Genomic DNA, 112247 nt, shown 5'->3' with positions numbered 1-112247 from the left:
GAAGAACGCCATCATCCGGCCCTGGCGGGCGAAGTCCACGGTGAACTCGGGCACCAGCCGTGCGGGCAGGTAGGCGGTCTGCGGCACCTGTGGCGGCCGGCCGGCGGCAGGGCCCGATCCGGTGAGCGGCACTGCGGTGTACCTGCCGAGGGAGACGGTCACCAGGTAGGTCGAGGTGGGAGCCAGCTGCTCGTACACCCAGGTGGTGCTGCTCGACTTGGTGGTGCGGCTGATCAACCGGCCGGTAGCGATGGCGGTGTACGGGGTCGGGGCGGTGATCGACAGCCGGTACGAGGCCTTGTCGGCCGGCCGGTCGTTGCAGGGGTACCAGGACGGTGCGCCGACCGGCTGGCTGGCCACCAGTGCGCCGTCGGTCAGCTCCTCCCAGCCCAGGCCGCCCCACGGACTGGGCGTCGGCTGGGGGTTGCCGGTGTAGCGGACCTCGACGGTGAAGGCCGTGCCCGGGGCGAGCGTTCCCGTCGGGCGGATGCGCAGCTTGCCCGCCCGGTGGGTGTAGCGCACAGTGCGGCCGTCCACCAGCACCCGCTGGATCCGGAACGCGGCCAGGTCGAGTGCAATCTCCTGCAACGGCCCGGTGCCGGCCAGGGCGCCGAGCCGGGCCCGGCCGCTGAGGCGGTTGGACACCGGCCGGTACTCCAGGTCGAGGTCGTAGTGGTGGACGTGGTAGCGGGCGTCTCCGTGGCCGGGGAAGTACGGGTCCGTACCGGGGGCGGGGACCTGCTCGGGATTCAACGGTCGCACTCTCCCCTGGTCTCGGCGGGCTGACGGTCCATGGTCGCGCGGTGGCTCATTCCCGGGGGTGCCAGGCCTCGATCGGGTTGCCCAGCCACCGGGTTTCGGCGGGGACGGTCTCCGCGCCCATCGCCAACGACGCCGGACCGAGCGTGCTGCGCGCCCCGAGGGTGCTGCCGGGCAGCACGATGCCGACGGGGCCGAGCGTGGCCCCTTCGCGGAGCACGACGGTGTCCGTCCGGATGATGCGGTCGTGGAAGAGGTGGGTCTGCAGCACACAGCCCCGGTTGACGCACGCCCCGTCCTCCAGCGTGACCAGATCGGACTCCGGTAGCCAGTAGCTTTCGCACCACACTCCCCTGCCGATGGCGGCTCCCAGGCCGCGCAGCCAGAGGTTCAGCAGCGGGGTGCCCAGTACCGCTCCGATCAGCCACGGCACGGCGAGCACCTCCACGAAGGTGTCGGCGAGCTCCGTACGCCAGACGAATCCGCTCCAGAGCGGGCGGGTGACCGGCCGGAACCGCCCCACCAACAGCCACTTGGCGGCGAGGGACACACCGCAGGCGACGGCGCCCGCGGCCAGCAGCACCGGGCCGGACAGCAACGCCGCCACCACCGGTGAACCGCGCACGGCCAGGTGGGCCAGCGCGGCCAGGACGAGCAGGCCGAGGGCGGCGGAGAGCAGCACGGGCAGCAGCCGGCAGACCTCGACCATGCCCCGGGCCCAGAGGAGTCGGGCCGGCGGATCGTAGGTCAGGTGAGGGTCCCCGGCGCCGGCTGCGCGCGGCAGCCGCATGGGCGGCATGCCCAGGTACGAACTGCCCTTCTTCGCCTTCTCGGGTGCGGCGGACAGCACTCCCACCAGCCCTCGGTCGGGGACGGAGCGCCCCGGTGCGGTCATGCCGGAGTTGCCGAGGAAGGCCCGCTCACCGATCGCGGCCTCGCCGATCCGCAGCCATCCGCCGCCCAGTTCGTACGGGGCGACCAGCGTGTCATCGGCCAGGAAGGCACCGTCGCGGACCGTGGTGAGGCTGGGCAGCGCCAGGACCGTGGACACCTCGGCCCGCCGGCCGACCGTCATCCCCAGCGCCCGTAGCCAGAGCGGGGTGATCAGACCGGCGTAGAGCGGGAAGAGCGTCTCCCGGGCCAGGTCCATGAGCTGGCTGACGGTCCAGGCCTGCCAGCCGGCCCGGCTGTGCACCGGATACCAGCCGGGCCGCAGATCACGGCTCAACAGCCGCACCGCGGCGGTCACCAGGGCGGCGTAGGTCAGCCCGAAGGCCAAGGTGGCGGGCACGAGCGCGATGAGGGCTCCGCGGACGGCGTCGTCCAGCGGGTCTTGGGGGTGGACGAAGCAGCCGATGACCGCCAGGGCCGCGATGCCCGCCACCAGGTGCAGCAGCCCCAGTGCCGGGCGGCTCAGCCCGTAGAGGGCCGCCCATCGGGCCGGGCGCGGGGGACGCGCCTTGGGCCACCGCCGTTCGGCCTTGCCCAGCTTGACGGCCGGCGCACCGCCCCAGCACTGGCCGGTCGGTACCCGGCCGGTGACGGCGGAACCGGGGGCGACCTGTGCCCGCTTCCCGACCCGTGCGCCGGGGTAGAGCGTGCTGCGGGTGCCGACCACCGCCCCGGAGCCGACCTTCACCGGACCGATCTCCAGCCGGTCCCCGTCCAGCCAGTGGCCGGACAGATCCACCTCCGCCTCGACGGCGCAGCCCCGGCCCAGCTTGAGCAGGCCGGTGACCGGTGGCAGCGCGTGCAGATCGACCTCCGGCCCGATGCGCGCGCCCAGCGCGCGTCCGTAGCGCACCAGCCAGGCCCCGGACAGGTGGACGGCCCCGCTCAGCTCCGCGAGCCGCTCCGCGGTCCACAGCCGCAGGTGCACGCTGCCCCCACGGGGGTAGCTCCCCGGACCCAGCCCCCGCAGCAGCAGCCGGGCGCCACCGGCCGCTATGGCCAGTCTCCCCGGCGGTGTGAAGAACAGCAGGCCACCGGCCGCCACCCACCACCAGGAGGCCCTCGGCGCCCATGGCGGGGCGCCGCACCACGCCAGGACGTTGCCCAGAGTCAGCAGTGCGGTCGTCCAGCGCAGCCCGACCAGGGTGAAGAGCGGCCAGAGCAGCAGCAGTTGGACGGTCTTCGCCCGGTTCGGCACCGGCCGCACACGGCGCGGGGCGCTCTCCTGCGGCGCGGCACGGTCCAGCAGCCGGGCCAGTTTGCGCAGGGTGGGCTGCCGGTAGATGTCGCGGACGGCGGTGGCCGGGTAGCGGTCGCGGAGCAGGGTGGTGAGCTGGGCGGCGGCGAGGCTGCCGCCGCCGGTCGCGAAGAAGTCGTCCCGGGTGCCGGTGACCGGGACACCGAGGATCTCGTGCCACTGCGCGGCCAGCCATGCCTCGGTGTCGCTGAAGTCCTCGCCCGGCCCCGGGGCACCGTGCTCGGGGCCGGGCGTACGGGGCAGGGGCCAGGGCAGGGCGGCCCGGTCCACCTTGCCGGAGGTGCGGGTGGGCAGCGCGTCGACGGGGGCGAGCAGCGGCACCAGGGGGGCGGGCAGTTGGGCCCGCAGCCGCTCGACGGCCTGCGCCCGGTCCCAACCGTCCTGGGTCACCACATAGCCGACCAGCAGCTGGTTGCCGCCCCTCGTGGTCCGGACGGCAGCGGCGGCGCCGGAGACACCGGGCAGGGCCTGCAGCGCCGCGTCCACCTCCCCCAGCTCGATCCGCCGGCCGCCGATCTTGACCTGCTCGTCGTCCCGCCCCAGGAAGACCAGCCCGTCGGGCTCGGCCCGTACGAGGTCGCCGCTGCGGTAGGCCCGGTGCCAGTCGAGCGACTCCAGCGGGGCGTACTTCTCGGCGTCCTGCTCGCGGTCCAGGTAGCGCGCCAGTCCGGCTCCGCCGATCACCAGTTGGCCGCTGCCGCCCATGGCCACCGGGGCACCTGCGTCGTCCACCACGGCCAGGTCCCAGCCGTCCAGCGGAAGACCGATCCGGACGGGTCCCCGGCCGGTCAGCAGGGCGGCGCAGGTGACCACGGTCGCCTCGGTCGGGCCGTAGGTGTTCCAGACCTCCCGTCCCTCGGTGACCAGCCGCTCCACCAGCTCGGGCGGACAGGGCTCGCCCCCGAAGACCAGCAGCCGTACGTCGTTGAGCGCCTCGGCCGGCCAGAGCGCGGCGAGCGTGGGCACCGTGGACACGACGGTGATCTCCTGCCCGGCGAGCCAGGAGCCGAGGCCCGCTCCGTCACGTACCCGGGAACGCGGCACGGGCATCAGACAGGCGCCGTGCCGCCAGGCGAGCCACATCTCTTCGCAGGAGGCGTCGAAGGCAACGGAGAGCCCCGCCATCACCCGGTCCCCCGGGCCGATCGGCTCCTCCCGGAGGAAGAGCGCCGCTTCGGCGTCGACGAAGGCCGCCGCGCTGCGGTGGGTGACCGCGACGCCCTTGGGTCTGCCGGTCGAACCGGAAGTGAAGATGATCCAGGCATCGGCCTCGGGGTCCGGACGGCGCCGACGGCCGGCGGGTGCACGGCGGCCCGTCAAGGTGAGGCTGCGCCCGGCACCCAGGACCGCGCACACCCCCGCCTCGCCGAACACCAGCTCCGCGCGCTCCTCCGGGTCGTCGGCGTCCACCGGCACGTACGCCGCGCCCGCGGCGAGCACGGCCAGGATGCAGAGGTAGAGATCGTTGGTGCCGGAGGGCACCCGCACCCCGACGCGGTCCCCGACCCCGACACCGGCCGACGCCAACCGGCTTCGTAGTTCCTCGACTTCACCGCTGAGCTCCTGGTAGCTGAGCGCATGCCGGCCGTCGTCCAGGGCCGGCTCGTGCGGGTGGATCAGGACGGTGGCGTCCAGTACGTCCACCAGCGTGCGGGCGGCGGGAGCCGTGCGTCCGCCGAACACCGCCGGCAGCCCCTCGGCCGTTACGGCGACGGGGTCCGGCTCCCGCAGCATGTGCCCCGACGCCAGCTCAACCATGCGTTCCTCGTCCCTGGTTCCCCCTTCCACTGCCGCGGGCGGGGCCGGTGGCGGGGCGGTGCACCGCGCGCCGACGCGCCTGCGCTCCGGTACGCACGGGTCGTGCACCGGCCCCGCCGGGGCCCGCTCGCCCGTCCCTGTGAATATCCGGCACCCCGCCGCACTCGGCGAGCATTGAGGGCAAAAGGGTGGTTCGCCGTCCGCGGCCGCCACGTCCGCGTTCGACGGACCGCAGCCGGTCACCCGACTGGCGTCCGCCACGGTGCGCAGCGTGAGCCGTCCGGCCCACGCTGCTCTCACCCCTCTCTGGAAGGAGCAGTACGGTGACGCCGTTGGCCGACGACTGGCTGGTTCCGTGGGTGGCGAGCGCCCATTCGGCTCTCCACGGGGGGCCGCTGGCCGCCTTCCTCGCCGACCTCGCCACGGTCGCCCCGGCGTTGGGACGCGCCACGGCGCACGTCATCAGCCTTCCCCTGCACCCCGCCGCACGCGCCTTGCGCACCTCCCCCGAGGCGCTCGCCTCAGCCTTGGCGCAGCTCGGTGCGGCCGGCCTGCTGACCTGCAGCTACGACGGCGACGCCGAGGACGCACACGCCACCATCACCCTGCTGCCCAGCAGCACGGCGCCGTGACCGGTCCGCACGACGACGGCGCGCCCGACGGCACCGCGGTCCGTACGGGCCGCGGTGCCGTGGCTGGTGGTCCGGTCAGGCGCTGGTCACCACGCACTGGCCGCGGTCGGCCTTCATGGGGCCGGCGGCGGTGGGCCGGACGTCGAAGTCGAACATGGCGGTGGGTACGTACAGCGAGCAGCAGGCGTTGGGGATGTCGACGATGCCGCTGATGCGTCCCTCTATGGGTGCGGAGCCGAGCAGCAGGTAGGCCTGCTCGCCGCTGTAGCCGAACTTCTTGAAGTACTCGACGGCGTTGAGGCAGGCGCGGCGGTACGCCAGGGTCGCGTCCAGGTAGAAGTTCGTGTCCGTGTCGTGGTCGACGGAGACCCCGATGAAGGTGAGGAACTCCGTGTACCTGGGCTCGACATTGCCCGGAATGAAGACGGGGTTGGTGGTGATGCCGTAGGTCTCCATACCGCCCTTGATCAGGTCGACGTGGAAGTCGATGTAGCCGCCCATCTCGATGGCGCCGCAGAAGGTGATCTCCCCGTCGCCCTGGCTGAAGTGCAGGTCGCCGCCGGAGAGCTTGGCGTCCTTCACATGCACGGGGTAGAAGACCCGCGAACCCCGGGTGAAGTTCTTGATGTCCTGGTTGCCTCCGTTCTCACGCGCCGGAACGGTGCGGGCGCCTTCGGCCGCGATGCGCCGTGCGAGGTCCCCGGTGGCCGTGCCCGCGAGTGCGTTGGTGCTGTCCGGCGGAACGGCGAGCGGCGGGACCCGGTTCGGGTCGGTGTCGATCAACGCCTGCTCACGGGTGTTCCAGCGGGCGAGCATCTCGGCGGACGGCGCGGTTCCGAACAGCCCAGGGTGGGTGATTCCGGTGAAGCGGATTCCGGGGAGGTGGCGGGAGACCGCCTGCTGCCCGTGGAAGTCCCATATCGCCTTGTAGGCGTCCGGGAAGTAGTCGGTCAGGAATCCGCCGCCGTTCGCCTTGGCGAAGACGCCGGTGTAGCCCCAGCCCTGGCCCGCCGCATCTCCGGTCTGCTGCGGTACGGGGCCGAGATCGAGGAGGTCCACGACGAGCAGGTCGCCCGGTTCGGCGCCTTCCACGCCTATCGGGCCGCTGAGCATATGAGGAATGGTCAGGTCGATGTCGCGTACGTCGTTGGCGGATTCATTGTTGCCGACCTGGCAGTCGGTCCAGTCGCGGCACTCCAGACGGAATTCCGCGCCCGGCTTCACCATGGCGACGGTAGGGACGTCCGGGTGCCACCTGTTGTGTCCGGGAACGTCCTGGTCACGCATCGACTTGGTCTGGTCCACGTTGAAGAGAATTTCGGGCATGACAGCTCCTCATTTCTGATCCGGTCACGTTGCGGTGCCCACGCTTCCGGCCTCCGGGGTCGCTGGGGTCGACTGCCGCGACTTCCGGGTGAGCGGCCACAGCGCCCCGAACACCACCACTGCGAAGACCGCGAGTGCGATGGCGGTCTCGGTGGGGTGCTTCCAGTAACCGGAGAGCAGCAGCCCCGCGGGAATCACACCGGTGACCCAGCCCTCGATCGCCGTGACATAGCCCGTATAGGTGGTGAGGGCGTCCATCTTGAGGCCGAGCAGCAGGAAGAACAGGAACCACAGGAATGCCCAGTACAGCCAGATGACCCCGAAGGGCGGGTCCTTCAAGAGGTGGAAACTGGCAAACGAGTATCCCAGGGCCGCGATCGATACGAACAACGAGTAATAGCCGACGCCGGTGCTATCGAGACCGGCGAGCAGTCCGATGCCTACGTAGAGGTAGGTGAAACCGAACAGATAAATGCCAGATGCCGCCAGGATCCTGGTGGGGTCACCGGCGGCAGCGAAGATGAGGTAAGTCGGCGTCAGCACCTGCAGTGCACCGATGAAGAGGTTGAACACCGCTCCCGCCCGGGCGTCGACCTTCCCGAGCAACAGCATTCCGTTGATGAAGAGCACAGCACCGACAAAGAGCAGTCCCACGTTGCCCACGGGGACGCACCTCCTCAGTCCGCGTGGGGGACGGAATCGTCGAAACCCGCCTGTACCGTTCCGACTTGTCGACCACTGCCCTCAGGTACGCGGCAACCGCGAGAGCGCGGGGTGCGGGCGCCGTGGCGGCCTGTTGCCCGGCGGCACGTCGGAGACCACCGCCGGGGCGTCCCGCGACTGTTCCTCGCGTTCATGGAGAGCGGCGACCGAGTGCGAGGGCAGCGAAAGGTTCGGTGAGGAATACACACGCTTCGCAGCACCTGCGCAGACCGGGCAGCCATAGAGCCTGGGCGCCGTTCCGATCGCCAACTTCACATCGAAAGGCCCACAACAGCTGCATACATATTCATAGGTTGCCATCAGCAGCCTCCGGTAACCGGTGGACGCTGGCCAACCCGAGCGTGTAAGGCGCACCCCGATCAGCGCACGCCACAACGCATTGCCTCCCTTCAAGGAGACGTCTCGCCCTGGCAGGTGTCAAGCGCAGCCCCATCGGGTCCACCCACCGCCCGAACAATGCGACGGCGTCCGTGCGATGCAGCTGGTACGGCGCGGTGTGCGCACATTTCCGGCCTCCTCCAGAGCGGGCCACCCCGCCCAAAAATCCGCCGCCTGCGATCGCCATCGAAGTCACCGGAACCGCCAAAACTCCCTTCCGTGGACGCGAACGGCGCCACGGAACACGAGGGGCCGCACGGAACTGATGGAACCGGCCGCATTCTTATCCACCGGCCGCACTCTGCCCCGTATGCCGGGGATTGCCGCGTCGACTCCCGCTCGACTAAAATTCAAGATCATCGGCGTCCGACCGGTTCACCGGTGCCCTGCCGGTCTTCCGGTGCGGTGGCCCCACCGATGGAGGACAGCCATGGCAAAGATCCTTGCGGTGCTCTATCCGGATCCCGTGGGCGGATATCCACCCGATTACGCCCGCGACGAGATTCCCACCATCACCGGCTATCCGGGCGGTCAGACCGCGCCGACCCCGCAAGCCATCGATTTCACCCCGGGACAGCTGCTCGGCTGCGTCTCGGGAGAACTGGGACTGCGCCGCTTCCTGACGGAGCGGGGCCACACCTTCGTCGTCACCTCCGACAAGGAAGGGGCGGACTCCAGGCTCGACCGCGAGCTGCCCGACTCCGACGTGGTGATCTCACAGCCCTTCTGGCCCGCCTATCTGACCCCCGAGCGGATCGCCGCGGCGCCCCGGCTCCGGCTCGCGATCACCGCCGGGATCGGGTCCGACCACGTCGACCTGCCGAGCGCCATCTCGCACGGCATGACGGTGGCGGAGGTGACCTACAGCAACAGCATCAGCGTGTCCGAGCACGCCGTGATGCAGATCCTGACCCTGGTGCGCAACTACCTGCCCTCCCATGAGTGGGTGACCACCAAGAAGGGCTGGAACATCGCGGACAGCGCGTCCCGCGCCTACGACCTCGAAGGCATGGACGTCGGCGTGCTCGGCTCCGGCCGGATCGGCCAGGCGGTGCTGCGCCGCCTCAAGCCGTTCGACGTCACCCTGCACTACTGCGACGTGCACCGGCTGCCCGAGGAGGTCGAGCGGGAGCTGGGGCTGACCTACCACCCCGACGCCCGCTCGCTGGCCTCCTCGATCGACGTGCTGTCGATCCACACTCCGCTGCATCCGCAGACCCAGAACCTCTTCGACGACGAGCTGATCGGGGCCATGAAGCGCGGGTCGTACATCGTCAACACCGCACGCGCGCTCATCGTCAACCGGGACGCCGTGGCGAGGGCGCTGCGCAGTGGCCAACTGGCCGGTTACGCCGGTGACGTCTGGTATCCGCAGCCGCCACCGCCCGACCACCCCTGGCGCACCATGCCGTACGAGGCGATGACACCCCATGTGTCCGGTACGACGCTCGCGGCGCAGACCCGCTACGCCGCCGGCACCCGGGAGATCCTGGAGTCCTGGCTCGACGGGCGCCCCATCCGCCCGGAGTACCTCATCGTCGACGGTGGCGGGCTCGCCGGAACGGGAGCGCGCTCGTACACGGTCGCCGGATGACCTACGCGTCCGGCGGACCGGAAACGGCCGGGAGGATTTCCATAGCTCTTGAAATTCTTGAAATGTCCAGCATCCCTTGAAGGATTCCTCGAAGGATTTCGGAAGAAGATCTCTTTCTGATCCATCGCCCCGCTGTGAGCGGACTCACGCCAAAAGCCCTGGACGGGCACAAGGCGAGACCCTTAGCGTCCGTAAATAGTTTCTTTTTCCCTATATGCGAAGGCACCGGCGCCGCGCATACTGTTTCGCAAGAAAACCAAGGTGAACGCCGGGAAGGTGGATCAGTGAGCAGCATGGACGCCGTGTGGGTGCGGGGCGTGAACGGCATTCAAATGCATCATGTAACCGACCTGCAGGATGCCACCAGATTTCTGGGCAACGCGGCCATGGCGCTGCGGGCCGCGCACGTGAGGACCGGCGCCGACCAGTACTCCAGCATCGCCGCCGAGCTCAAGAGCCTGGTGGAGCGGGTGCGGGAGCTGGAGGACGAGGCCCGGTCGAACATGCACGACCTGCACTCCACCGACCCCGAGCGGTTCGTGCGCTGCCGGGACGGCCACGAGCCGTGGCCCGGTGAGATCCCGGCCGGGTTCATCCCGCGCCACACCTGCAAGGACGAGTGCCTCTACCACGACCGCGAGGTGCTCGACGCGATCATGCAGTGCACCTGCGGCCGGCCGCCGTGCCAGGCCTGCGAGATCGGCGGCAAGCTCTGACGAGCGGGGCCTTGATCACGCCATGAGGGAGTCCCCGGTTCTCGGGGGCTCCCTCGGTGTTTGCGGTGTGCCTCGGAGTTTGCGGTGCGCGGTGTGGATGCGGTGCGCACCCGTGGCGTACGTCGGGGTACGGGCGCCGGTGCAGGGGAGACGGGCCCAGGTGTCGCCAGCAGGCCCGGATGTCGCCGTGCGGCCGTGGCCAGGGAGCTACCCGGCCACGGTGTCGTCCTCGGCGAAGGCGAGCCGGTCCACCACCTCGACCACGCCGTCGACGCTCTCGCACAGCCGCAGGGCGATGGTGACCAGGCTCCTGCGCCCCAGGGTGCCGCTGAGCGTCACCGTGCCCTCGGCGACCTCGACCGTGACGGCGGACGGTGCTACGCCCAGCGTGCGCGTCAGCACGTCCTCCAGGATCTCCTCCTGGATCGCCCGGTCACGCCGCAGGAAGAGCTGGACGAGGTCGCTGCGGCTGATCACGCCGATGAGCCGACCGGCGTCGTCGACCACCGGCAGCCGCTTGATCTTCTTCTCCTCCATGGTCCGGGCGGCGCGGATCGCGCTCCACTCGGGTCGGGCCACCACGGCGGGGCTGGTCATGATCGCCTCGGCGGTGCTGGGCCCGGCCTTCTCGATCTGCCGGCGGAGCAGATCGGCCTCGGAGACGACGCCCACCGGCCGCTCGTCCGGATCGATGACCGGGACGGCGGTGATGTCGTACTCGTCGAGCAGGCGCGCGATCTCCCTGAACGGGGTGCCCGGCTGGACGACGACGGCGTGCGGGGTCATCAGATCGGCAACGCTGCGATGCCTCATCTCGGGCCAGTACCTCCGGGATGCTTCAATTCTGTGCTTCTTGGGCTCACTCGTCAGCAATCCTACGATTAGGGGGTTTTGGCGGCGTCGACGGGGCTCCGGTTGGCAGCGTCGACGCGTTTCCCGTTAGCGGCGCCGCCGGGGCTCCCGCTCGCCCGGTTCCGCCGGCTCAGTCGTGCGGGACCACGGCAACCGGGCAGGTCGCGTGGTGGATCACGGCGTGCGCGACCGGGCCGACGTGCGGCGCCAGGCGCCGGCGGTGCCGCCGGCGGCCGACCGCCACCAGCTCGGCCCCGGGGGCGGCCCGGATCATGGCCCTGGCCGGGCTCTCCAGCAGCACGGTCAACTGCACCGGCACGTCGGGGAAGCGCTCCCGCCAGGGGCGCACCGCCTCCCGCAGCTCGTCCGCCGCCTCCCGGGTGACCTCCTCCGCGACATCCGGCTCGATACCCCACGGCACGAAGGCGGGCACCGGCAGTGCCCGGCCGTGTACGGCCTGGATGGGCAGTCCCCGGCTCAGCGCGGCGTCGAAGGCGAAGGCCAGCAGGGGGTCGCAGGGCCCGTGCAGGCTCATGCCCAGCACGATCCGCGGCTCGGACACCGGTGGCGGCTCGGTACGACCCGGCCGGGGCGGCTCGGCGTGCACGGCCCCCCGGACCAGCACGACGGGGCCGTCCGCCCGACCCACGACGTCCAGGCTGACGTCGCCCAGCGCAAAGCTCTCCCACGGTGCGAGGGCCCGGGAGCCGAGCACCACCATCCGCGACTCCTGCGCCGCGCGCAGCAGCGCCGGCTCGGCCTCGTCGCCCACCAGGTCCTCCATGATCTGGAGGTGCGGACGGCGCTCCCGTACGGCCTCCGCGGCCCGGTCGACGATCCGGCGGGCGGCGGCGTTCTGGTCGCGGTCGGGGGGTGTGCCGGGCGCCTCGGCGGCCAGCAGGATCCAGGCGTGCAGGAGGCGCAGCACGGCGTTCCGCCGGTCCGCCTCGTCGGCGCCCCACTGCGCGGCCGCCAGGCTCTCCGGCGAGCCGTCGAGGCCCACAGTGATCACTTCCGGATCCATGGCTGGAATTCTCCTTGCTTTCCGTACGCTCTGCACGCCCGGCGGGCCGCACGAGGGCGCCGGCCGCGACATCGGCCGTACGGTCACCGGCCCGCCCCGAGGTGCTCGTCCCTGCACGGTCATTACCGTGGAAGGTGTGGCCGCGCCCCCCGGGCGGCCATCGCGGAGGGTGTCGTGGCTGTGGAGAGACCTGACGGGGCCGCCGGCGGACGCCGGCGGCTGAGCGCGCTGCCGGACGATCTGCAGGAGCGCCTGCAGGCGGTGGAACGGTGCGCCGGTGGCCCGCCGCAGCTGCTGCTCGAAGCGGTGATGTCCGTGGGCAGGGGGCTGGAGCTGTCGCAGGTGTTGCGGCGCATCGTCGAGGCCGCCGTGGTGCTCGTGGACGCCGAGTACGGGGCGCTCGGGGTGATCGGGGACGACTCCCAGCTCTCGCAGTTCCTGACGGTCGGGATCTCCGAGGAGAAGGCCAAGGCCATCGGCCACCTACCGGCCGGGCACGGAATTCTGGGGGAACTGATCCGCCGTCCCGCGCCGCTGCGCCTGACCGAACTGGGCGAGCACCCGTCGTCCCACGGATTTCCGGCGAACCACCCGACGATGCACTCGTTCCTCGGGGTACCGATCCGCGTCCGCGACGAGGTCTTCGGGAATCTCTACCTCACCGAGAAGCGCGGGGGCGGCGACTTCGACGCCGAGGACGAGACCGTGCTGTCGACGCTGGCGGTGGCTGCGGGGGTGGCCATCGAGAATGCGCGCCTGTACGAGGAGGCCCGTTACCGGCAGCGGTGGCTGAAGGCCAACGGTGAGATCGTCGCCGGTCTGCTGCCCGGCGCGGGCGAGACCGACGTCCTGGAGATGATCGTCGACCACGCGGTGCGGATCCTCTCCGCCGATCTCGGCGCGCTGGCGCTGCCGGTCGACGCCGACACCATGAGCGTGGCCCTGGCGATCGGGGTGGACGCCGAGGCCCATCGCGGTCTGGTCCTGCCCCGGCACGGCTCGTTCGTCGGCACGGCGCTGACCACCCGCGACCTCATGATCAGCGTGGACATCGAGCACGATCCGAGGATCACCGCCGGCCCGCCGCGCTGGTGGGGGCTGGGGCCCGCGGTCGCGGTGCCGCTGATCACCGGTGAACGGGTGCGCGGGGTGCTGTTGTTGGCCCGGCTGCGCGGGCGCGAACCGTTCACCGAGCAGGAGACCGCACCGCTGCTGACCTTCGCCGGGCAGGGCGCACTGGCCATGGAGATGGCCGACCAGCGCAGGGACGCCGAGCAGTTGGCGCTGCTGAAGGACCACGAGCGGATCGCGCGTGACCTGCACGACCTGGCGATCCAACGCCTCTTCGCGACCGGGATGACGCTGCAGAGCGCGCTGCGCTTCGTCGATCATCCGGAGGCCAGTGAGCGGCTGTTCCGGGCGGTGGACGACCTCGACGAGACCATCAAGATCATCAGGTCCGCCATCTTCGGTCTCCGGGCGCCCGCCACCGGCCGGGCCGCCCAGCGCCTGCGGTCCCGTACCGTCGCGGCGGTGGACCGGGCGACCCGCACGCTGGGGTTCACCCCGTCGCTGCGCATGGAGGGGCTGATCGACACCGATGTGCCGGCGGACACCGCCGATCAGGTGCTGGCCGTACTGGGCGAGGCGCTGTGCAATACGGCGCGGCACGCCCACGCCGGTGCGGCCGAGGTGTCGTTGGTCGTCCGTGACCGGGAGCTGACGCTGACCGTCAGGGACGACGGCGTGGGCATCCCGGAGGAGGGCCGGCGCAGTGGTCTGCGCAACCTGGCCAAGCGGGCGGAGGCCATGGGCGGTGAGATGACCGTCGAGTCGCCGGCGGAGGGCGGAACCCGCCTGGTGTGGCACGTACCGCTGCCCACTTGACGCGCACCGGCCCCGCACCTACGGAGGGCCCGGGCCCCGCACGTGGTGCAGGGGCCCCATGGCTTCCTGGGAGGACGGCCGGCGCCAACCTCCCGTCGGGGGCAGGGCATCGGCCGGCGATACGGGGCAGGGTGGGGAGGACGCTGCGTGACGCCGTGCTGTGCCATCCGGTCGGGAGGCTTGCGAACATGCGGATATGGCAGGACACCACGGAGGCGGGCCGCTGGCCCGGAAGGGCGGCTCCGCTGGGGCCACCTACGACGGCAGCGGAACGAACTTCGCGGTGTTCTCCGAGGTGGCCGAGCAGGTCGAGTTGTGCCTGTTCGACGAGGCGGGCCAGGAGGACCGCATCGAGCTCGAAGAGGTCGACGCCTTCGTCCACCACCTCTACCTGCCGGAGGTCGGCCCCGGTCAGCGGTACGGTTTCCGGGTCCACGGCCCGTTCCCGCCGTCCCGCGGGCAGCGCTGCAACTCCCGCAAGCTGCTGCTCGATCTGTACGCCAAAGCGATCGAGGGGCGGACCGAGTGGAACGAGGCGCTGTACTCCTACCGTTTCGGCGCTCCGCGCCGCCGGAACGACGCGGACTCCGTCGCCTACACCATGAAGTCGGTGGTGGCCAACCCCTACTTCGACTGGGGAAACGACCACCGCCGGCAGATCCCGTACCACGAGACGGTGATCTACGAGGCGCAGGTCAAGGGCCTGACCCGGACCCCTCCGGCGATCCCCGAGGACATCCGCGGGAGCTACGCGGCACTGGCGCACCCCGTGCTGCTGGACTACTTCACCTCCTTGGGCATCACCGCCCTGGAGCTGATGCCGGTGCACCAGTTCGTGCACGATCACGCCCTGGAACAGCGGGGGCTCGCCAACTACTGGGGCTACAACACCATCAGGTGCTCTCCGAGCCGGACCCACGCGGCCGGCGCATTGTGGACGACTCGTTCCTGCTGCTGTTCAACGCCCACCACGAACCGCTCGCCTGCACCGTCCCGGGCGGTCTCGGTCCGTGGTGGAGCGTGGTCGTGGACACCGCCATTCCCTATGTGGAGTACCGCTCGCTGATCAAGGCCGGTGCCCCGGTGGAGGTGGAGGCCAGGGCCCTGCTGGTGCTGCGGCAGTCCGGCCAGGACTGACCCGCGCGACCGCCTCCCCGCCGTCCGTCCGCCCGCCGCCGCGGTGGGCGGACGGCCGTGCGAGGATCCTGGGATCGTGCACGGCACTGTGGAGGACGAGGATGTTCGCGATTTCGCTGGGTGACGGGGCGCAGCTGCGTCCGCTGGAGCCCTGGCAGGCCGAGGAGTTCCTCGCCCATATGGACCGCGGCCGGGCCTTTATCGGCCGGCACGTGGGGCTGCCCGACGTCACGACCGACCTCGCCTCCGCCCGTGGCTGGCTCCAGTCGTACGCCGACAAGGCCGCCGCCGACACCGGCCGGCTGCTCGGCATCTGGCAGGACGATCTGCTGGTCGGTGGCGTCCTCTTCCGGACCTTCGACGCGGAGGCCGGCACCTGCGAGGCCGGCTGCTGGCTGGAACCGGCCGCCGCCGGCCGGGGGCTGGTCACCCGGGCCACCCGGGTCCTGATCGACTGGGCGTTCCGCACCCGCGGTCTGCACCGCGTGGAGTGGCAGGTGTCCTCCGAGAACACCCCCAGCATCAAGGTGGCCAAGCGGCTCGGCATGCGCCGCGACGGAGTGCTGCGCGCGAACCACCCCCACCGGGGCGTCCGGCAGGACACCGAGATCTGGTCGGTGCTCGCACCCGAGTGGCGCTCCGGGGCGTCGGAAGCCTCCGGGTCCCCGGCGACGGACACGGGCGTATCCGCGCGGGAGGGCAGCCGTTAGCCGGGTGTGAACGAGACGGATCACCGCCTGCTGGCACTGGTCGACGGCGTCGTCGACATCGACGAAGAGCGGCTGCCGCTGCTGACCCTGCGCGAGGCGCAGGCCGCCGTGGCGCTGCTGCAGCTCCTGGCCGGCATCGGCGGTGAGGGCTGCTACGCGGCGCGCCACCTGGCGGCGAACCTCGCGCGGCGGCTGCCGGCCGAGGCCCCCCGGTCATGAGGCGGCCGGCCGGCTCGCCCGGGGCGGCCCGGCGGGCGCCCACCGCCCGGACGGCACCCGCCCCGCCCTTCACCCGCCGTGATGACGGCCACCTGAGTGGAGCCCGCCGCGGCGGCACCGTCCGCAGGGGCCCCTCCCCCCACCTGGCCGTAGGCAACTGAGCACCGGGGGTGTTGCACCGTCCCCCGGTAGGGCATTCGGAACAGTGCCTCGCGGGCACGGATCCCGATGCGCGGTGCCGGTTCCCGGTTCCGCCGTTGCGGTTCCCGGTCCACGCACCACGTTCGACCAGATCAGGAGCGCTATGTCCCCCCACTCCTCCCCCCGCCCCGTACGCCAGGCCGCTGCCGTGCTGCTCGCCGCCGCTGCCGCCGTCGGGCTCACCGCCTGCCAGCACGGCACGACCCGTGGCTCGGGGAGCTCGTCGGCCAGCGCCTCCCACGGCACGGGTGTCGATACGGCGTCCGGCGGGGGCGACACGGCGGGCAGCTCACAGCAGACCGGCCGGCCGACGAGCAGCGGCAGGCCGCCCCGTGCGGCGGGGAGCACCCGCTGTGCGGCGACGTCGATGCGGATGCGGCTGGGGGGCGTCGACGCGGGAGCGGGCAATCTGCGCTATGCGCTGGTGTTCACCAACAGCGGCAGACAGCCCTGCATCCTGCGCGGCTACCCCGGCGTCTCCCTCATGGCGCGGGACGCCCAGTCGATCGGCAAGCCGGCCACCCGTGAGGGTGTGGCGGGCGGGCCGGTGACGCTGGCTCCCGGCGCCAGCGCGCACGCGGAGCTGCACACCCTCAACGAGGGGCTGGGGGGTGCGGGCTGCTGGAAGAGCGCCGACCTGGTGCTGGCGTACCCGCCGGGCTCCAAGGAGTCGATGACCACGCGCACTTCGGGGCTGCGGATCTGCGGCGAGGAGTTCAGCGTCAGCGCCGTCACACCCGGCATCGCGGGGTAACGGGCGCCTCCGCCGTCAGTCCTCGTCGTCCTCCGCCCGACGCTCCCCCTCCGCCTGGGACGGCTGGGTGCGGGTCGCCTCGGGGTGCCGCGGCTCGGCCGGGTCCAGGTCTTCCTCCAGCCGCTCGCCCTCGGCCTGCGACGGAGTCGGGTACTCGTCGTACTGGCCCATGGCTGCCTCCGTACGATCGGTACGAGTGCCTACCTCCCGAGCGTAACGCCCGGGCCGGCCTGCGGCCCGGGCAGCGGCTGCCGCTCCGGTGACCCGCCGGAGGGGCGGAGCGGCGGGCCGGAGCCGGGAGGGCGGGAGCGGTGGCGGCCGGGCCGGAGACCGGAGGTCCGGTTCCGGCGGCCGCCACCGCTCCGCCCGTCTGCGGCCGGGGTACCCACCGCGCCTCGGCGACGACGGCCGGCGGCGGTGTCACGACCGGACGCGGGGCACGGGTCAGGAGTGGGTGGCGAAGTCCTGGGTCCACCACGGCCCGTTGGCGCTCATGTTGACGCCCACTCCGGTGGACTTGTAGGAGCAGTTGAGGATGTTGTCGCGGTGGCCGGGGCTCTTCATCCAGCCGTCCATCGCGGTGGCCGGGTCCTTGGGGCTCTTGAAGATGTTCTCCGCCCAGCTCTGCCAGGCGAATCCCGCGTTGGTCATCCGGGTGCCGGGGTCGACGCCCTCCGGAGTGTTGTGCTCGTAGTAGTTCCGGGCGGCCATGTCGTCGGAGTGCGCCTGTGCCGCCTTCTGCAGCCGGGCATCGACGGTGAGCGGGCCGCAACCGTGCTGGGCCCGCTGGGCGTTGACCAACTCCACGATCTTCTGGGCGAACTGCGCGGCGGTGCCGGTCGCGGCCCGAGCTCCGGCCGGGGCGCCGGCGCCCGTTCCGGACTCGACGCGGGGGGTGCGGGGCGCCGGCCTGGCCGCCGGGGGCGTGCTCTTGTCGGGGTGGGTCTTACGGGGGGAGGGCGCGGTGTGCGGCCGCTTGCCGTGCCGTTCGGAGCGGGACGGGGAGGCCGACGAGGTGGGGCGGCGGGGGGTGTGCGGGGCGCTGTTCGTCTCCGGCGCAACGGAGGTCGCGGCGGCCCGGGACGGCAGCGAGGAGTCCGCGGCGAGCACGGGGTCGGGCCCGGAGGCCCCGCGTATCAGCGCCAGGCAGGCCCCGCTGGCGGCGAGGACGGCTGCCACCGCCAGCAGCACCGTCTTCCCCTGGGGCCGGGGGACGCCGCCGCGGCGGGACGCGCTGTGCCGTCCGTACCGGCGCGCGGGGCGGGGCGCCACGGCACGGCGGCGTCCGGTGGGCGCGCCGGCCCGGCGGCCGGCGCCCCGAGGCACCCGTCCGTGCCGTGCGGTGGTCGGCGACTCCTCGCCCGATGCGGACTGAATGCTGTTGTCGTGGTTCATGATTCCGTTTCCTGTGTGCCCGTGGTGCCGGTCCGGCCCACGGCCGGTGGCGTGTGACCACCCGCCCCAGGGGGCGGTGGGTCCGTACGGTCCGCCGGGTGGGCGGTCCGTACCTGGGAGACCTCGGGTGCGGACGCGGATAACGAAAAGTTCCGCGGATTTTTTTCGCGGCCCGTTCGCGCCCCGTTCTCGGGCCGTTCCACGGGGCACTGCCAGGGGCTGGGCCCCGGCCGTCTTCCGGATCCACGTAGGTTTTTGTGTTGTCGCGGTGCGCCCGACGGGTCACCTGACTGCGGGGCGAGGACAGTGCACACGGATGAACAGGACCGAATAGGCGTGAAGTGGGACAGCGGTACGGCAACCGTCGAGGCGGCCAAGGCAGGGGACGAGCGGGCCAGGGAGGAACTCGTCTCCGCGTACCTGCCCCTGATCTACAACGTCGTGGGCCGGGCGCTGGACGGCCATGCGGACGTGGACGACGTGGTGCAGGAGACCATGGTGCGCGTCCTGGAGTCGCTGACGGACCTGCGGGAGCCGGCGTCCTTCCGGTCCTGGCTGGTGGCCATCGCCATGAACCAGGTGCGGCGGCGCTGGACCTTCCACCAGAAGACCCCCGTCGTCGCCCTGGAGCAGGCGCCCGAACGGCCCGACCGCTCGGCCGACTTCGTGGAGCTGACCATCCTGCAACTGGGGCTGTCCGGCCAGCGCCGTGAGGTGGCGGCGGCCACCCGCTGGCTGGACGAGGGCGACCGCGCGCTGCTGTCGCTGTGGTGGCTGGAGGCCGCCGGGGAGATCACCAGGTCCGAACTCGCCACGGCCCTCGGCAGCGGGACCCGGCACACCGCGGTCCGGGTGCAGCGGATGAAGAAGCAGCTGGAGGCCGGGCGGGTGGTCGTCCGGGCGCTCGCGGGCAACCCGCCGTGTGCCGCCCTCACCGAGCTGACCGCCACCTGGGACGCGCAGCCCTCGGGCCTGTGGCGCAAGCGCATAGCCCGGCATGCGCGCCGGTGCAGGACGTGCTCGGGGCACTGGACGGACCTGCTGCCCGCCGAGGGACTGCTGGCCGGCCTCGCCCTGCTGCCGCTGCCCGCGCACCTCACCCCGCCCACCGTCCTGTCCACCCCCACCGCGGCGACCGTCGGCACCGCCTCGGCCACCAGCGGATCGACAGCCGGGGCACCGGCGGACACCGGGGCGAACGGCCACGGCGCACATCACGGGCCGACGGTGCGGCCCCGCCCGCGCCGGGTCGGCAAGGGCACGGCCGTCACCGGGAGCCTGACGCTCGCGGCGGCCGTCCTCGCCGCCCTGTGGTGGTTTCCCGGTACGCCCCGGGAGGAGCCGAAGGCCGGACCCCGGGTGGTCCCGCCGCTAACTGCCACCCCTCCCGTGCACCGCCCCACCCCGACCCCGTCGCACACCCCCCGGCCCACCGCCACCCGTACGCCCAGCACGGCGCCGCCCACCCGGCCCTCCCCCACGGCCACCCCGCCCGACCTGGAGGAACAGGCCGTCGCGCTGATCAACCGCCACCGCGCCACGGCCGGCTGCGGTCCGCTCCGGGTGGACCGGCGACTGCACTCGGCGGCCCGGCAGCACTCCGCCGACATGGCGGCACGCGGCTACTACGAGCACACCACGCCGGAGGGCACCGGGCCCGATGCGCGGATCACTGCCGCCGGCTACCCGTGGAGCAGCTGGGGCGAGAACCTCGACCGCGGCCCGCGCACCGCCGACGCGGCGGTGCGCGACTGGATGGGCGATGCCATGCACCGCGACAACATGCTCAACTGCAGGTTCACCGCGGTCGGGATCGGTGTCGTACCGGGCGCGAGCGGCCCCTGGTGGACCCAGGACCTGGCCGCACCGCGCTGACGCCGCACCTGCCGGGCATCCGGCGCGCAACGTGCACGCCGCCGCGGCCCCTCGGGGGTACGGGCGTCCGCCGCCCACCGGCGCGGGTGCGGGCGGCACGCGGGTGCGGGCGGCACGCGGGTGCGGGCGGCACGCAGTACGGGCGGCGCGTAGTACGGGCGGCGCGTAGTACGGGCGTCCCTGCGGATACGCCCGTCAGCCGTCGCCGCCCCGCCAGACGTTGTCGAAGGCCGCCTCGTCGATGGCCCGGCGCTGCCGCTCGAACTCCAGGCTCCGCACCGCGTCGTCGACGGCGGCGAGCACCGTCGCCACCGCGCCGTCCGCGACGCCCGGGGAGTCCTCGGCGGCCGGCTCCTCCAGGACCTCGACGGAGGCCACCAGCGCCGTGAGCACGGGCTCGTCGGAGGTCCAGCGGTAGGCCGCACGCCGGCGGTCCGGCGAGTCGGTCAGCACCAGCCGGCCGACCCGTAGGGGCATCCAGCCGCGCGGCCGCTCCCAGCTGACCTGGCCTTCCGCCTCCAGGGCGGCCAGGTAGGCGGTGAACAGACCGCGCCCCCTGCGCCACAGCCAGTCATCGACCGACTCGAACGGCGCCTGCCGGTCCAGTGCGGACGCGGCCTCTTCCAGCAGGCGGTCGTCGAGGGTGGGCCGGTAGCCCGGCACGATCCGGTCCCCGGCCAGCGAGAAGGCCTGCGCGCCCAGGAGGTCGATCAGTTCGGCGCCGGCGAGTGCGAGCGAGAGGTTGCCGCGCTGCACGGGGCGACCGGGCTCCCTGTCCAGGGCCGGATTGCCGGACTCCCGGTCCATGGCGACCATCAGCAGGTCCCGCGGTGTGGTCACGAGCGGCTCCACGTCAGGGGCATCGACGTCAGGGGCATCGACGGCGATGCGGGTGAGCGTCGTGGTGTGCCGGGCGGCCCCGGCCACCGCCGGGACTCCCTCGGCCGCACCACACTCCGCCTACGAGTCTACGGAGCACGGACGCCCCTGGCATCCCACACCGGCCCCGGCCCGGCTCCGCCCCCTGACCGGTCTCCGCCGCCGCCCGGCCACGCGGAGCGTTCTCCGCCCCTCCCCGGGGTGTGCCCCTCCTGCCCCGTTCCCCTCCCGGCGGGTGCGCTACAGCCGTTCGCCGCGCTGGGCGAGGAAGGACTCGCCCAGCGCGGCGAGTACCGGGTGCTCGGTGGCCAGGCGCAGGCCGTCGACGGCCGCGATCGCCCGTACCCCGATGGCGGTGTTGGTCGCGAATGCCGCCTGGAAGGTGGGGAGTTGACCGACCGGTACGGGCGCGACGCGGTGCGGATGGAGCTCCCTGAGCAGCGCCATGGTGACCCCGGGCAGTACGTCCGCCTCGGGCCACACCACGCGGCCGTCGGCGTCGATGAAGCCCGCGTTCCAGGTCCCGCCTTCGGAGACCAGCGGCGCCGGGGCCGGCTCCGGGCTGACGAACAGGGCGTCGTCGAAGCCGGCCAGCTGGGCGGCCCTCCGGTGGTGCAGGGCGCCGAACAGCCCGGTGTGCTTCACCCGGGCCACATCCCGCTGGTAGCGGACGGTCTTGACGCGCAGCGGCGGGAGCGGAAGGGCGCCCGCCGGACGGAGCGTCACCAGGATGTGGGGGTCGTGCGCGGCAGCGGGGCGCCCGATGTCCAGGCCGGGGTCGAGGACGGTGACCCGTACGACGAGGGCGCCGGGCCTGTCCCCCACCGCGTCGCGGACGTACTGGCGCACGGCGCCGGGATCCAGCTCCGCCCCGAAGACCGTACGGCAGTCGCGCACCAGCCGTTCCAGGTGCCGGGTCAGGCCACGGACGTGCTGGTCGTCCACGCGCAGGGTGGTGAAGTGGCCGTAGTTGGTGAGCGCGAGCGCGCACAGTGCGTCGGGGTCCGCCGGGTGTCCGTTCAAGAGCGCCATGCGGAGCAGTCTGGCAGCCGATGAGGCGGGCGCCCCGCTGCGGCGGGCACCGCTCAGTGCCCGCCGTCGGAGAACGGGCCACCGGCGCCGAAGGCACGGGCAGTAAAGCGTTTCGCCGTTCCGGCGGTGTGCCGCGGTGTCCGGGTGGACCCGGTCCGGCGGCGGATGCTCGGCGAAGTCCGGTGCGAGCGGTCCGGGGGTGTCCTCCTGGAGGGGGCACAGGAGGGGGAGACGACCAGCAGGGGGTGGTGGGGTGGCCCTCGCGGATCGTGTCGAGGATGGTCATGGTGCGGCTCCCTCGGGTGGCGGTCCGGACGGCGGACGAGCAGCCGGAGCGCTCGTCCGGCGCCGGCCGCCACCCCGCCCACCTCGGGTGCGGGGCCCCGCTCAACCGGGCAACCGCCGGTGGTACCGGCCACCGGAGCGGCCCTCAGGCATCGAGGCCGCCCCGCCCGATGAGCTGACGGGTAATCACATTCCGTTGGATCTCGTTGGTGCCCTCTCCGACGATCATCAACGGTGCGTCGCGGAAGTACCGTTCCACGTCGAATTCGGTGGAGTAGCCGTAACCCCCGTGGATCCGGACGGCGTTGAGGGCGATCTGCAGGGCGGCCTCGGACGCGAAGAGCTTGGCCATCCCCGCCTCCATGTCCACCCGGCGCCCCGCGTCGGCCTCCCGGGCGGCGTACAGGGTGAGCTGGCGGGCGGCGGTCAGCGAGGTGGCCATATCGGCGAGGTAGTTGCCGATCGACTGGTGCTGCCAGATGGGCTTGCCGAACGTCTCGCGGCGTTGCGCGTACGCCAGCGCGTCCTCCAGCGCCGCCCGTCCGACGCCCAGCGCACGGGCGGCGACCTGGAGCCGGCCGGTCTCCAGGCCCCGCATCATCTGCGCGAAGCCCTTGCCCTCGACTCCGCCGAGGACGGCGTCGGCCGGTGCCCGGTGGTCGTCGAAGGCGAGTTCGCAGCTCTCCACGCCCTTGTAGCCGAGCTTGGGCAGGTCGCGTGAGACCGTCAGGCCGGGCCCGTGCCCGACGAGGAGCAGGGAGATGCCCCGGTGCGCGGGGCGGGCGTCCGGGTCGGTCTTGCACAGCAGGGCGATCAGCTGGGAGCGGCGGGAGTTGGTGATCCAGGTCTTCGCCCCGTTGATCAGATAGCCGTCCTCGTCCTTGCGCGCCACGGTGCGCAGGGCCTGGAGGTCGGAGCCGCCGTCGGGTTCGGTGAGGGCCGTGGTCGCCCGGATCTCGCCGGTGGCCATACGGGGCAGATGGCGGCGCCGCTGCTCCTCGGTACCGAAGCGCCGCAGCAGTGTGGCGACGACGGTGTGGCCGCCCATCGCGCCGGCCAGGCTCATCCACCCGCGGGCGAGTTCCTCGGTCACCAGGACGTAGCAGGGCAGCGAGACCGGTGTGCCGCCGTACTCCTCCGGGACGGCCAGCCCGAAGACGCCGAGCTGTTTCATCCGGTCGATGAGGGCCTCGGGGTAGGTGTCGGTGCGTTCGAGTTCCCGGACGACCGGTTTGACGTCCCGGTCGACGAACTCGCGGACGGTGCGCACGATGGAGCGCTCGTCGTCGGACAGGATGTCGAGAGTGCTCATGCCGGGTGACGCTCCTTGCTGACGGGCGTGGACGAGACAACCAAGGTGTCCGTCCCCGGACGGAAGTCTCATACGACCTGGTCGGCCCGCAGGGCGTCGATCTCGGTCGCGTCGTACCCCAGCTCGGCCAGGATCCGCCCGGTGTGCTCGCCGACCGCCGGGACGGGGTCCATACGGGGGACGGTGCCGGCCAGATCCACCGGCGGCAGCAGCGCCGGCACCGCCGCTCCGCCGGGGATCCGCACGTCCCGCCAGCGGTCGCGGGCGCTGAGCACGGGGTGGGCCAGGAACTCCGGGACGTCGTTGACCCCGGCGTTGGCGATGCCCGCCTCGTCCAGCAACTGCATCACCTCCTGGCTGCCGGACTCGGCGCACCGCGCGGCCACGAGGGCGTCCAGCTCCTCGCGGTGGGCCACCCGGGCGGCGCCGGTGGCGAAGCGCGGGTCGTCGATGAGCTCGGGGCGCTTGAGGAACCGCTCGCACAGGGCGGCCCATTCGCGCTCGTTCTGGATGGAGAACAGCACGTCCTTGCCGTCGGCCGTGGTGAAGGCGCCGTACGGGGCGATGGTGGCGTGCCGGGTGCCGACGCGCGGCGGCTGGGTGCCGCCGTACCGGGTGTAGTAGGCCGGCTGCCCCATCCACTCGGCCAGCGCCTCGAACAGCGAGACCTCCACGGGCCGGGCGACACCGGTGGTCGCGCGGGTGAACAGGGCGGTGAGCACGCCCGAGTAGGCGTACATCCCGGCGGCGATGTCGGCGACCGAGACCCCCGCCCGGGCGGGTTCGGAGGCGCTCCCGGTCAGCGAGACCAGGCCCGTCTGGCACTGCACCAGAAGGTCGTACGCCTTGCGGTCGGCCCACGGGCCGCTGGATCCGTAGCCGGTGACGGCGCACGGGATGAGGGACGGGAAGCGCTCGGTGAGCGCCTGGGCACCCAGACCCAGCCGGTCCGCCGCTCCCGGGGCGAGGTTCTGGACGAACACATCGGCCCCGGCGAGCAGTTGCTCCAGGACCTGCCGTCCCCGCGCCGACTTCAGGTCGAGCGTCAGGGACTCCTTCGAGCGGTTGAGCCACACGAAGTAGCTGGACTCGCCGTGCACCGTGGTGTCGTACCTGCGGGCGAAGTCGCCCCCGCCGGGCCGCTCCACCTTGATGACGCGCGCCCCGAGGTCGGCGAGCTGGCGGGGGGCGAACGGGGCCGCCACCGCCTGTTCCACGCTGACCACGGTGATGCCGGACAGTGGACGTGCCGCGGGGTGCTCGGTCATGCAGGGACCTCCAGGAGAGTGCTCGTCCGGTGCCGGGTGCCATCATGAACAGTCGGGACGGCCGAGGGAAGCAGCACCGTGTACCGGTGCTCTGCGGGGTGCGGAGCGGGGCCCGGTCCGGTAGTTCTGCGCGCGGCCGAAGTCCTCCGCAAAAGCGGGATTATCGGAGCATCGGAGTTTTCGGGCGACCCTTTCCGGGTGTTGTGGGGGGCGATAGTCTCCCTTCGCTGAATTCCTTCAGCCGGTCGGTCCCCGGCCGGTCGCCTGCTCGCTGTCAGCCCATACGGCGGAGCAGACATTTCCGTGTGCGGGACGGCAACGCCCCGCTGTGTGCAGGGAGTGTCATGTTCGCCCTTGTCTCGTGGTGGCCGCTGTCTTCCAGGCGGGCGACATCGCTTTCGGTTCCGCCTTCCCGGCAGGAACCGCCTCTTCCGTAGGCGTTCCGCTCCAAGAATTCCCGCTCACCGGCAGGGCCGCAGGTATGCGGCCGGCCGGATTCCGAACGCCTCACCGCTCCTCGGCAAAGGGCCGAGAAGCTCTCCTCCTAGTCCCACAGGAGTCCCCTCATGCGTCTCTTCCAGCACGTCGTTCCGAGCGCGGCCACCGGATTGGTGGCCCTGCTCCTCTGTGCACAGCCGGCCTCGGCGGCCACCGCGGCCGGTCCGGGGCACACCCCGCCGAGAGATGAGGTCTTCCAACTCGTCGCACGGCAGACCCAGGGCAACTTCATCGATGTGGACGACTCGTCCGGCCCCAGCCAGGGCGACGAATTCGTCGCCACCGGGAACCTGGACCGGGGCAGCATCACGGTCGGCACCTACAGCGAGATCTGTACGATCACCCGCACCGCGCCGCTCGATGAGTTCGACCTCCAGTGCGCGGCCGACATGACCCTGCCCAACGGGCAGATCACCCTGCAGGGCCGCTTCACCGTGACCGCGAGCGGCCCCGGCGAGATTGACCTGGCGATCACCGGGGGAACGGGTCGCTACAGCACCGCCCAGGGCTTTGTGCACGGCGTCAACGTCAGCGACACGGAGACCCGACTCACCGTCCACCTGGAGCACTGACCGCAGGTCAGCGAGCCCTTCCGCCCGGAGGCCGGGGCGCGGCAGCGTGCCCCGGCCCTTCGCCCGCCCGACGCCGCGCGGGCCGCCGCCGCGGACCGTGACCGCCGTGGTGACGCTGTGTGTCCGGTGTACGGGGAGAGCCGGGGCACCGCTTCGGGTCCACGGGCCACCAAGCTCCGGAAGAGGCGCCCTGAGGGCGGGACGGCCCTTAGGAGCCAGGGACGTCGAGGGGCCGCTCCAAGGCCTCCGCGGCGGCCAGCTGCTCCAGCGCGGACCGGTACTCCCGGTGCTCGATCAGGCCGTTCAGCAGTGCAGCGGCGTAGATGCGCTCGACCTCGTCGGGGGGAGTGTCGGGGGTCTCCGGTGCACCGCCGGAGGAGCGGCGCAGCAGGCGAAGCAGCCTCGAGATCACCTCTGTCACCCCCTGTGCTGTGGGATCGTCCAGTCTTCCAGCACGGCGTTCGCCTGTCCCATGTGCCGGCCGCCCGTATGACGGGGCCCAACGGCCCTTGTGCCCGGCGGCCCGGCCGCACTCCCGGTGGTCAGGCCGCCGCGGTGGCGGCGGGAGGCCCGTCGGCAGGGCGTGCGTCGGGGACCGTGCCAAGATGGAAGGGAGGTCGCTGATCCTGGCGCGGGGCGCCCAGGGGAGGGGAGACCGGCTCGTGGAGTCGCCGGAGCCTGCATACCCGGAGCCTGAGTACACCACGGTGTTCAAGGCCACGCCGAGCCCCTACCTGCTGCTGAACCGCAATCTGGTCGTCGTGGACGTCAACGACGCCTACGTGGAGACGACCGGGCGCCGCCGGGAGGACCTGACCGGCCGGTCGATCGTCGAGGCGCTGCCGGACAACCCGACGGACCCTCAGGCGGACGGGGTGCGCAACCTCAGCGCCTCACTGCGGCGGGTGCTGCTCTCCGGCGCGCGCGACATCATGGCGGTGCAGCGGTACGACACCCCGTCGACCTCGGAGCACGGACAGTTCGAAGAGCGCTGGTGGAGCATGATCAATACGCCGGTGCGCGCTCCGGACGGCAGCATCGGGTGGATCATTCACCGCGCCGAGGACCTCACGGCGTTCATCGCCGCACACCGCGCCAGCGGCGGTGCCGGGTGGTCCGAGTGGGCCCCGCGCGAGCACACGATGGAGGCGGAGCTGTACAGCCGTGCCCGGGAACTCCAGCGGCTCAACGAGCAGTTGCGGCAGGCGCATGCGCGGGAGCGCGAAGTCGCCCTGGTCCTGCAGAACTCCATGTTGCAGACGCCCGACCTGGAGCGGCACCAGGACGTCGCGGTGCGCTACCTGCCCGCCGCCGGATCGCTCAATGTCTGTGGCGACTGGTACGACCTGGCCGACCTGCCCGGCGACCGCATCGCCCTGGCGGTCGGCGATGTGGTCGGGCACGGCCTGGAGGCGGCCAGCGTGATGGGCATGCTCCGCAGCGCGCTCAGCGCCGCGATCCGTGCGGTGGCCGGCCCGGGCCAGGCGCTGGAAATCCTGGGCCTGTATGCCCGTTCGGTGGAGGGAGCGCTGGCGACGACCGCCGTCCAGGCCGTCGTCGACAAGAAGACCCACATCATCATCTACAGCAATGCGGGCCACCCGCCGCCGATCCTGCTGCACGACGACGGCAGCTGCGAAGTGCTGGACGTGGCCACCGATCCCCCGCTGGGCGCCCGCTCCGAACACGTCCCCCGGCCCCAGGCCAGTCAGCCCTACCGGCGCGGCGACACCCTCGTGCTCTACACCGACGGCCTCATCGAGCGCCGCGGTGAGGACATCGATGAGGGTCTGAACCGCCTGATCAACACCCTGGCCGAGCTCGCCCGCTTCGACGCCCAGCGGCTGGCAGACGTCCTGCTGGCCCGCCTCGGCGTGGTCGGTGGCGCCCCCGACGACATCGCCTTGGTCACCATCCGGCTGTGAGGCGCCGGGGCCGCCGTGGCGCGGCTTCCCCCGGGCCGCTCCGGACGCCCCACCACCCCGCGGCGCCGCCCGGCACCGTGGGGCCGGTGCCCGGTGGAGATGCGCCAGGGCGACACCCCTGCAACCGTGGAGGCAGGTATGGCACTCTCTGCGGCGAGGCGAGCATGAGCAGAAGCAAGAGCAAGAGCCGAAGCGGACGCAAGGCCGTCACCGGGTGGACCACCTTCGCCGCGGTGCTCCTGGTGTTCGCGGGGGCCATGACGATCCTCGCGGGAATTTCGGCCATCGCCCACGACGACATCTTCCTCGCGACCCGGAACTCCCTCTTCTCGTACAGCGAGACGGGCTGGGGCTGGATCCATCTGATCCTGGGGATCGTGATCTTCCTGGCCGGCTGTGCCCTCTTCAACGGAGCGGTATGGGCACGGATCATCGGTGTGATCCTGGCGGGGCTCAATGCGGTGGCCAACTTCCTGTGGATTCCGCACTACCCGCTCTGGGCCCTGACGCTCCTGGCCATGAACATCGCCATCATCTGGGCGCTGTGCGCCGGTGACCGGCGCTCGGTGGCCTGAACCCGGCACCGGACCGCGCGCCCCGACCCTGCCTGACGGCCCGCCCCGGCACCGGAGTTGGTAGGGCCGCCCCTCTCCCCGGACGCTGACGGTCGGGCTACGCCGGCTCGGGCGCCGGGCTGCCGTCGTGCCCGGCCCCGCGGCGTACCCGGTCGAGCAGACCGGCGGGGTCCGGCTCGGCCTGCAGGCCACGGAGCAGCAGCAGCCACAGGTCCTGGAGGTGCTCCTCGATGTGCCGGCGCCCTTCCAGGGCCTCGGAGACGGTGTGCAGCCCGAAGAAGGCGCAGACCACGCTGTGGGCACCGGCGGAGGGCGACACCTCGGGGGCGAGTTCGCCGTTGTGGGCGGCCGCTTCGAGCAGGTGGGTGACCGCTTCGATCCAGCCGAGGAACGGGGTGGGCAGCTGGGCGTCGATCGCCTTGCGTTCGGCCCACAGACGGGCACCGGCGCGGACCACGATGTCGTCCCGGAACGCCCGGGCCACCCCGAAGCTGAGGCCGACGAGGTTCTCCAGTGCGGGCCGGTCCGGGTCCCGGTAACGGGAGATCAATTGCGGCCAGGTGGCGAAGTGCTCCTCGACAATGGCGAGGGCGAGCTTCTCCTTGCTGGCGTAATGGAAGTAGATCGCACCGCTGGTACGTCCGGAGTGCGCGCTGATATCGCTGATGCTGGTACCGGCGTACCCCCTCTCGTCGAACAAGCGCGCCGCCGCCTCCAGCAGGTCCCTGCGCGTCGCCTTGGCCCGGATCTGCACACACACCTCAGAATTCGTTCCTGTGCCGGCTGCCGGAAATCTACCGCGCTACGCCACCCGACATTCACGGGTGCACATGTTCGAATTTCGATATTCCCTGGTCATATGAGTACCGCGACTGCCGGCACCGCCGGAAAGAGTGAGCCGCTCGACCGGTCCCGCACCGTCGAGCGGGAGCTGGTGCACCGGACCTCGGTGGCAGAGGTCCTCCTGACGGATGCCCGCCCCACGGGCACGCCGCATGTCTTCGCGGCGGCGGCGTCCTGGCCACGGGCCCATCCGACGTTCCCCCGTGACGGCTCGCAGCGGCACAGCCCCCTGGTCCTGGTGGAAACGCTGCGTCAGCTCGGCCTCTACCTTCCGCTGCGGTTCTACGCCGTCCCGGAGACATTCCACGCGGTCATCACCGACCTGCACTTCGGCATCGCACCGGACGCCGAACCGCCGGCCGGCTCCGGCGCCACCGAGATCACCTGCGAAGCACGGGTCGGCGGGGTGTGGCGGGAACCGGACGCGTCCGCCGTCGGGCTGCGGCTGGACGTCGAGTTTTCCGCCTCGGGGGTGGCCTTCGGGCGGGGCGGCGGGGGCGTGCGATTCCTGGCCGACGCGCCGTACGAGGCGCTGCGCGCCCGGGCCGCGGGCCGTGCGGCGCCGGCCCACCACCCGGCAGGGGCGCACCGTCCGCCGCCGGCGGAGCTGGCGGTGAACCATCCGCAGGACGTGGTACTCGCCGTGGACCGGGACGGGCCGTTCGTCTCCCCGGCCGATCCGCTGCACCCGTTCCTCTTCGACCACCCCAGCGACCACGTGCCGGGAATGGTGCTGCTGGAGGCGGCGCGGCAGGCGGCGGCCCACCGCAGCCGGGGCGCGCTGGCCCGGCCGCGCGCCGGCCGGCTCCGGGCGACCCGGTTCACCGAACCCGACCCGCCCGCGCGGGTGTGGTGCATCCCGCACCACACCACCTGTGTGTTCCGCATCGTCCAGGGAGGCACACGGACGGCGTACGGCACCCTCAGCTATCAATAAAGCCTAAAATATGGACATTCGGGAACCTGTTGACCCCGTCAGGTGGCCGTCCGTAACGTAACGATCGTTATTTTCCGCAGAGCGCGCCAAGCCTCCCCTGTGTGAGAGCCGCCCTCTGCCGGAGACCCCCAGCCCGGTGCCCGACGCCTGTGAACCGACGCTGCCACGCCGTGCATGCGACCGGACCCGTCGCCGCCCACCGGGCCCATCGGAACGGAACTTCGGATGACCGCACATCGCATCCTCTCCTGGACCCCCGCCGCCGTGGTGTTCGACTGCGACGGCACGTTGATGGACACCGAACGGCACTGGCAGGACGCCCGCGACCTGGTGCTGCACAGCTTCGGCTGCACACCCACGGCGGAGTTCTCCGAACAGAGCCGGGGACTCCACTACACCGAATGCGGGCGCATGATGGCCGAGATGGCCGGGCGCCCGGAGCTGACCGCCGCGATGACGGAGACGCTGCTGGAGAACTTCCGGGACCTGGTCGCGGCGAACCCCACGACCATGCCCGGCGCGCCCGAACTCGTGCACTCGACGGTGCAGTTCGCCCCGCTGGCGGTGGCCAGCAACTGCCCGCGGGAGGTCGTCGAGTCCTGCCTGACCGTGGCCGGCCTCCGGGACTGCTTCCAGCACATCGTGGTGCCCGACGCCGACACCAAGCCGAAGCCGCACCCGGACGTCTACCTCACCGCCGCCCGGCTCTGCGGCGTGGATCCCGGGGAGGCACTGGCCGTCGAGGACTCCACCTGCGGCGTCCAGGCCGCCACCGCCGCGGGCCTGCGGGTGCTCGGTGTCGGCCCGCAGCCCAGCGAGGACGACACGGCGGCGGCCGACTGGTGGGTCGGCTCGCTGGAGGAGCCCGCCGTACAGGGGTGGGCGGGGGCCCGGATCCCCGCCCAGAGCGCCGGCCGCGCCGGGCCCGGGGTCCCCGTCATCTGACGCGGAGGGCCGCCGGCTGAGGGACCGGGACCCCGGCCCGGCACCGCCCCCGCCGCCGGTGCGGTCAGGGCGTCACCGGCGGCACCTCAGCGGAGGTACTCCTCGATCACGTCGGCACCGCGGGCGGCGCCGCCGCACTCCCTGACGACCTTGCGCATCCGGTCGAGGTGGGCGCGGACCGCGGAGTCGGAGGCGACGCGGGTGACCGCGGCGCGCAGCGATGCGGCGGTCACCGTGGCGGCGTCCAGCCGCTCGCCGAGCCCGAGTTCCGCCACCCGACCGGCGTTGGCGGCCTGCTCGGGCATCTGCGGGACGGCGATCAGCCCGACGCCGTAATACAGCGCCTCCATGGTGGAGTTCATCCCGGTGTGGGAGACGAACGCGGCGGCCTGCCGCAGCACGGCGGGCTGCGGGAAGCGGGGGCGGACGTCGAAGCCGGGCGGGATCTCCCCCAGCTCGGCGGGGTCCAGATCGCCGACGCTCATGGCCACCTGATAGGGGCCGTCACGGAACGCTTCGATGCAGGAGCGGTAGAACTCCGGCCGGTCGTTGAAGACCGTACCCAGCGAGATGAACAGCAGCGGTGCCTCGGGGTCGGCCGGCGACCACGGTTCGGCCTCCCGGCTGCCCAGCGAGGGGCCTATGAAGTGGAAGCGTTCATCGAAGGTGTCCCCCGCGGGCTGGAACTCCCGGGGTATGAACACCAGGTTCAGCTTCTCGGTCACGTCCATGAGGTTCGCCGGGTCGAGCGGGACGCCGTACGCGGCGGAGAACTCCGCGCAGTCCGCGGCGAGCGCGTCCACCAGGGGGTTCTCGCCGTCGGCCCCCTGACCGAACTCGGCGAACAGGGAGAACGACTCGTTCGAGGCGAAGTTGGGGATGCACCGTACGGCGGGCAGGCCCAGGTCCTCGGCGACCACCCGGCCCGCCCAGTTCATCGTGTCGTAGCAGACGGCGTCCGGCCGCTCGGTGCGGCAGTGCTCCCGCAGGACCGGGTAGGCCTCCCGCATCGCCGCGAAGATGCGGCGCATGAAGCCGCCGAGGACCTCGGGATCGATCTCGCGGGGCACCTCGCCCATCTCCATGACCGGGAGTTCCACCCAGCGTGCGCCGGCCGCGATGACCGCCTCGGAGTGTTCCGCGCTGGTGGCGTAGTCCACCCGGTGTCCGCGCCGTACGAGTTCTTCGACCAGCGGCAGCGTCGGGTTGATGTGCCCGTGACCGGCAAGTGCCATGAATAGGAGGTGTTTTGGCATATCACCGATCGTACCGAGCGGGCACCTGCACTCCTTGATCGCCCCGGCGGACGGGGCGAGGTCCCGCCCCCAACGGAGTTGCCGCCGGCAGCGTGATGGGACAGTCTCCGTACGTGATCGAATTGCAGGTACTGACAGCGGACGACTGGCGCACCTGGCGCACCCTGCGGCTGGCCGCGCTCGCCGAGGCGCCCTACGCCTTCGGGTCCACCCTCGCCGACTGGCAGGGTGCGGGCGACCGGGAGGAGCGGTGGCGCGGCCGGCTGGCCCTCCCCGGCTCCCACAACCTCCTCGCCCTCCTGGACGGCGAGCCGGCCGGGATGGTCAGCGGCGTCCCGGGCCCGCGGGACGGCGTCGTCGAGCTCATCTCGCTGTGGGTAGGTACCGCCGCGCGCGGACGCGGCGTGGGGGACCGTCTGGTCGAGGCGGTGCTGGCGTGGGCCGAGCAGGCGCGGGCGCAGGCCGTACGCCTGGCCGTCACACCGGTCAACACGCATGCCACGGCGCTCTACCGCCGGCATGGCTTCACGGACACCGATGAGCTTGGCGAGGTGCTGCCCGACGGGTCCCGGGAGCGCGTCATGGAGCGGCGCCTCTCCCCCGGCCGGAACGCGCAGGGCACCGTGCCGTCGCTGCCGGCGGACTGAGGCCCGGCGGTGCCGTCGCCGTCGGCCGGGCGCCGGGTGGGGCCGGAAGGGCCGCACCCGGCGGGCCGGGCGTGGTTCAGTCGAGCTTGCACGCTTCGGAGGCGGGCTGGTCCTTGGCGAGGAATATCGTCTGGGCCATCATCTTGTAGCCGCTGATGCGCTCGCGGAAGGTCTCGATGGACTCCTCGGGGTGGACCGAGTCGATGACGGCGTTCGGGCCGTGCGCGTTGAACTGGTGGCTGACGCCGCGGGGGATCTGCATGTCCGCCCAGGAGTTCTCCGGGACGACCAGGTTGTAGCGGGTGCGGTGCACGCCGTCAGGGGCGTCGGGTGCGGCGTCCTCGAACGTCTCGGGGGCGAACGGCGTGACGCCGTCGATGTGGGTCACGTCGATGGGCGAGAGGCTGGACACCCGGATGCGGGTCCCGGGGCCGGTCATCATGCGGACGAACCGCAGTCCGGTGTGCAGATGCATCCGGGAGCAGATGTCACGGTCGATGACGTCGTAGAAGTCCATGAGGTAGCGGTCCGCGAAGAACCCGTCGAAGGGGGCGTCGAGCATGTAGACGTCGCCCTCCTCGAAGGTCTGGGCGCGCTGGATGCCGTCCGTGTCCTTGGTGGTGGCCGCGGGGGCGCGGTGCGCGGCGCGGACCACCCCGCACAGGGCGGTGGTGACGGCGAGGGCGATCTCGGCGGGCAGCTGGATGACGGGGGTGACCTGACATCGGCCGGGGTCGTGGAAGTCCACCACGTCGTGGACCTCGTTCTCGTCGTCGGGAGTGAGCTTCATGAACTCGGACATGCGGACTCTCCTTGTGCGATGGGTGCAGTGCGGGGGCGGTGCCGGCCGGGTCCGGCCCGGGGGATGCGGGGGCTCTCGGGGCGGGGCTGGGCATGCGAGGCGGGGGGGCACCGGAGGGAGCTGCCGGGTTCCGTCTTGCATCGGTGACCCTCAACTTGCCTACCGGGAGGTGGACTTCACGGCTCGATAGATGGTGCGGCACGGCGTCGGCGTCCTGGAGCAGGAGCCCGACTCGCACTTGACGTAGGACGTCTCGATGTCGTGCTCCGCCAGGACGAGTCCGGCGCTCTTGAGGGCGGCGGCGATGTCGTCCGGTCCGTAGTAGCGGCTGCGCAGGGTCTGGTCGACGCGCTGCGGCCGGCCGTCCTGTTCGAGGACGCCGGAGACCCGGAGCATGCCGGTGCCGGAGTCGGCGTCCCAGACACCGCGCTTGACGATCACGGCCTGGGCCTCGTCGAGGAGGGTGAGGTTGTCCCAGTGGCGGAAGTGCGAGGTCTCGAAGACGTCGAACAGGAACTGACCGCCGTCCTCCAGCGCCTCGCCGACGCGGGTGAAGCAGCGCTCCAGATCGCCCGGGGCGTCCAGGTGGTTGAGGGCGCCGTCCAGGCAGACGACGGCGTCGACCGGCTGGGGCACGGAGAAGTCGCGGGCATCCTGCTCGGACAGCCGCAGGTGCCCCGAGTCGAGCAGGCCGCCCAGCTTGCGCCGTGCCACGCCGAGCATGCCCGGGGAGCGGTCCACCCCGGTGACCGTCCAGCCCTCGTCGCAGAGCACCTCCGCGGTGATGCCGGTGCCGCAGCACAGGTCCAGCACGGAGCGGATGTTTGGAGCCGACTCGCGGAGGAACGCGGCGAGCCGGGGTGAGTAGTGGCGGACCCAGCCGGTGTAGTAGCTCTCGAAGAAGGCGGAGAACTCAGGTGTGTAAAAGGTCATCGCGCTGACACCTTTCGGGGAGGGCACGCGGGGCGTGCGCGGAACGGGGCGGGAGCGGCGGACCGGTGACGGTTCCCGGTGCGGTCATCGCGCGGCCGCCCGGGTGAACTCGAAGGCCGGCACCGAGCGTTCCATCCGGATGGCGAGGCGGTCGGTGCCCACGGGGGCCAGGGCGATCGGGCCGGGGTCCGCCGGGCAGACGGTGAACAGGGTGCCGTTCCCGGCACGCCGGACCGCGCCCGTGAGGGGCCCGTACCGGAACACCGCGCCCGGGCCGGAGGCGTTCGGCTCGATGCGGGCGAAGCCGAAGCCGGGGTGGTGGTACGTGCCCGGCAGCGCCTCCAGGGAGGGCAGGTCGGCTACCCGACCCGATGCGGGGCCGGCCATCCGCTCGGGCTCGCCCGCGGGCAGCCGGTGCTCCCTGCCGCGCTCATGGCCGTCGTCGATCGCGTCGATCAGCGAGAAGGCCACGGCACAGCGGAAGCAGCAGTGGGCGCGGCCCGGGGAGTGGCGCACCCCGGTGTTGCAGAAGACGTTGACGGCCAGGTCGCGGTCGGGCAGCAGCACCGTCATCCCGCGCAGCGCACCGACGCTGCTGCTGTGGACCAGGGCCGGCTCGCCCCGGTAGCGGCCGACCAGCCAGCCGTAGCCGTAGCCGTCGGCCTCCACGCACGCCGGATGGTTGGCTGAGAGGGTGGGGGCGGGCATCCGGGGGGTGCGCAGCTGCGCCAGGACGCGGTCGTCGAGCAGGCGTTGGCGGCTGCCGTGCCCGAAGAGGTGGAAGCGGAGCAGGGCGACCATGTCCGCGGGGCTCGCCCAGACGCCGGAGATCACGTCGGAGAGGCCGGACAGCCGCACCGGGCCGGTGTCGGTGAGGCCGCCGGTTCCGTCCGGTTCGCAGGCGTGGGCGAGGTCGCCGGACGGGCCGGGGCGGCGGCCGCGCACGCCCAGCTCGGACAGGATGTCGCCGAGGAGCCGGTCCCAGGGCCGGCCGGCGGTCTCCTCGGCGATGTGGCAGGCGAGCACGTACGCCAGGTCGCTGTAGGAGAACCGGTCGCCGCCGGGCGGGCGGACGGTGACGAGGTGCGGCAGCCGGCCGCGGGCCGCTTCTCCGGGCGAGGTGTCCGCGCACCCGGCCAGCAACAGGTCGTAGGAGGGCAACCCCGAGGAGTGGGTGAGCAGTTGGGTGAGGGTGTAGCCGTCCCGCGGGGCGCCCTGTGGCAGCACGGTGGTCAGGTGGCCGGTGTCCCAGCCGGTCAGCCCCTGCGCCACGAGCCGGGCGAGTTGGGCGGCGATCACGCTCTTGGTGAGCGAGCCGAGGGGGAAGAGGGTGTGCGGGGTCAGCGGGGCGCCGGTGGACAGGTCGCGGGTGCCGTCGGTGAACACGGCCGCCTCGTCGCCCCGTACGACGGTGACGCCGACGCCCGGCACCTGCCAGGCCTCCCGCAGGGCGGTCAGGCCCTCGGCCAGGCGGTCGGCGCCGCGGAGGGGGGCGGCCGGGCCGCGCACCGGGCGGGTCGTCCCGCTTCCTGAGGGCCGGGTCATCGCTGCCCAGGGCGCGCTGCGCCGTTCAGATCGACCGCCGGGTGGTCCTCCCGGACGACGCTCTCGCAGTGCTCGACGAGGGCGTCAAGGGTGCCGTCGAGGTAGAGCGCCTCGACCGAGGGTTCCACCGCGAGGCGCGCTCCGATGCGGTCGAGCATCACGATGGCCTGCATCGAGTTGCCACCGATCTCGAAGAAGTCCTCGTCGCGGCGGGGCTCTTCGGGCCGTGGCAGGCCGAGCGCCTCGATCCACTCCTCGGTGACGACGGCCCGGACGGGTGCCGCCCCCTCCGGGGGCGGGGTGTGATGGTCGGTCATGCCAGCCTCCCGTGCTGGTGTCCTGCAGTGCCCCGGTCGGGGGCATCGTCGGCCGCGGCGGTGCCGCCGCGGTGGTGCACGCCGTGGGCGTCGGGTGGGGTGCGGCCGTGCATCAGCCCGGCCCGCCTCCGGAGAAGGGGGTCCTGCCCAACCGGTCGGCGAGCCGGGCGCCGAGCAGGCCGGCGAGGACCTGGCCGGTCAGCGGTGACCACTCCTCGCGAACGGTCCTGGCGACCGGCACGGTGTGCCAGGCGGTGCCGGTCAGCGCGGTGTCGTCCGGCGCGGCCACCGCGATCACCCGGCGCCCGCGCTCGGCTGCCGCGGCGGCGAGTTCGGCCGCCCGTGGGTGGCCCAGGCCCGGTGGTGCGAGGACGGCCAGCGGGGCGTCGGCGGGGTCGACGAACCGCTCGATGTGCCAGTACTCCTCGACGTCCTGGGCGTACGCGGCCAGCCCGGCGGCCTCCACCACCTTGGCCGCGGTGTACAGCGCGGTGCCGCCGGCCGGGCCGGTGCCCGCGACGACGAGCGGGACCCAGGGCCGGCCGGCCCCGGTCAGTCGGGCCGCCAGTTCACGGCAGGGCCCGTCGGCGTCGGCCGCGGTGGTGCGGACGGCCTCGGCGGTGGCGGCGACCTCCGCCACCAGGCCGTCCTCACCGGGCCCCTGGCCGGGAAGCGCGCCGCGGGCGCCGCCCAGTCGTACCGCGAGCAGCAGCAGGGTGAGCAGGCTGGCCTGGTAGGTGCGGATGCCCGGGCAGCGTTCGGTCAGGCCGAGCCCGGCGACCACGTCCCGGCCGGCCGCGTCGGCGAGGGCGCTGTCCTCCCGGCCGGTGACCGCGAGGGCCGGGAAGCCGTGGGCGCGGGCGCGGTGCACGGTGGTCACCAGCCGGGGGCTGCTGCCCGAGGCGGAGACCGCCACCACGAGGGTGGCGGCGTTGCGGTGCGCCGGGCCGAGCATGCCGTAGTCGAGGAACTGCTGGGTGCTCAGCGCTTCGCAGGGAAGGCCGGCGAGGCGTTCGAAGGCCAGCTCGGAGGCGCGGCCGGCGTGGTGGGAGTCACCGCTGCCGACGAGGACGGCGCGCCGCAGGGCGTCGCAGGGCACCGTCTGCAGTGCCGCTCCCGCCCGGGCGGCCACCGGTCCGGTCAGGACCTCGATGTCGGCGGCGAGCGCGGCGGACTGCCGCAGCATGGTGCCGGTGGCGTACATGGGTGTCCTCCAGACTGTCAGAGGGAGGCGCGCAGCACGGGGGCGACGCGTTCGGCGAAGAGGTCGAGGGTGCGGTGGTCGACCGGTGGCCGCAGGCCGAGGAGGAAGTCCCTCACGCCCAGGCGCAGATAGGGCGTGAGCTGCTCCACGCACTCCTCGGGGGTGCCGAAGACCGCGTACTCCGACAGGTCGTCGGGGACGGTGGCGGCGATCCGTGCCCTGCGCGCGGCCACCTCCCGCCGGTCGTCTCCCAGGACGGCGCGGAAGGTCAGTGAGCCGCGGATCTGCGTGGGGTCGCGGCCGAGGTCGCGGGCGTGTGCGGCCAGCACCTCGCGCTTGGCGGCGTAGGTGTCCGGGGTGGTGACGAGGGTGTTCCAGGTGTCGGCGTGCGCGGCGACGATGCGCAGCAGGTGCCGCTCACCGGATCCGCCGATGGTCAGGGGCAGTCGGCTCTGCACCGGCCGGGGCCGCAGGTGCGCCTCGCGGAGGTGGTAGTGCTCCCCCTCGAAGTCGGCGACCGGCCGCTCCCACAGGCGCCGGATGACCTGGCAGGTCTCGTCCAGCCGGCGCAGCCGCTCGGCGGCCCGCGGGAAGGGCATCCCGTACTGGGCGTGGCCGAGGTCGAACCCGCCGGCGCCCAGGCCGAGTTCGACCCGGCCACCGGAGATGTGGTCGATGGTCGAGGCGATGTTGGCGAGCAGGGCGGGGTGGCGCCAGGAGGCGGCGGAGACCAGGATCGCGCAGCGGACGCGGCGGGTGCGGGCGGCGAGGGCGGCCAGCAGGGTGGGGCCCTCGAAGCAGGGGCCGTCGGGCCCGAAGAGGTGGGGCCGCAGGTGGTCGAAGACGGAGACCCAGTCGTAGCCGGCGTCCTCGGCGCGCTGCCACAAGTCCAGGACGTCGTCGAAGGTCTGGTACTGCTGTCCGGAGTGCACACCGCAGCGGACGGTGTCCTCGTGCCCTCGCATCTCTCCACGCCTTCCGTGCGGGGTACTGGTGTCGACGGGTACCGGGGCGCTGGGCTCACCGGTCGAGCGGCCGCTGGAGGTGGACGCGGCGCAGCGGGCCGTCCGCCTCCACGACTCCGTGCGGGACGAAGCCCAGCCCGGTGAGCAGCGCCACGCTCTTGCGCAGGTCGGGGTTGGCCTCCGCGCGCAGTACGTCGGCCCCGGCGGAGCGGGCGGTCTCGCAGGCCCTGCGCACGCACCTCATGCCCAGCGTGGCGTCGCGGCGGGCGGCGTCGGGGTGGACGGCGAGGCGCTGCAGGTACATCGGCAGACCGGCCGGCGGGAAGACGTCCGGGCCGCGGCGGTACGGGGGGTGGTCGGTCAGTGTGAACATCGCGACCGGGGTGTCCCCGCGGCGCAGCAGGTGCACGGCGCGCGCGGCGACCAGTGCGCGGCTGCGATCGAGGTTCCGCTGGGGAACCGGCAGGTCGTACTGCTCGGCGTGGTGGGCGTCGGAGGCGCACAGCAGCGCGTGAACCTCCTCGGCGCTGTCGGCCCGCTCCCAGGTGAGGGCCGATTCGGGGTGCGAGGTCATAGCAGAAGCCGTTCGTGTGGGGGTGGGGGGAAGCTCCGGGGTGGGTGGGGCGGTCAGCGGACGGAGAACGCGTAGCGGGTGGTGGCGGTGTAGGTCTGTCCGGGGTCGAGCCGGGCGGAGGGGAAGTCCGGGCGGTTGGGTGCGTCGGGCCAGGCGGAGGGCTGCAGGCACAGTCCGGCGCGGGGCGGGGTGAGGCCGTCGCCGCTGTAGACGCCCAGGCCGGTCTGGTCGGTGGTCAGGCGCAACTGCCGCCCGGATTCCGGGTCGTGGAGGTCGGCGGCCCAACTGCCGGCGTCGGACAGGACGTAGAAGTTGTCCAGGCGCCGGCTGCCGAGGGGGTCCGCACCGGTGAGGTGGAGTGCGGTGCCGGCGACCGGGGCGGGCGGTCCGGGCAGCGGGACCTGGTCCTCGTCGAAGCGCAGGACGCGGGCGGCGTTGAGGGCGACGTGGTGCCCGTCGACGGGCCGGTGGGCGTCGGCGCCGGCGAGGTTCCAGAAGGCGTGGTTGGTGAGCCCGACGAGGGTGGGGGCGGTGGTGGTGGCCCTGAATCCGATGGTCAGGGCGGGCGTACGGTCGAGCCGGTAGACGGTCTCGGCGTGCAGGTCGCCGGGGTAGCCCTGGTCGCCAGCGGGGCTGTGCACGGCGAGGGTGAGGGTGACGTGGTCGCCGGTCCGCTCGGTGGTGGCGGTCCACACCAGGCGGTCGAATCCGTGGGTGCCGCCGTGGAGGTGGTGTGGCCCCTCGTTGCGGTCCAGTGTGTGGCGGGTGCCGTCGAGGGTGAACGTGCCGTGGGCGACGTTCCGGCAGAACCGGCCGACGGTCGCGCCCACATAGGCGTTGGTGGCCCGGTCCTCGTAGGCGGCCAGGGTGGGTAACCGGTGGACGACGTTGTCGGTGCGGCCGTCGCGTCCGGGGGTCCGGACCTCTACGAGGGTCGCCCCGTAGGTCCAGACCACCACTTCCGTTCCCTCGCCATTGCCGAGTGTATAGGCGTACACCGGAACGGCCGGCTGTCGCGTATTTCCAGCAGTTATTCCCACGAACTCGCTGCGTATGTACAAGAGTCCCTCACAGGCGACAAGGAAGAGCTGTGCGATGAGCCGCTGGAAGAGGATCCTGCGCTCTTTCACGCATCGCGCGGGGATTGCGACGCATGGTGCGTCACCCGCCGCAAGTGTTCATCAAGTTCACGAACGCGCTCGTAGTCGACCGAGGCGTGGTGGCGACGCTACCCGATCCCCGGAAGGACCGGAAGGCTTTCCTCTGCATATTCCGATCTTGCTCGGATGGCCCGCATCCAACAGCCACCTTTCGGTCAGTCGGCATGCTCGTTTGCGCCATCCCGGCGGTCATTCCCACCCCGCACGGTTTCTCCCTTCCCACGGCTACACTTCGCCAACTCGCCATCACAGCAGACCCGGTACGCCCTGCCCCTTCAAGGGAATCGCCGGGGTGCGCCGGCTATCCCCGACAGGGCGCGCCGGAGGGGGCAGGGAGGGGCACGGGAGGGAAGACGGAAGAACCGGCTCCGGGGTTGCCTCTGCTGCCGCCCGGCTCCCACCAGCCCAAATCGCGCCGTTCCAGGGCTCGTTGACGGTTACAGCTATTGACAAGAGCGGTAGGTCCTATGGAAGGTGGCCCTGCTATCCCGCGTAAGTCAGTTAGGGGACGCACACATTGAGCAGCGGCTGTTTTGCCGAACGAAAGGCAGATCAACACTTAGCCCTCCGCCATGAATTACTGGAGACCGATGCCGCAGTAACACTTCAGCCCCATGTGCACCTTCGTCCCGACGTCGGGACGGACGTTGTCACCGCGTTGCTCCGCGCACACCTCACGGCCGATGGTTATGCTCTCCTGCAGCTCGACGAGCCTTTGTCGACCTCCGATTTCGTTACCGCAGGAAAGACACTCGGCGATCCGATGCCGGAGACCGATGCGGCGGTCCTGCCGTATGTCGAGCACGGCATCATGCTCAATTTGACAGCGGATGCGGGGCGTACCTCAGACGCCTCCCTGCAACCCTTCGCCACGAACTTCCTGACCTTGCACACCGAAGGCAGTACCCGGCCCGCGGACCGGCAACCCCGGTACATCGTGCTGATGTGCTGCGAACCGGGGTACGGCACGGCCGCCCGTACCGTCCTGGTGCCCATGGCCGAGGTCCGCCGGCGCCTGTCGACGCGCGACGCCGACCTGCTCTCCCGGGTCCGCTATCGTGACGCCGCCGCGATGCCACCGCTGCTGCGGGACGTCGGCGGTTGCCCGGTCTTCTCCTTCCGCGACTTCCACACCCAACCCCTGGAGTGGGTGCTGGACGGCGAGGAGGCCGAGGCCGGCGAGGTCGACCCGGCGTTGCGGCGCCTGCTCACCGCGATGTACCGCCCCGCCGGCTCCCGTGCCGTCGAGTGGCAGCGCGGCATGCTGCTGGCCGTCGACAACCACCGCTTCTTCCACGGCAGAACCGCGGGTGACGGCCGTGTCCCGGAGACCCCGAGGCACCTCAAGCGCCTGCGTCTCCTCGGGGGATGACGCCTTCCCGCGCTCCGGTACGCCACCCCTCACCTGCCCCCATGCGACAGACCATGGAGCCCTCAGTGGAACTCTTCCCCCACTCGTTACCACAGCGATGTTTCAGCGTCCCGCCCGAGGCGGTGCAGAGCGCGGGCGCGGCGAGCCTCCTCGACGGCGGCGGCCCGCGCTTCCTGTCCGATGTCGACGAGCGGATGCTCAGCGTCTTCGACCGGGCGGCTGATCCCGAGGATCCGTTCGAGCTCTGCCGCCTGTGGCTGGGCCGGGTGGACGCGGAGTCGGGTGCGCACGCCACCCGCCCCTGGCTGGCCGAGCAGTGGCGGGCCAGCACGGTGCGGCGGAGCATGTCGCCGGAGGAGGTGCTGACGTCACGGGCGACGGTGCGGTTCGTCAAGGAGCTGTTCAACTTCTTCTTCCGTGACGACCTCTACGGCGACCTGCGGTCGGACGACCACCTGATGCTGTCTGGGGGTGCGGTGGACGAGGAGGAGTGGGGGCTCCCCGAGGTCCTCAAGGAGTGCATCCGCTACGCACTGGACCGGGACTGGTACGGCTACTCCGACTCCTGCGGTCGGGTGCAGGCACGGGAGGCGGTGGCCGCGTACGAGAGCGCCCGGATCCCCGGCGTCAGCTACGACGCGGGCAATATCGCCCTCACCATGGGCGGCACGGTGGCGATCAGCACCCTGGCCGACTTCATCGTCTCCCGGTCCGGTCCCGCGTCCGCTCCCGCGCTGTGCGCCACGCCCAACTACCCGCCGCTGGTGGAGTCGATCGCCTGCCGTACCGCCACCCGCCTGGTGCCGCTGCCGGCGCAGGACGGCCGGATGTCGGTGGAGCCGCTGCTGGCCGCGCTGTCGCCGGACACCCCGCTGGTGATGCTCCAGACGGCGGCCAACCCCACCGGCGCCGGTGTGGCGGAGGAGGACCTGGTCCGGCTGCTGAACGCGCTGTCACCGTCGACGCTGATCCTGCTGGACGAGTGCCACGAGTGGCTGGGGCCGCGAAGCGCGATGTCGCCCGCCCGGGCCGCCCGTAACGTCATCCGCGTCTCCAGCCTCTCCAAGCACTGGTCGGCACCCGGCATCAAGGCCGGCTGGATCACCGCGGACCGCGCTCTGATCGCCGAGTACTACGAGTACGCCTCCACGCACTTCGGCGGCCCGCCGTCCTTCTTCTACACCCTCATCGAAGTGCTGGCCCGGATGGAGCGCTGGCGGGTCACCGGTGTGCGGGCCGTCGGCACCGAGCAGGTGCGCGAGTTCGAGGCGTCGTACGGCCTGACCGTGGACCGGCTGCAGGACGCCTACCTCAACTACGCGTCCGAGCGGGAGGCCCGCGAGCAGAGCCTGCTGCTGTTCCGCGACGCCACGCACGCCCGCCTGTCGGAGTTCGCGACGGTCGTCAAACCCCGCTACTCGATCAACACCGCGGTGCAGCTGCCCGGTTGGGACGACTCCTACCGGTGCTTCCGCGACCTGCTGCGGGAGACCGGGGTGTCCACCTACCCGGGCATCCTCAACTTCTGCTTCTCCGGCGGCGCGGTCCGGCTGACCTCAGCCCGCAGCTGGCGGGACATCGACGCCGCCGTCGACCGGCTGGAGGCCTATGCGGGGCGGGACGCGGTGCGCCATGGCTGACTTCCCGCGCCGGGGCGGCAGCACCGTCCTCGGCATGATCCACCTCCGGCCGCTGCCCGGCACCCCGTTCCATCAGGACGGCACCTTCGACGAGACGCTGGCGAGCGCCGTGCGGTCGGCCGTCGCGCTCGAACGGGGCGGGGCGGACGGCGCTCTGGTGCAGACCGTCGACCGGGTCTACAGCGTGGCCGACGAGTCCGATCCGGCCCGTACGGCCGCCATGGGGCTGATCGTCGACGCCGTCAACCGGGCCACCGGGGACGGCTTCCACGTCGGGGTGCAGATGATGCGCCAGGCGGTCAGCGCATCGCTGGCGGTGGCGAAGGTGGCCGGCGGCTCCTTCGTCCGGGTCGGTGCGCTGGTCGGGCAGACGCTCTCCGCGCACGGCATGGTCACCCCCGACCCGCTGCACATCATGGAGTACCGCCGGAAGATCGCCGGCGAGGGCATCGGCCTCATCGCCGACATCGACTCCATGCACTTCTCGTGGTTCGGCGGTGGCAAGAGCACCGCGGAGGTGGCCCGGGCCGCCCGGGGTGCGGGGGCCGATGCGGTCGCCCTGTGCCACCGGGACGACGACACCACCCTGCGCATGATCGACGCGGTCCGCGCCGCCGCCCCGGACCTGCCGGTCATCCTCGCCGGGCACACCCACCACGGCAACGCCGCGCGGCTGCTGGCGGCGGCCGACGGCGCGTTCGTCGGCAGCTGCCTGGAGCGCGAGGGCTGGGGCAGCGAGATCGACGCCGCGCGGGTCGAGCAGTACATGGACGCCGTACGCCGTGCACCGCGGTGACTCCCCCGGCTCCGGCCCCGACCCCGACCCCCACACCATGTCTCCGTACGCGTCCCGCCCGGCCCGGGCCGCGCAGCACGAGGGGAGCCCCGCCATGACCGACCGGCCGCGACCTGGCCCGCCCCTGCCCCTGGAGCGGTTCCTCGCCACCGTGGCGGACCGGCCCGACGCCGTGGCGGTCGAGGACGGCGGGCTCCACCTGACCTTCGCGGAACTGGCGGAGCGCAGCGCCACGGTGGCGCGGCACCTGCTGGCCCGTGGCCTCGCCGCGGACTCCGTCGTCGGGCTGTGCGTCCCGCGCTCGGCGGACTTCATCGCCGCCGCGCTCGGGGTGCTGCGGGCGGGCGGCGCCTTCCTGCCGCTGGACCCGTCCTACCCCGCCGAACGGCTGCGCCACCTGGTGGCGGACAGCGGCACCGGCGTCGTCCTGACGGCCGGTGGCGCCACCGCACACCTGCCGGACGACCTGTTCCCGGTGCCCCGCACGGACTTGCCACCGGTGGACGCCGGACCGGCCCCCGGCACCGACGGGCCGCTGCCTGCGGTCCCCGCCGACCGGCTCGCCTACGTCATCTACACCTCGGGGTCGACCGGCCGGCCCAAGGGCGTACCGGTCGAACATGGCGCGCTGGCCTGGCTCCTGGGCGGCCTGGAGGAGGCCGGCGCCATCCGGCCGGGGGCTGCCCGGGTCGGCTGGAGCGCCAGCCCGTCCTTCGACGCCTCGCTCCAGCAGTGGGTCCGCGTCTGCCGAGGCGACACCGTGGTGATCGTGGACGATCTGGCACGCCGCATCCCGCAGCGGCTGGTGCAGGCGGTCACCGGCTCCCGGCTGACCGACCTCGACCTCACGCCCAGCCTGGCCGAACTGACCGCCGACCGGCTGGCCCGTGCCCTGCCCGAGGGCTCCGGGCTCCGGCTGTGGGTGGGCGGCGAGCCCGTCTCCCCGGCGCTGTGGCACACCCTCGCCGGCCACTCCGCCGCCGGCCTGCTGGACGCGGTGAACGTGTACGGCACCACCGAGACGACCGTGGACACCCTCTGGGCCCCGATAGCGGGCGAGGTGGCGCCGCACCTCGGGACGCCGCTGCCCGGTCAGACCGTCCGCCTGTTGGACGACGCGCTGCGCCCGGTGCCCACCGGTGACGTGGGCGAGCTGTACGTCGCGGGCCCCACGCTCGCCCGCGGCTACCTCGGCCGCCCCGGTCTGACGGCCGAGCGCTTCCTCCCCGATCTCTGGGCCGGGGACGGCTCGCGGATGTACCGGACCGGGGACCGCGCCCGCCGGACGCCGGAGGGCCGGCTGGAGTTCCTGGGCCGCACCGACCACCAGGTGAAGGTGCGCGGATACCGCGTGGAACTGGGGGAGGTCGAGGCGACGTTGACACAGTGCCCGGGGGTACTGGAGTGCGTGGTGGTGCCCCGTACCCAGGGCGGGGTCGGGGTGCTGGCGGCGTACCTACGTACGGCCGGAGGCACCCGCCTGGAGGAGGTGCGCGGGCATGCGGCAGAGCGACTGCCGGAGTGGATGCGCCCCGCCCGCTACACCGTGCTGCCGACGATGCCCCTGACCCCCTCCGGGAAGGTCGACCGGGTGGCGCTGGCCGCCGCCGAACCCGCTACCGCGCCCGCCCGTGCGCACTGACCGGCGTCGGTACGCCCCGCCGGGCTCAGTCGGTCCACCCGGCACGGGTCCGCAGCGGACCGCCGTACCACCGCTCGATCAGGCGGCGGGCGAGGTAACGCCGGTCCGGCAGCGCCACCCTTCCGGCGCCGACGGCCTCGGCCAGTGCCTCCCGGGTGAACCAGCGGACGGTGGCCATCTCGCTCCCGTCGGCCCGTGCGGCCGGCGAGAGCGCCCGGGCCTCGTACCCCAGCATCAGACTCCCGGGGAAGGGGTGCGGCTCGGTCTCCACACAGCGCACGGCGCCGATGGCCACCCCCGCCTCCTCCGCCGCCTCGCGCCGTACCGCGGCCTCCGCGGTCTCGCCGGGCTCCACGAAGCCGGCGAGCACCGAATACTGGTGCGCGGGCCAGCGGGTGCGGCTGCCCAACAGGCAGCGGTCCGCCGCATCGGTGATCAGCATGATCACGGCCGGGTCGGTGCGCGGGTGGTGCTCGGCGCCGCACGCCGGGCAGCGCCGGAGGTGCCCACCGCTCTCCGGCAGGGTGCGGGCGCCGCAGCGGGCACAGTGGGCGTGGCCGCGGTGCCAGTTCTCCAGGGCTGTGGCGTGCACCAGCATGCCGTGGTCCCGCGCGCCGAGCGGGTGCGCCGCGCCACCGAGGGCCACGACCCGCGCGCCGTCGCCGGGCGGAGCGGGCAACCGCTCGGCGGCGCAGGCGAAGTAGGCCGCTCCGGTGCGGTCGGTACCGAGGAAGTAGCGGTCGCCGTCGGGCGGGCAGTCGTGCACCGGGACCAGCACCAGCCGCCACCCGTCGGGTCCCTCGGAGGCATGGGTCCGGCCGTCGGCGAGCGGCAGGACGCGGGTGGTGTCCGCCTCCCAGGCCGCGCGGAGCCACGCCTCGTCCTCCCTCCGGCCGGCCGCGCGGTCCAGGGGCTGCGCGGAGGGGTCCGCGGGCTTCCCGGGGGCGGTACCGGCGTGCACCGGCCCGCACTCTCCGGACGGGGACGGGTGATTCACATGAGCCTCACTGTGACGGTCCGGGGGCGCTGGTGTCCGGTCCGGGCGGGTGCACCGGGGCCGGTGACGGCGGGGGGTGCCACGGCCATTCGTAGCTGACGTTCCGTCATATCCCGTTCGCCGAACGTAGACCACACCCCAAGGTCCGACAAGACCACTCCCCCTCCCATCCCGACATGAGTGATGATGCTCACAAAACATCCTGAAAACTACCCACCTCCCCTCCCCCGTCCCCAGCCCCTTCCGGACCCCCAGAAAGGCCGATCGCAGTGAACGAGCCCCAAGGGCAGACGCCCGAGTCCTCCCCCACGCCCTCGACGGACCTGCTCCCGGCCGTGCGGGAGGTCGTACTGCGCAACGCCCCCGATCCCGCGCCCCTGGAGGCCGCCGGACCGGACGCGCCGCTCGCGGCACACGGCTTCGACTCGCTGTGCGTGGTACGCCTGCTGGTCGACCTGGAGGAGACCCTCGGGGTCACCTTCCCCTCCGACGCGGTCAGCGCCGAGACGTTCCGCAGCGTGCGCAGCATCACCGACGCCCTCCGGACGGCGGGAACCGGGCCGGCCGCCCCGCCCGTACCGCCCGGCCCCTGACGAGCCACCACAGGTCACACGGGCCACCACCGCCCCAGGCCAGAGCACCGCACCGCACGCACCCCCACAACCCTGACGAGGAACGACATGCACGCCACCCCCGACGAGGACCACCGGCTCGCCCACCGCTGCGCGGAACGGGAGTTCACCGACCGGCTCCCCGTCCACCCGACGATCCCGGAGCTGCTGGCGCACCGGGCCGACCTCGACGGCTCGGCGCCGTACCTCACCTTCCACGGTGCCGACAGGGCCGCGACGACCCTCAGCTACCGCGGCACCCTCCGGCTCAGCCGCCGCCTCGCGGCATGGGCCGTACGGGACCTGGGCGCCCGCCCCGGAGACGTCCTCGCGCTCGCCCCCACCAACGAACTCCGGTCGGTCATCGCGGTGTTCGGGCTGCTGCTCGCCGGCTGCTCCGTACTGTCGGTGAATCCGGCCGACCCGGCGGCCCGGATCGCACAGCAGACCGAGGCGCTGGGCGCCACGGCGGTGCTGCGCGCTCCGGACACCACCGCCGACGCATCGGTGCCGTGGACCCTGCTGCCCGACCCGCGGGAGCTGCCAGCGGCCGACGACGCCTGGACCGGGCCGGCCCTCGACCCCGGGGCGGACGCCCTGTACTTCGGCACCTCGGGGTCCACCGCCGCCGCCAAGCTGGTGGCGCAGTCGCACTACAACGGCGCGGTCAACGCCGAGGCCCTGCGCCGGCACCACGGCCTCGGCCCGGGCGACCGGTTCCTGGGCTGTCTGCCGGTCCATCACGTCAACGGCATGCACTTCACCCTCTTCGGCACCCTGGCCGCCGGCGCACACGGCATCCTGCTCCCCGGCTTCGACCCCTTCCGGTACCCGCGACTGCTGACCGCGTACCGGCCGCGGATCGCCAGCGTGGTCCCCAGCATCCTGGAGACCCTGCTGGAGACCTGGCGCTCTCCCCAACTCCCCGCGGAGTTCGAGTACTTCGTCTCCGCTGCCGCGCCGCTGTCCGCGTACACCGCCCGCGCCGTGCACGACCGCTGGGGCGTCCGGGTCCTCCAGGGATACGGCCTGACCGAGACGACCAACTTCTCCACCACCATGCCCCGCGGCCTGTCCGACGCCGCCTACCGCGCCCTCATGCTGGACGGTGACCTCCCCTCGGTGGGCACCGCCCTGTACGGCAACGAGGTGGCGGTGCTCCGCGCGGACGGCGCACGCGCCGAGCCGGGCGAGACCGGCGAGATCTGCATGCGCGGCCACAATGTGATGTCGCGCTACCAGGGGAACCCGGAGGCGACGGCGGAGGCGTTCGCCGGCGGCTGGTTCCACTCCCAGGACCTGGGGTACGAGGTCGTCGAACCGGAGAGCGGACTGCGCTTCGTCGTCATCACCGGACGCGCCAAGAACATCGCCAAGGTGCGCGGCGAGACGGTGTCGCTGGAGGAGATGGAGCGGGCCCTGAAGGCCTTCCCGCCGGTGCGCGACGCCGCCTGCGCCACCGCCCCGGACCGGTTCCTGGGTGAGGTCGTGGTCGCCGCGGTGGCCGTGGCGGACGGCACGACGGACGAGGCGCTGCGGGAGCACCTGGGGCACTCCTTCGACCCGGCGGTGCTGCCGGTCCGCTTCGTACGGATGCCGGCCGTCCCCAGGACCGCCACCGGCAAGGTCATCCGCCCCCGACTGCGCGACCTGCTCGCGGCCGCCGACGAACGTCCGGCGGCCGGCACCGCCCCGCAGCCCTGACCGCAGTCGTGCCCACCGCCCTGACCGCAGATCCGACCACAGATCCGACCGCAATCCTGACCGGCGATTCCATGACCACACGCACCACCCGTATGTCCACCACCGCTGCCGCGACCACCCGCGCCGTCCGCGACACCTTCTCCGGGCTGCCGGCCGCCTTCTGGTGGCTCTGGACCAGCACCTTGATCAACCGGCTGGGGGCGTTCGTCTCCACCTTCCTCGCGCTCTACCTCACCGTGCAGAAGGGCTACTCGGCGTCCTACGCGGGCCTGGTCGCCGCGCTCTACGGGCTGGGGGGCGCGGCGGGGAACCTGGTGGCCGGCGTCCTCACCGACCGGCTGGGCCGCAGACCGACCCTGCTGGTGTCTCAGACGGCCACCGCGGGCGCCGTGGCGCTCCTGGGTTTCGCCGCCCACCCCTGGACGATCGCGGGGCTCGCGGCGCTGGCCGGCATGACCACCAGCGCGTCCCGGCCCGCGGTGCAGGCGATGATGACCGACATCGTGCCCGAGCGGCACCGCGTCCGGGCGTTCGCCCTCAACTACTGGGCCATCAACATCGGTTTCGCGCTGTCGGCCTCCGCGGCCGGCCTGATCGCGCGCTACTCCTACCTCTGGCTCTTCCTGGGGGAGGCGCTGCTGACCGCCCTGTGTGCGGTGGTCGCCTACTTCCGGCTGCCGGAGTCCCGCCCGGAGCGCCCGGGCGCTCTGGAGGACGGCCCGGAGGACGGCCCGGTCGGCGGCCGGGAGGACGGCCCGGTCGGCGGCCCGGAGGACCGCCCGGTCGGCGGCCCGGAGGACCGCCCGGTCGGCGGCACCTCCCTGGGGGACGTGCTGCGCGATGTCCGCTTTATGACCGTCGTCGGACTGAACCTGCTGCTGGTGACGCTGTATCAGCAGGGCTTGGTGACGCTGCCGTTGGCGATGGGGCGGGCCGGTTTCGACAGCACCGACTTCGGCCTGGTGATCGCCGCCAACGGCATCCTCATCGTCGCCCTGCAGATCCCGGTGACCCGCCTCATCGAGCACCGTTCCGCCGGACCGCTGCTGGTGCTCTCGGCCCTCCTGACCGGCGTCGGCTTCGGCCTCACCGCCCTGGCCGACTCCGTGCCCTTCTATGTGCTGACCGTCTGCGTCTGGACGCTGGGCGAGATCATCAACTCCCCCACCCAGATGTCCCTGGTCACCCGGCTCTCCCCCGTGCAGGGCCGCGGCCGCTACCAGGGCGTGTACACCCTGTCCTGGTCGGTCGCCGCCTTTGTGGCCCCTCTGCTCGGCGGCGTGGTCATCGACCGGTACGGGGCAGACGCGGTGTGGGTGGGCAGCCTGGCGGTGGGCGCCCTGGCGGCCGTCGGCTACGCCCAGGTGATGCGCCGCTCCCAGGACAGCCCCTCCTCCGCCACCCCCGCCACACCCCCGGCCTCCCGCTCATGACCCGCACCGGGACGCACGGCCGGTGGACCGTCGGGACGCACGGCCGGTGGACCGTCGGGGCACACGGCCGTCGGGACGCACGGCTGATGGAGTGAAGCCCACGAGCGCCCCTGGATTCTCCTCCCCGATTTCCCACTGGGGCGCCTATATGGTGCGCATCGCAACCGCCCCCCACGCCAAGGAGTCCGGCAGTGGCACAACAGGACATCAAAACCGACATCATGGAACGGCTCGACGCCCTCAACACGCTTATGCCCGAATTGCGGAAGATGGATTCTGACGCAAAGCGCCTCAAGGCCGAAGTCGCCACGCTCAACGCCAAGTTGGCCTCATCCGACCGGGAGCTCGGCAATGCCGAATTCGCCGACCTCGTCGACAACACCCTCCTCTCCTGGTGAGAAGCCCCGGATGCGCCCCGGGCAGCCTTGACCGGGAATGAGTGTCAGGATATTCCGCATCCCAGAATGCGGAATATCCTGACGCTGGGGCGCGTACCGCAGGAACTCCTGAACACCGCAGCGGCCCTCTGGCGCGCGGACACCCTCAACGATCCCCCGAGCAGCGGACAATCCGTCCTGCTCCTCGCGGACCAGGAAGGCACCGCACCGGCGGAGTACATCCGGACCCTGCAAGCCATTGACACAGCTGGCAGCCCGGTCGGCATCATCCCCGTCTCCCGGAATTCCCCCACCCGGGAGCAACTCACCCGCCTCCTCGCCCAGGACACGCTCCGCATCGACGTCGCGCGGATCCGCTGCCGACTCACCGAGTGCCCGGAGGCGAACCTCCCTTCCGCACCCCCGGTCCTGCGCAGGGCCGGCCATGACGACCCCCGGTCCGCCTCCGCGGACCTCGACGCCGATCTGCTCGTCCTCCAAGGACACGCGGGCCCGGTGGACGCGGGGTTCGGCCGGTGGCTCACGCTCTGCAGCCGCGCCCGTCACCGGCCGGACGACGCTCCCGTCTTCCCCTGCTTCGGCACCACCCGATGCTTCCGGCAGCCGTCGCACGGCCGAACCCCGCACTCCACGGCAGGACTCGTCGACCCGGCCGCGCTCACCTGCCCCCTGCTGATCCTCGACGGCTGCGGAACCTTCCCCGTCCCCGGATCGGTCTTCCGCTACGAGGCGGGCCTCGCGCGCGCCCTCATGGACAGCAGCGTCTCTGCCGCCGTCCTGACGCATGGGGTGAGCGCCTCGCCCCTCTCGGCGCTGATCACCTTCCTCGGGACGCTCGCCGACGGGCACGGTCTCGGCACGGCCGTCCGGGAAGCCAACCTCCATATGCACGACGTGGGGAGTCCCACCTCCCTCGACGGAACGGCCGTTGCCCCCTGGGCCGTCCTGGGAAACCCCGAACTCAAGGTCGTGGGACTGCCCTTGCTCAGGGCCACCCTCCACCCCACCGAAACCGGAGCCGCGTGCGCCCTGCCCACGGAGCGTCTCGACCCTCGCTACGGCGGACTCGTCGCCCTCGACGGGCTGCCCGCCCGGTCCGGCCCGTTCGACCTCACCTGCCGGGACGGCCGATGGGCGCGCGGCGCACTGCGCGCCGACGGCCGCGCCCACCTATGGATCTCCGGATCCGACGCCCCCTCAACACCGGCCACGAGCCGCCCAGTTGAGGTCGTCCTGGCACCGCGCCCCAAGGACCCCACCGCCGCCTGGCGCAGGAGAGCCGCGTGGATCCAGGCCAACCGGGCCCTGCTCGGCCGCATGGCCGAGACGTACGCGGAACGTGGTGGCGCAGAAGACTTCCTCCCGACGCTGATCTCGCTGTGGGACGACGTGAGCGGTGCCGTCGAGCGGGTGGCCTTCGCGGCGACTCCGCTCCGGCACCCGTCCCTCGCCCCTCCCCTGACCTCCTCCACCGCACCGCTCACCGCACGGATCAGGGAACTGGACCGGGCCACCGCCCGTACCCTCGCCGCCGCCGTTCCGGTCATCGGAGCCCGACTGTTCCGTCTGTGGTCCCCGCCGTGGCCCAGCGCGGGCCGCGCCCACGTCACCGAGGCCTGCTCGTGCGGCTGCCCGCTCGCCGGTGATGTGCGCCGGCATCCGCTCCTGGGCCTGGCCCGCATCGGGCTGCGGTGTCCGGCGTGCGGGCCGGTGGGGGACGTCTGCGCCCAGAGGTCCGGCGCGGAGCGGTACGGATCCCCCCAGGAGCCCGGCGCGGAGGGCTACGGATCCGCCCAGGAGTCCGGCGCGGAGGAGTACGGATCCGCCCAGGAGTCCGGCGCGGAGGGGGCAGAGGGGGCGGAGGGATACGTCCCGACCGTACTGGGCGGCCCACGGCAGCGCTCCGTCGCGGCCGGAGCAACGGCCCGGTGGCACATCCGCCGGCTCAGTCGGGAGCGCTCCGACGGATTCGCCGGGGCCGCGCTCTTCGACCCCTTCCGACAGCGCCAGCTGGTCATGGACGCCGCCGAAGTTCGTCCCCGCTCCGCCGTCGACCTGGCGGTGGCGATCCCGGAGGACTGGCCGCCGGGCCTGAGCCAGGCCGTGGTCGTCGTCACCGCGGGCGCCGAGCTGTCTTTCCTGGATTTCGACCTCATGGTGACACCAGGCCCCCCGAATCCGCCGGCCCACCCACTCCCCCACCACCGCACCCACCCGGGCTCGCCCCCTCCCTCCCCCACCCCCTCCACCATGCTCCGCGACCGCCCGCACACCGATGGTGCCCTGCCCCCCTGAAGTGGCCTCGCATGCGGGACGGGCGCGTGGCAACGTGGGGGGTGAGGTTGCCTCCCTCGCCCACCCCTCTCTTCCGATGAGGAGGCCCCTATGGACGACAAGGCGTTCTTCCGCGCGGTGGCGGAGCGCTCGGGACTCTCCCGGCAAGAAGCAGCCGATCTCACCCGAGCCACTTTGGAGACCCTCGCCCTGCGCCTGAGCGACGGCGAGGTCCGCGATCTGACCCCCGAGCTTCCCGCATCCCTACGTGACTCACTCCAGTGGGGAAAGGGCGAGATGAAGATCTTTGGCCCCGACGCATCGATCCGCAGGGTGTGCCAACGCACCGGCCTGACCGCACCGGAAGCCACCCGCGGGGTTCGGGCGGTGCTCAGCACACTGCAGGAGTCCGTCTCCGCGAAGGAGTTCGCGCACGCCATGTCGCAGCTCGGCAAGGAGTACGCCCAGCTGCTGGAGCCCACCGGCTGACGGCCCCGCCCTCCTGCACGGCCGCCCTGCTGCAAGGCCACCCTCCTGTGGGTCCGTACTCCTGTGGGTCCGTACTCCTGCGTGACCACATCCCTGCTCGGCCCCGTCGCGCACACCCCGCATCCGCGGACAAGGCGACCGCTCGCCTCAGCCCCCGTCCGCCCCTCAAGTGGCTCGTCAACCAAGCCGTCAGGTGGCCCGCCACCCCGACCAGCGGGCCACCACCATCTCCACCACGGGCCCCTCCGGCGGGCGGTCCGCGTACTGCCGTCGGTACTTCTCCGCCAGCAGGCGCACGTACCGCGTAGACGCCGCCTCCGCCTCGCCGGACGACGGCGGCAGCACGGTGGCCACACCGTCCGCGCGCGCCCACCACAGGCGCCCCCAGTCCTCGTCATAGCGGTCGACGAGGAGGCAGGCCTCGGGATGGGCACGGATATTGGCCAGCCGCCGCAGCCGGTCCGTCCGCTTCGGCTTCTGATCCACCGCGAAGACCACGGTGTCCCCGGTGAGCGCGAAGACGGTCGGCACCAGGTGCGGACGGCCGCTGGCGTCGGTGGTGGCGAGGCGTGCGATCCGGGAGCGGGCGAAGCACTCCCGCGCCTCCTCGCTCGTCATCGTCGGCACGGCACCACCTGCCGGCTCACCGGAACCGTTCCCCGACGAGGCCCGGTTTCCCCGGGACCAACGGTCCGTGCCATGGCTCTCCCTCTTCTCCCGGCTGCGCCGACCTGTACCCCGATCATCCGGACCCCAACAATCCGTGCGGCCGACCGGGCGATCGCCGAGCGCAGCACGTACATCCGCCCGCCGCCGGGATGCGGTGAGACCATGCCCGCGCAGAGACGCCACCAGGAGACGGGGCAATTCCTCGATTCCCCTTCCGTGCATGGAATGTGATGGTCCATCACCACGATCCCATCACTCCCATCACTCCCATCACTCCCATCGTCCCCAGCGCCCCCGCGCTCTGCGTGTGTGCGTAATGCGCGGGGGCGGCGGAAGAGCCTGACCACTCACCGCGTCGGAGGTGCTCAGGATCCGTTCAGGTTCCCGATGGCAGCGTCAGGCACCATGAGTGCTGAAATTCCTGTGGCCGTCGAGGCCCATGAGACGGATGGATCGGCCGCCGGTGGTGGGCGGCGTCGTCGATGGAACAAGGTCCCCGAGGTCACCCTGTACTTCTGGGTGATCAAAGTGCTGTGCACGACGGTCGGCGAGACCGCAGCGGACCTGCTGAACGAGAAGCTGGGGCTGGGCCTGACCGGGGTGTCGCTGCTGATGAGCGTGCTGCTGGTCGCGGTGCTGGTGGCACAGTTCCGTACCCGCGCCTACCGCCCCGGCGTCTACTGGCTCGCGGTGGCGATGATCAGCATCGTCGGCACCCTGATCAGCGACAACCTGACGGACAACCTGGGCGTGCCGCTGGAGGCCAGCACGGTGGCTTTCGCGGTGGCGCTGGCGGCGGTGTTCGCCGCCTGGTACCGCAGTGAGCGGACGCTGTCCATCCACCACATCGACACCACGCGCCGTGAGTCGTTCTACTGGCTGGCCGTGCTGTTCACCTTCGCCCTGGGTACCGCCGCCGGCGACCTGGTCGCCGAGCAGATGGATCTCGGTTACTGGATCTCCGCAGGGCTGTTCGCGCTGGCCATCGCGGCGGTCGCGGTGGCGCACTTCGCCCTCGGCCTGGACGCGGTGTGGAGCTTCTGGATCGCCTACGTCCTGACCCGGCCGCTGGGCGCGTCGATCGGCGACTACCTGTCGCAGCCCACCGGGGACGGCGGGCTGGGTCTGGGCACGGTGATCACCAGTGTGCTGTTCCTGGGGGTCATTCTCGGCCTGGTGGTGTTCCTGACAGTGACCCGGCGGGACGTGGCCGAGCCGGAGCGGCTCGCCGGACGGGCGGGCTGAGGACGGAGGACGGAGGCTCCCGAGGACGGAGGGACGCGGCGGGCGAGGCCCGGGCTGGGGTGGGGCGGGCTGGGGCAGGGCGGGGCGGCCCTCAGCCGGAGGGCAGGGTGACCACGAACGCCGCGCCGGGCGAGTGGGCCGCGTCATAGGTCACCTCACCGCCGGCGGAGCGGGCCAGGCGCCGTGCGAGCGGCAGCCCCAGGCCCGCTCCGCCATGGCCGTCCTCGGGCTCGGCGCGCCGGCCCGGCTGGAACAGGTACGGGACGAAGGCGGCCGGGACGCCGGGGCCGTCGTCGACGACGGCCACGCGGATGCGGTCGGCGTCCTGGGAAACGCGGATGCCGATATGCGTACGGGCGTGACGCAGGGCGTTGTCGGCGAGCGGGCCGACGATGCGTTCCAGCAGTGCGGCGGAGACTCCGACCACCGGTGCGTGCGGTGCGTGCGGGCCGGTGGCGGTGACGTCGACGGACGTCTGCCCGGGGAGGCTGAGCCGGTCCGTGAGGCGGTCCGTGAGGCGGCGCAGGACGGACAGCGCGTCGGCCGTCCCCGGGGCGGTCCGTGCGGTGGCGCGCGCGTCGTCGAGGAGGGTGTCGCAGATGGACCGCATGGAGTCGGCGGCGTCGGCGATGCAGCTGTGCGTGGCGCACGTCTCGGCGGTGGTGCGGGGCCGTGCCTGCCACCAGTCGAGTTCTGCGGTGATCCGGGCCAGCGGGTTGCGGAGTTCGTGGGACAGTTCCCTGGTCAGCTGCTGTTCGTGGCGCAGCAGGGCGCGTATCCGGTCCAGCAGCGCGTCCAGCGAGGCTCCGAGCCGGGCCAGTTCGGCGGGGCGGTCCCCGGCGGAGAAGCGCTGCCGCGAGGCGACCACGCTCCACCGGGTGGCCTGGTCGGTCATCGCCCCCACGGGCCGCAGCGCGCGTCCCACCACCAGTCTGGTCAGGAGGTACGTTCCGGCGAGGACCGTGCCGTCCAGGGCGAGCGAGGCGATCAGCAGGGTGTCGGCGGAGGCGCGGTAGGGGCCGAGGTCCATGGCGGTGACGACGGCCGCGGCGGGTGGGGCCCCGGCGCGGGTGCCGCCCACCGGCTCGGCGCAGAGCCTGGCCGGGGCGGCGCCGTCGAGGGCTGCGCAGCGCGGGACGCCGTGGGCGGCGAGGCGTGCGGCGGTGCGGGTGAGCGTACCGTCGGCGGGGGCGGAGGCGGGGTGCTCCAGGACCCGGCTTCCGGCGTAGATCCACACATTGGTGTCGAGGAGGGCGTCGTCGGGCGTCTCCAGGACGCGGGCCGGATGGTGGCGGGTGTCGACGGTCGCGGCGACCGCGGCGGCCCGGGCACGCAGTTCGTCGTCCGCCTGCTGCGCCAGGTGCCGTTGGACGGCGGCGTTGAACACCACGGTGAGGACCGCCATCACCAGCGCGGCGGTGGTGAGCGCCACCAGCGACAACCGTCCCCGGAGGGTACGCGGACGGCAGCGGGTCGCCATGGCGGCGAGGCGGGAGCGGGTGGCGCTCATGAGAGCCGGTGTCCGACGCCGCGGGCGGTGCCGATGGTCAGCGCGCTGCCCGCGTCCCGGAGCTTGCGCCGTAGCCGGCTCAGATACTGGTCGAGCGTGTTGTCACTGACTTGGGCGCCCTCGGGCCAGCCGGCCCGGACCAGGTCGCGCCGGTGGACCACCGCCCCCAGGCCGGACATCAGCGCGCCCAGCACCCGGAATTCGGTGGGGGTCAGGGCCAGCTCGGTGTCCCGGACGCGCAGGGTGCGGTGCACCGGGTCCAGGACCAGGTCTCCGGCGACGGCGGGCTCGGCGGCCCCGGAGCGTTTGAGGGCGGCGCGCAGCCGGGCGGTGAGCTCGGCGAGGTGGAACGGCTTGGGAAGGTAGTCATCGCCGCCGGCGGCGAACCCGCTGAGCCGGTCACTGAGGCCGTGGTGCGCGGTCAGGAAGACCACCGGCCGGCGGAACCCCCGCGCCCGCATCGCCTGGCACACGTCCCGCCCGTCCGCATCGGGCAGTCCGACGTCCAGGACGACGGCGTCCACCTCCGGCTCGGCGAGCCGCAGAGCGGTGGCGCCGTCGTAGGCGCTCACCGTGGCGAACCCCTCGTCCCGCAGCCCGCGCACCAGCACGTCCCGCAGGGCGTGGTCGTCCTCGACGACCAGAACGGTGGTGGGTCGCATCGGTGATCACCTCGTGGACTCGGGCGGTTGGGTCGGAGGCGCTCGCTCCGGTGATCGCCGATGCGGGACGCCGGGCGGACACCCCCGAGCGACTACAAGCACGTAGACCGTCTACGGAACTGTAGACGACGCAGGTGCATGCAGGCGTACGCAGGTGCAGGCAGGTGTAGGCAGGTGATGCAGGCGTACGAAGGTGTACGCAGGTCAAGGCGGGGTCCGCGCTACCGGCCCGGGCTGGCCGCCGCCTGGGGCCACACGCGGACACCACCGGGCCTGGGGCACCCCGGCCCCGGCGTGGCGCAGCTCACCGCGGAGGTGGCGCTGGGGCCCTGGCGGCCGGGGCGCGGGTACAGCCGGACACAGCCCCGTCGAGCGGCCGAGGCGCAACGGCCGACGGCGGCCGACGCCACCCCTCAGCCTGCTGCCGGATACCGTCGGATCACCACCGGCGACTAACGGCCAACGACCACGACCAACGGCCGGCAGCCAGGCTCCGCAGTGTGGCGCCACCGAGCGGAGCACCACCGGGCCGGGCCGCCGGGCGGCACCATCGAGCGGGGTCGAGGGACCGTCAGTCGGACGACTGCAGGTCCGGGCGTCCGGGCGTCCGGGTGTCCGGGTGTCCGGGTGTCCGGGTGTCCAGACCTCCGGACGTCCCTGCGGATGCGGTCAGTTGACGTCCGCCTCCGTGCCCGGGCCCCGCCCGCCCTCCGTCAGCAGGCGGGCCAGGTCGACGACGTCATCGACGATGACATCGACACCGGCGGGCGCCGGGACCGGGGCGGCGTCCGGGCCCCACTCCAGCGGGCGCGGGATGTAGGCGGTGCGCAGTCCGGCGCCGGCCGCCGCTTCCAGGTCATCCGGGTGGCAGGCGACCATCAGGAGCTTGCCCGGCTCCACGCCGAGCAGTTCGGCGGCCCACCGGTAGACCCGCGGGTCGGGCTTGTACGACGTGACCAGCTCGGCCGAGAGGACACAGTCGAAGCGGAGCCCGGCGTGCTTGGTGAGGCGGGTGACCTGGCCGACCCCGCCGTTGGAGAGCGTCGCGGTGATCACCGGGCTGTGGTGCAGCCGTTCCAGGCCGGCCGCGGCGTCCGGCCAGGCGGGCAGCCGGTGCCAGGCCCGGACGAGCGCCTCCCGGTCGGCCTCACCCAGCGCGTCGAGTCCATGGGCGTCAAGCGTCTCGTCGAGGGTGACCCGGTGCAGCGCGTCCAGCGGGATCCAGGGCACCTCCCCCGTGACGACCCTGAGCAGGGCGGGCCGGTAGCGGCGGCGCCAGGTGTCGGTGACGGCGGGCCAGTTGGCGTCCAGCCCGGCCCGGGTGCCGATACGCGCCAGCACCTCGGCCACCCCGGACCGCCAGTCGGTCAGCGTCCCGAACACGTCGAACAGCGCGACCTCGATGCCCAACTCGATGCCCGAACCGCCGTCCCCGCTCCTGCTCTCACTCCCGGTCATACCGTCCCCCTTCACAGCCCCTCCGAACGTGGTCTCGCCATGATCCTACTGATCGGTTACGACCGCGATCGGGTGCGGGGCAAGCCAGTTGGGACGGCTGGGGCGGGTGTGGCGCATAGCCATACGGGCGCGGACCAGCCGGCACCGGTGGCAGTCGCCGCGGCAGTGGGGCGGGCACCGGGACGCCCGCCGGCTACTCGAACCGCGTGGTGTCGCCCGCCCCACGGCGCACGATCTCCGCGCCGCCGCCGGAGAAGTCGATGACGGTGGTCGGCTCGGTGCCGCAGTCGCCCGAGTCGATCACGGCGTCCACCACGTGGTCGAGCCGTTCCTTGATCTCCCAGCCCTGCGTCAACGGCTCGTCCTCGTCCGGCAGGAGCAGGGTGCTGGAGAGCAGCGGCTCGCCCAGTTCGGCGAGCAGGGCCTGGGCGACGACGTGGTCCGGGATGCGGACCCCGACCGTCTTCTTCTTGGGGTGCAGCAGCTTGCGCGGCACCTCCCTGGTCGCGGGGAGGATGAAGGTGTAGCTGCCGGGCGTCGCCGCCTTCACCGCGCGGAACACGTCGTTGTCGATGTGCACGAACTGCCCCAGCTGCGCGAAGTTCTCGCACACCAGGGTGAAGTGGTGACGGTCGTCAAGGTTCCGGATCGACCGGATCCGGTCGATGCCGTCGCGGCTGCCCAGCTGGCACCCGAGCGCGAAACAGGAGTCCGTCGGGTACGCGACGAGGGCGCCGGAGCGGATACTGTCCGCCACACTGCCGATCGTGCGCCGCTGAGGGTTCTCCGGGTGTACGTCGAAATACTTCGCCATCCGCCGAGTCTAGGTGACCGAAACCGCTCGTTCGTCAGGTCGGGCCGCCGCCCTCTCCCGCGTACCTGGCCCGCGCTTCGCGCAGGGCGGCGTCGAAGTCGCGCTGGGTGTCGTCGCACCAGTGCAACAGATCGGCGAGGACGTGCCGCAGGGTTTCGCCGGGGCTGCGGCGCCAGCCCTCACCGGACAGCGTGTACGTCAGCAGCGCCTCATTGGCGCGTCGCACCGCCGCATCGTGGGCGTTCGGTGTCGGTGTCCCCATCGCGCCGTCCCCTCTCGTCTCCGCTCGAACCCAGAAAACTACAGTGCACTGTATATTTGCAATCTACTTCAGTATTTCCATTCCACCGGCCGACTTCCGGCCGATCACGGGGGCGGGTACACATGGCGACAAGCTCGGCGGCGCTGCGCACGGTGACGGCCGTCCGGTATGTGACCCCACTGAGGAGCGGTGGCTCCGTCCCCGGCCTCGTGGAGGCGGACGACCTGGGGACGTACGTCGTCAAGTTCACCGGCTCGGCACAGGGGCGCAAGGCGCTCGTGGCGGAGGTGATCGTGGGCGAGCTGGCCCGCCGACTCGGGCTGCGGGTACCGGAGTTGGTGATGGTGCGGTTCGATCCGGAGGTCGCCGCGGAGGAGCCCCACCAAGAGGTGCAGGACCTGCTCCACGCCAGCGCGGGGCTCAACCTCGGCATGGACCATCTGCCGGGAGCCGCCGACTTCACGCCGGACGCGCTCGCCATCGACCCCGCGGAGTCCGCCAGGATCGTCTGGCTCGATGCGTTCACGGCCAACGTGGACCGCACGGTGCACAGTACGAATCTGGTGACCTGGCCGACCTCCGGACACCACCGGCCCCGCCTGTGGCTGATCGACCACGGTGCCGCATTGGTCTTCCACCACCGGTGGGAGAACGCGGCGGACGCGGTCGGGAGGGCGTACGACGTCCGTTCCCATGCGCTCGGTTCGCCCGGCCTGGACCTGGCCGCGGCGGACGCCGAGCTCTCCCCCCGCGTGACGGTGCCGGTGCTGCGCGAGGTCGTCGCCGCCGTGCCGGACGTATGGCTGGCCGACGAGCCGGGCTTCACCTCACCGGACGAGGTGCGCGACGCCTACGTCCGTCACCTCGCCTCCCGCGTACGGCTCGGGGAGCGATGGCTGCCCACGGCCACGGACTTCGGGCCCCGGACACCGCACTACACCGCACCGCACTGCACTGCACTGCAAAGATGAAACGGATGGCAAAGTCGCAGTCGGATTAGACTCGCGCCATGAGCGAAGGGCTGCGCGAGCGCAAGAAGCGGCAGACTCGGCAACGCATCTCCGAGGTGGCCATCGGCCTGTTCGTGGCGCGGGGCTTCGACCGCGTGACCATCGCTGAGGTCGCGGCAGCGGCGGAGGTCTCGGTCAACACCCTCTACAACTACTACGAGTCCAAGGAAGACCTGGTCCTGCCGCCGGACCAGGCCTCGCCCCGGCGGCTCGCCGACATCGTGCGCGACCGGCAGCCCGGCGAGTCCGCGGCGCGGGCCGTACTCGCCCAGTTGCGGGACGAGGTGCGACGCCGCGACCGCACGGTCGGCCTCACCGAGGGCTTCGGTCGCGTCTTCGACATGATGCGGGCCGCCCCCACGCTCACCGCCCGGCTGGAGGACCTCGGCCGGCAGATGACCGATGCACTGGCCGCCGTCCTGGCCGAGGAGACCGCGGCGGCGCCCGACGACCAGATGCCGCGCCTGGTGGCCAGCCAGATCGGCTGGTTCCACTCGCTGGTCTACAGCGAGATCGGCCGGCGACTGGTCGCGGGCGAGCGGCCGAACGCCATCGCCGATGCCCTCCTCGACCTCCTCGACCTGGTGGAGGACTCGCTCGGCCCGCGTACCCTCGGCTACGCGCCCCGCTGACCGGCCGCCCACCGGGGACACACCTCTACTGACTGGCCCTCAGCCGAGCGGGCGGAACGGCGATGGCGCGGCACCCCTCAGCGCAGCGCGAGCGTCAACGCAGCGGCAGCGTCAGCGCGGACGGATCGGTCGTGGAGGAGCCGAACGACACACTGCTTCCCCGCGGGCTACGGCCGCCGTACAGCGGGTCCTTGGTGTCCACGACCAGCGCCAGCCGGTGACCTGCCGGCAGGTCGTAGGCGGTGGCGAACAGTGAGACGTCCAAGGGGAAGGCTCGCCCCGGTCGCTGCCCCGACCAGCTTTGCGGCGCATGCGAGATCAACTTGCCCACGCCCAGGGCATTCACGTCGTAGAGGTAGGCGAAGGCGGTGCCCTGCGGCGCGGACGCGGTGACCGTGGTGTGCAGTCGCGCGGCACCGCGGAGGTGCTGCTCCGTCGCGTAGGGCGTCGTCTGCCATACGGCGGCGGACCGGCGCGGCAGCAGCGGGACGACGACGACCGGCGGGAGGTCGGCGACCTGGTCCAGCAGCCCGGACAGGTCGGCGACCCCGCCGTCCGCGCCCGAGTCCGTGCCCCCGACGATCCGCTTCCGCCAGCCGGTCCCGGCGGTCCCGCCCAGCGCCCCGGTGCCGGTGAGGCCCGGGCCGCCCAGCCGGAGGTGCGCGGTACGGGAGCTGACGGAGCGCCAGTCCGGGTACGTCTCGTGCCTGCCGTTCGGCCGGATCTCCAGTTCCACCGCGGACCGTTGGATACCGTCCCTGCCGCTGCTCCTCCCGGTGCTGCCGGCGCCCTTGAGGTGCTGATCGAGCCAGCGGCGCGCGCCGGCCCAGGTCGCGTTGTCCAGCCCCAGCAGGCCCGTCAGCTCCTGCGTGGCGTGGTCCCCGGGGCGCAGTTCCAGCCGCTTGGGGCCGGTCAGCTTCTGGTAGAAGGCGGTCATCTGGCTGGGGTTGAAGATGCCGTCGCCCCAGGCATGGGCCAGGAGGACGGCGGTGCCGTGGGCATTGATCCGGTCCACATAGGTGGCGGGGGACCTGGTGTGCGCCCAGGCGAGGACCTCGGGGATGTCGCGGTCGGCGAAGAGGTCCGCCAGGATCCGGGAGAACTCCGGGCTCCTGCGGCCGGTGGGCGTCTGGATCGCGGTCAGCACCGCGGCGGCCTGGAGGTGCCGGGTCCGTCCGCTGTAGAGCGAGTCGGCCAGGTCCCCCCAGCCGCTCATCGCCGCGACCGCCTTGATCCGCGGGTCGAAGGCGGCACCCAGCAGGGTGAGGCCTCCGCCCAGGGAGAGCCCGACCATGCCGATGCGCTGGTGGTCGGCCGGGGTGTGGGCGAGGGCCCAGTCGATCACGGCGGACACATCGGAGACGTCCTTGGGGCCCGCGACATCGACCTGCCCTCCGGAGCGCCAGAATCCCCGCACGGTGTAGGTGACGGCGACATAGCCGTCGGCGGCCAACCGCTTGCCCTGGGCCACGTACTCCAGGTCGTTCTGCCCCCAGCTGGCCGGCTGGACGACCAGGGGGTACCGGCCCTTCCGGTCGGCGCCGGGGGTGCCGGGAGCGGGGGTGAACACATCGGCCGCGAGGACGGTGCCGTCCTTCATCGGTATGTCGGCCAGACGGAACGACGGCGCGGCGTGCGCGGCCTTCGCGGTGTGGGCGGCGTTCACGGTGTGCCCGGTGTTCGCGGCCTTCGCGGTGTGGGCGGCGCGCGCACCCTTCGCGGCGCGCCCGGCGTTCGCGGCGTTCACGGTGTGCGCGATGGCGGCCGTGGAGACCGTGGCGGCCTGGGAAACCCTGGCCGGGGGCCCGGGGCGTCGGGGCGCCGCCGATGCAGGATCCCCGGCGAGGGTGCCGCTCATGACGAGGGCAAGGGTGAGGACCGGGGCAACCACTGTTCCTCGTACGGCAGTTGCGGTCCTACGCCGGCCGTGAAGTCTGCCGGTGCTACGGCGGGATCGCGCCATCGATGCTCCATCGGGATCTGACCGGGGTGTCACGGTGACACCCGTCCGGTGCGGTGGTTCCGGAGCGTAGGGGCGCACCATCGGCCCCGGTGAGACCATGATCAGCCATAATTACCCGTGGGTAACGGGGCCAGCGCCAACCACCCCCGGAGCGGGGGCCGGCCCGGGAGGGACCAAGATGGCGCGTGAGTGGCCTATCCGACCGGGCGGCGGTCGATGGGGGTGAGCGGTGCGTGGAAGGTCACCGCCCGGCGGCGCGTTCCGGACCACGGAGCCGGTACCGCCTCGACGGTGCGGGCCAGTTGGTAGGCGAGGTCTTCGTAGTTGACCCGCCAGCCCCGGAACTGCGGCCAGGCCTCTTCCGGGGTGCGCTCCATCGGGTAGCCCTGCGCCGACATCCGCTCCACACCCCGCAGGAAGTCCTCGTAGTCCAGCCGTACCGCATCGCCCGGATGAGGATCGGGGTTGTACGGGATGCCTTCGATGTCGGCGAGTTCGCGCAGGCAGACGAAGCCGGCGCGCAGCGCCATTCGCACTTCGGCCTGCGGCTGGGAGGGGTTGAACGCCAGCCGTAGGGCCGCGGCGTCCAGCACCGACAGCAGAGCGATCAGCCAGTTGCGGTGCGCCTTCGGGGACCTGAAGTGGATCAGGATCGGATAGGTGGTGTGGCTCTCGCTCACTCCGGCGCTCCACCGCTCCCAGTTGCGGAACAGCTCGGTGAGGCTGTCGAGCAGGTCGACCTGCGCATAGCGGGCCAGGATCTCCGGCCCCCATGGGGGACTTCCGGCCCGGGCCTGCAACAGGGTGACCTCGGTCTCCCTGCTCTGATAGGCGCCGTAGAGCGCGGGCAGATAGCCCACCTGCAGGCCGATCACGATCGGTCCGGTGACCGCGGCGCAGAAGTCGATGGCGTTCAGCGTCGCCCGGTTGCCACTGGCGAAGCCGAGCGTGAACAGCGAGGAGCCGGACTCGATCAGTGCGTCCCTGACGCCGAGTTGACTCACCGCCGCCTCCAGCAGCGCGTAGCCGACCATGAAGGACACCAGCCAGCTGAGCAGGGTGACGACGATGGCGACCGGTGCCATGGGGACGAGCACCCGGTCCTTGCCCTCGGCGGTCGGCACCCGGTCGGCCACCAGCCGGAACAGCTCCAGCACCGCCCGCTGCACGAAGCGGCTGAAGCCGGAACGCGTCGGTCGGGGAATCACCAACGAGTGCAGGACCGAGGAGAAGCTCCTCAGCACGATGACCGCACCGGCCACACCCAGCAGTACCCGCACCACCGCGTCCGCTCCCGTCCCTGCCCGGTTCCGTCCCCGTACGGTGGACTCCCGGTCGGTTCCCCGTCTGGATTCCGTGCCGGTCCGGTTGCCCTGCCGGTCCGGAAACCGTTCCGTCCGGCCGGTCTCCGCACGCGGTCTCGACGAAGGAAGCGTACGGGGCGCGCTCGTCGAGAGGTTCGATCCGGGGGGGAGGTGGCGGTGTCGCGCCGCCCCGGCGCCTCGCCCGCACGTCCCGCGTGACCCGTTCCCGGACCGGGCGCCGTCGCCTTCGGTTAGGGTCTGCGCATGATGCTTTGACGCCTGCCCGCCCAGCGGGCACCCCCGCGACCTCCTTCGTCAGTCGCACCCGACACCGGGACCCGGGAAGCCGGGACACCACCCACCGGACACTCGACGCCGGACCTCACGAAGGAGACCCCACCCCATGAGCCCGTCGGCAATGATCGACGTCCCCGACGCGTTCGCCGCGTCCTACCGCACCCACGGCGCCGAGGCCGTCGCCTGGCTCGCCGAGCTTCCCCGACTCGGCGGCCGCTTCCTCGACCGTTGGGCACTACGACCCGACGGCCCGGCCGCTTTCGGCATGGCCTCGCTCGTGCTGCCCGTCACGCGGGCCGACGGGACTCCCGCGGTCCTCAAGCTCCTCCAGCTCCGGGAGGAGACCCGCGGCGCCGCCACCGGGCTGCGGGCGTGGCGGGGCAACGGCGTGGTGCGCCTGCTCGACCACGACGAGGCGACCGGTACCCAACTGCTGGAACGGCTGGATGCGACCCGGACGCTGTCATCCGTGGCCGATGACCGCACGGCCCTGCGGATCCTGGCTTCGCTGATGGCCCGGCTCACCTCGGTGCCCGCCCCGCAGGGCCTGCGGCGGCTGTCCGACGTCGCCGCGGCCATGCTCGACCAGGTGCCGCGGGCCGTCGAGTCGCTCCGCGACCCCGCCGAACGGCAGTTGGTGCGCACCTGCGCGTCCGCCGTCGCCGAGCTGATCGACGAACCCGGCGACCGCCTCCTCCACTGGGACCTGCACTACGACAACGTCCTCGCCGGGGAGCGGGAGCCCTGGCTGGCCATCGACCCCGAACCGCTGGCCGGCGACCCGGGGTTCGAGCTGCTGCCGGCGCTGGACAACCGGTGGGAGGAGGTGACGGCGACGGGTGACATCGCCAGGGCCGTGCGCCACCGCTTCGACCTGCTGACCGAGGCCCTCGGCCTGGACCGGCAGCGGGCAACCGGCTGGACCCTCGGCCGCGTTCTGCAGAACGCCCTGTGGGACGTCGAGGACGGCGGGGTCGCGCTGGAGCCGGCCCAGGTCGCCATCGCCACCGCCCTGCTGCACCGCCGGCGGTAGCGGCCTCCGCCGCGGATCAGCGGGTGACCGCCCCGCTCGGCGCGGCGGTCACCCGTAGACGTACGCAGTGGGGGCGGTCGCCGCGCCGCCGGGGGGGTGACGGTCACCGTGGCCCCACCGGCGGCGTGCGGCGGGGCGATGGCCTTCAGGTCCGGTACGACCTGGTGTTGATGACGCGCACGGTGCCGTCGCCGTTGCCGGTGACGTACGCCAGCTCGCCGTCCGGAGCCCTACTGGGCGGTTCCCTACTGGGCGGTTCCCTACTGGGCGGTTCCCTGCTGGACGGTGCTCTGCTGGCGCGGCCCCCACGCTCAGACGTTGGGGGAGCCGACCCGGGTGTACACCACCGGCGTGCTGGTGCCGCCCGGCGTGACCACGCTGATGTTGACCGGCCCGGGTGCCCCGGACAGGGCATCGACGACGACATGCGTGTCGGAGACGACGGTGAACGACGTGGGGGTGCCTCCGAACAGCACCTGGGTGGTCGGGCCGAGCCCGGTTCCGGTCAGGGTGACGGTGTTGCCACCGGCGGCGGGGCCCTGGGTCGGGCTGATCGCGATGACGACGGGGGCGGCCAGATAGGTGTAGGAGACCGGGTTACTGGTCCCGCCGGCGGAGGTAACGGTGACGTTGACCGGTCCGACCACTCCGGCGGGTACCACCGCGTTGATCTGGGCGTCGGAGACCACCGAGAAGCTGACCGCGGGGGTGCTGCCGAAGCGGACCGCGGTGGCCTCGATGAGGTGGCTGCCGGAGAGGGTCACGGTGTTGCCACCGGCGAGGGGGCCGACGGCCGGGGTGACCGCGGTGAGGAGCGGGGCGCTGACGTAGAAGTAGGCGCTCGGGAGGGTGCTGCTGCCGCCCGGTGTGGTGACCGTGACCGCGACCGCTCCGGCGGTTCCCGGCGGTGCCACCGCATCGATCCGGGTCGAGGAGACCACCGTGAAGGACAGCGCCGGGGTGGCACCGAAGGTGACGGAGCTGGCCGAGGTGAAGTTGGTGCCTGTGAGGGTGACGGTGTTCCCGCCCGCGGTGGGACCCTGGGTCGGGCTGACGCTGATCAGCGTGGGGGTCGCGGCGTAGGTGAAGGAGAGGCCGTTGCTGGTGCCGCCCGGGGTGGTGACGGTGACCTGGACGGTGCCGGTGCCGGGCGGCGCGACGGCGGTGATCTGGGTGTCGGAAACCACGGTGAACGAGGTCGCCGGAGTGCTTCCGAAGCGCACCGCGGTGGCACCCGACAGACCGGTCCCCGTCAACGTCACCGCCGTACCGCCCGTCGTGGCGCCGGAGTTGGGTGTGATCGAGGACAGCGAAGGAACCGGCGCCGCCACATAGGTGAACGTCACACCGTTGCTGGTCCCGCCCGGCGTCACCACCGTCACCTGCACGGTCCCCGTACCCGCCGGAGCCACCGCGGAGATCTGGGTGTCCGACACCACCGTGAACGACGCCGCGGGAGTGCTTCCGAAACGCACCGCGGTGGCACCCGACAGACCCGTCCCCGTCAACGTCACCGTCGTACCACCCGCGGCAGGGCCGGAGCTGGGCGACACCGACGACAACGACGGCACCGACACGTACGTATACGACACACCGTTGCTGGTCCCGCCCGGCGTCACCACCGTCACCTGCACGGTCCCCGTACCCGCCGGAGCCACCGCGGAGATCTGCGTGCTCGACACGACCGTGAACGACGTCGCCGCGGTACTCCCGAAACGCACCGCGGTGGCACCCGACAGACCCGTCCCCGTCAACGTCACCGCCGTACCGCCCGACGCAGGACCGGAGTTCGGCGCCACCGACGACAACGTCGGAACCGGCGCCGCCACATACGTGAACGCCACGCCATTGCTGGTCCCGCCCGGCGTCACCACCGTGATCTGCACGCTCCCGCTCCCCGCCGGGGCCACCGCGGAGATCTGGGTGTCCGACACCACCGTGAACGACGTCGCCGCGGTACTCCCGAAACGCACCGCGGTCGCACCCGACAGACCCGTCCCCGTCAACGTCACCGTCGTACCGCCCGACGCGGGGCCGGAGTTGGGCACGGCCGAGGTCAAGGCGGGAACGGGGGTGGCTCCGTAGGAGAACATCACGAACTGGTTGCTGGTGCCGCTGGGGGTGGTGACGGTGACCTGGACCGTCCCGGTACCGGCCGGGGAGGTGGCGGTGATCCGGGTGTCGGAGTTGACCACGAACGAGGGCGCTGGGGTGGGGCCGAAACGTACGGCGGTGGCCCCGGTGAAGGCGGTGCCGTTGACCGTGACACTGGTGCCGCCCCCGGCCGCACCCCCGGTGGGGGAGACCGAGGTCACGGTGGGGCCTGCCGCGGCCAGTGTGTGGGGGGTGGATTCCGTCGTCGGGTTGTTGGTGCGGGACATGGGCGTGGTCCTTCCCAGGGGGGATCGCCCGTCCGGCCGCCGGGGAGCGAGCCGGAACGGGCCCTGCACGTTGCGGTGGACCCGGCCAGGAGCCGCCGGGCGGCCCCTGGCCGGGGAGGTACTGCTAGCCTGCGCAGGAGCGCAGGGTTCGTCGGCCGGCGGAGGGTCAGATACCGGGCGAGCTGACGTAGGTGTAGGCACCGGCGGCGGTCGCGGCGCCGCCGCTGGTGGTCACCACGACGTCCACCGCACCGGCGGTCCCGGGCGGGGTGACGACGGAGAGGCTGGTGTCGCTGATGACGCTGAACGGTGCCGCGTTACCGTCGAAGGTGACCGACTGGGTGGTCGAGAAACTGGTACCGGTGATGGTCACCACGGTGCCGCCGGAGGTCGATCCGGAGGTCGGGCTGAGCGAGGTGACGGTGGGCGCGTCGACGTAGGTGTAGGACAGGCCGTTGTTGGTGCCGCCAGCGGTGGTGACGCTGACGCTGACCGGGCCGGGCGCGGCACCCGCCGGTACGGTGACGGTGAGCTGGCCGTCGTTGACCACGGTCGGGGTCGCGGCGTTGGCGCCGAAGTTGACGGCGCTGGCGGTGGACAGGCCGGTCCCGTTGATGGTGACGGTGTTGCCACCGGCGGTCACACCCACGGCGGGCGAGAGGTTGGACTTGAAGGGCGCACCGATGTAGAAGAACTGCAACGGGTTGCTGGTGCCACCGGGGGTGGTCACGGTCACCCCGACCGTGCCACTACCGGACGGGCTGATCACGGTGACCGAGGTGGGGGTGTTGGCGGTGATGGTCGCTGTCTTGGTGCCGAAGTGCACCGAGGTGGCGCCCGCGAGGTTGGTACCTGTGATGGTGACCGTGGTCCCACCCGCGGTCGATCCCTGATTCGGGCTGATGGGCATGGAGCTTCCTCCTGTGTCGAGGTGGGTGAAGGGAGTGCCGAACCGGACCGGGCGGCTGGCGGCCGCCGGCGGTGCGGGGAGGGCACGGAACGGCCGATGGGGTGGCCATCCGTCGCGGGGCCGGAGTGCCGGCCCGTACCGTCAGGAGCAGCCCTGGACGCTGCCCGACGGAGCGCAGTTGTCGGGGGTGTTGTTGCTGACGTTGCTCGCCAGCAGGGTCGCTCCCCCGGAGTTGACGTAGATGCCGCCGCCCGTGCCGGCGGTGTTGCCGGTGACGGAGCTGGTGGTGAGCGATACGGCACCGTTGTCGGTGTAGATCCCTCCCCCGGCGACCGCGGTGTTGCCGGTCACGGCGCTGGAGACCAGGGAGACCGTCCCTCCGAGGTTGGAGATGCCGCCTCCCGGATAGGGGGACACCGCGCTGCCACCGCGGACGGTGACGCCGGCCATGCTCAACTGCCCCTTGGTCCCCGGTACGTTGGCGGCACCCTCGACCTCGATGACCCGGAAGGCCGGGGCGTTCGGGGCACGGCCGATGGTGTTGCCCATGCCCAGCACGGTGATCGGTGCGGTGATGGGCGGGAGTCCCACGGGGCCGGCCGGGCCTGAGCCGTGTGAGCTGGTGATCTGGTAGTTGCAGAAGGGCAGCAGTACCAGGGTGTCACCACCGGCCGCGTTCGCCGCGTTGATCGCGTTCACCAGCGCGTTCTCGCTGCACAGGACGGGGGTCTGGGCGTGTGCGGTGGTCGGGACGGCGGTGAGCCCCACGGTCAGGGCACAGACACCGGCGAGGGAACACAGGGTACGGACAGGTCGCATAACGCCCCCGGGGGAGAGGTGGCCTGGGCCGCTGTAGTCCGGACCGCGCCTGTCGGGCGGCACGGTCCGGTGGTCGCACGTCCTCTACCGGGGAAGGGCAGCGCCACAGTGTCAGGGAGCCGCCCACGTCTGCACCTCGCACGCTGGGGCAGAACGGCCGGAAAGGCCTGCTGACACTCCCCGGAGAGGGATGGGCGGCCCACCGGATGAAGTGCGTCCAGTTACGCACCGGAGGGACGACGCGGACAATGGCGTTGACGCCTTGTCACTCGGATGGCAGAGCGTGTTTCGCGGGGGACGCACCACCGTGCCTCACGCCAGTGGCGCGCGCCGGAGCGGGAGGTCGATGAACCGGCCCTGTGGGGAGGGGCGTTGGGGCAGGAGGGGCCCGGGTGCCGGGCGGGCACCACACGACTCCGGCGGATCACCGCTGGGGTGATCCGCCGGAGTGGTGGTGGGTCGGTAACGGGCCGGGTCAGGCGGTGCCGCGCTCCTGGCGGCGGCGCAGCAGCAGGAAGCTGGCGGTGGCGCCGGCGGCGAGCACGGCCGCGCCGATGCCGACCGGGAAGACGGGGAAGCCGGAGGCGTCACCGGCCGAGGCCGTGTTCTGCATCGCGGGGCCCGGGTCGATCTTCGTGGCGACCGGCGCGACGTGCCGGATCGGACCGACGGAGCGGACCGAGCCGTCGGTGTTCAGCAGGACCTGCCGGTTGTTGGGGCTCCGGAAGTCGAACATGCCCCGCAGCGAGCCAGCGCGGGCGTCGAAGGAGGCATCGCCGATCCGACCGGTGTGCCAGTTGTCCTCGATGAACTTGATGACCGAGGTCTGCTCGGTCGGGGTGTGGTCGATCGCGTTGACCTTGCTGTACGGCGAGATCACCAGCAGCGGCTGGCGGGTGCCGGGGCCGCAGCGGTCCGCGTAACCGCCGGCGGGCGCGGGGCCGGCCTGGCAGGCGGGGCTGTCGGTGGGCTTGCCGTTGGAGCCGGTCGAGGTGTCGCGGGAGCCGTTGCGCGGCTTGGCGTAGGCGTGGTCGTACCAGCCGTCGGAGTCGTCGTAGGCGATGACGACCGCGGTGTCCTTCCACTGCGGCGACTGCTGGATGTGGTTGATCTGGTTGACGAGGAAGTGCTGTTCGTCGATCGGGTCGGAGTAGGCGGCGTGCGCGTCCTGGTACTCGGGCGCCTTGAGGAAGCTGACCGCCGGGAGCTTGCCGGCCTTGAGCACGGCGTCGAAGTCGGTCAGGTCGTAGTTGTGGTTGGCCCGGCCGGCGTGGCCGATCTCGTCGACGCTCTTCGGCGGCAGGTGGTGCGGGTTGGCCGTGGACCGGTAGTACTGGAAGGGGGAGTGGTGCGGGCTGTAGTCGACGGCCGCGGCGCCCCCGACGTTGGTGTGGGTGGTCCCGCCGCACCGGGCGTAGTGGCTCGCGTCGCCGTCCCAGGCGGTGCTGGGGCGGAAGCCACCCTGGAACCAACCCCAGCTCACATGCCGGGAGTTAAGGACGTCACCGATGTTCCGCCCCTGCATGGCGGCGAGCGCGTTCTTGCTGGTGTGGTCCTTGTTGGAACAGTCGTCGTACGCGGGGTCCGGGTCGTTGACTACCGTGCCGACGCCCTTGGCGTCGGGCGACTGCACCGCGTCCGGGTCGGGGGTGTCGGTCTGCCGGGGGTGCTCGGTGCCGGAGGCCGGGTCCATGGAGACCACCCCGTGCGTCTGGCCGGAGACCAGGTTGAGGGCGCCGGGGGTGGACGGGCCGTAGGTCGTGCCGAAGGAGCGGTCGTTGAGCGCGTAGTGCTGGGCGTAGTTCCACAGGCCGGTGACAGTGTTGCCGTCGTAGTAGTCCATCACCAGTCCGGGCTCGCCGAAGAGCCCTCCGGAGCACTTTCCGGAGTCGGTGTTCTGGACGAACCGGTCGGCCTTGCCGCCGTTGTAGGCGTACTGCTCGGGCCCGTAGTCGTGCGTCTGGTCGCAGGTCATGGCCTGCTCGGGGGTGAGCCGCTTGGGCGGGTACTGGTTGGGGTTGTGCTTGAGCAGCCCGGCGGTGCGCAGGTTGTCGATGTCGCGGGGCGTGCCCTTGGCGGGGGTGAACTTCGTGCCGTCGGTGTTGGCGGCCTTGGGGTAGGTCGCGAAGTAGTGGTCGAAGGAGATGTTCTCGTCGAAGAGGACCACCACGTGCTTGATGGGGGTGGCCGTACGGGAGTCGGGGTGCTGCGGGCCGGCGGCGCCGGCGGGCGCTCCCCCGGCCAGGACCGCGAGGGCGGCGGCACCCGTGAGCGCTCCCAGGCGCCGTATCGTTGCTCGTCTTCCCCTACTGGCCATGCTGTTCATCCTCCGGACAGGGACGCGGTGCTGCGGTTACGGCCGGATGCTCGATCGGGCGGACAGCGGCCCGGCAGAGCCATGATGGCGCCGGGGTGAACACTGGGTCAGGTATGCCTGGTCAAACCTTGACCGGGTGTTGACTCTTTTGGATCAGCCGTGGCCATGATGGATCCGTTTTGTCGTGATCGACCGTGTACGCGGCCGGGGGCCGGCCCGCCCCGGCCCCGGCGGCTACGGCCGGCCGAGCAGCGTCCGGCCGAACCAGTCCGAGGCGTCGCGTACGCCCGGGAAGGCGAAGAAGTAGCCGCCGCCGAAGGGCGTGATGTAGTCGGTCAGCGGCTCGCCGGCCAGCCTGCGCTGTACGGTCTCGAACTGCCGGGCCGGGTCCTGCTGGTAGCAGCAGAACAGCAGGCCCATGTCGAGGTTGCCGTTGCGGTCCACTCCCCTGTCGTAGTTGTAGGCGCGGCGCAGGATGCGCTGGCCGGCGGTGCCCGGCGTGCGGGGGTTGGCCAGCCGGATGTGGCTGTCCAACGGGATCACCTCGCCCTTGGGGTCGCCGGGGTAGTGCGGGGTGTCGTGTTCCCGGTCGCCGTCGAGCGGAGCGCCGGTCTCCCGGGCCCGGCCGAACATCCGCTCCTGTTCGCTCAGCGAGACCCGGTCCCAGAACTCCACCAGCATCCGGATCAGCCGTACGACCTGATAGCTGCCGCCGACCGCCCAGTCCGGCTCGCCGCTGTCCCGCCCCACCCAGACCAGCCGGTCCATCTCCCGGGCGCTGCCCGCGTCGGGGTTGGCGGTGCCGTCCTTGAACCCCATGAGGTTGCGGGGCGTTCCGGAGGGGCGGGGCGGGCTGGTGAAGCCGTCCAGCCGCCAGCGCGGCTGCATACCGCCGCGGGTGTGCCGGGCGATGTCCCGCAGGGCGTGCAGCACGGTGTCGGTGTCGTCGGCGCACAGTTGGAGGCTCAGGTCTCCGTGGCACCAGTCGGCCTGTAGGTCGTCGTCGGGGAACGCGGGCATGGCGGTCAGCCGGCGCGGCGCCCGGTCGTGCAGCCCGAAGCGGTCGTCGGCGAAGAGCGCCGCGCCCGCACCGAGCGTCACCGCCAGCGCGCCGCCGGGGACCTGGGAACCGAGGAGGCCGGAGTCGGCGGGCGGACCCGTGATGCCGAGCGGTGAAGGGGTGCCGCCGCCGGTCAGGAACCGGGCCCGCTCGGTGACGGTACGCAGCAGATCGGTCAGCTCCCGGCGGTTCTTCGCGGTGACGTCGAAGGCGCAGAACGCGGTGACCCGGCGGGGCGCGGCCAGCACCGACGCCTGGTGCGGACCGTGGAACGGGGCGACCGGTGCGCCCGGCGGCAGCAAACCGGGGCCGGGCGTCGGCACCGTCACCCCGTCGTGCGACGCGCCCCGGGCGGACGGGGCGCCGCCGGCCGCGAATCCGGCGCCGGCCAGCGCCGCGCCGCGCAGGAAGCCCCGCCGGCCGACGCCGGCCGCACCGTCTCCACCGGGCACCGCGGTCTCCTCGCTCACGCCGTCCTCCGCGCATCGCACAGCGTCGCCACCGACGCCAGCCGTTCCACCAGGTCCCCGACGAGCGCGTCGATCCGCTCCCGCGGGCGGCGGTCCAGGTCGTCCAGCGGTGTCCACCGCCCGTCCCGCCGGAAGCCGTCGAGCAGCTCCTGGGCCCGCTTCAACTCGTCCTCCACCTGCGGGAGTTCGGGGTAGCGGCCGACCAGCAGGGGGCGCAGCCGGCTCAGTACGGCCCGAGTTCCGTCGAGGTTGGCGCGGGCGGTGGCGAGGTTGCTTCCGCTGCCGTAGTCGGTACGGCCGGTCAGCTCGAACTGCAAGGTGTTCTCCAGAATTTCGTGCGCCCGCAGGCCGAGGTCCCGCGGTTCCATACGGGCCTGCGCCCAGTCGTCCCGCAGCGTCTTCACCTCGTCGACGAGCCCGGCGGCCGGGGCGCGCAGGGTGCCGGCGGACCGGTCGTGCCACAGGCCGTACTCGATGCGGTGGAAGCCGGTGAACGCCGGATCCCGGACGCCGCCGGGCAGGCCGGCATCGGTGCCGTTGATCTTCCCGTCCGCGTCGCCGAAGGTTCCGTAGGCCGCACCCAGCCGTTCGTAGGCGAGGTGGGCGGAGAGCCAGTCCGTGCGCGCGGCGGCCAGGTCGCCGCGCGCCACCGCGTCCCGCAGCCGCCCGGTCCGCCGGACGAGGTCGTCCAGGCCCGTGGCGACCCACTTCTGGTACTCCAACGCCGGCGGGATCAGGTCGTGTTCGGTGACCGGGGCCGCCGCCGGTCCGCCGGGGCCGCCACCGCGCACCCGGACGGTGGGACCGGTGATCGCGTCGGTGTCGTCCGGCAGACAGCGGAAGGCGTACGTCCCCTGGCCGAGCCGGACCCGGAGCTGCCGGGTGGTACCGGGCCCGATGCCCTCCACCTCGCCGTGCACCGCGCCGTTGCCCGGCGTCAGCAGGTACACCTCGGCCGCGGCGTCGGAGGTGTTGTGCAGATCGAAGACCTGGGTCCCGGGGCGGGGGTGCTGCCAGCCGCGTCCGCAGTGGCTCGGCGACACCTCGATGCCGGTGTGCCGCAGCCCGTCCGCGGCGGCCGGCCCCGACCGGGCACCGTCGTCCGCCCCGGCCGCCGTCAGCAGCAGAGCCGTCACCAGGCCACCGGCGAGGAGCGCGCCCCCGATGCGCCGGGCCCGGGGCGCGTGCAGTGCGGTGAGGCCGGATCGCGGCACTCCGGCCTCCCGAGGAGTCGTGCAGATCGTTCGGCGCGCCTGCCCGCAGGGCACGGCGCACACAGCGGTCGGTCGCGTCCGGGCGGTGCCCCGTCCGCGCGGGGCGGCGGCCGCGACCGCCCCCATGCTAGGCAGCCGGGCGCCTTCGGACAGCCGTTCGCCGGAAGAGGTGCCAAGAGTTCGCCGGTGGTTCACCGGGCCGTCGTCCGCCCCGGGGGTCCGGCAGCGGCCGGTGCCCGCTCAGCCGGACGACGGCGGGGTGGCCAGCGCGGCGCGTACCAGCTCCTCCGCGTAGGCCGGCGTCAGCCGCTCCGGGCGGAACAGGATGCGGTACATCAGCGGTGCGACGACGTGGTCGAGGACCGCGTCGACCGTGGGGGCCGTCTCGCCGCGGGCGGCGGCACGGGCCAGGACGGCGTCGATCTGGTCGGCGGCGTACGCCGAGCAGCGCCCGGCGTTGCTGCCGTCCGGGTCCCCGAGCAGGGCGTCGCGGATGGCGGCACGCCCCGGGCCGGAGGCCATCTCGTCGAGGAACTGCCGGGCCCAGGTGGTCAGATCCGCGTCGAGGCTGCCGCGGTCGGCCGGCGGCTCTTCGGGGCGCAGGCGCTCGACCGCGACGTCCGAGAGCAGTTCGTGGAGGTCGCCCCAGCGGCGGTAGATCGTCGACGGGGTGACCCCCGCACGGGCCGCGACGGCCGGTACGGTCAGCGCCGCGCGGCCCTGCTCCGCCTCGATGTCCCGCACGGCGGCGTGCACGGCCGCCTGCACGCGGGCACTGCGCCCCCCGGGGCGGGACATGGGCTTGGGGGTCATGGCCGCACCCTAACGCACCTCCGTCGCGCCCGGTCCGGCGCTCGGCGGGCCGGCCCGATGGGGTGCCGGACGCGGCGCCGCCCCGCCGTCACCAGCGCCTTCAGGGCCGTGCGCGGTCTCGTAGGCGTGCCCGGCACGCAGCACGGTGGCCTCGTCCAGGGGACGGCCGATCAGCTGCATGCCGATGGGGAGCCCGGCCCAATCGCGACCGACCGGCAGGCTCAGCGCGGGCAGGCCGGTGATGTTCGCGGGAGCGCAGAGGCGGACGTACGCGTCGGAGACGCTCTCGGTGCTGCCGTCCGGCCACTCGACGCTCTCCCGGCCACGCTCGACGGCCGTCATCGGCACGGTCGGCCCCGCGAGCACATCGACCCTGTCGAAGAGGTCCAGCCAGGCCCGGCGCATCAGGGTGCGGGAGCGCTGGGCACGCAGGTGGTCGGCGGCCGACACCAGGGTGCCGGCCTCCAGGAGGACCCGTACGTCCGGCCCGTAGAGCTCGGGGACGGTGCGCAGGGTGCGCTCGTGGTAGGCGGTGGCCTCGGGGACCATCAGGCCCCACTGCGTCGCCTGGACGTAACGGGCCATCGGGATCCGGACCTCGACGAGTGCGGCGCCCAGGTCCGCCATCCGTGCCAGGGCGGTGCGCACGGCGGCCTCGACGTCGGGGGTGACCCGGTCGAAGTAGTAGTCGGCCGGTACGCCGATCCGCAGGCCGGTGAGGTCGCCGTCCGGCGGGAGGAGGGAGGCGGCCGGCGGGGTGCGCAGGGCGGCCGGGTCGCGCGGGTCGTGGCCGGTGAGCGCGGACAGCACGAGCGCCGCGTCCCGCACCGTGCGGGTGAGCGGGCCGACGTGATCCAGGGACCAGGACAGCGGGACCACGCCGTGCCGGGGGACGAGGCCGTAGGTCGGCTTCAGGCCTACCGTGCCGTTCAGCGCCGCGGGCACCCGGATCGAGCCGCCGGTGTCCGTTCCCAGGGCGAAGGTGGCCTCGCCGGCCGCCACCGCGACCGCCGAACCGCCGCTCGACCCGCCGGCGACCCGCCCCTGGTCCCAGGCGTTGCGCGTCTGAGGCGTCGTCAGTCCGTAGGCGAATTCATGGGTGTGCGCCTTGCCCAGCAGGACCGCGCCGGCCTCGGCGAGCCGGGCGGCAACGGTGCTGTCCGCCTGCGCGAGGTGGCCGGCGCGGACGCGGGAGCCGGCGCCGGTCGGCAGCCCGGCCGCGTCGATGATGTCCTTCAGCGCGAAGGGGATGCCGTGCAGGGGGCCGCGGTACCGGCCGGCCGCGATCTCCCGCTCCGCCCGTGCCGCCGCGCGTCGCGCCGCTTCTCCGGCCACCGTGGCGTAGGCCCCGAGGCGCGGGTCGACGGCATCGATCCGTTCGAGCACGGACTCGGTCAGCTCCACCGGGGAGAGGCCGCCCTCCCGTACGGCGGCCGCCGCGTCGGCGAGGGTCAGATCAGCGGGGTGCATCGGGGAGCTCCTCGGCAACGGTGTACGTGGCGGCGGGCGGGGTCTCCATGAAGTCCAGTTCGCGCAGGGTGGCGAGGACGGTGTGGAGGTGCTGCGCGGTGGCGGCCACCGCGGCCTGGCGGTCGGCCGCCAGGGGGAGGCCGTCGCGGAGCGCCCAGCGGGCGGCCTCCTGCTCGGTGAGGGGTGGGGACTGCGGGGAGTGTGGGGGGTGTGGGGAGTGCATGGCGGGTCCTCGGTGGTGTCGGGTGGTGGAGGTGGTCGGTGCGGCGACGCGACGCCAGGCCGACCAGCCCGGAAACCATAAAAGCGAAATGTTTGCGTTAGGTGAGCCTAGCGGCTAGCCTGCCGCTATCGCAAACATTTCGCTTTTACTTCCCAGGTGACCACGCCCCCACACCAACGGAGACCCCGATGGACCGCCCCTCAGCCCCCACGTCCCCCATGAACACCCCGGCCCCCGCACCGGCCTGGACCGTGGGAGAGCTCACCGTCCACCGCATCGACGAGGTGCCGCTGCCCGAGGCGACCGGTCCCTGGCTGCTGCCGGCGGCGACCCCGGAGGTGGTGGACCAGGTGCCCTGGCTGCGGCCCGACTTCGCGGACGACGCGGGGGTGCTGCACCTGGCCAGCCAGAGCTTCGCGTTCGTGGCCGACGGCCGGCGAGTGCTCGTCGACACCGGGATCGGCAACGGCAAACCGCGCGCCAACCCCGCCTGGAACGACCTCGACAGCGACTACCTCACCCGGCTCAGCGCGGCCGGCTTCCCCCCGGAGTCCGTCGACCTGGTCGTCCTGACCCATCTGCACACCGATCACGTCGGGTGGAACACCCGTGCGGAGGGCGGGACATGGCGGCCGACCTTCCCCAACGCCCGCTATCTGACGGCCCGCACGGAGTGGGACCACTGGGCGGCGGCGGACCTCGACGAGGCCCGGCAGCAGATGTTCCGGGACTCCGTCCACCCCATCAGGGAGGCCGGTCTGCTCGACCTCGTCGACGTACCGGACGAGGGGACCACCATCGCCCCCGGCGTCCGACTGCTCCCCACACCGGGGCACACCCCCGGCCACCTCGCCGTGCAGCTGCGCAGCGGCACCGCGGGCGCCCTGATCACCGGTGACGCGATCCACCACCCGGTACAGCTGGCCCACCCCGACATCACCAGCTGCGCCGATGTCGACCCCCGCCAGGCCGCGGCCACCCGACGGCAGTTGCTGGCGTCGCTGGCCGACACCGGCACCCTCCTCCTCGGCACCCACTTCCCCGCGCCCAGCAGCGGACTGGTGGTGCGGTCCGGGAGCGACGGGTACCGACTGTCGCCCGCCCCCGGGGGCTCCGGGCACCACCCGGAACCCCGTACCTCCACACCGTCCGCCTGAGGGACGCTCATCCGCCGAGCCGCTCCCCCCCGTGGCGGCGGGGCCGGCTCGCGGGGAGGCGGGCCGGCTCACGGCGGGGGCGGGGCTGGCTCACGGCGGGGGCGGGGCCGGCCCATGTGCCGGGGGAACCGGCTCACTTGTGGGCGGATCCGGACCGGGGGCTGTAGGACGTCAGAAAGCGGTTGCGGAAGGTGTCCATCCGCCACACCGGGGACGTGGGTCCGGGCTGCAGGCCCTCGTGCCAACCCCAGCCCTTGATCCGGTCCAGCACCGCCTGGTCGCGGGCGACGATCGCGACCGGTACGTCGTGACTGGCGTTCTCGCCGGTCACGGTGGTCACCGGCTGGTGGTCACCGAGGAAGACCAACACCGTGTTCTTCTTGCCGTACTTGGCGAGGTAGGAGGTCAGGCTGTTCAGCGAGTACTGGATGGCGTGCCCGTATTCGGTACGCACCTGGGCCGGGTCCTTCCACACGTCCGCCGGCTTCTTGCCCGCCTTCTGGATGGCGTCGTAGACCGAACCGTCGCCCACCTGGTCCCAGCCGATCATCTTGGGCAGCGGGGCCCAGGGGTTGTGGCTGGAGGTCAGGATGATCTCCGACAGCAGCGGCTTCTTGCCCGGCTTGCCGTGCTGGAGCCGCTCGAACGACGCCAGGCTGTACTGGTCGGGCATCCGCGACCAGCTGAACATCGGGCCGTGGTAGCCGAGGTTCCGGGAGTCGTACACAGTGTCCAGGCCGTAGAACGAGGCCTCCGGCCAGGAGCGGCTGACGCCGGGCATGATGCCGACGGTGCGCCAGGCGTGGGTCTTCCGGAAGGCACCGGTCAGGCTCATCCGGTCGCTGGAGGTGACGGTGCGGTAGCGCTGCTGGTTGGTGATCCACAGCCCGGACATGAAGGTGGAGTGCGCCAACCAGCTGCCGCCGCCGGCCGTCGACGAGGTCAGCCAGGCGCTCTCCGCGTGGAACCCGGCCTTGTCCAACTTGCGGTTCCCGTCCGCGAGGGCCGATCGGACCGGGGCGGACATCCGCGGGTCCTCGATCGCGCTGCGACCGTAGCTCTCGATGAAGGTGAAGATGACGTCCTTGCCGCGCAGCGCGGTCAGCAGCCGGTCGGACGGGGTGCCGCGGAAGGAGTCGTGGGCCGCCTCCTTGGCGAAGACCTGCTCGTCCCGGAAGCTGGCCCGCACCCGGTCCACCCGGGCCTCCGCCAGCCCGGCCGCGCTGCTGGCCGAGACCGGTACGCCGGCGAGTTGCGCCCCCAACGCGGTGCAGAGCGCCCAGACCGTCCCCAGGACGAGGGTGCCGCGGGTGGCCACCGCGCTGTGCCGGCCCATCAGGCGACTCAGCCGGACGACGGACAGCGTCATCGACACCATCACCAACAGGACCAGGAGCACCACCCCGATCACGGTGGCCATCGCTCCCGCCCGACCCGCCGAGTCCTGGAGGAACGACACCCCGTCACCGAACAGGCTCCAGTCGAGCACCGGGTCGAAGGGCCGGTCGAGCACCGTGTAGAAGCCCATGTCCAGGCAGTTCAGGAGGGTCAGCAGGCCGAGGCCGGCCCCCGCGAGCACGGCCGCGATCCGGCGCGGCCGGGGCGGCAGGAGCAGCAGGACCGCGGCGCCGAAGATCCCCTCCACCGGTATCCGGACGAACGCGCCGGGAGTGAGCTGGGTGAGCTGGTCGGGCAGCAGCAGCGCGGCCAGGACCAGCAGTGCCGCCAGCACCGTGGTGGTGTGCGCCAGGGCCCGTGCCGCCGCCGGGTACCGGGCGCGCAGGCCGCGGGCCGGATCGCCGGCCTCCTCCGCGCCCGGTACGGGGGTGTCCGGGTCCGGATGCTCCTCGGTGGTGTCCCGGTCGGTGTCCGGCAACTGGCGAGAGCGCGTGAAGAGCAGCACCCGAAGGTCCTTCCGTGCGAAACCCGGTGGTGATGTGGCGGGCGGGGCCGGTGAGGCAGGTGCCGCCGTTATCTGTACGTGGCGTAAGCGGCATCCGTTCAACGGGCACCGGCCGTACAGGTGATTCCTGCCGCGCTGTGGCCGGGCGGGTGTAGGGCGGCGCACCGGCAGGAAAGGAATAGGGCACCCCGATCGACCGATGTGACGCTGCCGCGACGCCGGTGAGCTGGGGAAACGCCCTCGCCTCCGACAGGCCCGAGCCCGCTGGCGGCCCGACCCACCCGAGGTTTTCGAGTTGAAGCACACGAGCACAGGCACGCCTCGCCCCCTCCTCGCCGGTGCCGGTGCGGCGGCCCTGGTCCTGTCCGCCCTCGCCCTCCAGAGTGCGGGCGCCGCCCCCCGCCCGGCTCCTGACCCTCCGTCGGCCGCCACCGCCGCGCAGCGCGCCCGGCAGATCGGCTCCAGCCTCGGCGCGGACGGCGCCGGCTCCTACTACGACGCCAAGAACCACAAGCTGATCGTCAATGTGACCAGTGAGACCGCCGCGGCCAAGGCGCGCGGCGCCGGGGCCGAGGTGCGGCGCGTCAAGCACTCGCTGGCATCGCTGGACGCCGCCCGTACGACGCTGCGGCAGCGGGCCTCGATCCCCGGCACGTCCTGGGCGATGGATCCGCGAGCCAACAAGGTCGTCATCACCGCCGACCGGACCGTACGGGGCAAGGACCTGGAGCGGCTCCGGTCGGTCACCTCCTCGCTCGGTGACCGGGCCACGCTCAGACAGTCGCCGGGCAGGCTCGCCCCGCTGATCGCCGGCGGCGATGCCATCTGGGGCAGCAGCGCACGCTGCTCGCTGGGCTTCAACGTCACCAAGGGCGGCCGGCCCTACTTCCTGACGGCGGGCCACTGCACCGGTGCGATGGGGAGCTGGTCGGCGGCGCAGGGCGGCCCCGAGATCGCCGTGTCGGAGGGCGGCAGCTTCCCCGGTGACGACTTCGGGCTGGCGCGGTACACCGACGACGAGGTGGCGCACCCCGGCGCAGTGGACCTCTTCGACGGCGGCAGTCAGCCCATCACCGGCGCGGCGGAGGCGATCGTGGGCCAGCGGGTGCGGCGCAGCGGCAGCACCACCCACGTCCGCGACGGCGATGTGCTGGCCGTCGAGGTGACGGCCAACTACCAGCAGGGGCGGGTCGACGGCCTGATCCAGACCGGCATCTGCGCGGAGCCCGGGGACAGCGGCGGGGCGCTCTTCGACGGCTCCGCCGCGCTCGGCCTGACCTCCGGCGGCCGGGGCGACTGCACCACGGGCGGCGAGTCCTTCTACCAGCCGGTCCGCGAGGCCCTGGAGAAGACCGGCTCCCAACTGGGCTGACCCCGCGGCGAAGCGGTGACGGCCGCTACGGGGCGCCCGGCCGTCGGAATCGGTGGCCGGGCGCCGAGCCGTCGGAATCGGTGGCCGGGGGCCGAGCCGTCGGAATCGGTGCAGAAACCCGGGCCGGAGCGGCGCAGGAAGGCCCCTTACGGGCCGTCGAGAGGGGTGTGGGCGGTGGGGCGCGGGGGCTTGGAGGGACCCGGGCCCGCCCCTGCCGCCGGCCGCACAAAGCGGCGCTCAACGGTCCGCCAACTCCCTTACGAGCTCGGCATTTTGCATTTCCGGGCCTACTCTCGCGGGACAGGGAAGGGGGACCGGATGGAGCGGAACATCCGCACCGTGGACGACGTACTCAGGCTCCTGGACGGGCTGTTCGCGCCGGGGGCCGACCGCTGGACGGGGGCCGGCGCCTCCTGGTGGGACGGCTTCTACGCGGACCGCGGCAAGCCGGTGCCGTTCTTCGTGGCGAAGCCCGACGAGAGCCTGGTCTCGTACCTCGAACGCGGACTGGTCACCTCGGGGCGCGCGCTCGACCTGGGCTGCGGCCCGGGGCGCAATGCGCTGCACCTGGCCGCCGCGGGCTTCGAGGTGGAGGCGATCGACCTCTCCCCCACCGCCATCGACTGGGCGAAGGACCGTGCCCGAGGGTCGGGGGCCGACGTCCGGTTCGTCTGTGGCGACGCCTTCGCCGCCGCGGACTGTGCACTCGCCGGGCCCTACGACCTGATCTACGACTCCGGCTGCTTCCACCACCTGCCGCCGCACCGCCGCATCAGCTATCTCGCCCTGCTGGACCGGGCATTGGCCCCCGGCGGACACCTCGCCCTGACCTGCTTCGCGGACGGGGCGATGGGCTCCGAACTCGACGACCACGAGTTCTACCGGTCGGCCCGGCTGCACGGCGGCCTCGCCTACACCGCACAGTCCCTGCGCGGGATCTTCGCCGACCTGACGGAGGTGGAGCTGCGCCGGATGCAGGACGAACCGCCGGAGTCACCCCGCTTCGGCGAGTCCTTCCTGTGGACGGGCCTGTGGCGCCGTCCCGCCGGCCCGTGAGCCACCGGCCGTGAGCAACCGGCCGTGGACCGCCCGGCCGCGGACCTCCGTCCGGGCCCCGCGGCCGTCAGCCGACCGGCCCGCGCGCCACGGCCAGGTCGGTGAGCAGGGCACCGCGCGGGGCGGCGCCGGGCCAGGGATCGTGCTGGGCGAGCACGGCCAGCGCGCAGGTCGGGAACTTCTCCCGGGCGCGCTCCAGGGCATCGCTCAGCGCCTCCTGGGCGAGCAGCAGCACCAGCTCCTGCACCGAGGGACTGTGTCCGACCAGCAGCACGGTGCGCACCGTGTCCGGGGTTTCCCGGACAACGGCGAGCAGGTCGGTGGCGTCCGCCGCGTAGAGCCGGGGTTCGTGGCGGACCGGGGGCGGCGCCGGAAGCTGGGCGGCGGCGAGTTCCCAGGTCTGCCGTGCCCGGGTGGCGGTGGAGCAGATCACCAGGTCCGGGATGCAGTCGGCGGTCCGCAGCCAGCGGCCCGCGGCCGGGGCATCGCGCTCGCCGCGCGCGGCGAGCGGCCGCTCGTGGTCGGCCATGCCGGGCGGCCGGGCGGATTTCGCATGTCGCAGCACGACGAGCCGGCGCACATCTGTCACGGGGCCTCCACTTGGCGTCGACGGCGGGAGTACGACGTCCGTCCGCAAGCTTCACACTCGAGGAGCGGTGTGCGAAAGCGCAGTGCGGCAGTTACCTCCATTGGGCCTCCGGTGTCCCGGGCGGGGCTCCACCCGGGGCCGGCGCCTGGGGCCCGGGCCGGGTCCGGGTCCGGGGCCAGGTCCGAGTCCGGTCCGGGTCCAAGACCAGGTCCGGACAGGGCGTGCGGGTCAGGGCGTGATGGTCAGGATCTCGTCCACCGGGCGGCGCGGGGTGTGGGGCCCCTGCGGGCCGTAGCCCAGGCGCAGGATCATCTGGACGTGACCGGTTCCGGAGACCGGGTCGCGCAGGATCCAGCGCAGGTCGGGCCATTCGAGGGGCTGGGTGGCGAAGGAGGCGGCGACGCCCTCCAACGTGGCACAGAGCAGGACGCGTTCCAGCGCCTGGCCGGCCCGCAGCCAGTCGACCGGGCCGTCGCCGGCGGTGCTGAGCGAGGCCAGCTGGGGGTGCCGTTCGAAGTCGGCGTAGGCGCGCTCCGGCACGGCCTCCCGGCCGGCGAAGTCGCGGGTGGGGGCGGCGCCGCCGCGCTTGACGGGCCCGAAGGCGTCGTCGGGGACTCCGTCGGCGGGCTCCGGTGCGGAGCGGGCGTGGGTCCAGCGGCGCTGTTCGACGTCCCGCTCCTCGTCCATGCGGTTGTACCCCTCGGCGTGCACGATCAGGTCGAGCACGGTCTCGCGGTGCGCGGCGCCCAGGAAGGCCAGCTCCGCCCCCTCCCGGGCGGCGGCCTCGGTGAACGCCGCCCGCAGCTGCTGCGGTACCGGGCGTTCCGAGAAGGGGAACCTGCTGGTGTGGCGGGCGCGGACCGCGGGGTGCAGACCGGCCAGGGGCTCGTCCGCAGGGGCGTGCGGCGCGTCCAGCCGCACGGTCGCCAGCAGCGCCGGGGCGAGCGGGTCGGGGAGCAGGGCCGTGGAGGTCCGGTGGCCGACGTACCCCGCCGCCACCCGCAGATTGAGCAGCGCGGCGCCGCAGCCCAGGTGCAGCGCGCGGGTGGTGGGGTCGGCGTGCGGCATCGTGCGCTCCAGGTCGGCGGAGAGCGTGAAGGTGCGGCTGTGGCGGACGTAGCCGAAGCGCCACGGCTGGGCGTTGTGCATCGACGGCGCGGTGGCGGCCTCGGTGACGAGGGTCTTCACCAGGGTGTCGTCGAGGACCTGGGTGAACACCGGGGGCCTCCCGTGGGGACGCATGGCGGATCGGTGCTGCTCCCAGCATGGTGCGCGGGTGTCTGCCGGGTCAGGGCCATAGGTCCCCGGCGGGAGGCCTGACCGGCCCCTCCGCGGGTCCCGGCTCACCCCCGGCCGGCGGGGACCGCGGTCCGGCGCAGGGGCGGTGGCGGGGCGCGGACGGCGATGGGGCGGAGGCCGGGCGTGACCGGCGTACCGGCAGGGGCGAGGTGCGGACGGCGAACGGGCGGAGGCCGGGCGTGGCCGGCGTACCGGCAGGGGCGAGGTGCGGACGACGATCGGGCGGAGGCGGGGCACGGACGGCGCACAGACCGGGGCGGGCACGGACGGCGCACAGACCGGGGCGGGGCACGGACGGCGACCGACCGCGGGCCGGGCGCAAACGCCCAGGTCAGGGCCGGAGCACGGACCGCGGCACGGACCGGATGGGCCGTTCCCGGCTTCGGGTGTCCCGGCCCGGTGGCTGCGGGCCGCCCCCGATGGGGTCCGCTCGGCCCATGACCCGAGGGTGTGCCGAGGGGATGCTGGTGTCGAGGGGTGGCATCGGGAGCGCGGCTCCGCGGAGGTACGTCATGGGTGGCTCTGTTCTCGTAGGGCTGGACGGCACCGTGAGCTGCGCGCCGGCGGTGCGCTGGGGTGCCGAGGAGGCCGCGGCCCGGGGGCTGCCGCTGCACTTCCTGCACTCCTGGGCCTCCCCGCCGGGGACCGTACCGCTCTCCCGCGATGCCGCCGTACAGCAGCGTTACGGCGCCGAGGTGCTGGCCGCCGCCGAGGACGCGGCGCACGGCTGGCACCCCGGGATCGCGGTGACCGGCGAGCAGGTGTCGACGCAGGCCGTGGACGCGCTGGTCGACCGCGGCCGGCGGGCCACCCTGACGGTGCTCGGATCGCGTGGGCACGGTGCCATCGCCGGCTTCCTGCTCGGCTCGGTCAGCCTGCACGTCCTCGGGCGCGCGGAGTGCCCGGTGGTCACGGTCCGCGAGGAGGAGGGAACGGCCGCCGGAGCGCTGCCGGAGATCGTGGTCGGCGTCCAGGGTGCCGGGCAGGACGACGAGCCGGTGCTGGACTTCGCGTTCACCGCCGCCGACGCCCACGGCGCCCGACTGCGGGCCGTCCACGCGACGGCCCCCGAGGCGGCCGGCCTCCCGCCCGAGGAGCGGCCGACGCTCGCCGACGTCCTGGGGCCCTGGCGGGCGAAGTTCCCCGCCGTCGACGTGGCCGAGGAGCTGCGGTGCGGCCGGGTGGAGCCGGTGCTGCTGGCGGCCTGCACACCGTCCGGTCTGCTGGTCATCGGGCGCCGCGTCCAGCGCTCGCCGATGCTGCTGGGGCCCGTCGTGCTCGCCGTACTGCACCACGCCCGCTGCCCGGTGGCGGTCGTCCCACGCCGCTGAACCGCCGGCCGGCCGGAGCCCCGGCCGAGCGCGCTCCGGGTCTCACGGGAGCCTCACGCGCGGTGCGGGCGCGCCTCCAGTCTCACGCGCGGTGCGGGCGCGCCTGAGGGGTGGGCGACGGGGTGGCCTGGGTGGCGAGCACGGCAGCCTGGATCCGCCGCTCCACACCGAGTTTGGCCAGCAGACGGGAGATGTGGTTCTTGATGGTCTTCTCGGACAGGTAGAGCCGCTGGCCGATCTGACGGTTCGTCAGCCCTTCGCCGATCAGGCCGAGGATCTCCCGTTCCCGAGGGGAGAGGCTCGACAGCGCGGCCGGCTCCGGCTCGGCCGACGGCTCCTCCCCGCGCAGGGTGCTCATCAGCCGCGTCGTGGTCGCCGGATCCAGCATCGAACGCCCGGAGGCGACCGTCCGCACGGCGGCCACCAGATCCGCGCCCTTGATCTCCTTCAGCACATAGCCGGCCGCGCCCGCCATGATCGCGTCGAGCAGCGCATCGTCGTCGTCGAACGAGGTGAGCATCAGGCAGGCCAGCCCCGGCATGCGGGAGCGCAGCTCCCGGCAGACCGACACCCCGTCGCCGTCCGGCAGCCGGACGTCCAGCACCGCCACGTCCGGCCGGAGCGCGGGGCAACGGGCCAGCGCATGGTCCGCCGTCCCGGCGTCACCGACCACCTCGATGTCGGATTCGGCGTCGAGCAGGTCCTGGACCCCGCGGCGGACCACCTCATGGTCGTCCAGGAGGAACACCCGGATCGGCCGCTGGGGCGAGAACTCCGGTGGGGCTGGTGCGTCACTCATGACGCCCTCCGACTGGGTACGACGTCCGCCGCTGTCCCCATCGTGACGCCGATCGCAGGCGCGTGCCAGGGCGGGCCACGCAGCCGGGGCCGTTCGGCCCCTCACGTCGGCCCGCCGGGCGTGCCACCGTCGAAGAACAGGCGAAAGGGGTGCGTGATGCCTCTGGGGAAGATGCGCCCGCCATGGCGGCGCAGCCCGCTCCGGCGCGGCTCGGACGTCGCGGAGTCCTGGATGGTCCTGGCCACCGGCGTGCTGATCGCCGTGCTGGCCCCGACCGCCGGTGTCACGGCCGCCCAAGCGGTGGACGCCTCCTCCCAGCGGCAGAGCGACGGCTGGCACAGCGTCTCGGCGGTGCTGACGGAAGATCCGCCCGCCCGGATCGGGGTGGACTCCACCAATGGCACGGCGGGCCGGGTCCACGGGACGGTGAAGTGGACGGCCGGCAACGGCGCGGTACGGACCGGGGAGACGGCCGTGCCGCCCGGGCTGCGCTCCGGCGACCGCACCACCGCCTGGCTCGACCGGCACGGCTCCCTGGTACGCGATCCGCTCACGCCCGGGGACTCCCTCGCCCAGAGCATCGCCGTCGGCACGGTCGCCGCGTCCACCACCGGCCTGCTGCTGTTCGGCGCCGAGCGGGCCGGCGTCGCGCTGCTGAACCGCCGGCGCTCCGCACAGTGGGAGAAGGAGTGGGCGGAGGCGGACGAGGAGTGGCGGCACCCCCAGACGTGATCCTCGTGGTGCTCACAACGTGATCCTCATGGTGCTCACAACGTGATCCTCGTGGTGCTCACACGGGCTGTGCCGGCTGCTGCGGGTAGGGCGCCTCGCGCCGGTAGGTGAGGCGGTTGACCACCGCCGTGACCCCGTAGACCTGCCGCGTCATCCGTACCGCGATGGCCACTTGGCCGCTGCTCTCCAGGGAACCGCCGAGGGTCACCACACCGTCGCAGACCGAGACCTCCACGCTGTCCGGGCTCAGCCACAGGGCCCGCACCACGATGTCGTCGGCCACCTCGTCGTGGATGTCGGCGTCCGAGCGGGCGAAGATCCGCAGCACATCGCGCCGGGTGAGCATGCCGATCAGCCGAGCCTCCTCGTCGACGACCGGCAGCCGCTCGATCCCGCTGGCGCCCATCAGGCGGGCCGCCCGGACGACGGAGTCATCGGCGCGGACGGTACGGGCCGGGGCTGACATCACCGCGCCGGCGGTGAGCGCCGCGCCGGCGGCCGGCCCGCCGGCCGTCCCCCCTCCGGCGCGCGCCAGATCGGTGGCCGAGACGATCCCGATCACCTTGTCGTCGGCGTCCACCACCGGCAGTCCGCTGATGTCGTACTCCACCAGCCAGCGGGCCAGTTGGCCGGCCGGTGTTCCGCTGCGCGCACGGACCACATCACCGGTCATCAGACTTCCGACCCGTCGGCGCTTCATAGCGGACCCTCTCTCCGCCCGTACCCGCTCCCGGGGCCGCCCCGGGAGCGGGTACGGGCGGCGCCCTTCGCGCGGACCGCACTCCACGATCCGTGCTCCCCCACCCTCCTCACCAGGGCCTTCCGGTGTCGTCCGGGGGCCGAAGGTCCCGGTCACCGCGGCCCCTGTGGCACTCGTGCCAGGCGCACCGGACGGGTGTGATGGATGGCGGGGGCACACCGCCGCACGCTCAGACAGGCAGGGACCATGCTGACGGATCCGATGAACGGCCTCCGAGGGCGCCGCAGGGGCACGCCCACCGTGGTAGGGCTCCACGGAGATCTCGACTGGCCGGGCGCCGCCTCGGCCAACGCCCGTCTCGACGCGCTGACCGCGGGCAGTGGTGCGGACCTGGTGCTCGATCTGTCGCGGGTGCGCTTCCTCGACTGCGCGGGTGTCGGTGTGCTGTGCCGGGCCCGACGCCGGGTCCGCGAGCGCGGTGGACGGCTGACGCTGGTGATCACCGAGCCGCACTTCGGCTGGATCCTGCGCACCCTGGGCCTGGGCGAGTACTTCGAGGTGCTCGACGCCCCGCCGGAGGGCACCCGCCAGGCGGAACCCAGGACCGTGGCGTCCCCTCCGGCGGAACCCGGGACGGCGGCGCCCCGTCCGGCAGGTTCCCGACGGGACGGCACCCGACCGAACGCGGCTCGACCGGGTGGTTCCCGGCGCCTCGCCGGACGGTGAGGGGCGCGCAGCCGGACGGTGTGCAGGACGCTCAGGTGGCACGCCCACTGTGTCCTGAACTCCCTCCACCGGAGGACGTGTTGCGCCCCGGGAGCCTATGACGTTCCCTGCACCGCCGCGTCCGCACCCTCACGGCCACGTCCGCACCCTCACGTCGCCGCGTCGGCGCCGTCGCGTCCGCGCCACCGCGTCCGTATCGTCACCGCCGGGTCGTCTCAGGCACCGTCACCGTGCCGGGCTGCGTCGGTTCAGTCGCCGTCCGGCCCGGCACCGGCCCGTCGGCGTCGAACGTCACCGCCACGACGCCCTCGACCGCCCGCACCAGCCGGGCCGCCACCGCCCTCATCTCCGCGTCACGGAGCGGGCCGCCGAGGGTCACCACCCCGTCGGTGACGCTGACGGTCACCGCTTCCGCCTCATCCACGGGCTCCGGGAAGAGGCGGCCGACGACCTCCGTGCGGACCTCCTCCGCCAACTCCTCGTCCGGGCGCAGGAACACCTTCAGCAGGTCGGACCGGCTGACGATGCCCTGCAACAGCCCCTGCCCGTCGACCACGGGGAGCCGCTTGACGGACTGGCGCGCCATCGTCCGCGCCGCCTGGGCGAGGGTGTCACCGGCGTGCACGGTCAGGGCGGGTGTGCTCATCAGCTCCCCGGCCGTGAGCGCGCCGGCCCTGCGGACCGCGTCCGACCGCTGCAGCTGCTCCCGGCGGTCGGGATCGGTCTCCCGGAACTCCTCCTTGAGCAGCAGATCGGCCTCGGACACCACCCCGATCACCCGCCCCTCCCCCGCCAGTACGGGCAGCGCGCTCACCTTCCACTGCTCCATGGTCTCCACGATGTCCTTGAAGCCGGCGTCCTGGCCGATCGCGACCACGGTCTGCGTCATCACCTCGCTGACGGTGTACGGAGTGTGCTTCATGACGCCTCCTCGGCAGTACGGGAGCGGATGCGAGTCCTCGGAGCGGGTGGCCCCGGGGCACAGGGCGAACGACCGGGGCACAGGGCGAACGACCGGAGCGCAGGGCGGGTGGCCGGTGACCAGAGCGGCTGGCCGGGGCCGTGCCCTCCGCCGGGCCCTCGGCCCGCACCCTCAGAGCGGATGGCCGGCCAGGGGCGGACCGGGCCGTACGGAGGCCGGACCGGTGACATCGAACTCCACGTCCACCACCCCCTCGACGGCCCGCATCAGCCGTGCGATCACCGGGATCAGCGAGGTGTCCCGCATCCGCCCGCTGAGCGTGACGACTCCGTCCACGACCCTGACGTCGAGGTCCTTGACCGGTGCGGCGAAGAACTCGCCGAGGTCCCGGCGGACTTCCGCTGCCAGGTCCTCGTCCGACCGCAGGAAGACCTTCAGCAGATCGGCGCGGCTGACGATGCCCCGCAGCATCCCGTGCGGGTCCACCACCGGCAGCCGCTTGACGGACTCACGGGCCATCGTGCGGGCGGCCTGGGACAGCGTGGCATCGGCCCGCACCGTGTGGGCGGGGCTGCTCATCAGCTCCCCCGCGGTGACGGCCTCTGCCCGGCGGACGTCGTCGACCCGGCGCAGCTGCTCCAGGCGGTCCGGGTCGGACTCCCGGAACTCCTCCTTCGGCAGCAGATCGGCCTCGGAGACCACCCCGACCACCCGCCCCTCCCCCGCCAGTACGGGCAGCGCGCTGACCTGCCAGCGCTCCATGGTCTCCACGATCTCCTTGAACCGCGCCTCCCGGCCGACCGCGGCCACGGTCTGCGTCATCACGTCCCTGACGAGATGCGGAGCGTTCAGCATGGGTGCCTCCTCGGTGCCCGGAGTACACGGGCCGGCGTCGCAGGGCCGTGGTGACACCTCCAGCGTGGGGCGCGCGGGTCCGGTCGGGCAGGGGCCGTCCGGCCCCGTTCCACCGCCGGCCGGCCGGGCGGGGAGCGGCGGTTCGGCCCTGCCGGAGCGGGCGGTGGCCGCACGGGGAGGACGGCACCCGGCGGGCGACGGCCGGCGGTGCGCCCGCCGTCACACCCGGGCGGCCGCCCGCAGGTCGTGGTCGAAGGCCCGGATGTCGGCCTCGCTGAGCGTGGTGCGGGTGCCGGCGATGGCCTGCAGGTAGTCGCCGGTAAGCCGGGCACGGTCGGTGGCCCCGTCCGGGCCGTCGGACAGGTGCCGCTCGAAGGCGCGCTGGGCCGCCGTACGGGCCGCGTACTCGATGTCCGCCGGGGTGAAGCGGTCGCTGGCCTCGACCAGTGCCGGCAGGTCGACCTCGGCGACCCGGTCCGGGCCGATGTACCGGGTCCAGATAGCCGTGCGGGCCTCGGCGTCCGGCGGGCCGACCGGGATCAGGTAGTCGAACCGTCCGGGCCGTAGGAAGGCCGGGTCCAGTGAGCGCACCGCGTTGGTCGCACAGATCAGCAGCCGGTGCTCGCCGTGCCGGAACTGCGGGATGAGCTTGAGGAGTTCATTGGTCACCCGGTGCGCGAGGGTGGTCGGGTCCTGCCGCTCGGAGGCGATCTCCTCGGCCTCGTCGAAGAACAGCACGACCTCGTCCAGGTGCTCGACCCGGGCGAACAGCCGGCGCAACCCCGCCGCGACCCCGTGTGCGTCATCGGCGAGCTGGTAGGGGAACACCTCCAGGAACGGCCAGCGCAGCCGGGAGGCGACGGCCCGGGCGAAGGTGGTCTTGCCGGTGCCCGGCGGCCCGAAGAGCACCACGGCACGCGGCGGCACCAGCTGATAGCGCTCCGCGACCTGCGGATGCTCCAGCGGCAGCACCAGCCGGCGCTCGATCAGCGTCTTCTCCGCGGCCATCCCCGCGATGCCGTCCCACAGCCCGGCCTCGGGCACCACACCGCCGAGCTGTTCGAGCAGGGTGGCCTCGGCGGAGTCCCCGGTCAGCAGCTTCTCGAAGTAGCTCAGGTCGGGGCGGCCGGTGTACCCGGAGTTCTTGAAGGCCTGCTCCCCGACCTCGCCCTCCGGAAGCAGCGCCCCGATACGGCGCACCCCCGCCTGGGCCAGGCGCTCCTCCAACGCGGCCAGCAGCGCCGACCCGATGCCGTGCCGGCGCCACTGGCGGGCGATGGCCAGGCGCAGCACCCAGGCCCGCTCCTGCAGCGTCGAGGACACCGCGGCACCGACGATCTGGTCGCCGACCACGGCCACGACCGCGGGCGACCGCGCCTTGAGCGCGCTCACCACCTCGGCCAGGCTGACGGCCGGATCCGCGGCGGTGTCCCGTGACTCCTCCCAGAGGCGCACCACCTGGTCCAGATCGCCCTCGTCCAGGCTGCGTACCCGCCACGGAGACATCAGCGCCACCTCCCCGCACCATTTTCCCGCAGGTCGCGGCCGTCGGCCCGGCGGACGGAACCGACGGGGCGGCGACCGCGCGTCACGGACGGGCCGGCCCCTGTGCCGATCCGGGCCCGGCCCCGGACCCCGGCCCCTGCGCCGACGAGCGGAGGGTGGCCAGCCGCCGCCGGTACTCCTCGTCCTCGATCTCACCCCGCGCATACCGCTCGGCGAGGATCTGCTCGGGGGTGGGGCCGGCATGCGGCGGAGCGGCATGCGGTGGGGCCGCGGTCCGGCCCGCCCCCTCGTCGCCGCGCGTCCCCGTACGGGACAGCCATCGGAAGAGCAGTACCCCGACCATGATGATCAGGGCCCAGAACAGCACCGTGCCGACCGACATCGCGAACCAGCCCCACCCGCCGGCGCCATGGTTGTACCAGAACATGATCGCGCTCCACTTCCCGGCCCGGACGGCGCGTCGCCCCGTCCGTCCGCGGATGCTCTCCCTTCCATTCTCCCGCGCCGGCGCGGGAGCGGCGGCCGGGCCGGGCGCTCGCCGTACCCCGCGCCCTACGCTCCCGCCGGACGCACCTCACGCCAGACGGACCCCCGCCAGACACACCGCGTACGGACATCCCCGAACCGGCCCGGCCCGCTCCGCACCACCGAGCCGCCTGCGCACCGTCCGGCTGCCCCGAACCACCGAGCCGCCTGTGAACTCCCCGGCCGGGCCGCACTCCTGACTCCCGACACCACGTGGGACCGCCCGTAAGAGAGCCGCAAATTCCCTCGGTGACGGGGCGTGTGCGGCCCGCTGGCGCCGTAGGTTCGAGGACGGCCGACGGATGCGCGCGGCGGCGGCGCTCCGCGCACCGGCCCGCCCGTCCCCGGCCACCGTTTCCCGAAGGCCGCCCGGCCGCCCGCCCACCGCAGGAGGCCGACTCCCAGAAAGTCTCCGCATGGCTCCCGTCCCGCCCCCCGCCCCCACCGCACCGACGACCCCGGTGGACCGGACGGTCCACCTCCCGGTCCCGGACGCTCACCCACGCGGCGGCCATCGACGGCGGCGCAGGCCGGGCGGGCTCTTCGACCCGCGGGTGCTGCTGACGTCCCTTCCGGAGGCGCTGCGCAAGCTGCACCCGCGGGACCTGGCCGGCAACCCGGTGCTGTTCGTGGTGGCCTGCGGCGCGGTGCTCACCACGCTCTCCGCGGTGCTCGACCCGTCCGTCTTCGCCTGGGTGATCAGCGGCTGGCTCTGGCTGACGGTGGTCTTCGCCCAGCTCGCGGAGGCCGTCGCGGAGGGCCGCGGCAAGGCGCAGGCCGCCTCGCTGCGCAGGGCGCGCACCGACCTCAACGCCCTTCGGCTGCGCGACAACTGGCGGGTCGGCCTCGACCTCCGCGGCGCCGAGACCGAGCAGGTCTCCGCGGCCGAACTGCAGCCGTTCGACTTCGTGCTGGTGGGGGCCGGCGAGGTGATCCCGGCGGACGGTGAGGTGGTCGACGGGGTGGCCGCGGTCGACGAGTCGGCGGTCACCGGGGAGTCCGCGCCCGTCATCCGGGAGTCGGGCGGCGACCGGTCCGGCGTCACCGGCGGCACCACCGTGCTCTCGGACCGGATCGTGGTACGCATCACCTCCCGCCCGGGGCAGTCGTTCCTGGACCGGATGATCGCCCTGGTCGAGGGCGCCACCCGGCAGCGGACACCCAATGAGATCGCGCTGCACATCCTGCTCGCCGCGCTGACCGTCGTCTTCCTCCTCGTCGTCGTCACCGTGCAGCCGATGGCCTCCTACGCGGGTGCGGCCCAGCAGACCGCGGTGCTCGTCGCGCTGCTGGTCACCCTCATCCCCACCACGATCGGCGCGCTGCTCTCCGCGATCGGGATCGCCGGCATGGACCGCCTGGTGCAGCGCAATGTGCTGGCGATGTCGGGCCGCGCGGTCGAGGCGGCCGGCGACATCAACACCCTGCTGCTGGACAAGACCGGGACCATCACCCTCGGCAACCGCGAGGCGGTCGCCTTCGTACCGCTCCCGGAGTGCGACGAGCTCCAACTGGCGGACGCCGCCCAGCTGTCCTCGCTCGCCGACGAGACGCCGGAGGGCCGCTCCGTCGTCGTCCTGGCCAAGAACACCTACGGACTGCGGGCTCCCGCCGACGGGGAGCTGCGGCACGCCGAGTATGTGCCGTTCAGTGCGCAGAGCCGGATGAGCGGTGTCGATCTGCGCTGGACGGACGGCAGCGGCTGCGCCGTCCGCAAGGGCGCCGCCGCGCAGATCGTCGCGTGGGTGGCCGGGCGCGGCGGCCGGGTGCCCGCGGAGGCCCGGATGTTCGCCGATGCGATCGCCGCGTCGGGCGGGACGCCGCTGCTGGTCGCGGTGCACGATGCGTACGGGCCGCGGGTGCTCGGCGTGGTCCACCTCAAGGACGTGGTCAAGGACGGCATCCGGGAGCGCTTCGCCGAGCTGCGCCGGATGGGCATCCGTACGGTGATGATCACCGGTGACAATCCGCTGACGGCCCGGGCCATCGCCCGGGAGGCGGGGGTGGACGACTACCTCGCCGAGGCCACGCCCGAGGACAAGCTCGCCCTGGTCATCCAGGAGCAGGAGGGCGGCAAGTTGGTCGCGATGACCGGTGACGGGACGAATGACGCACCGGCCCTCGCCCGGGCGGACGTCGGCGTGGCGATGAACACCGGTACCTCCGCCGCCAAGGAGGCCGGCAATATGGTCGACCTCGACTCCCACCCCACCAAGCTGATCGACATCGTCGAGATCGGCAAACAACTCCTCATCACCCGCGGGGCGTTGACCACCTTCTCGATCACCAATGACGTCGCCAAGTACTTCGCGATCATTCCGGCGATGTTCACGGGCGCCTATCCGGGCCTCGCCGCGCTGAACGTGATGGGCCTGCACAGCCCGACCTCGGCGATCACCTCGGCCCTCATCTTCAATGCGCTGATCATCGTCGTGCTGATCCCGCTGGCGCTGCGCGGGGTGCGCTACACCCCGTCCTCCGCCCATGACCTGTTGCGGCGCAACCTCGCCCGTTACGGTCTCGGCGGGCTGATCGCGCCGTTCCTCGGCATCAAGCTGATCGACCTGGTGATCTCCCAGGTCCCCGGCCTCGGCTGAGGGACGTTCGGGGCGGTCGGTCACCCCTTCTCGGGCTGTGGCTCCAGCGCCCTGCGGGTAGCGTCGGAGGTGCCAGGCGACAGGAAGGGCTCATCATGCGGGTGATTCCGGCCGCGCCCCCGATCGGGGGCCTCACCGCGGTGGTCACGGGTGGTTCGCGCGGGCTGGGCCTGCTCATGGCGCACGCGTTGATGGTGCGCGGCTGCCACGTGGTGCTGCTGGCGCGGGACGAGGCCGAGCTGGGCCGGGCCGTCACCAAACTGGCCCGCTCCGCTTGCGGTTCGGTGCGCAGTGTGGTGTGCGACGTGCGGGACGGCGCCGAGGTCGAGGACCGGCTGGACGGGATCGCCCGGCAGAACGGCCGGCTGGACATCGTCCTCGCCAACGCCGGCACCCTCCAGGTGGGCCCCGCGGAATCCCTGGGCACGGAGGGGTTCCGCGATGCGATGGACTCCCTCTTCCACGGCGCGCTGCACACCGCCCTCGCCGCCCTCCCGCACCTGCGGCGCAGCCCGGTCGGCGGCCGGCTGGCGCTCGTCGGGTCGGTGGGCGGTCTGCTGGCGGTGCCCCACCTCCTGCCGTACTCCTGCGCCAAGGCGGCGGTCGCCGCGCTGGCCGAGGGGTTGCAGGCGGAGGAGGCGGCGCACGGCGTCACGGTCACCGGGGTGCACCCCGGACTGCTGCGCACCGGCTCCCATCTGCATGCCCGCTTCGGCGGCGACCGGCGCCGGGAGTACGCCTGGTTCCAGGCGCTGGCCGGTGCTCCCCTGCTGTCGATGAACGCCGGGCGGGCGGCCGAGCGGATCGTGACCGCCGTACAGCGGCGCCGGCACCGGGTGGTCCTGACGCCCGCGGGCAGGCTGGGTGCCGTGGCGCACGGTGTGGCCCCGGTGGCCACCGCCCGGCTGGTGTCCGCGGTCGGCCGGGTACTGCCGCGGGACGGGGGCGGTGGGACGGCGGAGGGTTTCCGGGTGGAGGCGGAGGACCAACCACCCGCTCGGCGGATCCGCCGGGTCCTCGGTGTGCTGAACGAACGGGCGGCGGACCGCTTGAACCAGCGCGGCGGGTTCACGGACCGGCCCTGACCGGCGCCGGGTGCCCCGGCGGGGGGCCGGCGGGATCCCCGTCCCGGTACCCCGGCACGGAGGCGGTGCAGCGCCCCCTGTCCAGGTGCCCCGGCGGGGCGGTGCGCGGAGCCCGTCCGGGTGCCCCGCCCGGGCTCATGACTCGGCGAGGAGCCCCTTGCGCAGGGTGGCGAAGGTGCGGCTGAGCAGCCGGGAGACGTACATCTGGGACAGGCCGAGCGCGTTGCCGATCTCGGCCTGGGTCATCTCCGCCCCGAACCGCATCCGGAGCAGGGTGCGTTGCCGCGCGTCGAGCCGGGCCAGGTGCGGCTTGAGGGCCTGGACGTGCTCGGCGAGGTCGAGGGCGGGGTCGTCGGCCCCCACCAGGTCGGCGACCAGCCCGGTCTGCCGGGCGCCACCGGTCTGCAGGGGCCGGTCGATGGAGTCGGCGTCATAGCCGTTGGAGGCGAGCAGTCCCTCCCGCACCTCCTCCTCCGCCAGCCCCAGGTAGTGGGCGAGCTGCTGCGCCGAGGGGTCGTGGTTGCCGCGGGCCTCCAGCTCCTCGAAGGCGCGGGCGAGGTCGATGCGGAGTTCCTGCAGCCGGCGCGGGACGTGCACGGACCAGGTGGCGTCCCGGAAGAAGCGCCGTATCTCGCCGCGTATGTAGGGGATGGCCAGGGTGGTGAACTCCACGTCCCGGTAGACGTCGTAACGGTCGATGGCCTTGATCAGGCCGATCGTGCCCACCTGGAGGACGTCCTCGGCGCTCTCCCCGCGGCTCCGGAAGCGCCGGGCCACGAAGCGGACCAGCGACAGGTTCATCTCGATCAGGGTGTTGCGCACATAGGCGTACTCGGCCGTGCCCTCGTCGAGGACGGCGAGCCGCTCGAAGAACAGCTTCGACAACTCCCGGGCGTCCGCCGGGGCCAGGCGCTGCGGTTCCTCGACGGTCGGCAGGGGCACCGCCGGAGCCGGAAGGGCATCCCCCTCGCCGATGTCCGCCGGGGTCGTACGGGCCGCCCGTGCCGTCATGCTGCCGTTGCGGGTCATGCTGGGGCTCCTCGTGCTTGCCGTCGCTCCGTCGTGCCGGACCCCTACCCGGCGGCCTGTGCAGCATGTGCCCCGGGAGGCAACTGCATCACCGGCGCCCGCCGTTGTCGACGTCGCCCGGGGGCGCTGGTTGAAGCGCACGGAGATCGGTTAGTCATAGCGACCGCAGGGACGCACATCGATGGATGCGCCGCACAGAACGTGACCCTGATCAGGTCGCTCGGCCGGTGCCGGCGCGCTGAGGCGTGAGGGAGCGCGGCGCATGTCCTTCCGGGAGCGCACAGCACGAGGTCGGCTGCGGAACGCGACCGCATCGGGCTTCCACTGGCTGGACGCCCGCCTACCGGCGGCCTCGGCGGGCAAGCTGCTGCGCAAGGCCTTCCCGGACCACTGGGCTTTCCTGCTGGGCGAACTGGCCCTCTACAGCCTGGTGGTGCTGGTGCTCACCGGCGTCTACCTCACCTTCTTCTTCGACCCGTCGATGGTGGAGGGCCCCTACCAGGGCGCGTACGGGCCCCTGCACGGCACCCGGATGACCGCGGCGTACGCCTCGACCCTCACCATCAGCTTCGAGGTGCGCGGTGGACTCCTCATCCGACAGGTCCACCACTGGGCGGCGCTCACCTTCATCGCCGCCATCGGTGTGCACATGCTGCGGATCTTCTTCACCGGCGCCTTCCGACGGCCCCGCGAGGGGAACTGGATGATCGGCCTGACGCTGTTCCTGCTGGCCCTGCTGGAGGGGTTCTGCGGATACTCCCTGCCGGACGACCTGCTGTCCGGCACCGGCCTGCGGACCGCCGACACGATCATGGGGTCCATCCCGGTGGTGGGAACGTACCTCTCGTTCTTCGTCTTCGGCGGGGAGTTCCCCGGGCACGACATCATTCCGCGGCTCTACGTCCTGCACATCCTGCTGGTGCCCGGCGTCCTGATCGCGCTGGTCACCGCCCACCTCATCCTGGTGGTCCACCTCAAACACACCCAGTGGCGGGGCCCGGGCCGGACGAACGCCAATGTCATCGGCCAGCCGATGTTCCCGCAGTGGCTGGTCAAGTCCACCGGCCTGTTCATCGTGCTGACCGCGGTCTTCGCCGTTCTCGGGGCGCTGGGCCAGGTCAACCCGGTGTGGAACTACGGCCCGTTCCAGCCCGACCAGGTCTCCACCGACGCCCAGCCCGACTGGTACGTGGGGTTCCTGGAGGGCGCACTCCGGCTGATGCCGCCCTGGGAGACCAACCTGTGGGGCCACACCATCATGTGGAACGTCTTCCTCCCCGCGATCGTCCTGCCGGGGGTGCTCTTCGCGGTGCTGTACGCGTACCCGTTCTTCGAGCGCTGGGTGACCCCGGACCGCGATGAGCTGCACCTCTGCGACCGGCCGCGCGACCAGCACACCCGCACCGGTCTCGGGGTGGCGGCGATCTCCTGCTACGCCGTACTGCTGCTGGCCGGCGGCAACGACGTCATCGCCTTGGTGTTCGGGCTGTCGATCAATGCCCTCACCTGGGTGCTGCGGGTGGCGCTGGTCGTCGTCCCGCCGCTGTCCTTCCTGGTCACCAAGTGGCTCTGCCTGGCCCTCCAGCACCGCGACCGGGAGCGGCTGACCGAGGGGGACGAGACCGGTCTGGTCCGCCAGTCCGCCTACGGGGATCTGACGGAGGACCACCAGCCGCTGTCCGCCGCCCAGCGGGCCCTGCTGCTGTCCCGGGCGGCGCCGCGCCCGCTCGAAACCGCCCCCGGGGAGGCCGCCGCGGCGCTCTCCCGGCGCCGTCGGCTCCAGCTGTCGCTGAGCCGCTGGTACTACCGGGACCGGGTGACCTTCCCGGCCACTCGGCCCGGTGCGCGGCCGTCCGCCACGGTGCCCGACCGGGACGCGGCCCCGCGGCCGTGACCTCAGGGTTCGCGCTGTACGTACTGGAAGGCGAAGCCGAAGACACCGCCGGCCAGCAGGCCCACTCCGATCAGGAAGAGCCAGACGCCGTAGATCACGCCCAGCGCCGCCACCGCGTAGCCGACCGCGGTCAGCACCGGGTAGCCGCTGCGCGCCGGGAAGAAGTCCACCGGGCCCGACCGCTGCTGGATCTCGGCGCCCTTGTGGTCCTCCGGCCGGCTGCCGTGCTTGCGCCGCTGGACGCCGAAGAAGAGGAAGACCAGGGCCGCCATCAGGAAGGACACGATCAGCGCGGCGGTGCCGGCCGGTTCGAGGTCCGACCACCAGGCGTAGCCGGTGGCAGTCACGGCAAAGAACAGTGCGACGCCGCCGAAGAGGAACATTTCGATCGTCATGCGGTCACTCGGCCAGGGTGTCGGGGGTGGGGCCGCCGGTCGGTCCGGGGCCGGCGGAGGGGATCGGGGCGGCCGCCTCGACCTCCGGGTGGTGCAGGTCGAAGGCGGGCGAGTCGGAGCGGACCCGCGGCAGGGTGTGGAAGTTGTGCCGGGGCGGCGGGCAGGAGGTGGCCCACTCCAGCGACCGGCCGAACCCCCAGGGGTCGTCCGTCCGTACCGTCGGTGCCCGGCGGGAGGTGTGCCAGACGTTGTACAGGAACGGCAGGGTGGAGGCGCCCAGGACGAAGGCGCTGACCGAGGAGATGGTGTTGAGCAGGGTGAAGCCGTCCGCCGCGAGGTAGTCGGCATAGCGCCGTGGCATCCCGCTCTCGCCCAGCCAGTGCTGCACCAGGAAGGTGCCCTGGAATCCCAGGAACAGCGTCCAGAAATGGAACTTCCCCAGCCGCTCGTCGAGCATTTTCCCGGTCCATTTGGGCCACCAGAAGTAGAAACCGGCGAACATCGCGAAGACCACGGTGCCGAAGAGCACATAGTGCAGATGGGCCACGATGAAGTAACTGTCCGTCACCTGGAAGTCCAGCGGCGGGGAGGCGATCAGCACACCACTCAGCCCGCCGAGCAGAAACGAGACGAGGAAACCCACGCTCCACAGCATCGGCGTCTCGAACGAGAGGCTGCCGTGCCACATGGTGCCGATCCAGTTGAAGAACTTCACCCCGGTTGGTACGGCGATGAGAAACGACAGCACCGAGAAGAACGGCAGCAGTACCGCCCCGGTGGCGAACATGTGGTGGGCCCACACCGAAGCGGACAGCATGGTGATGGCGATGGTGGCGCCGACCATTCCGACGTACCCGAACATCGGTTTGCGGCTGAACACCGGGATGATTTCGGAGACCACACCGAAGAACGGCAGCGCCACGATGTAGACCTCTGGATGCCCGAAGAACCAGAAGAGGTGCTGCCAGAGGATCGCGCCCCCGTTCACGGCGTCGAAGACATGCGCGCCGAATTTCCGATCCGCCTCCAGGGCGAGCAGCCCCGCGGTGAGCACCGGGAAGGCCAGCAGCGCGAGGATGGAGGTGAACAGCACGTTCCAGGTGAAGATCGGCATCCGGAACATCGTCATGCCGGGGGCCCGCAGGCAGACGATGGTGGTGATGAAGTTCACCGCTCCCAGGGTCGTGCTGAGACCGGCGACGACCAGCCCCATCGTCCACAGGTCGCCGCCCTTCCCGGGGGAGAAGACCGGCCCGTTGAGCGGCGCATAGGCGAACCAGCCGAACGAGGCGGCACCGCCGGGAATGACGAATCCGAACACCACCATCAGGCCGCCCAGCAGGAAGAGCCAGTAGGTGAAGGCGTTCAGCCGGGGAAAGGCGACGTCCGGGGATCCGATCTGCAGCGGCATCACGGCATTCGAGAAGCCCGCGAACATCGGGGTCGCGAAGAGCAGCATCATGATCGTGCCGTGAATGGTGAAGAGCTGGTTGTACTGCTCGTTCGAGAACAGCTGAAGACCGGGCCGGGCCAATTCCGCCCGCATCAGCATGGCGAGCGTGCCGGCCAGCAGGAAGAAGCCGAAGGCGGTGACCATGTACAGGTTTCCGATCACCTTGTGATCGGTGGTGGTGAGCCATCCCAGGACGGTCCGCCCGGGCCGGGAACGGTCCCTTTCCGGTGCCGGCGGCCGCACCGCCGCAACCTCTGCCATGCGCGTTCTGCCCCTTCCGTCCGCGGGGGTTCGAACCCCCTGGCCATCATGGACGTTTCCGATTGCGCCCTCGGTGTGCACGCCGAGGGCCGTAGGGGTGAAAAGCGCAAAGGACGGCCGGAGGGCGCCTGGCCGGGTGCCGGAACCGTGCCCCATTGGGCCACCCGGCTGATTCTGGACCGCGGGCGTTTCAGCTCCAGCGGGTTGCGGGTGGTGGCGGCGGCCGGGGGCAGCACGATACGTCTGCCATCACCGGACGAAACGGCAAGGAGCATCGTGAGAAGCGTTGTGCGGGCGGGAAGTGTTCTCGGGGCGTGTGGCCTCGTTCTGCTGGGCTCCGGATTCGCTCAGGCCCAGGGTGTTGCGGATGTGCTGGCGACGGATCTCGGTGCTCTGACGGGCATCAGCCACGGAGTGGCCTGCCACAACCGGCTCGGCAACATCTACTTCAAGTCGCCGGTGTTCGGGCAGTCCCGCCCCTGTGTGAACGGCCCGGTGAACAGCGGTAACAGCCAGGGCGCCGCCAACGCCGTGATCCACGGCAACCCCAACCACAGCGGCAACCTCGGCACCTTCAACGGCGACAACAACAGCGGCAACTTCGTCACCGGGGCCTCGCGGGGCTCCAACAACAACCTCCAGCGCTCCCAGGGAGGCCGCTTCCACCACTGACGGCAGTGTGCCCGCAGGACCGGCCGGCCCCGGATCGCAGGGGGCCGGCCGGTCCCGGTCCAGGGGCCCGGGTGCGGTGGTGCGGGGCGCCGTTCGCCTCAGCTGCTGGTACCGGTACTGCTGCTGGTGCTGGTCGTCGGGCTGCCGCTGTTGGTGACGTTCCCGGACACATACACATTCTGCGCGTTGCGGACGTTGCCGCTGTTCACCGGCCCGTTGATGCAGATCTTCGCCCGGCGCTTGCAGTGGAACATCGCATTGAAGTCGGCCCAGGTGTCGCTGTTGAACACCCCGCCGTCCGAGCCGAACGGCCCGTCGTCCGCCTGTGCGGGCGACGCCCCGCCCACGGCCAGCAGCAGGCCGCACGCTCCGGCTATCACCATGTCGACACGTGCCATCTTCTTCACTGTGTGCTCCTGCACCTCGCGGTTGCCCCCCGCGGTCGTCCTGCCGGGCATGCCGGCTTCCACGATGCATGAGCAATGGCCGCCCCGCGCGTTCACGGTGGTCCGACGACGGACGGACGGCGGCCAGATGGCGGATCAGTTCGGGTCCGGTCCGCTCCCGTTGGCGATCAGAGATCGACCGTGACCTCGAACTCCTCGGGGGCGGCGCCCTCGGCGGTGACGATGAAGGTGGCGGAGCCCTCCGCATCGCTCGCCACCAGCGGCGGCGTCCGCGCACAGCCCCGGTCGTCGGTCGGCACGGTCACGGTCCGCTCGTCGCCCGCGAAGAGGACCTGCTGGGTGGTGGACACCCAGGAGAACGTCACCGGGGCACCGGCCACCGGGCGGCCGCTGCCGACGTCGACCAGCCGGGCCGTCAGCGGCTCGGCGAAGGTCTCCCCACGGCCGGCGTGCTGCCCGGTTCCCCCGGCGGACCGGATGGCCAGCGTCCGGGCCGAGCCCGCTTGCGCACTCATGGTGCCTCCTGACTGGATGACCGGTAGACGGCACGGTGCCCGGGACTCCCCGGAGTTCCCGTGCCGGTGCGGGTGATGGTAAGCAGCGCGGTGTGCCCGACCCCGGCCATGTCTCCTGGTTTTCGGGGAGTTGCTGCGATGGGGTGACCGCTCCGACCGCCCGTCTGCCGGCCGGAACGGTCACGGCGGCCTCCGTGCGCAGCACACGGGCCCGCACCGGTTACCTGCACCCGGCACTCGGCACTCGGCACCGACATCGGCACCAGGACCAGCACCACAAGGGACGCGCCCTACCGCGGGGCGGACGACCCCCGCCCGGGGGTGTGCGCCGCCGTCCAGTCCACGATCTGTACCGCCGCGCCGGCCGCCTCCCGGCCGCGGCAGCGGGCGTGGTGCCGGCGGGCGATGCCGTCCAGGTCGAGGCGGGAGCCGAAGGCGGGCCGGGCCGCCAGCCGGCGGGCGTACGCCCACAGCCGCCGGTGGTCGGCGATGCGGTGCACCGCTTCGGCGTCCAGGTGCCAGCGGTGCACGGTGTCGAGTCGCACCAGCGTCACCCACAACTGGACGTCCGCCGCGGTGAGTTCACCACCCACGACATGGTCCCGGGCGCCCAGGCGCTGCTCCAGTGAGCCCAGCGCGCCGAGCAGGGTGTCCAGCGCGGCCGCCCGTGCCGCGGGGTCGATGTCGTACCGGCCTGCGCGCTGGGCCGCCTCGTTGACCTCCTGCCGGCAGAGCTGTGCCACCTCCTCGATGTCTCCGCGGGCGGCCCCCGGGAACAGCGCCGGTCCCCGGGACCCGAACCGCCCGGCCAGGTCCCGCAGGATGTCGGGGGCGTGCGTACTGACGATCCGGCCGGTCCATCCGTCGCTGAGCACCGGCGCCGCGGCCGGCCCGGGGTGCTGGTGCGAACTGGCCTCGTACAGCGGGCGCAGCAGGACGTGGCCACCGTCCGGGCCGTCGGGGACGGCGGGCAGCAGCGTCACCGGCAGGGTGTCGCCGAGCTCCAGCAGGCCATGGGTGACGGCCAGGCCCAGACCGTCCGGACAGGACAGCGACAGATGGAGGCGGTAGCGGTGCGGCACGGCGTAGTGGCCGCTGCGCGCATCACCGCCGATCCTGCCGCGGAGCGACGGCACGGCGGTCTGGGACGTACGGGACAGGGCGGAGGTGACGGACATGGGGCTCCCTGGGATCCGGGCCGCCCGGTGCGTGGACGTCCAGCGGGGAACCGCGGGGTCCCACAGACGAACCGGCCGGCGGGCGGCGGGGCGGAGGTACGACGGACGGCGGGCGGAGCCGGCGCCGGAACGGGCCCGGCGGCGCCCGCCTCCGGGCCGGAGCGGACCGGAGGTGCGCCGTGGGACGGGCCCGGCGCGCAGCGACGGCGCTGAGCGGGTACGGCACGGGACGTGGACCCGCCGGCGCCTCAGAGCACGGGACGACTCGCGGCGCTGCAGACGCGCAGGAGATCGATGTGCCGACGCGAGGTCAGGAGGGGCAGCGGGCGGTGGGCGCAGCAGCGGTTGCAGACAGCGCGGTCGGTGTCCAGCCCGGCACGCCCCATGGTGTCCCGCCCGTTCGCTAGGTTTCCGGCCTTGAGTGTCGAGCCGCCACCGACCCCCGTCAAGAGGGCGTCACCGGTCCCGATCGGGCTCGGCCGGGCCCCCGTTCCCGGACGGAGGACGGTCCCGCGGGGCGAGGCCGACCGGCCCCTGCGGAATAATGCAGACATGCGGATTTCAGCCAGAGCGGACTATGCGGTGCGGGCCGCGCTGCAACTCGCTGACGCCCGGGACGCCGGACCGCTCAAGGCCGAGGCGATCGCCGACGCCCAGGACATTCCACACAAGTTCCTGGAAGGCATCCTCAACGACATGCGCCGGGGTGGGCTGGTGCTCAGCCAGCGGGGCGGCCACGGTGGCTACCGGCTGGCCAAGGCCGCGGAGGCGATCAGCATCGCGGATGTGATCCGGGTCGTGGACGGGCCGTTGGTGTCGGTGCGCGGCGTCCGCCCGCCGGAGCTGTCCTACACCGGTCCGGCCACCTCGCTGCTGCCGCTGTGGATCGCCCTGCGGGCCAATGTGCGTCAGGTCCTGGACGGGGTGACGCTGGCCGACGTCGCCGCGGCCGAGCTGCCCGCCCAGGTGTCCGCGCTGGCCGAGGACCCGGCGTCCTGGACCAATCCTTAGGAGGCCTCCGGCACCGGCAGGTGCGACGGTCTCCTCCGGGTGTTGTCGCCGGGCCCTACGGCCGGACGAGGGTGACGGAGTTGATCGGCGTGAGGTCCGCATAGACCCCGTGCTGGGCCGCCATGTCGTAGGAGCAGCCCGCGCCGTTGTAGCCGGTGCACAGGCGCGCATGGGCGCCGCCCGACTGGTTGTTGAGGACCCAGTGCCATCCGTACGTGTTGCTGAGGTTGTGCGCGCCGTAGCTCCAGAAGATGTCCGTCGGGGACACGGCGGGGTCCTGGTTCTGCGGGTAGATGCAGACCGCTCCGTACGGGCATCCGGCCCATGGGCCGCCGGCGGCCTCGGCTTTGGCCGTGCCGGCCGTCAGCACCGTCGCGGTCGCGGCGGCGACGCCCATCGCGAGCACACGGCGGATCGATGTGCGCATGCTGGTCTCCTCCCCCTTCGGTGGTTCGCTCTGACCGGTCGCCACCATCGTAGGAGCGGGACGGAAGGGAACGCTGCGCAATTCCAGTCATATACGGCCCGAAGGCGGGACATTCCTCATGATCTCCAATCATCCCCCTCCGAATCGCCGGCGATCCGACTCCCCTTGACGGCCCCCATCCCTCACCTCCTTGAGACCGATACCCCTTTTTCCCTGGCGGCTTGTGCGGGCCGGCGCGCACCCAGCAGTGCCCACTCCACAAGATGCGGCTGTCCACCCTTTGAACGGCCCTTGCTGCGCCCCGAGTCCGGGCGCATCCTGTTCCCTACTAATCCAGTAGGGAACAGAGCCGGAACTGGCTGGGAAGTCGGGGCGCCGGGCGGCCGGAGCGTCCCGGAACGCACCAGGGCTTCCGGTTCCGAGAGGGGACGGTGAACGGCGTCATGCCGAAGAAGGCCACAGCACGCCCCACGACCCCGTCGATCAACTCCCCTGTCGAGAGCGACATCTGGCGGCGCATCACCCGTGAGGTCGCGGACGATCTCGCCGTCGACGCGATCGCCCGGGACCGGGCGGGCAAGCCGCCGTTCGACGAGGGCGCCAGGCTGCGCGAGGCCGGTCTGCCGGCCCTGCTGACACCGCCCGGTCCGCTCGGGAGCGGCGCGGACTGGCGCACCGCCTGCGCCGTGATCCGGGAGATCGCGACGGCCGACGGTTCCATCGGCGAGCTGCTGGGCCGGCACTACGCCCTGTCCTGGAGCGCCCGGTTCTTCGGCACGCCGGAGCAGGCCGACCTGCTGGAGATCCGGGCGGCCGGAGAGCAGTGGCTGTGGGCCGGAAGCACCGAGATCCCGGGGGCCGGCGCCGATCCGGGCACCGGTACGGCCCCGGGCATTTCCGGTGCCGACCCCGGGCTCACCCTCACCCCCGCGGGCGAGGGCCACCTCCTCAACGGGCGCCGGACCCTCGCCGCGGGGGTCTCCGTAGCCGACCGACTGGTCCTGGGTGCCGTCTGTACCCGGACCGGCGACCCGCTGATCGTGGTCGTGGACCCAGCCCACCCGGGCGTCACCGCCGATCCGGCCCACGACCGGCTCGGCCAGCGGCTCACCGGGGCCGGCAGTGTCGGTTTCGACGGCGTCCCGGTGCACCCCGAGCAGGTCCTCGGTGCCGCACCGCGCGACGAGTACGACGTCTCCCCGTTCGCCTCGCTGGCCCCCCTGGCGCTGCGGCTCGCCCTCGTCCACGTCGGACTGGGGATCGCCGAGGGCGCGCTAGCCGAGGCGCGGGACGCCAGCCGGGCCGCGCCGCGTGCCTGGCCGCCGGCGGGCACGGACGGCGCGGGGTACGAGGGGCGGCCCGATGGCGACCCCTACCTCCTGCTCGCCTACGGGGAGTTGGTGGCCGCAGCGCACACCGCCGCGGCGGTGGTCGAGCCGGCGACGGAGGCGCTGGCGCGGGGGCTGTTGGTGGGGCGGGACCTCGGTGCGGAGGAGCGGGCGGACATCGCCGTCCTCGTCGCCGCGGCCGAGGCGGTCACCAGCCGGTCCGTCCTGCAGGTCACCACCCGCGTCCTGGAGCTGACGCAGGGCACCAACGCCCCCGCCGACGGCCCCGGCTTCGACCGCTTCTGGCGCAACGCCCGCGTCCTGACCGCCCAGGGCTCCCCCGTACACCGGCTCCGCGACATCGGCGACCACTACCTCAACGGAACGCATCCGCCCCTGACGCTGCGCAGATGAGGTGGTCCACCATCGCGTTGCGCGGCCCCGCACGGGGTGCGAACGTGGTGGTGAACCGAACGTGGTGGTGCACTGCGCGCGGGCCCCGGCGGCCACGGAGGGCATCCGGTGGCCGCCTACGTCTTCATCGGCGGAATCCGCCCGCCGGGACGGGGCAGTCGGACGCCCCCGGCCCGGGCCACCTGCACTCCCCGAAGGGGACGCCCTCGGAGGCCGGGTGGCTGGAGTGAGCATGCACAAGGTGCCGTTGAGCAATCCGGAGCGCCGGCGGGAGGTCTTCGACACGGTGCTGGCGCTGCTCGCCGAGGTGGGGTACGAGCGGTTCACCATGGACCTGGTCGCACAGCGCGCCAGGGCCAGCAAGGCGACGCTGTACCAGCGGTGGCCGTCGAAGGCGGAGCTGGTGGTGGACGCGCTGCAGGAGCAGCGGCCGGTGCTCGGCGGGGCGGACACCGGCTCGCTCCCCGGTGACCTGCGGGAGGTGCTGCTGTCGTGGGCGGCGGGCCTGGACGGACAGGACCGGGGGCTGATGCTCGCGGTGCTGGAGGGCAGCCGCCGGGACGAGGAACTCGCCCGGCTGCGCCGGGAACGCCTGACCGGCCCGGTCCGGCAGGCGGCACAGGATGCGGTGGACCGGGCGCGGCGGCGGGGCGAAATCCCGCCGGCGATCGACCAGGAGCTGCTGTTGGAGCTGCCGTTCGCGCTGGTGCTGCTGCATGTGCTGGTGCTGGACGAGCGGCCGGGGCCCGAGCTGGTCGACCGGATCGTGCACGGGGTGCTCGTCCCGCTGCTCGGCGGCGCGGGGGAGGCCGATGCCGGCGGTACGGGCACCATGGCCGTATAGCCCTATAGCGGCGGGGCCGTACAGCTGCGGTGGCGTGACCGTGGAGATGACCGCGGAGAACGGGTCCGTACGGGAGGGAACGGGTCCGTACTACTCTGGAACCAGAGGTTCGATTCCCCCCGAGGGAGCGTCCCATGCACCAGGCAACCCGGCTCGCACCGGCTCCCCTTCCGACCCACCGCAGCTGCCCGTTCGATCCGCCGGAGGAGTACCGGTGGCTGCGGGAGCGCGAACCGGTCAGCAGGCTGGCCTTCCCCGACGGGAAGACCGGCTGGCTGCTGACCCGACACCGCGACGTCCGGGCGCTGCTGGCGGACGACCGGTTCAGCTCGGACCGGCTGAAGGCGTCGCTGCCGGTGCGCGGGGTGGCGATCCGCCCGGTGACGGACGACGAGCGTGCCGGGATGCTCATCTCGATGGACCCTCCGGAGCACACCCGTTACCGCCGGCTGCTCACCCGGTACTTCACGGTGCGGCGGATGCGGACGCTGGCCCCACGGGTCGAGCGGATCGTCGCCGACCACCTGGCGGCGATGGAGCGCAGCGGTCCCCCGGTGGACCTGGTGCCGGCGTTCGCGCTGCCGGTCCCCTCGCTGGTCATCTGCGAGCTGCTCGGCGTGCCGTACACCGACCGGGGCGCCTTCCAGGGGTGGACGTCGACGCTGCTCAGGCTGGATGTGGACGAGGCGGAGGCGCTCCGGGCGCGGGTGGCCTTGCTGGAGTACATGCACGCCCTGGTGGTCGCCAAGCGGGCCCGGCCCGATGGCGGTCTGCTCAGCGAGCTGATCACCAGGGAGAGCGCCGAGGACCCGCTGACCGATGAGGAACTGGCGGGCATCGGGCGGCTGCTGCTGGTGGCCGGGCACGAGACCACCGCGAACATGCTGGCGCTCGGCACCTACGCCCTGGTGTCCCGCCCCGAGGCGCGGGAGGCCCTGCTGCGGGCGCGTCCCGAGGAGGTCTCACGGGCCGTGGAGGAGTTGCTGCGCTATCTGACGATCGTCCAGTTCGGCCTCGTCCGGGTGGCCAAGGAGGACGTCGACCTCGCCGGGGTACGCATCCGCGCGGGCGAGACCGTGGTGGCCTCGCTGGCCGCCGCCAACCGGGACCCCGGGCAGTTCGACCGGCCCGACGCGCTGGACCTGAGCCGCGAGCCGTCACAGCACGTGGCGTTCGGGCACGGCGTCCACCAGTGCCTGGGCCAGCAGCTGGCACGGGTGGAGATGGAGGTCGCCCTCCCGGCGCTGTTCCGGAGGTTCCCGACGCTACGGCCGGACGTGCCGCCGGAGCAGGTTCCGCTCCGCGACGACATGCTGATCTACGGCGTGCACGCCCTGCCGCTCACCTGGGGGTGAGCTCACCGTGCGCATCCTGATCGACCGCTCCCGCTGCCGCGGCGCCGGGCAGTGCGTCCTCAGCGCGCCCGGGCTCTTTGACCAGTCGGAGGAGGACGGGCTGGTCGTCGTCCTCCAGGACACCCCACCGCCCGGGCAGCGGGACGCGGCGCGGCGTGCGGCGGCACTGTGCCCCAATGCGGTGATCCGGCTCGCCGAGGAGGACGGGGCCGGGTCCTGACGTCGCGGGACGGGCGGGCCGGGCCGTTCAGACGGGCCAAGGCGGGCCGGGCCGTTCAGACGGGCCGCAGGGTGAGTGTGCCCGCCGGGCCGGACACGACGCAGGGCCCAAAGCCGTCGGCGATCCGGTCGAGGAGCCGCCGTAGCCACTGGACGTCCGGCTGCGCGGGGCGCCGTAGCCGCAGCTGCCAGGCCTGGAAGGGGACGATCCGCAGCTCGTGGAGCCGGCCGGTGCCGGGATCCAGCGAGACGAAGAAGAGCAGCCGCAGGTCGTCCCGGTACTGCTCGTAGCCGGTGATGCCCTCGTAGTCGTCGATGAAGTCGCCGCACCCGTGGATCATGAGCTTTCCCCGGTACGCCTCCAGGCCGCGGGGGTGGTGCGCGGAGTGGCCGTGCACCAGGTCCACCGCGCCGTCGAGCAGGGTGTGCGCAAAGGCGGTCTCGGCGCGGGCGACGCCGTAGCCCCAGTTGGGCCCCCAGTGGACCGAAGCCACCGCGAGGTCCCCCGGCTGCTTCATCTCCGCTACCCGGGCGGCCAGTTCGGCGGCGGCGTCCGTGGTGGGCTCGGCCACGAGGGCGACCCCGCCGTGTTCCGCGGTCGCCGCCCAGGACCGCGGGATGCCGCTGGACGGCATCCCGAGCGAGAACACCAGGATGCGGCGGCCGCCCTCGGCGGGGACGACGGCGGGGTGCCGGGCCGCGGCGGCATCCGCCCCGGCGCCCGCGGTCCGCAGCCCGGCGCCGTCGAGGGCGTCGAGCGTCTCCGCAAGGCCGTCGCGGCCGAAGTCCATGACGTGGTTGTTGGCCAGGACGCAGACGTCGGGGCGGGCGGCGGTCAGGCACGGCAGGTTCGCGGGGTTCATCCGGTAGTGGACCTCTTTGCCGGGCGCGAAGTCGTCGCTGCGCGTGACACCGGTCTCCAGATTGATCACCCGGGCGGCGGGCGCGACCTCGTCGAGCACCGGGAGGGCCTCGCCCCACGGCCAGGAGAAGTCGACCGGGCGGGCGAGGGGGCCGTGTGCCACCTCGGCGAGGTCGACATAGGCGCGGGCGTCGTGGATATAGCTCTCCCGCAGCGTGGGGTCGCCCGGATGCGGCAGGATCTGGTCGACGCCGCGGCCGAGCATCACATCACCGCAGACGCACACCGTCATCGGGGCATCGCCCATTCCTCCA

The 112247-nt window shown here is 72.7% G+C and carries 102 protein-coding genes and 2 pseudogenes (1 of these 104 only partly in view); 44 read left to right on the top strand and 60 right to left on the bottom strand.

Going from position 1 to position 112247, the window contains the following annotated elements:
• Positions 1–753: the 5' portion of a M1 family metallopeptidase gene (locus tag AB0G84_RS05775; RefSeq protein ID WP_361315998.1), read on the bottom strand. Its footprint begins 591 nt before the window's first position; only the first 753 of its 1344 coding nucleotides appear in the window; its start codon is at positions 751–753; its stop codon lies beyond the left edge, outside the window.
• A gap of 55 nt (positions 754–808) precedes the next feature.
• Entirely contained in the window at positions 809–4726 is a 3918-nt protein-coding gene (locus AB0G84_RS05770; RefSeq protein WP_361315995.1) for a Pls/PosA family non-ribosomal peptide synthetase, read from the bottom strand.
• 323 nt (positions 4727–5049) lie between these two features.
• Between AB0G84_RS05770 and AB0G84_RS05765 the strand changes: the two genes are divergently transcribed.
• A complete protein-coding gene (locus AB0G84_RS05765; RefSeq protein ID WP_361315992.1) occupies positions 5050–5358 on the top strand; it encodes a hypothetical protein in 309 nt (102 codons plus the stop codon).
• A gap of 75 nt (positions 5359–5433) precedes the next feature.
• Here AB0G84_RS05765 and fmdA read toward each other — a convergent pair whose 3' ends face one another.
• The 3 genes from fmdA to AB0G84_RS05750 form a co-directional block, all read right to left on the bottom strand.
• On the bottom strand, positions 5434–6684 hold the full coding sequence (fmdA, locus tag AB0G84_RS05760; protein WP_361315989.1) for a formamidase: 1251 nt from the start codon (positions 6682–6684) through the stop codon (positions 5434–5436).
• Between the two features lie 24 nt (positions 6685–6708).
• Positions 6709–7347, bottom strand: coding sequence for an AmiS/UreI family transporter (locus AB0G84_RS05755; protein WP_361315986.1), 639 nt, complete (start codon positions 7345–7347; stop codon positions 6709–6711).
• A gap of 81 nt (positions 7348–7428) precedes the next feature.
• Positions 7429–7707, bottom strand: coding sequence for an FmdB family zinc ribbon protein (locus AB0G84_RS05750; RefSeq protein WP_361315983.1), 279 nt, complete (start codon positions 7705–7707; stop codon positions 7429–7431).
• Between the two features lie 508 nt (positions 7708–8215).
• Here AB0G84_RS05750 and AB0G84_RS05745 point away from each other — a divergent pair.
• The gene (locus AB0G84_RS05745) at positions 8216–9379 is read left to right on the top strand and encodes an NAD-dependent formate dehydrogenase (RefSeq protein WP_361315981.1); all 1164 of its coding nucleotides are present in this window, start codon (positions 8216–8218) and stop codon (positions 9377–9379) included.
• 293 nt (positions 9380–9672) lie between these two features.
• On the top strand, positions 9673–10095 hold the full coding sequence (locus AB0G84_RS05740; RefSeq protein ID WP_361316817.1) for a hypothetical protein: 423 nt from the start codon (positions 9673–9675) through the stop codon (positions 10093–10095).
• Between the two features lie 207 nt (positions 10096–10302).
• On the opposite strand, the gene AB0G84_RS05735 is transcribed toward AB0G84_RS05740, so the two are convergent.
• Both AB0G84_RS05735 and AB0G84_RS05730 read right to left on the bottom strand, forming a co-directional pair.
• Entirely contained in the window at positions 10303–10908 is a 606-nt protein-coding gene (locus tag AB0G84_RS05735; protein WP_361315978.1) for a CBS domain-containing protein, read from the bottom strand.
• A gap of 169 nt (positions 10909–11077) precedes the next feature.
• Positions 11078–11971 (bottom strand): universal stress protein, encoded by an 894-nt coding sequence (locus AB0G84_RS05730; RefSeq protein WP_361315976.1) that lies wholly within the window; start codon positions 11969–11971, stop codon positions 11078–11080.
• Positions 11972–12145: 174 nt separating this feature from the next.
• Here AB0G84_RS05730 and AB0G84_RS05725 point away from each other — a divergent pair, with 174 nt between their 5' ends.
• The 5 genes and pseudogenes from AB0G84_RS05725 (at position 12146) to AB0G84_RS05705 (ending at position 16879) form a co-directional block, all read left to right on the top strand.
• Positions 12146–13858 (top strand): GAF domain-containing protein, encoded by a 1713-nt coding sequence (locus tag AB0G84_RS05725; protein ID WP_361315974.1) that lies wholly within the window; start codon positions 12146–12148, stop codon positions 13856–13858.
• A gap of 188 nt (positions 13859–14046) precedes the next feature.
• Positions 14047–14753 (top strand): annotated as a pseudogene (locus AB0G84_RS05720) (glycogen debranching enzyme); the annotation flags it as partial.
• Between the two features lie 343 nt (positions 14754–15096).
• Complete coding sequence (locus AB0G84_RS05715; protein ID WP_361315971.1) at positions 15097–15705, top strand: GNAT family protein; 609 nt, start codon at positions 15097–15099, stop codon at positions 15703–15705.
• Between the two features lie 6 nt (positions 15706–15711).
• Entirely contained in the window at positions 15712–15924 is a 213-nt protein-coding gene (locus AB0G84_RS05710; protein ID WP_361315969.1) for a hypothetical protein, read from the top strand.
• 304 nt (positions 15925–16228) lie between these two features.
• A complete protein-coding gene (locus AB0G84_RS05705) occupies positions 16229–16879 on the top strand; it encodes a DUF4232 domain-containing protein (protein ID WP_361315967.1) in 651 nt (216 codons plus the stop codon).
• Between the two features lie 15 nt (positions 16880–16894).
• Here the strand turns inward: AB0G84_RS05705 and AB0G84_RS05700 are convergent, their stop codons facing one another.
• Positions 16895–17050: a hypothetical protein gene (locus AB0G84_RS05700; RefSeq protein WP_361315964.1), complete on the bottom strand. Its 156-nt coding sequence runs from the start codon at positions 17048–17050 to the stop codon at positions 16895–16897.
• Between the two features lie 273 nt (positions 17051–17323).
• Positions 17324–18274, bottom strand: a complete 951-nt coding sequence (locus AB0G84_RS05695) for a CAP domain-containing protein (RefSeq protein ID WP_361315963.1) — start codon at positions 18272–18274, stop codon at positions 17324–17326.
• A gap of 336 nt (positions 18275–18610) precedes the next feature.
• On the opposite strand from AB0G84_RS05695, the gene AB0G84_RS05690 reads away from it, so the two are divergent.
• Positions 18611–20149: a sigma-70 family RNA polymerase sigma factor gene (locus AB0G84_RS05690; RefSeq protein WP_361315961.1), complete on the top strand. Its 1539-nt coding sequence runs from the start codon at positions 18611–18613 to the stop codon at positions 20147–20149.
• 195 nt (positions 20150–20344) lie between these two features.
• Here the strand turns inward: AB0G84_RS05690 and AB0G84_RS05685 are convergent, their stop codons facing one another.
• The 4 genes from AB0G84_RS05685 to AB0G84_RS05670 form a co-directional block, all read right to left on the bottom strand.
• Positions 20345–20989, bottom strand: coding sequence for a GPP34 family phosphoprotein (locus AB0G84_RS05685; protein WP_361316814.1), 645 nt, complete (start codon positions 20987–20989; stop codon positions 20345–20347).
• A 279-nt stretch (positions 20990–21268) separates the two neighbouring features.
• On the bottom strand, positions 21269–22060 hold the full coding sequence (locus AB0G84_RS05680) for an aminotransferase class IV (RefSeq protein ID WP_361315959.1): 792 nt from the start codon (positions 22058–22060) through the stop codon (positions 21269–21271).
• Between the two features lie 430 nt (positions 22061–22490).
• Positions 22491–23657, bottom strand: a complete 1167-nt coding sequence (locus AB0G84_RS05675) for an acyl-CoA dehydrogenase family protein (protein ID WP_361315957.1) — start codon at positions 23655–23657, stop codon at positions 22491–22493.
• 68 nt (positions 23658–23725) lie between these two features.
• Positions 23726–24925 carry a CaiB/BaiF CoA-transferase family protein gene (locus AB0G84_RS05670; RefSeq protein WP_361315955.1) on the bottom strand — a complete coding sequence of 400 codons (1200 nt, stop codon included), beginning with the start codon at positions 24923–24925 and terminating at the stop codon, positions 23726–23728.
• Between the two features lie 566 nt (positions 24926–25491).
• Between AB0G84_RS05670 and AB0G84_RS05665 the strand changes: the two genes are divergently transcribed.
• A complete protein-coding gene (locus AB0G84_RS05665; RefSeq protein ID WP_361315953.1) occupies positions 25492–25995 on the top strand; it encodes a hypothetical protein in 504 nt (167 codons plus the stop codon).
• A gap of 208 nt (positions 25996–26203) precedes the next feature.
• On the opposite strand, the gene AB0G84_RS05660 is transcribed toward AB0G84_RS05665, so the two are convergent.
• Positions 26204–26407: a hypothetical protein gene (locus AB0G84_RS05660; protein WP_361315950.1), complete on the bottom strand. Its 204-nt coding sequence runs from the start codon at positions 26405–26407 to the stop codon at positions 26204–26206.
• Between the two features lie 193 nt (positions 26408–26600).
• On the opposite strand from AB0G84_RS05660, the gene AB0G84_RS05655 reads away from it, so the two are divergent.
• Positions 26601–27920: a SpoIIE family protein phosphatase gene (locus AB0G84_RS05655; protein WP_361315948.1), complete on the top strand. Its 1320-nt coding sequence runs from the start codon at positions 26601–26603 to the stop codon at positions 27918–27920.
• Positions 27921–28084: 164 nt separating this feature from the next.
• On the top strand, positions 28085–28495 hold the full coding sequence (locus AB0G84_RS05650; RefSeq protein ID WP_361315946.1) for a hypothetical protein: 411 nt from the start codon (positions 28085–28087) through the stop codon (positions 28493–28495).
• Between the two features lie 97 nt (positions 28496–28592).
• On the opposite strand, the gene AB0G84_RS05645 is transcribed toward AB0G84_RS05650, so the two are convergent.
• A complete protein-coding gene (locus tag AB0G84_RS05645) occupies positions 28593–29249 on the bottom strand; it encodes a ScbR family autoregulator-binding transcription factor (RefSeq protein ID WP_361316811.1) in 657 nt (218 codons plus the stop codon).
• Between the two features lie 105 nt (positions 29250–29354).
• Between AB0G84_RS05645 and AB0G84_RS05640 the strand changes: the two genes are divergently transcribed.
• The gene (locus tag AB0G84_RS05640; protein ID WP_361315943.1) at positions 29355–30275 is read left to right on the top strand and encodes a ScbA/BarX family gamma-butyrolactone biosynthesis protein; all 921 of its coding nucleotides are present in this window, start codon (positions 29355–29357) and stop codon (positions 30273–30275) included.
• 225 nt (positions 30276–30500) lie between these two features.
• Positions 30501–31220 carry an HAD family phosphatase gene (locus tag AB0G84_RS05635; protein ID WP_361315940.1) on the top strand — a complete coding sequence of 240 codons (720 nt, stop codon included), beginning with the start codon at positions 30501–30503 and terminating at the stop codon, positions 31218–31220.
• Between the two features lie 86 nt (positions 31221–31306).
• Here the strand turns inward: AB0G84_RS05635 and AB0G84_RS05630 are convergent, their stop codons facing one another.
• On the bottom strand, positions 31307–32455 hold the full coding sequence (locus AB0G84_RS05630; RefSeq protein WP_361315937.1) for a macrolide family glycosyltransferase: 1149 nt from the start codon (positions 32453–32455) through the stop codon (positions 31307–31309).
• A gap of 134 nt (positions 32456–32589) precedes the next feature.
• Between AB0G84_RS05630 and AB0G84_RS05625 the strand changes: the two genes are divergently transcribed.
• Complete coding sequence (locus tag AB0G84_RS05625; RefSeq protein WP_361315935.1) at positions 32590–33123, top strand: GNAT family N-acetyltransferase; 534 nt, start codon at positions 32590–32592, stop codon at positions 33121–33123.
• A gap of 76 nt (positions 33124–33199) precedes the next feature.
• Here the strand turns inward: AB0G84_RS05625 and AB0G84_RS05620 are convergent, their stop codons facing one another.
• The 8 genes from AB0G84_RS05620 to AB0G84_RS05585 all read right to left on the bottom strand — a co-directional run bounded on the left by AB0G84_RS05620 (position 33200) and on the right by AB0G84_RS05585 (position 40503).
• Entirely contained in the window at positions 33200–33925 is a 726-nt protein-coding gene (locus AB0G84_RS05620) for a hypothetical protein (RefSeq protein ID WP_361315932.1), read from the bottom strand.
• Positions 33926–34084: 159 nt separating this feature from the next.
• Positions 34085–34858: a class I SAM-dependent methyltransferase gene (locus tag AB0G84_RS05615; RefSeq protein WP_361315929.1), complete on the bottom strand. Its 774-nt coding sequence runs from the start codon at positions 34856–34858 to the stop codon at positions 34085–34087.
• Between the two features lie 84 nt (positions 34859–34942).
• Positions 34943–36403 carry a serine hydrolase domain-containing protein gene (locus AB0G84_RS05610; protein ID WP_361315927.1) on the bottom strand — a complete coding sequence of 487 codons (1461 nt, stop codon included), beginning with the start codon at positions 36401–36403 and terminating at the stop codon, positions 34943–34945.
• On the bottom strand, positions 36400–36720 hold the full coding sequence (locus tag AB0G84_RS05605; protein WP_361315925.1) for an acyl carrier protein: 321 nt from the start codon (positions 36718–36720) through the stop codon (positions 36400–36402). The genes AB0G84_RS05610 and AB0G84_RS05605 overlap by 4 nt, the downstream gene beginning before the upstream one ends.
• Positions 36721–36832: 112 nt before the next feature.
• Positions 36833–37924 carry an SIS domain-containing protein gene (locus AB0G84_RS05600; protein ID WP_361315922.1) on the bottom strand — a complete coding sequence of 364 codons (1092 nt, stop codon included), beginning with the start codon at positions 37922–37924 and terminating at the stop codon, positions 36833–36835.
• A 17-nt stretch (positions 37925–37941) separates the two neighbouring features.
• A complete protein-coding gene (locus AB0G84_RS05595; RefSeq protein ID WP_361315919.1) occupies positions 37942–38889 on the bottom strand; it encodes a TIGR03560 family F420-dependent LLM class oxidoreductase in 948 nt (315 codons plus the stop codon).
• 55 nt (positions 38890–38944) lie between these two features.
• Positions 38945–39463, bottom strand: coding sequence for a GNAT family N-acetyltransferase (locus AB0G84_RS05590; RefSeq protein ID WP_361315916.1), 519 nt, complete (start codon positions 39461–39463; stop codon positions 38945–38947).
• Between the two features lie 53 nt (positions 39464–39516).
• A complete protein-coding gene (locus AB0G84_RS05585) occupies positions 39517–40503 on the bottom strand; it encodes an aldose epimerase family protein (RefSeq protein ID WP_361316808.1) in 987 nt (328 codons plus the stop codon).
• Positions 40504–41239: 736 nt separating this feature from the next.
• On the opposite strand from AB0G84_RS05585, the gene AB0G84_RS05580 reads away from it, so the two are divergent.
• The 4 genes from AB0G84_RS05580 to AB0G84_RS05565 all read left to right on the top strand — a co-directional run bounded on the left by AB0G84_RS05580 (position 41240) and on the right by AB0G84_RS05565 (position 46073).
• The gene (locus tag AB0G84_RS05580; RefSeq protein WP_361315913.1) at positions 41240–41995 is read left to right on the top strand and encodes a TauD/TfdA family dioxygenase; all 756 of its coding nucleotides are present in this window, start codon (positions 41240–41242) and stop codon (positions 41993–41995) included.
• A gap of 65 nt (positions 41996–42060) precedes the next feature.
• On the top strand, positions 42061–43635 hold the full coding sequence (locus AB0G84_RS05575; protein WP_361315910.1) for an aminotransferase class I/II-fold pyridoxal phosphate-dependent enzyme: 1575 nt from the start codon (positions 42061–42063) through the stop codon (positions 43633–43635).
• Positions 43628–44431, top strand: coding sequence for a BtpA/SgcQ family protein (locus AB0G84_RS05570; RefSeq protein WP_361315907.1), 804 nt, complete (start codon positions 43628–43630; stop codon positions 44429–44431). The genes AB0G84_RS05575 and AB0G84_RS05570 overlap by 8 nt, the downstream gene beginning before the upstream one ends.
• Positions 44432–44525: 94 nt before the next feature.
• Positions 44526–46073, top strand: a complete 1548-nt coding sequence (locus tag AB0G84_RS05565; protein ID WP_361315904.1) for an amino acid adenylation domain-containing protein — start codon at positions 44526–44528, stop codon at positions 46071–46073.
• Between the two features lie 25 nt (positions 46074–46098).
• Here AB0G84_RS05565 and nudC read toward each other — a convergent pair whose 3' ends face one another.
• Positions 46099–47034, bottom strand: coding sequence for an NAD(+) diphosphatase (gene nudC, locus AB0G84_RS05560; RefSeq protein ID WP_361315901.1), 936 nt, complete (start codon positions 47032–47034; stop codon positions 46099–46101).
• A gap of 305 nt (positions 47035–47339) precedes the next feature.
• Here nudC and AB0G84_RS05555 point away from each other — a divergent pair, with 305 nt between their 5' ends.
• The 6 genes from AB0G84_RS05555 (at position 47340) to AB0G84_RS05530 (ending at position 53979) form a co-directional block, all read left to right on the top strand.
• Positions 47340–47663 (top strand): phosphopantetheine-binding protein, encoded by a 324-nt coding sequence (locus AB0G84_RS05555; RefSeq protein ID WP_361315898.1) that lies wholly within the window; start codon positions 47340–47342, stop codon positions 47661–47663.
• Positions 47664–47750: 87 nt separating this feature from the next.
• Positions 47751–49385, top strand: coding sequence for a class I adenylate-forming enzyme family protein (locus AB0G84_RS05550; protein ID WP_361315895.1), 1635 nt, complete (start codon positions 47751–47753; stop codon positions 49383–49385).
• Positions 49386–49456: 71 nt separating this feature from the next.
• Positions 49457–50818: an MFS transporter gene (locus tag AB0G84_RS05545; protein WP_361315893.1), complete on the top strand. Its 1362-nt coding sequence runs from the start codon at positions 49457–49459 to the stop codon at positions 50816–50818.
• A gap of 191 nt (positions 50819–51009) precedes the next feature.
• Positions 51010–51216 carry a hypothetical protein gene (locus AB0G84_RS05540; RefSeq protein ID WP_361315891.1) on the top strand — a complete coding sequence of 69 codons (207 nt, stop codon included), beginning with the start codon at positions 51010–51012 and terminating at the stop codon, positions 51214–51216.
• A 66-nt stretch (positions 51217–51282) separates the two neighbouring features.
• The gene (locus AB0G84_RS05535) at positions 51283–53511 is read left to right on the top strand and encodes a hypothetical protein (protein WP_361315889.1); all 2229 of its coding nucleotides are present in this window, start codon (positions 51283–51285) and stop codon (positions 53509–53511) included.
• Positions 53512–53601: 90 nt separating this feature from the next.
• Positions 53602–53979, top strand: coding sequence for a DUF2267 domain-containing protein (locus AB0G84_RS05530; protein WP_361315886.1), 378 nt, complete (start codon positions 53602–53604; stop codon positions 53977–53979).
• A 189-nt stretch (positions 53980–54168) separates the two neighbouring features.
• Here AB0G84_RS05530 and AB0G84_RS05525 read toward each other — a convergent pair whose 3' ends face one another.
• Positions 54169–54606 (bottom strand): TIGR03668 family PPOX class F420-dependent oxidoreductase, encoded by a 438-nt coding sequence (locus AB0G84_RS05525; protein WP_361315883.1) that lies wholly within the window; start codon positions 54604–54606, stop codon positions 54169–54171.
• Positions 54607–55053: 447 nt separating this feature from the next.
• On the opposite strand from AB0G84_RS05525, the gene AB0G84_RS05520 reads away from it, so the two are divergent.
• A complete protein-coding gene (locus AB0G84_RS05520; RefSeq protein WP_361315880.1) occupies positions 55054–55893 on the top strand; it encodes a hypothetical protein in 840 nt (279 codons plus the stop codon).
• Positions 55894–55984: 91 nt separating this feature from the next.
• Here the strand turns inward: AB0G84_RS05520 and AB0G84_RS05515 are convergent, their stop codons facing one another.
• From AB0G84_RS05515 to AB0G84_RS05495, 5 genes are all read right to left on the bottom strand, one after another.
• Positions 55985–57403: a HAMP domain-containing sensor histidine kinase gene (locus AB0G84_RS05515; RefSeq protein ID WP_361315877.1), complete on the bottom strand. Its 1419-nt coding sequence runs from the start codon at positions 57401–57403 to the stop codon at positions 55985–55987.
• Positions 57400–58065, bottom strand: a complete 666-nt coding sequence (locus AB0G84_RS05510; RefSeq protein ID WP_361315874.1) for a response regulator transcription factor — start codon at positions 58063–58065, stop codon at positions 57400–57402. The genes AB0G84_RS05515 and AB0G84_RS05510 overlap by 4 nt, the downstream gene beginning before the upstream one ends.
• A gap of 669 nt (positions 58066–58734) precedes the next feature.
• A complete protein-coding gene (locus AB0G84_RS05505) occupies positions 58735–59523 on the bottom strand; it encodes a haloacid dehalogenase type II (protein WP_361315871.1) in 789 nt (262 codons plus the stop codon).
• 193 nt (positions 59524–59716) lie between these two features.
• Positions 59717–60337 (bottom strand): L-threonylcarbamoyladenylate synthase, encoded by a 621-nt coding sequence (locus tag AB0G84_RS05500; RefSeq protein WP_361315869.1) that lies wholly within the window; start codon positions 60335–60337, stop codon positions 59717–59719.
• Positions 60338–60371: 34 nt separating this feature from the next.
• Positions 60372–60563, bottom strand: a complete 192-nt coding sequence (locus AB0G84_RS05495; RefSeq protein WP_361315867.1) for a hypothetical protein — start codon at positions 60561–60563, stop codon at positions 60372–60374.
• Between the two features lie 158 nt (positions 60564–60721).
• Here AB0G84_RS05495 and AB0G84_RS05490 point away from each other — a divergent pair, with 158 nt between their 5' ends.
• Positions 60722–61570: a HipA family kinase gene (locus tag AB0G84_RS05490; RefSeq protein WP_361315865.1), complete on the top strand. Its 849-nt coding sequence runs from the start codon at positions 60722–60724 to the stop codon at positions 61568–61570.
• Positions 61571–61608: 38 nt separating this feature from the next.
• A complete protein-coding gene (locus AB0G84_RS05485) occupies positions 61609–62241 on the top strand; it encodes a TetR/AcrR family transcriptional regulator (RefSeq protein WP_361315862.1) in 633 nt (210 codons plus the stop codon).
• A gap of 94 nt (positions 62242–62335) precedes the next feature.
• On the opposite strand, the gene AB0G84_RS05480 is transcribed toward AB0G84_RS05485, so the two are convergent.
• Both AB0G84_RS05480 and AB0G84_RS05475 read right to left on the bottom strand, forming a co-directional pair.
• Positions 62336–64099, bottom strand: coding sequence for a CocE/NonD family hydrolase (locus AB0G84_RS05480; RefSeq protein WP_361315858.1), 1764 nt, complete (start codon positions 64097–64099; stop codon positions 62336–62338).
• Positions 64100–64398: 299 nt separating this feature from the next.
• The gene (locus AB0G84_RS05475) at positions 64399–65487 is read right to left on the bottom strand and encodes a hypothetical protein (RefSeq protein ID WP_361315856.1); all 1089 of its coding nucleotides are present in this window, start codon (positions 65485–65487) and stop codon (positions 64399–64401) included.
• Between the two features lie 424 nt (positions 65488–65911).
• On the opposite strand from AB0G84_RS05475, the gene AB0G84_RS05470 reads away from it, so the two are divergent.
• The gene (locus AB0G84_RS05470) at positions 65912–66838 is read left to right on the top strand and encodes an aminoglycoside phosphotransferase family protein (protein WP_361315853.1); all 927 of its coding nucleotides are present in this window, start codon (positions 65912–65914) and stop codon (positions 66836–66838) included.
• Positions 66839–67149: 311 nt separating this feature from the next.
• Here AB0G84_RS05470 and AB0G84_RS05465 read toward each other — a convergent pair whose 3' ends face one another.
• The 10 genes and pseudogenes from AB0G84_RS05465 to AB0G84_RS05420 form a co-directional block, all read right to left on the bottom strand.
• Positions 67150–68352, bottom strand: coding sequence for an IPT/TIG domain-containing protein (locus tag AB0G84_RS05465; RefSeq protein ID WP_361316805.1), 1203 nt, complete (start codon positions 68350–68352; stop codon positions 67150–67152).
• A gap of 123 nt (positions 68353–68475) precedes the next feature.
• Positions 68476–69219, bottom strand: a pseudogene (locus AB0G84_RS05460) (IPT/TIG domain-containing protein); the annotation flags it as partial.
• Between the two features lie 166 nt (positions 69220–69385).
• On the bottom strand, positions 69386–70129 hold the full coding sequence (locus tag AB0G84_RS05455; RefSeq protein WP_361315850.1) for an IPT/TIG domain-containing protein: 744 nt from the start codon (positions 70127–70129) through the stop codon (positions 69386–69388).
• A gap of 141 nt (positions 70130–70270) precedes the next feature.
• On the bottom strand, positions 70271–70948 hold the full coding sequence (locus AB0G84_RS05450; RefSeq protein ID WP_361315848.1) for a hypothetical protein: 678 nt from the start codon (positions 70946–70948) through the stop codon (positions 70271–70273).
• Positions 70949–71423: 475 nt separating this feature from the next.
• Positions 71424–73265, bottom strand: a complete 1842-nt coding sequence (locus AB0G84_RS05445; protein ID WP_361315846.1) for an alkaline phosphatase family protein — start codon at positions 73263–73265, stop codon at positions 71424–71426.
• A 234-nt stretch (positions 73266–73499) separates the two neighbouring features.
• Positions 73500–74795 carry an iron uptake transporter deferrochelatase/peroxidase subunit gene (gene efeB / locus AB0G84_RS05440; RefSeq protein ID WP_361315844.1) on the bottom strand — a complete coding sequence of 432 codons (1296 nt, stop codon included), beginning with the start codon at positions 74793–74795 and terminating at the stop codon, positions 73500–73502.
• Positions 74792–76009 carry an EfeM/EfeO family lipoprotein gene (locus AB0G84_RS05435; protein ID WP_361315841.1) on the bottom strand — a complete coding sequence of 406 codons (1218 nt, stop codon included), beginning with the start codon at positions 76007–76009 and terminating at the stop codon, positions 74792–74794. The genes efeB and AB0G84_RS05435 overlap by 4 nt, the downstream gene beginning before the upstream one ends.
• A 240-nt stretch (positions 76010–76249) precedes the next feature.
• Positions 76250–76822, bottom strand: coding sequence for a TetR/AcrR family transcriptional regulator (locus tag AB0G84_RS05430; RefSeq protein ID WP_361315839.1), 573 nt, complete (start codon positions 76820–76822; stop codon positions 76250–76252).
• 9 nt (positions 76823–76831) lie between these two features.
• The gene (locus AB0G84_RS05425) at positions 76832–78292 is read right to left on the bottom strand and encodes an amidase (RefSeq protein WP_361315836.1); all 1461 of its coding nucleotides are present in this window, start codon (positions 78290–78292) and stop codon (positions 76832–76834) included.
• Positions 78279–78515: a hypothetical protein gene (locus AB0G84_RS05420; RefSeq protein WP_361315833.1), complete on the bottom strand. Its 237-nt coding sequence runs from the start codon at positions 78513–78515 to the stop codon at positions 78279–78281. The genes AB0G84_RS05425 and AB0G84_RS05420 overlap by 14 nt, the downstream gene beginning before the upstream one ends.
• A 218-nt stretch (positions 78516–78733) precedes the next feature.
• On the opposite strand from AB0G84_RS05420, the gene AB0G84_RS05415 reads away from it, so the two are divergent.
• Positions 78734–79672 carry an MBL fold metallo-hydrolase gene (locus tag AB0G84_RS05415; protein ID WP_361316803.1) on the top strand — a complete coding sequence of 313 codons (939 nt, stop codon included), beginning with the start codon at positions 78734–78736 and terminating at the stop codon, positions 79670–79672.
• 133 nt (positions 79673–79805) lie between these two features.
• Here the strand turns inward: AB0G84_RS05415 and AB0G84_RS05410 are convergent, their stop codons facing one another.
• Positions 79806–81575, bottom strand: a complete 1770-nt coding sequence (locus tag AB0G84_RS05410; RefSeq protein ID WP_361315830.1) for a sulfatase — start codon at positions 81573–81575, stop codon at positions 79806–79808.
• 295 nt (positions 81576–81870) lie between these two features.
• On the opposite strand from AB0G84_RS05410, the gene AB0G84_RS05405 reads away from it, so the two are divergent.
• Positions 81871–82947 carry a S1 family peptidase gene (locus tag AB0G84_RS05405; protein WP_361315828.1) on the top strand — a complete coding sequence of 359 codons (1077 nt, stop codon included), beginning with the start codon at positions 81871–81873 and terminating at the stop codon, positions 82945–82947.
• A gap of 318 nt (positions 82948–83265) precedes the next feature.
• Positions 83266–84003 carry a class I SAM-dependent methyltransferase gene (locus tag AB0G84_RS05400; protein ID WP_361315825.1) on the top strand — a complete coding sequence of 246 codons (738 nt, stop codon included), beginning with the start codon at positions 83266–83268 and terminating at the stop codon, positions 84001–84003.
• Between the two features lie 67 nt (positions 84004–84070).
• On the opposite strand, the gene AB0G84_RS05395 is transcribed toward AB0G84_RS05400, so the two are convergent.
• Positions 84071–84592, bottom strand: a complete 522-nt coding sequence (locus AB0G84_RS05395) for a histidine phosphatase family protein (RefSeq protein WP_361315823.1) — start codon at positions 84590–84592, stop codon at positions 84071–84073.
• A 228-nt stretch (positions 84593–84820) separates the two neighbouring features.
• Positions 84821–85810: a nitroreductase gene (locus AB0G84_RS05390; protein ID WP_361315820.1), complete on the bottom strand. Its 990-nt coding sequence runs from the start codon at positions 85808–85810 to the stop codon at positions 84821–84823.
• 593 nt (positions 85811–86403) lie between these two features.
• Between AB0G84_RS05390 and AB0G84_RS05385 the strand changes: the two genes are divergently transcribed.
• The gene (locus AB0G84_RS05385) at positions 86404–87222 is read left to right on the top strand and encodes a universal stress protein (RefSeq protein WP_361315817.1); all 819 of its coding nucleotides are present in this window, start codon (positions 86404–86406) and stop codon (positions 87220–87222) included.
• 82 nt (positions 87223–87304) lie between these two features.
• Here AB0G84_RS05385 and AB0G84_RS05380 read toward each other — a convergent pair whose 3' ends face one another.
• A complete protein-coding gene (locus tag AB0G84_RS05380; protein ID WP_361315815.1) occupies positions 87305–88021 on the bottom strand; it encodes a response regulator transcription factor in 717 nt (238 codons plus the stop codon).
• Positions 88022–88177: 156 nt separating this feature from the next.
• Between AB0G84_RS05380 and AB0G84_RS05375 the strand changes: the two genes are divergently transcribed.
• A complete protein-coding gene (locus AB0G84_RS05375) occupies positions 88178–88753 on the top strand; it encodes a hypothetical protein (protein WP_361315813.1) in 576 nt (191 codons plus the stop codon).
• Between the two features lie 58 nt (positions 88754–88811).
• Here AB0G84_RS05375 and AB0G84_RS05370 read toward each other — a convergent pair whose 3' ends face one another.
• Positions 88812–89426: a CBS domain-containing protein gene (locus AB0G84_RS05370; protein WP_361315811.1), complete on the bottom strand. Its 615-nt coding sequence runs from the start codon at positions 89424–89426 to the stop codon at positions 88812–88814.
• A gap of 231 nt (positions 89427–89657) precedes the next feature.
• Here AB0G84_RS05370 and AB0G84_RS05365 point away from each other — a divergent pair, with 231 nt between their 5' ends.
• A complete protein-coding gene (locus AB0G84_RS05365; RefSeq protein ID WP_361315808.1) occupies positions 89658–90179 on the top strand; it encodes an STAS domain-containing protein in 522 nt (173 codons plus the stop codon).
• Positions 90180–90378: 199 nt separating this feature from the next.
• Here AB0G84_RS05365 and AB0G84_RS05360 read toward each other — a convergent pair whose 3' ends face one another.
• From AB0G84_RS05360 to AB0G84_RS05345, 4 genes are all read right to left on the bottom strand, one after another.
• Positions 90379–91101, bottom strand: a complete 723-nt coding sequence (locus AB0G84_RS05360) for a CBS domain-containing protein (RefSeq protein ID WP_361315805.1) — start codon at positions 91099–91101, stop codon at positions 90379–90381.
• A gap of 171 nt (positions 91102–91272) precedes the next feature.
• The gene (locus AB0G84_RS05355) at positions 91273–91956 is read right to left on the bottom strand and encodes a CBS domain-containing protein (RefSeq protein WP_361315803.1); all 684 of its coding nucleotides are present in this window, start codon (positions 91954–91956) and stop codon (positions 91273–91275) included.
• A gap of 219 nt (positions 91957–92175) precedes the next feature.
• A complete protein-coding gene (locus AB0G84_RS05350) occupies positions 92176–93462 on the bottom strand; it encodes a GNAT family N-acetyltransferase (protein ID WP_361315800.1) in 1287 nt (428 codons plus the stop codon).
• Between the two features lie 82 nt (positions 93463–93544).
• Positions 93545–93889, bottom strand: a complete 345-nt coding sequence (locus AB0G84_RS05345; RefSeq protein ID WP_361315798.1) for an SHOCT domain-containing protein — start codon at positions 93887–93889, stop codon at positions 93545–93547.
• Positions 93890–94403: 514 nt separating this feature from the next.
• Here AB0G84_RS05345 and kdpB point away from each other — a divergent pair.
• Both kdpB and AB0G84_RS05335 read left to right on the top strand, forming a co-directional pair.
• A complete protein-coding gene (gene kdpB / locus AB0G84_RS05340) occupies positions 94404–96584 on the top strand; it encodes a potassium-transporting ATPase subunit KdpB (protein ID WP_361315795.1) in 2181 nt (726 codons plus the stop codon).
• Between the two features lie 95 nt (positions 96585–96679).
• Positions 96680–97669, top strand: a complete 990-nt coding sequence (locus AB0G84_RS05335; RefSeq protein WP_361315793.1) for an SDR family NAD(P)-dependent oxidoreductase — start codon at positions 96680–96682, stop codon at positions 97667–97669.
• A gap of 135 nt (positions 97670–97804) precedes the next feature.
• Here the strand turns inward: AB0G84_RS05335 and AB0G84_RS05330 are convergent, their stop codons facing one another.
• The gene (locus AB0G84_RS05330) at positions 97805–98680 is read right to left on the bottom strand and encodes a SigB/SigF/SigG family RNA polymerase sigma factor (protein WP_361316801.1); all 876 of its coding nucleotides are present in this window, start codon (positions 98678–98680) and stop codon (positions 97805–97807) included.
• 280 nt (positions 98681–98960) lie between these two features.
• On the opposite strand from AB0G84_RS05330, the gene AB0G84_RS05325 reads away from it, so the two are divergent.
• Positions 98961–100592 (top strand): ubiquinol-cytochrome c reductase cytochrome b subunit, encoded by a 1632-nt coding sequence (locus AB0G84_RS05325; protein WP_361315790.1) that lies wholly within the window; start codon positions 98961–98963, stop codon positions 100590–100592.
• 2 nt (positions 100593–100594) lie between these two features.
• Here the strand turns inward: AB0G84_RS05325 and AB0G84_RS05320 are convergent, their stop codons facing one another.
• Both AB0G84_RS05320 and ctaD read right to left on the bottom strand, forming a co-directional pair.
• A complete protein-coding gene (locus AB0G84_RS05320) occupies positions 100595–100987 on the bottom strand; it encodes a cytochrome c oxidase subunit 4 (RefSeq protein WP_361315787.1) in 393 nt (130 codons plus the stop codon).
• A 4-nt stretch (positions 100988–100991) separates the two neighbouring features.
• A complete protein-coding gene (gene ctaD, locus AB0G84_RS05315) occupies positions 100992–102701 on the bottom strand; it encodes a cytochrome c oxidase subunit I (RefSeq protein WP_361315785.1) in 1710 nt (569 codons plus the stop codon).
• Between the two features lie 369 nt (positions 102702–103070).
• Between ctaD and AB0G84_RS05310 the strand changes: the two genes are divergently transcribed.
• Positions 103071–103373 (top strand): hypothetical protein, encoded by a 303-nt coding sequence (locus tag AB0G84_RS05310; protein ID WP_361315783.1) that lies wholly within the window; start codon positions 103071–103073, stop codon positions 103371–103373.
• Between the two features lie 98 nt (positions 103374–103471).
• On the opposite strand, the gene AB0G84_RS05305 is transcribed toward AB0G84_RS05310, so the two are convergent.
• The 3 genes from AB0G84_RS05305 to AB0G84_RS05295 form a co-directional block, all read right to left on the bottom strand.
• Positions 103472–103771 carry a hypothetical protein gene (locus AB0G84_RS05305; RefSeq protein WP_361315780.1) on the bottom strand — a complete coding sequence of 100 codons (300 nt, stop codon included), beginning with the start codon at positions 103769–103771 and terminating at the stop codon, positions 103472–103474.
• A gap of 176 nt (positions 103772–103947) precedes the next feature.
• Entirely contained in the window at positions 103948–104295 is a 348-nt protein-coding gene (locus AB0G84_RS05300) for an Ig domain-containing protein (RefSeq protein WP_361315778.1), read from the bottom strand.
• A 290-nt stretch (positions 104296–104585) separates the two neighbouring features.
• On the bottom strand, positions 104586–105473 hold the full coding sequence (locus AB0G84_RS05295) for a glutathione S-transferase C-terminal domain-containing protein (RefSeq protein WP_361315775.1): 888 nt from the start codon (positions 105471–105473) through the stop codon (positions 104586–104588).
• A gap of 552 nt (positions 105474–106025) precedes the next feature.
• On the opposite strand from AB0G84_RS05295, the gene AB0G84_RS05290 reads away from it, so the two are divergent.
• Entirely contained in the window at positions 106026–106484 is a 459-nt protein-coding gene (locus AB0G84_RS05290) for an Rrf2 family transcriptional regulator (protein ID WP_361315771.1), read from the top strand.
• Positions 106485–106539: 55 nt separating this feature from the next.
• Here the strand turns inward: AB0G84_RS05290 and AB0G84_RS05285 are convergent, their stop codons facing one another.
• A complete protein-coding gene (locus AB0G84_RS05285; RefSeq protein ID WP_361315768.1) occupies positions 106540–106911 on the bottom strand; it encodes a hypothetical protein in 372 nt (123 codons plus the stop codon).
• A 443-nt stretch (positions 106912–107354) separates the two neighbouring features.
• Here AB0G84_RS05285 and AB0G84_RS05280 point away from each other — a divergent pair, with 443 nt between their 5' ends.
• The 4 genes from AB0G84_RS05280 to AB0G84_RS05265 all read left to right on the top strand — a co-directional run bounded on the left by AB0G84_RS05280 (position 107355) and on the right by AB0G84_RS05265 (position 111072).
• Positions 107355–108653 (top strand): acyl-CoA dehydrogenase family protein, encoded by a 1299-nt coding sequence (locus AB0G84_RS05280; RefSeq protein WP_361315765.1) that lies wholly within the window; start codon positions 107355–107357, stop codon positions 108651–108653.
• Between the two features lie 232 nt (positions 108654–108885).
• Complete coding sequence (locus tag AB0G84_RS05275) at positions 108886–109497, top strand: TetR/AcrR family transcriptional regulator (protein WP_361316798.1); 612 nt, start codon at positions 108886–108888, stop codon at positions 109495–109497.
• Positions 109498–109631: 134 nt separating this feature from the next.
• Positions 109632–110852: a cytochrome P450 gene (locus tag AB0G84_RS05270; RefSeq protein ID WP_361315763.1), complete on the top strand. Its 1221-nt coding sequence runs from the start codon at positions 109632–109634 to the stop codon at positions 110850–110852.
• Between the two features lie 7 nt (positions 110853–110859).
• A complete protein-coding gene (locus AB0G84_RS05265) occupies positions 110860–111072 on the top strand; it encodes a ferredoxin (RefSeq protein ID WP_361315760.1) in 213 nt (70 codons plus the stop codon).
• Positions 111073–111127: 55 nt separating this feature from the next.
• On the opposite strand, the gene AB0G84_RS05260 is transcribed toward AB0G84_RS05265, so the two are convergent.
• Positions 111128–112240 (bottom strand): CapA family protein, encoded by a 1113-nt coding sequence (locus tag AB0G84_RS05260; protein WP_361315757.1) that lies wholly within the window; start codon positions 112238–112240, stop codon positions 111128–111130.
• Positions 112241–112247 lie beyond the last annotated feature (7 nt).

This window comes from Streptomyces sp. NPDC020742 (assembly GCF_040641675.1).
Lineage (GTDB): Bacteria > Actinomycetota > Actinomycetes > Streptomycetales > Streptomycetaceae > Streptomyces.
This window is presented reverse-complemented; position numbering and strand designations above follow the sequence as displayed.

What these genes read in the sequence shown, in the direction of transcription:
- AB0G84_RS05620 (WP_361315932.1), bottom strand. Translation starts at nt 33,925, where the DNA reads ATGTCCGAGTTCATGAAGCTCACTCCCGACGACGAGAACGAGGTCCAC.
- AB0G84_RS05500 (WP_361315869.1), bottom strand. Translation starts at nt 60,337, where the DNA reads ATGGCGAAGTATTTCGACGTACACCCGGAGAACCCTCAGCGGCGCACG.
- AB0G84_RS05570 (WP_361315907.1), top strand. Translation starts at nt 43,628, where the DNA reads ATGGCTGACTTCCCGCGCCGGGGCGGCAGCACCGTCCTCGGCATGATC.
- AB0G84_RS05455 (WP_361315850.1), bottom strand. Translation starts at nt 70,129, where the DNA reads ATGCCCATCAGCCCGAATCAGGGATCGACCGCGGGTGGGACCACGGTC.
- AB0G84_RS05750 (WP_361315983.1), bottom strand. Translation starts at nt 7,707, where the DNA reads ATGGCAACCTATGAATATGTATGCAGCTGTTGTGGGCCTTTCGATGTG.
- AB0G84_RS05565 (WP_361315904.1), top strand. Translation starts at nt 44,526, where the DNA reads ATGACCGACCGGCCGCGACCTGGCCCGCCCCTGCCCCTGGAGCGGTTC.
- AB0G84_RS05420 (WP_361315833.1), bottom strand. Translation starts at nt 78,515, where the DNA reads ATGCACTCCCCACACCCCCCACACTCCCCGCAGTCCCCACCCCTCACC.
- AB0G84_RS05635 (WP_361315940.1), top strand. Translation starts at nt 30,501, where the DNA reads ATGACCGCACATCGCATCCTCTCCTGGACCCCCGCCGCCGTGGTGTTC.
- AB0G84_RS05695 (WP_361315963.1), bottom strand. Translation starts at nt 18,274, where the DNA reads ATGAACCACGACAACAGCATTCAGTCCGCATCGGGCGAGGAGTCGCCG.
- AB0G84_RS05290 (WP_361315771.1), top strand. Translation starts at nt 106,026, where the DNA reads ATGCGGATTTCAGCCAGAGCGGACTATGCGGTGCGGGCCGCGCTGCAA.
- AB0G84_RS05430 (WP_361315839.1), bottom strand. Translation starts at nt 76,822, where the DNA reads ATGACCCCCAAGCCCATGTCCCGCCCCGGGGGGCGCAGTGCCCGCGTG.
- AB0G84_RS05640 (WP_361315943.1), top strand. Translation starts at nt 29,355, where the DNA reads ATGAGTACCGCGACTGCCGGCACCGCCGGAAAGAGTGAGCCGCTCGAC.
- AB0G84_RS05665 (WP_361315953.1), top strand. Translation starts at nt 25,492, where the DNA reads ATGCGTCTCTTCCAGCACGTCGTTCCGAGCGCGGCCACCGGATTGGTG.
- AB0G84_RS05305 (WP_361315780.1), bottom strand. Translation starts at nt 103,771, where the DNA reads ATGGCACGTGTCGACATGGTGATAGCCGGAGCGTGCGGCCTGCTGCTG.
- AB0G84_RS05485 (WP_361315862.1), top strand. Translation starts at nt 61,609, where the DNA reads ATGAGCGAAGGGCTGCGCGAGCGCAAGAAGCGGCAGACTCGGCAACGC.
- AB0G84_RS05545 (WP_361315893.1), top strand. Translation starts at nt 49,457, where the DNA reads ATGACCACACGCACCACCCGTATGTCCACCACCGCTGCCGCGACCACC.
- AB0G84_RS05550 (WP_361315895.1), top strand. Translation starts at nt 47,751, where the DNA reads ATGCACGCCACCCCCGACGAGGACCACCGGCTCGCCCACCGCTGCGCG.
- kdpB (WP_361315795.1), top strand. Translation starts at nt 94,404, where the DNA reads ATGGCTCCCGTCCCGCCCCCCGCCCCCACCGCACCGACGACCCCGGTG.
- AB0G84_RS05275 (WP_361316798.1), top strand. Translation starts at nt 108,886, where the DNA reads ATGCACAAGGTGCCGTTGAGCAATCCGGAGCGCCGGCGGGAGGTCTTC.
- AB0G84_RS05630 (WP_361315937.1), bottom strand. Translation starts at nt 32,455, where the DNA reads ATGGCACTTGCCGGTCACGGGCACATCAACCCGACGCTGCCGCTGGTC.
- AB0G84_RS05520 (WP_361315880.1), top strand. Translation starts at nt 55,054, where the DNA reads ATGAGTGCTGAAATTCCTGTGGCCGTCGAGGCCCATGAGACGGATGGA.
- AB0G84_RS05375 (WP_361315813.1), top strand. Translation starts at nt 88,178, where the DNA reads ATGCCTCTGGGGAAGATGCGCCCGCCATGGCGGCGCAGCCCGCTCCGG.
- AB0G84_RS05325 (WP_361315790.1), top strand. Translation starts at nt 98,961, where the DNA reads ATGTCCTTCCGGGAGCGCACAGCACGAGGTCGGCTGCGGAACGCGACC.
- AB0G84_RS05295 (WP_361315775.1), bottom strand. Translation starts at nt 105,473, where the DNA reads ATGTCCGTCACCTCCGCCCTGTCCCGTACGTCCCAGACCGCCGTGCCG.
- AB0G84_RS05470 (WP_361315853.1), top strand. Translation starts at nt 65,912, where the DNA reads ATGAGCCCGTCGGCAATGATCGACGTCCCCGACGCGTTCGCCGCGTCC.
- AB0G84_RS05715 (WP_361315971.1), top strand. Translation starts at nt 15,097, where the DNA reads ATGTTCGCGATTTCGCTGGGTGACGGGGCGCAGCTGCGTCCGCTGGAG.
- AB0G84_RS05400 (WP_361315825.1), top strand. Translation starts at nt 83,266, where the DNA reads ATGGAGCGGAACATCCGCACCGTGGACGACGTACTCAGGCTCCTGGAC.
- AB0G84_RS05590 (WP_361315916.1), bottom strand. Translation starts at nt 39,463, where the DNA reads ATGACCTCGCACCCCGAATCGGCCCTCACCTGGGAGCGGGCCGACAGC.
- AB0G84_RS05605 (WP_361315925.1), bottom strand. Translation starts at nt 36,720, where the DNA reads ATGACCGACCATCACACCCCGCCCCCGGAGGGGGCGGCACCCGTCCGG.
- AB0G84_RS05680 (WP_361315959.1), bottom strand. Translation starts at nt 22,060, where the DNA reads ATGGCGCTCTTGAACGGACACCCGGCGGACCCCGACGCACTGTGCGCG.
- AB0G84_RS05330 (WP_361316801.1), bottom strand. Translation starts at nt 98,680, where the DNA reads ATGACGGCACGGGCGGCCCGTACGACCCCGGCGGACATCGGCGAGGGG.
- AB0G84_RS05510 (WP_361315874.1), bottom strand. Translation starts at nt 58,065, where the DNA reads ATGCGACCCACCACCGTTCTGGTCGTCGAGGACGACCACGCCCTGCGG.
- fmdA (WP_361315989.1), bottom strand. Translation starts at nt 6,684, where the DNA reads ATGCCCGAAATTCTCTTCAACGTGGACCAGACCAAGTCGATGCGTGAC.
- AB0G84_RS05670 (WP_361315955.1), bottom strand. Translation starts at nt 24,925, where the DNA reads ATGACCGAGCACCCCGCGGCACGTCCACTGTCCGGCATCACCGTGGTC.
- AB0G84_RS05490 (WP_361315865.1), top strand. Translation starts at nt 60,722, where the DNA reads ATGGCGACAAGCTCGGCGGCGCTGCGCACGGTGACGGCCGTCCGGTAT.
- AB0G84_RS05735 (WP_361315978.1), bottom strand. Translation starts at nt 10,908, where the DNA reads ATGAGGCATCGCAGCGTTGCCGATCTGATGACCCCGCACGCCGTCGTC.
- AB0G84_RS05730 (WP_361315976.1), bottom strand. Translation starts at nt 11,971, where the DNA reads ATGGATCCGGAAGTGATCACTGTGGGCCTCGACGGCTCGCCGGAGAGC.
- AB0G84_RS05595 (WP_361315919.1), bottom strand. Translation starts at nt 38,889, where the DNA reads ATGCGAGGGCACGAGGACACCGTCCGCTGCGGTGTGCACTCCGGACAG.
- AB0G84_RS05380 (WP_361315815.1), bottom strand. Translation starts at nt 88,021, where the DNA reads ATGAGTGACGCACCAGCCCCACCGGAGTTCTCGCCCCAGCGGCCGATC.
- AB0G84_RS05600 (WP_361315922.1), bottom strand. Translation starts at nt 37,924, where the DNA reads ATGTACGCCACCGGCACCATGCTGCGGCAGTCCGCCGCGCTCGCCGCC.
- AB0G84_RS05350 (WP_361315800.1), bottom strand. Translation starts at nt 93,462, where the DNA reads ATGTCTCCGTGGCGGGTACGCAGCCTGGACGAGGGCGATCTGGACCAG.
- AB0G84_RS05385 (WP_361315817.1), top strand. Translation starts at nt 86,404, where the DNA reads ATGGGTGGCTCTGTTCTCGTAGGGCTGGACGGCACCGTGAGCTGCGCG.
- AB0G84_RS05535 (WP_361315889.1), top strand. Translation starts at nt 51,283, where the DNA reads ATGCGGAATATCCTGACGCTGGGGCGCGTACCGCAGGAACTCCTGAAC.
- AB0G84_RS05260 (WP_361315757.1), bottom strand. Translation starts at nt 112,240, where the DNA reads ATGGGCGATGCCCCGATGACGGTGTGCGTCTGCGGTGATGTGATGCTC.
- AB0G84_RS05530 (WP_361315886.1), top strand. Translation starts at nt 53,602, where the DNA reads ATGGACGACAAGGCGTTCTTCCGCGCGGTGGCGGAGCGCTCGGGACTC.
- AB0G84_RS05675 (WP_361315957.1), bottom strand. Translation starts at nt 23,657, where the DNA reads ATGAGCACTCTCGACATCCTGTCCGACGACGAGCGCTCCATCGTGCGC.
- AB0G84_RS05515 (WP_361315877.1), bottom strand. Translation starts at nt 57,403, where the DNA reads ATGAGCGCCACCCGCTCCCGCCTCGCCGCCATGGCGACCCGCTGCCGT.
- AB0G84_RS05610 (WP_361315927.1), bottom strand. Translation starts at nt 36,403, where the DNA reads ATGACCCGGCCCTCAGGAAGCGGGACGACCCGCCCGGTGCGCGGCCCG.
- AB0G84_RS05285 (WP_361315768.1), bottom strand. Translation starts at nt 106,911, where the DNA reads ATGCGCACATCGATCCGCCGTGTGCTCGCGATGGGCGTCGCCGCCGCG.
- AB0G84_RS05705 (WP_361315967.1), top strand. Translation starts at nt 16,229, where the DNA reads ATGTCCCCCCACTCCTCCCCCCGCCCCGTACGCCAGGCCGCTGCCGTG.
- AB0G84_RS05615 (WP_361315929.1), bottom strand. Translation starts at nt 34,858, where the DNA reads ATGACCTTTTACACACCTGAGTTCTCCGCCTTCTTCGAGAGCTACTAC.
- AB0G84_RS05355 (WP_361315803.1), bottom strand. Translation starts at nt 91,956, where the DNA reads ATGCTGAACGCTCCGCATCTCGTCAGGGACGTGATGACGCAGACCGTG.
- AB0G84_RS05740 (WP_361316817.1), top strand. Translation starts at nt 9,673, where the DNA reads ATGGACGCCGTGTGGGTGCGGGGCGTGAACGGCATTCAAATGCATCAT.
- AB0G84_RS05770 (WP_361315995.1), bottom strand. Translation starts at nt 4,726, where the DNA reads ATGGTTGAGCTGGCGTCGGGGCACATGCTGCGGGAGCCGGACCCCGTC.
- AB0G84_RS05300 (WP_361315778.1), bottom strand. Translation starts at nt 104,295, where the DNA reads ATGAGTGCGCAAGCGGGCTCGGCCCGGACGCTGGCCATCCGGTCCGCC.
- AB0G84_RS05450 (WP_361315848.1), bottom strand. Translation starts at nt 70,948, where the DNA reads ATGCGACCTGTCCGTACCCTGTGTTCCCTCGCCGGTGTCTGTGCCCTG.
- AB0G84_RS05365 (WP_361315808.1), top strand. Translation starts at nt 89,658, where the DNA reads ATGGCGGGGGCACACCGCCGCACGCTCAGACAGGCAGGGACCATGCTG.
- AB0G84_RS05425 (WP_361315836.1), bottom strand. Translation starts at nt 78,292, where the DNA reads ATGCACCCCGCTGATCTGACCCTCGCCGACGCGGCGGCCGCCGTACGG.
- AB0G84_RS05480 (WP_361315858.1), bottom strand. Translation starts at nt 64,099, where the DNA reads ATGAGCGGCACCCTCGCCGGGGATCCTGCATCGGCGGCGCCCCGACGC.
- AB0G84_RS05360 (WP_361315805.1), bottom strand. Translation starts at nt 91,101, where the DNA reads ATGAAGCACACTCCGTACACCGTCAGCGAGGTGATGACGCAGACCGTG.
- AB0G84_RS05415 (WP_361316803.1), top strand. Translation starts at nt 78,734, where the DNA reads ATGAACACCCCGGCCCCCGCACCGGCCTGGACCGTGGGAGAGCTCACC.
- AB0G84_RS05335 (WP_361315793.1), top strand. Translation starts at nt 96,680, where the DNA reads ATGCGGGTGATTCCGGCCGCGCCCCCGATCGGGGGCCTCACCGCGGTG.
- AB0G84_RS05700 (WP_361315964.1), bottom strand. Translation starts at nt 17,050, where the DNA reads ATGGGCCAGTACGACGAGTACCCGACTCCGTCGCAGGCCGAGGGCGAG.
- ctaD (WP_361315785.1), bottom strand. Translation starts at nt 102,701, where the DNA reads ATGGCAGAGGTTGCGGCGGTGCGGCCGCCGGCACCGGAAAGGGACCGT.
- AB0G84_RS05270 (WP_361315763.1), top strand. Translation starts at nt 109,632, where the DNA reads ATGCACCAGGCAACCCGGCTCGCACCGGCTCCCCTTCCGACCCACCGC.
- AB0G84_RS05445 (WP_361315846.1), bottom strand. Translation starts at nt 73,265, where the DNA reads ATGGCCAGTAGGGGAAGACGAGCAACGATACGGCGCCTGGGAGCGCTC.
- AB0G84_RS05280 (WP_361315765.1), top strand. Translation starts at nt 107,355, where the DNA reads ATGCCGAAGAAGGCCACAGCACGCCCCACGACCCCGTCGATCAACTCC.
- AB0G84_RS05650 (WP_361315946.1), top strand. Translation starts at nt 28,085, where the DNA reads ATGAGCAGAAGCAAGAGCAAGAGCCGAAGCGGACGCAAGGCCGTCACC.
- AB0G84_RS05370 (WP_361315811.1), bottom strand. Translation starts at nt 89,426, where the DNA reads ATGACCGGTGATGTGGTCCGTGCGCGCAGCGGAACACCGGCCGGCCAA.
- AB0G84_RS05505 (WP_361315871.1), bottom strand. Translation starts at nt 59,523, where the DNA reads ATGACCGGGAGTGAGAGCAGGAGCGGGGACGGCGGTTCGGGCATCGAG.
- AB0G84_RS05345 (WP_361315798.1), bottom strand. Translation starts at nt 93,889, where the DNA reads ATGTTCTGGTACAACCATGGCGCCGGCGGGTGGGGCTGGTTCGCGATG.
- AB0G84_RS05655 (WP_361315948.1), top strand. Translation starts at nt 26,601, where the DNA reads ATGGAAGGGAGGTCGCTGATCCTGGCGCGGGGCGCCCAGGGGAGGGGA.
- AB0G84_RS05320 (WP_361315787.1), bottom strand. Translation starts at nt 100,987, where the DNA reads ATGACGATCGAAATGTTCCTCTTCGGCGGCGTCGCACTGTTCTTTGCC.
- AB0G84_RS05745 (WP_361315981.1), top strand. Translation starts at nt 8,216, where the DNA reads ATGGCAAAGATCCTTGCGGTGCTCTATCCGGATCCCGTGGGCGGATAT.